Source organism: Kluyvera genomosp. 1, from assembly GCF_001266615.1.
GTDB classification, from domain to species: domain Bacteria; phylum Pseudomonadota; class Gammaproteobacteria; order Enterobacterales; family Enterobacteriaceae; genus Kluyvera; species Kluyvera cryocrescens_A.
Window position 1 is genome coordinate 57,672 of the sequence record NZ_LGHZ01000038.1, and the last position, 115,343, is coordinate 173,014.

Below are 115,343 nucleotides of genomic sequence, written 5' to 3' on the forward strand. Positions count from 1 at the left end.
GGTCAGTGGTCGCACCGTATCACCTCGCCGCGCCATCATTGCGAGAAAACCTATCTAGTGACGCTGGAGAATCCGGTTAGCGACGATACTGCGGAACAATTCACCAAAGGCGTTCAGCTGCATAATGAGAAAGAGCTGACCAAACCGGCGGTCATGGAAGTGATCACCCCGACGGAAGTGCGTCTAACCATTACCGAAGGGCGCTATCATCAGGTGAAACGCATGTTTGCTGCCGTGGGCAACCGCGTGATTGGCCTGCACCGCGAACGTATTGGTGCGATTGCGCTCGATCCTGACATGGAACCGGGTGAATACCGCCCGTTAACCGAAGAAGAAATTGCCAGCGTTGGCGCGCCAGAGCGCTAACAAACCACAGAGGTAGATTGTGACGTCCAGGCCGCGCTCGTCGTTAAGTATTGTCTTTATTCTTGGCCTTTTGGCCATGTTAATGCCGCTGTCGATCGATATGTACCTTCCGGCACTACCGGTCATTTCGGCGCAGTTCGGCGTGCCGGCAGGCAGTGCACAGATGACCCTCAGCACCTATATTCTTGGGTTTGCGGTGGGACAGCTGCTGTATGGCCCGATGGCGGATAGCCTTGGGCGTAAGCCGGTTATTCTCGGCGGTACGCTGATCTTCGCGGCCGCTGCAGCGGCCTGCGCGCTGGCGCCCACCATCGATCATCTGATTGTGACCCGTTTCTTCCACGGCCTGGCGGCTGCGGCAGCAAGCGTGGTGATCAATGCCTTGATGCGTGATATCTACCCGAAAGAAGAGTTCTCACGAATGATGTCATTCGTGATGCTGGTGACCACCATTGCACCGTTGGTTGCGCCTATCGTCGGTGGGGCGGTACTGGTGTGGTTTAGCTGGCACGCGATATTCTGGATCCTGGCGGTGGCGGCGCTGCTGGCGGCGGCCATGGTCTACTTCTTTATTGATGAGACTCTGGCCGTTGAGAAGCGCCAGCCGTTCCATCTGCGCACGACGCTGGGTAACTTTGCTTCGTTGTTCCGCCATAAACGCGTGCTCTCTTATATGCTCGCCAGCGGTTTTAGCTTTGCGGCCATGTTTTCGTTCTTAAGCGCAGGGCCGTTTGTTTACATCGAGTTGAACCACGTTTCGCCGCAGCACTTTGGCTATTACTTCGCGCTGAATATCGTCTTCCTGTTTATCATGACGACCATCAATAGCCGCTTTGTACGCCGGATGGGTGCGCTGTGGATGTTCCGCGCCGGGCTGACCATTCAGTTTTTAATGGCGGTGTGGATGGTGGTATGCGCACTGCTGGACGTCGGCTTCTGGTCTCTGGTGCTGGGGATTGCAGTATTTATCGGCTGCGTGTCGATGGTCTCCTCCAATGCGATGGCGGTCATCCTGGATGAGTTTCCGCATATGGCCGGGACCGCGTCGTCACTGGCGGGCACATTCCGCTTTGGTATCGGCGCGATTGTCGGTGCTCTGCTTTCCATGGCGACTTTTACCACCGCCTGGCCAATGTTGATTTCCATCGCGCTTTGCGCCACCGGCTCCATTCTCTTCTACCGCTACGCCAGCCGTCCTCGAAAAACCGCGCAGTAACCCTTCACTCCAGGGGCGAAATACGCCCCTTTTTTGATAAACATCAACAGAAATTGTATTTCTGATAGGGTGTAATGTTTCTTTTATGTAAAATCCACTTATGTAAAAAGTCACATTGTTGTAGATAAAAAGGTTGTGTTAGATCACAGAAACGGGTACATATAGCGCGAAAACGCATCAGTGCACCGAACTATGTCGTAGGAAGAATGTTGAATGCTGGCGTTTTTTTTCTGGATGCAGGACGATTTGTCAACAATGTGTTAATATGGATGTGAAATAATTGTGAAGCACTTTGCTTCCGGGGAAAGAACGTAATGACATTTCAGCTCTCAATTGTACATCGACTGCCGCAGGACTATCGCTGGTCTGCGGGTTTTGCAGGTTCGAAAGTTGAACCGATTCCGCAAAACGGTACGTCAAATGACAACACGCTGGTGGCGCTTAAATTATTAAGCCCGGACGGCGATAAAGCGTGGCCGGTCATGCACTCGCTAAGCCAGGCGTTAAGCGATATTTCTGTCGATAGCTCGGTCCTCGAGTGTGAAGGGGAGCCGTGCTTGTTTGTTAAACGCCAGGACGAATTTGCCGCAACCTGTCGGCTGAAAAATTTTGGCGTGGCGATTGCCGAGCCTTTTTCCGGCAATAATCCGTTTTAATCGTCAGCTCAATGCAATGAGCTGACGCGTATACTCCTGTTGCGGTGCGGCAAAAATGCGCCGACATTCACCTTGCTCGACGACCTCTCCCTGCCGTAGAACAATCACCTGATGGCACAGCGAACGAATCACCTGTAAGTCGTGGCTGATAAAGATATAGGCCAGCTGATGTTTTTCCTGTAATGCTTTGAGCAACGCCAGAATCTGCGCCTGTACCGTACGGTCAAGTGACGAAGTGGGTTCATCCAGAACAATCAGACGCGGTTTAAGAATGAGCGCACGGGCGATGGCAATACGCTGGCGCTGTCCGCCGGAGAAAGCCGCAGGGTAGCGCTGGCGGGTTTCGGGATCTAATCCCACTTCCTGCATGACCTGAATCACCTGCTGTTCACGTTCGCTTGCTGAGAGCGCGGGGTGGTGCACGCGTAACCCTTCTTCAATAATCTGTAATGCCGTCAGACGTGGATTCAACGATGAATTGGGATCCTGAAATACCACCTGAATCTGGTGGCGCAGCGGCAGCATCTGCTTGCGCGTGCGGCCCTGCAACATCTCGCCGTTAAAGCAAATTTCACCCTGTGAAGCAATAAGCCGCAAAAGTGCCAAACCGGTTGTGCTCTTACCGGAACCGGATTCGCCAACCAGCCCTAACGTTTCTCCCGCCCGTAGGGTAAAGCTCACTGCTTTGACGACCTGATTATCATCAACGACCCGTCGCAGAATGCCTTTGCGGATAGGAAAAGCCACGCTGAGTTGTGCCACCTCCAGCAGCGGCGTTGAACTTGGCGGTAGCGGAATAGGCTCACCTGCGGGTTCGCTGTCGAGCAGTTTACGGGTATAGGGGTGCTCGGGCAGAGCAAACAGCGCCGCCGCGGTATTGTGTTCCACGCAGCGGCCATGTTGCATGACTGCCACTCGATCGGCCAGTTTGCGCACTATGCTGAGATTGTGGGTGATAAACAGCATGCCCATGTTCAGCTCAACGCGCAGTTCGCGTAAAAGCTGCAGAATTTGTGCCTGTACCGATACATCCAGCGCGGTCGTGGGCTCATCGGCAATGAGCAGTTCCGGGCGCGTTAACAGCGCCATGGCGATCATCACGCGCTGGCGTTCACCGCCGGAAAGCTGATGGGGGAAGTCAGCCAGCCGTTTTGCCGCATTGCGGATCCCCACCCGGTCAAGGCAGTCGAGGATCTCTCCGCGCGCGGCCTCTTTACGCATTCCCCGGTGCAGCGATAAGACTTCGTAGAGCTGTTTTTCCAGATTATGCAGTGGGTTTAGCGACACCATCGGTTCTTGAAAAATCATTGCAATACGGTTTCCGCGCACGCCGCGTAGCGTCTGTTCATTGGCATGCAGAAGAGACTCGCCGTGAAAGCGGATGTCGCCTGTTGGATAACAAGCCGGCGGCTCCGGCAGCAGGCGGAGGATGGACAGCGCCGATACGCTCTTGCCGGAGCCGGATTCCCCAACCAGCGCCAGCGTTTCCCCCGCATTGACCGACAGTGACAGCGATTCAACCACCGTCGTGGTGACGCCCTGCTGACGGAAGGCAATGGAGAGGTTATCGATTTCCAGAAGTGGTGGCTGCATCTTATACCGCCTTAGAAGGGTCGAAAGCGTCACGCACCGCTTCGCCGATAAAAATCAGCAGTGACAGCAGAATGGCCACGCAGAGAAAACCGGCAATCCCCAGCCACGGTGCCTGGAGATTGTTTTTACCCTGTAGCAGCAGTTCTCCCAACGACGGCGAACCGAGCGGCAGGCCGAAGCCGAGAAAATCCAGCGAGGTCAGGGTGGTTATCGAGCTGCACAGAATAAACGGAATGAAGGTGAGCGTTGCCACCATGGCGTTTGGCAGCATATGGCGCAGAATAATGCTGCGGTCGCCGACACCCAGCGCCTGTGCGGCGCGGATATAGTCAAAATTACGGGTGCGCAGAAATTCAGCGCGCACGACGCTGACCAGCGACATCCAGCCGAACAGTACGGTAATCGCCAGCAGCCACCAGAAGTTAGGCTGCACTACGCTCGAGAGCAGAATAATCAAAAATAGCGTCGGCATGCCCGACCACACTTCAATAAAACGCTGGCCCCACAGGTCAATACGGCCGCCGTAATAACCCTGAACTGCACCCACCACCACGCCCATCACGCTCGCGAAAAGGGTAAAAATCAGGCCAAATAGCAATGAAATTCGGGTGCCGTAGAGAATACGTGCCATGACGTCCCGGCCGTTAGCATCGGTACCGAGCCAATTTTGTCTGGATGGTGGGGAAGGGAAGGGGATATCCGTGCTGTAATTAATGCTGCTGGCACCAAAGCGAATCGGCGCCCACACCACCCAGCCGTTGTTCTCGAGGCGCTGCTGCAGCCAGGGATCTTGATAGTCAGCGGTAGTGGCGAATTCACCGCCGAAGGTTTTCTCGCTGTAGTTTTTTAGCACCGGCGCGTACAGACTGCCCTGATAGCTGACCAGCAGCGGGCGGTCATTGGCAATGAATTCGGCGCACAGGCTACAGATAAAAATGACGGCGAAAATCCACAAAGACCAATAGCCGCGGCGGTTGTGGCGAAAGCGCGCCCAGCGCGCCTGGTTAACGGCACTCAGCGTCATATTAGCGGCCCTCAAAATCAATGCGCGGATCCACTAGCGTATAGCAGATGTCGCTGACAATATTCATCAGCAGTCCGATGAGCGTGAAGATGTAAAGCGTGCCAAACATCACTGGATAATCGCGTGAGACGGTGGCCTCATAGCCCAGCAGCCCTAGCCCGTTCAGGGAAAACATCACTTCAATCAGCAATGAACCGGTAAAAAACATGCTGATGAACGTCGCCGGGAACCCGGCAATCACCAGCAGCATGGCGTTGCGGAAAATGTGTTTCCACAGAATCTGCCGTTCACTGACCCCTTTTGCTCGCGCGGTGACCACGTATTGTTTACGAATTTCGTCGAGAAATGAGTTTTTGGTCAGCATGGTGAGTGCGGCAAACCCGCCAATGACCGTCGCCAGTACCGGCAGCGTGATGTGCCAGAGATAATCGGTTATTTTCAGATACCAGGGAAGGGAATCAAAGTTGGCGGATGTCAGCCCGCGTAGCGGGAAAATATCGTAGTAGCTGCCGCCAGCGAACACGACAATCAGCACGATAGCGAATAAGAACGCCGGTATCGCGTAGCCGATAATAATACCGGTACTGGTCCAGATATCGAAGCGGCTACCGTTGTACACCGCCTTGCGAATCCCAAGGGGTATGGAGACCAGATAGATAATTAACGTGCTCCAGACGCCGAGCGACACCGAAACCGGCAGGCTCTCTTTCATCAATTGCATGACCGAAGCATTGCGAAACAGGCTGTTGCCAAAATCAAAGCGCAAATAGTCGCCGAGCATTTTGAAATAACGCTCGTGCAACGGTTTGTCAAAGCCGTAGCGCTGGGTGATCTCGGCGATCACCTCCGGATCCAGCCCTCGACCACCGCGGTATTGGCTTTCGGCGATGTTGCTGACGCCGACGCGTGACTGCCCGCCGCCCATGTTTCCACCGCCACCGGGTAAGGTGCCCTGATGGCCAAATTCCACAGCGGCAATGGCCTGATCGACCGGTCCGCCGGGAGCTATCTGCACGATAAAGAAATTGAGGGTGATGATCGCCCACAGGGTCGGGATTATCAGCAGCAAGCGGCGAATGAGATAGGCACCCATAAACTCTCCTTAACGTCGGGATGCGGGCAGCTTTGCCGCTTTGTTTACGTCATACCACCAGGTGTCAAAGCCGGGCGCGTCGGGACCTGAGCTGTAAAGCGGGTGAATAGCGGGGTATGAAAATTTGTCCCAATGGGCAATTCGGCTGCCGGACATGAACCACATTGGCAGCATGTAATAGTTCCAGGTGAGTACGCGATCCAGCGCGCGACCCAGAGGAATGAGTTTCTGCTGATTTCCCTGCCAACGGATTATCTGATTGATCAGGCTATCGATGGCCGGGCTGGCGACGCCGGGCGCGTTATAGGTAGAATTAATGTATTCCGAGGACCACGAAATCTGCAAATCGGCGCTGGGCCAGGGCGCGGCTCGCCATAGGCTTGGCATCATGTCGTAATCACGTTTGCGCAGGCGGTTGGTAATCTGCGAGATATCCACCTGGCGAACGTCCATCGTGATGCCAAGACGCTGTAAGTTGTGTTGGAACGGCATTACCCACTGGTCGTTGCCACCAGAAGGTAGCAGCAGCTCAAAGCGCAGCGGCTGTCCGGTTTGCTGATTAACCCTCTGCTGACCTTTTAACACCCACCCCGCCTCGGTAAGCAGTTTCCCTGCGTTTAGCAGATTCTCACGATCAAAGCCGTCGCCATTAGATGTGGGCGGCTGATAGATTGCGGTGAAGACTTCTGGCGGCACTTCATTTTTCAATGGCGCTAGCAGCGTCAGTTCGTCGGCCTTTGGATAATCACGGGCTGCGTATTCCGTATTCTGGAAATAGCTGCTGGCGCGGCTGTAGGCGTTGTAAAACAGCGCCTTGTTCATCCACTCAAAATCAAACGCCATGCTGACGGCCTGGCGCACCCGGCGGTCGGAAAAGACCGGACGCTGAATATTAAATGCCAGCCAGCGCGTATCCTGTGCGGCGTTATTTTTTTGCTCATCTTTGACGATATAACCGTTAGCAAAGTTTTTGCCTATATAGCGGGTAGCCCAGTTTTTGGCACTGCTTTCGGTACGTACGTCAAATGCACCTGCCTTAAAGGCTTCGAAAGCAACGTTATCATCGAGGTAATAGTCGTAGCGTAGCGAATCGAAGTTCCAGCGCCCACGGTTAACGGGTAAATTGGCGGCCCAGTAATCTTTTACCCGCGAGTAGATGATGTACTGACCCATTTTCCAGTCGCTGATGCGATAAGGGCCGCTGGCCAGCGGCGGGGTACTGAGTGGGTCGCTGAGCTTATGATCCTTCCAGAATTTCTCCGGCAGAATCGGCAGCGTAAACAGCCCCAGCATGTCCTCTTTACCCGGTTTAGCCAGTTCGATGCGGAGGGTTAATGGCGTAATGGCTTTGACGGTGGTGCCTTTATAAATCAGCCGAAACTGCGGGACACCTTCGGTCATGAATTTGTTGAAGGTGAATGCCACATCGCTAGCGAGAATAGGACTGCCGTCATGGAAACGGGCGTGAGGATTAATGGTTAACTCCACCCACGAATAGTCATCGGCATAGCGAGCGCGGTCAGCGACCAGCGGATAGTAGCTGCCAGCTTCATCGTCGGAGGTGGTAAACAGGGCATCGTATAGCGAGTCCGTGCGAACGGCCGCGTTACCGCGCAGGGCATAACGGTTGAAATTGTCAAAGGTGCCAAGCGCGGCCAGTGTGATATTGCCACCTTTTGGCGCAGCGGGATTCACATAGTCAAAATGATCAAAATTGACGGCGTACTTTGGTTCGCCAATCACTGCAAATGCATAGCTTTCTTTTATCTCCTGCGCATACAGAGGCAGGCTTAACGTCATCAGCAGGGCAAAACAGATACGCGCTATGATCAAGATTTGGCAACCCCCGCTTAAACGTATTGATTGAACAGGCTTTTATCAGTGAATCTTAAATGACCTTTACTCACATGTGAAATACTTTGCCGGCTTATGATGTTCAGCCGTTAGTTGCTGCAAGGTCAGCGGGCGGCTTATCAGATAACCCTGTAGAAAATCGACGCCATGCTCGCGCAGCCAGGTTGCTTGTTCTTCGGTTTCAACCCCTTCGGCGACGGTCACCAGATTTAGGCGCTGAGTGAGGGTTAACACGGCATCCAGTACCGGAGAGGTGACGGTTTCCTGGCCAATGGCGTTGACGAATCCACGGTCTATTTTCAGGTAATCAAGCGTAAAGCGCTCAAGGTAGATAAGCGCGCTATGGCCGGTACCGAAATCATCAATCGCTACCTCAATCCCTTCACCGCGTAGCCAGGTGAATAGGCTCATCGCTTTTTCCTGGTTGAGCATGTCGCGTTCGGTGATTTCGAATACCAGCTGGAAATAGTTATCCGGTAGGCTCGCGTTGAATTGGCGAATATCCTGCTGGAAGCTCTCGGCAATAAGATGTCCCGGGGCAATATTGATGCCGAGCTTGGCTCCCGGTGGCAGAAGGTCTTTCAGTGTTGCCGCATCGCGAGCAATCAGCTCGAAGAGATGGCGGGTAAGGGGAACGATGAGATTTTGCGCTTCTGCAAAGCTGATAAAGGCATCGGGTGGAATATTGCCCGCTGTAGGATGTGACCAGCGCATCAACGCTTCAACGCCCGCTATTTTCTGCTCCTTTGCATCCACTACCGGTTGGTACACGACGTAGAATTGACGATGCTTGATGGCGGAGAGAATCTCTTTTCCCGGGCGCGAGTGAATCGTCAGGATATAGAAGCACAGCAGACCGCCGAGTAAACCGCAGGCGAGCCCCAGCAAAATGGAATACAGCGAGTTATCGGTACCTGCCGTGTTGCTGTAGAGATAGATTTCCAGCGGGACGCCTTTAACCTTGACGTGCCTGACGGCGGTATCGGTAATTGCACTGAGGGGAAGAGGTTTATTGCTAAATGTTGAAATCGCCGTTTTGCCGTTAACAACCAGCGCCACCCCGTTGTAGGGGCTCTGTTTAGCCGAATAGAGCACCCAGGGCATCAGGTTGGCGTTAATGGAGGCGAAGATCCCGCGATTCTCCAACAGTGGGCTTTTCACCCATAGCACAAAGGCTGGCGTGGTAGGCATCATAGGCGTGCCGGGCAGAATTCCCATCACGTGATTTTTAGTGAGATCGAGATCTGGCACCAGATCCTTTAGAGACAGTTCCATCGGGCCGGTTGCTGAAGAGCAATAGGCCACCTGATCTTTCACCAGTAGAAACGCCCTGACATTCATGCTGAATGCTGCTCGGGCCGTCAGCTCTGATGAGACTTCTTCACAGCTATTTAGAGTCAATGACTGCAAAGAGTCCATAGTGACCAGAATTTGGCTGAAGTAGTTATCAAGGTAGTTTTGTAGGCTGGAAATGGTGACATCAAACTGAGCAGAGCGGCGGTGATGAAAAATAGAATACTGTAGGGCGCCACAGACAAGGGCAACCAGCAGGCCAGTCGCAATGCTGGCGAGAATAGTCCGGCGATTAATTGACCTTTGACGAGTAAACATACTACTTCTCTATGCTACGGAACTCTAAAGAAAAGAATACTGATGAAGCATAAAAAAAGCACTGCTAGAGCAGTGCTTTTTTTATGCTTACCGTCAGCCAAGGGAAACCGACGGTAAACGACATTACGAACGACTCAGGACGCGGCGAGCTTCGTTGTAACGCTTATTCCAGTATGGCTCATTCATGCTGGAAATAGTCACACCGCTGCTGGTGGATGCATGAACGAACTGGTTATTGCCAATATAAATTCCAACGTGGCGACCCGTGGATCCTGCACGGAACAGAACTAAATCACCGGTACGGAGCTGGCTGCGCGAAACAGATTTGCCTGTTTCCTGCTGTTCCCACGTGGAACGCGGCAGCTCTAAACCAAATTGTTCACGGAATGTGCGCTGCACAAAGCTGGAACAATCAACGCCTCGTTTGGTATCGCCACCAAGACGGTAACGAACACCTTTCCATCCTGCGTATTGATCCATCAGACGGGATTTCACGTCGAGGTTACGCACCATGGTTTCAAATTCATCCTGAGAGGCTTGCAGTGAAGAAGTGTCTTCGCTACCCACACCATGCGTCTCAGAATGCATGTTCTTAGCGGTATTACTGGTTGTACTACATGCAGAAAGCAGAACCGCGACTGCTACTGCTGGAATCGCTCGCAAGATATATCTCAAAATCGGCTGAGATTTGACCATTTTCGTTGTTTTCCCTTGAAGTCCTTAACGACAGAGTCGTTATAAAAAATGCCAAACGCGTCTGAGACTAAATACACGCAATCAATGAGACAATTCTTTGAATTCAGTTTTGTGGTACAGCGCACAAAACTTTATTTAATGGACCGAATAATTGCTCTTTGAAACGACAAACGCAAATGAGAGTACCTTAACGAAAGGGGCATTGCGAGTGCTTTTGCCCGATTTTTTATAAGAAATACTGATATAGAAAGTTAGCAAATGTGAATGGCTAAAATTGCGTCGTCAGAGTATGAAAAATGGGCAACTTGTTCATTATAAACATGAATGTTATGACAGGATGATGACGAAAATAAAAGAGGCAAAAAAATAGGCGAAAGATGATTTTCTTTCGCCTGATTCGTCAGAAGCAACGGTTATTTATTGGCTGCTTTTAATTTGCTCAATTTGGGTAAATTACACTCAAATAGCTTGATGGCTTTATCACTCAACGGCGTCATCAGAACCCATGGCACACCGATCAACACCGAAGTCAGCGATCCCACCGCGATATCGGTGAACCAATGCGCGCCGATCATTACGCGAGGGAAAGCGAAAACCACAAAAATAACCAGCGAAATAAGGAATGCTTTCACGCCGAAATAGCGCCACATAAAGGAGGCGAATATCAGCAGCATCATTCCGTGATCGCCTGGGAAGCTGTCGCGTGAACCGTCTTTGGTATTAAAGTCCACGTAGTCACTCACGCGATGTGCGCCAGCAACCGACAGTGACGGGCTACTGCGGGTCACCGGGATAAAGTGTTGTGCTAGCTGATTGATGATAACCGCGGCTAGCAGCATCACCAGACCAATAATCACAATACGGCGGCGTCCATTGGTCTCTTCTTTTAACCAGAAGTTCAGCATCAAGCAGCCCATCGCCAACAGTGAGCAACCGTCAAAGGCGCGGTTATTGATGATGGCCAGGAACCACGCATAGGTCAGGTTACCGGCATTCAGTCCCTGGTTGAAGAAACGGAAAATCGCCACATCGAGGGTTGACCACCACCCGTGGTTGACCGGCAGATACCAGGACAGGAATAACGCCACACCGGCAGCGTTAAGCATAATGATCAAGGGAAAGCGTGTACGCATTATCGTCTTCACAGCAATTAATCTCGCCGGCAACCTTAGCGTTATTACCCTAAACGAAGTTTCAACAGTGCGGATTGGAGCCCATTCCAATCGGTCTCGACATCATTTATCAGCTCAATGCGACTGTCAGGCGGCGCAACATTTTGGGTTTCAATATGCAGATCCGCACCCTGACGGTTAATTCGCACCAGCCCTTCAGAAATACGCATTACGGCTTTCAGACGCGCAACCGGCGCCAGCCGCGCCCATTCTAAGAGGCCAATGGTATCAAACTGGGTATCGGCATCAAAAATCCAGCCGCAGGCATGGTAACCCTGGCCTTGATTGACGCTACGTCTCCAGCGTTGATGCTCCGGCAGGCTCAACGCCCCCAATCCTTTGTTTGAGGGATGGGAGTGAGTATGCGCAGCACTTGCAGTAAGCTTGGCCAGATTGCTGCGCGGCGTATCCAACAGCGCAACGTCAATATTGCCCTGTGTAGTGGCCAAATGCTGACGCTCGCCGCCGTTTTGCTGCCACCAGTCGGTCATCGCCTGCTGGCTTTCCGGCGTGGTGCGGTCAGATTTATTGCTGACGATAATGTCCGCAGCCGCCAATTGATCGCGAAAGTTTTCATTGCTCGCGATCTTTTCATCCAACAGTTGACGCGGATCCATCACGCAAATAGTGGCGCGCAGGTCGATCCACGGCTCGTAAACCGGAGCGGTCAACAGATCGAGGATCTGTTTAGGGTGACCCAGCCCAGTGGGTTCAATCAGCAGTCGATCGGTTTTTCCCTGACGGAGTAGCGTATTTAGTCCAACCTGCATCGGCAGTCCATTGACGCAGCACATACAGCCGCCGGGGATCTCTTTTAATAGTGCGCCGCTGTCTGCCAACAGTGCGCCGTCGATTCCCACTTCGCCAAACTCATTAACCAATACCGCCCATTTTTCATCGGCAGGCTTATGAGCCAGAAGGTGCAGAATAGAGGTTGTTTTCCCGCTGCCGAGAAAGCCGGTGATCAGATTGGTTTTAGTCACGAAAACTCCAGAAAGGAAAGAGTGTTAACTCGATCACTTTATTCTGGGTAAAAGACGACGTAAAGAGAAGCTTTTGGTGAGCCAGGAAGAACCGGCTCACCGGAGGAGGGGTACGGTTAGCTGTTCAGTGCACCCAGCAGCGCCTGACGCGCACCTTGCTGCACCAGATTTTGCCAAGCTTGTTTTACCGCCTGGACAAACTGTGGATTCGCTGGCAGATCGCTGCCAAAGATTTCCTGCAGAGAGAGCAGCGTTTCAACACGGTTATCGTTGTTGCTGTTTTCAACCAGAGTGCGAATTTTTTCTGTCAGCGGATCGCGGATATCAATTGCGTGACCGGCATCGTCCACGCCGCTGACGTAGCGCATCCAGGCGGCAACACCCAGCGCCAGCAGCGGCCAACGGCTGCCTTCCTTGAGATGAATACGAATCCCATCCAGTAGACGTTGCGGCAGTTTCTGGCTTCCGTCCATGGCGATTTGCCAGGTTCGGTGCTGAAGTGCGGGATTGCTAAAGCGCTCAATCAGGCTGTCTGCGTAGGCCGCAAGATCAACGCCAGTAATGCGCAGGGTAGGTGCTTGTTCAGCCATCATCAAATGGCGGGCGGCGCGACGATAGGATTCATCCTGCATACAGTCGCTGATATGTGCGTAGCCCGCTAGATATCCCAAATAGGCGAGAAATGAGTGGCTACCGTTGAGCATGCGCAGCTTCATCTCTTCCCATGGCAGGACGTCATCAACCAGCTGTGCTCCGGCGCTGCCCCAATCGGGGCGCCCGGCAACAAAATTATCTTCAATGACCCACTGAATAAACGGCTCGCAGCTTATCGCACAGGGATCTTCGACGCCTAGCTCCGCGGTGATTTCTGCCAGGGAGGCTTCCGTTGCTGCGGGAACAATTCGGTCAACCATGGTGCCAGGGAAGCTGACGTGTTCAGCGATCCATTGTGCTAGCTCTGGGGAGCGGCGAGCCGCCATATCCAGCACGGCATTTTTTACCACGTGGCCATTATCAGGAATATTATCGCAGGAGAGCACAGTAAAGGCCGGTAGTCCGCGCTCGAGGCGGCGATGTAGCGCTTCAACCAGGATGCCTGGCGCGGAATGCGGTTCGCTCGGTGAGGCGAGATCGTGGACGATCCGCGGCTGCGAGATGTCGAGGTGCCCGGTAGCCGGATCAATGCAGTAGCCTTTTTCGGTAATGGTCAGAGAGACAATTGCTACCTGCGGCTCACAGAATTTTTCGAGGATCGCCGCCAGCGAATCCAGCTTCGCATTCAGGCATTCATTAACGGCACCAATAATAATCGGCTGGTTGCCGGCCGCGCTTTTCTCCATCACGGTAAACAGATGGTCCTGTTGCCGCAGCTGGCTCATCAGCACATCGCCGCTAAACACGCTGATTTCACAAATGCCCCAGTCGCCGCCATGCTGATTCAGCACCCGGTTGGTCAACAACGCCTGGTGCGCGCGATGAAAGGCACCAAAACCGAAGTGCACAATCCGCGAACGCAGCTGTTGCCTATCATATTGTGGTCGCTGAACGCTGGCGGGAAGGGCTACTGAGGCTATTGTATTCATTGTTTACACATCCGATTAACGATTGATTAACGTCGCCAGTGTAAAGTTATATGACAGCAAATTAAATTGGTGTGCCGTATTTATCGCGTTAGTGTGAGCTGGATCAATCAATCCAGGCGGATTTATTGACCGCCACGAATAAGCCTGTATGGTAGTCGTCATTAACAGTGATTTTATTGGTATAACAACTTTAGAGGGTTAGGCAATGGAACAAACCTGGCGTTGGTACGGCCCGAACGATCCGGTATCTCTTGATGATGTGCGTCAGGCTGGCGCGACGGGCGTTGTTACGGCATTGCACCACATTGCGAATGGCCTGGTATGGCCGGTTGAAGAAATCAAACAGCGCCAGGCTATTCTGGCTGAAAAAGGGCTGACCTGGTCCGTTGTGGAAAGTATTCCGGTGCACGAAGATATTAAAACCCACTCCGGCGAATATAAGACCTGGATTGCAAACTATCAGCAGAGCATCCGCAATCTGGCGGAATGTGGCATCGACACCGTGTGCTACAACTTTATGCCAATCCTTGACTGGACACGTACTGACCTTGAGTACACCCTGGAAGACGGTTCGAAAGCGCTGCGTTTTGACCAGATTGCTTTCGCTGCTTTTGAGCTGCACATCCTTAAGCGTGAAGGTGCTGAGAATGATTACAGCGAAGAAGAGCAGCGTCAGGCGCAGGCTTACTTCACCGCGATGAGTGAAGCGGAAGTCACCAAACTGACCCGTAACATTATTGCTGGCCTGCCGGGCGCGGAAGAGGGGTATACCCTTGACCAGTTCCGTGCCCGTCTGGCGGAATACGATCACATCAGTAAAGAACAACTGCGTGAAAATATGGCCGTCTTCCTGCGGGCAATTGTTCCGGTTGCCGAAGAAGTGGGCGTGCGTTTGGCCGTTCACCCGGACGATCCACCGCGTCCAATCCTAGGCCTGCCGCGTATCGTTTCCACCATCGAAGATATGCAGTGGCTGAAAGAAACCGTCGATAGCATTAACAACGGCTTCACCATGTGTACCGGTTCTTACGGTGTTCGCGCCGATAACGACCTGGTGAAAATGATTGAAACCTTCGGCGACCGTATTCACTTCACGCACCTGCGTTCTACCTGCCGTGAAGAGAACCCGAAAACCTTCCACGAAGCCGCGCATTTGCAGGGCGACGTGAATATGGTGGCGGTAGTTGATGCTATCCTGACCGAAGAACAGCGCCGTAAGAAAGCGGGCGACTTGCGTCCAATCCCAATGCGCCCTGACCACGGTCACCAGATGCTGGACGATCTGAAGAAGAAAACCAACCCGGGCTATTCCGCGATTGGTCGTCTGAAAGGTTTGGCGGAAGTGCGCGGCGTTGAGCTGGCGCTGAAAACCACCAAGTTCCGCGATCTGCTGTAATTCCGCGACCCCCTCAGCGGGAAAGTGGTAGCAAGAAACAAAAAAGGACAGCCAATGGCTGTCCTTTTTTTTCATACAGTTGACCTGAGCTTAGTCCGCGCGGCCCATATAGCGTTTTTCTTCGATATGAATGCGGATTTTTTCGCCGGTGGTTAGGTACTCAGGAACCTGGACAACCAGACCGGTGGTCAGGGTGGCTGGTTTGGTACGAGAGCTGGCGGATGCGCCTTTGATGCCGGGTGCCGTTTCAACGATTTCCAGATCGACCGTTTGTGGCAGTTCCAGCGCCAGAACCTGGCCATCCCACAGGAGAACCTGCATGTCAGGCATACCGCCTTCCGGGATGAACTGCAGTTCGTCAGCAATCTGGTCATGAGTGAAGATATACGGGGTGTAGTCTTCTTTATCCATGAACACGTATTCATTGCCGTCGATATAGGAGAAATCAACGAAGCGGCGGTTCAGGGTCACCGTATCAACCATGTCGTCGCCTTTAAAGCGCTCTTCAACTTTCAGACCGGTGCTGACGTCGGAAAAACGCATTTTGTACAGCGTTGCTGCGCCGCGGGCGCTCGGTGACTGAATATCAATATTTTTTACAATCAGCAGCTTGCCGTTGTAATTCAGCACCATACCTTTTTTGATTTCGTTCGCTCTTGGCATTGCAATTATCCTGTGAAAAAGGGTGTCGAAAATATCGCGTAAAAGTACTCGTGCCGGGCGTTTCAGGCAAGAGGAATTAAAGGCTTTTGCTATCTCTGATTAAAAGGTGGTACTGTGCGCCACAACTGACCCATATCCGAACAGAGAGCCCGCAATGGAATGTCGTCCCGACTGCGGCGCTTGCTGCACTGCACCTTCGATATCCAGCCCTATTCCTGGCATGCCTAACGGCAAACCAGCCAATACGCCTTGCATACAGCTAGACGAACGTCAGCGCTGTAAAATCTTTGCTTCGCCACTGCGGCCGAAGGTGTGTGCCGGGCTACAGCCTGCACGTGATATGTGCGGGACAACTCGCAGTGAGGCAATGACCTGGTTACTGCATCTGGAAGCGCAGACTGCGCCCTAAACGTCTCTAATACGCAGCAGGCAAATTAGCGTGCTGACGCACAGCACCAGCGCAATCCAGAACACGGTGTGGTAGTTCCAGATTTCAGCAACCACGCCTGCTAATGATCCTGCGATAATCCAGCCGACACGTGAGGTGTTCGCATACAGTGTGGTCGCTGAACCGGCCTGTCCGGGCATCAGATCCTGGAAATAGAGCATGCCAATCCCGCCGAGAATCCCAATATAAATGGCGTTAAGCAACTGCATCGCCAGTAACAGCATCGGGCTGTTAAAGGTCAGCATACCAATATAGAAGAAGAGACCGGCGACAGCGGCAATGCGCATCAGGAAACGCTTGCCGAGACGTTTGGCAAAGTAGCCAGCAATCAGCATGGTTGGAATTTCTAATCCGGCGGCGGTCCCCATCATTACCCCGGCCAGTTTTTCCGGTAGGTGCAGTTCGTTGATGATATACAGCGGCATGTTAATGATATACAGGCTGTTGGTACCCCACATCAGCGTACAAATCACAAACAGCAGCAGCGCATCTTTTCGATTCGTTCGCGGTGCCTGAATACTGCCGCTGATGTTGACCTTCTCTTTACGCATGGTGGGCAAGAAGAACCAGACCATCGCGCCGCAGACCACAAAGGCGACGGCTGCGGACAAATACATGGTGGTAAAACCAAATCCCATTGCCAGCGCGTAGGCCAGCGGGGGACCAATCACCCACGCCAGGGAAACCTGAGCACGCATAATGGAGCTAAACATCACTGCTTCGCGGCCGGTTTTGTCGGCGTGTTCACGAGCAAGGGCGAACATCTGCGGGTTAGCGGTGGAACCAAAGCTGCTGAGGAATACGCCGACAAACAGCAGAATAAAGTAGTTACGGTTCCAGGCGAACAGTATGCAGGCCATCACGCCAAGCAAGCAGCAGAAGACAATCAGGTTTTTACGGTCGCCGTGTTTATCGGAATAGCTGGCCAGAAACTGGCTGACGAAAATGCCAATGATAGCGCTACCGGTAAAAAAGAAACCGACCATGGCCGGACGAACATGGACTTCGTTGCTGAGGAACAAGCTCAGTGTTGGCGTTTGTAGAGCGCCCGCAATGCCGGTTAAAAACGCGACAATTAAGAATGAGGATGAGGTGAAATCAAACGATCGCCGTGGGGCGGCGGCGGTACTGTTTTGCATGTTGTTTTATCGGTCACTTTAGGAGAGTCGGGGAGTTTACGTCGCGACTCAGAAAATGAACAGTAACCTAAATCAAATTCGGCACTAAAAACTAAAAGACCATTTCATAAATTTAGCTTACGTCCTGCTGACGCCATAACTGAGCATCACGTTGTGCTTCAGCAGATGTGGCGATAATGCTAATGAAATGTGCAGTAGATCTGATTTTTGCGATCAAGTTTGCTGCATAACTTGCAGGCTGATTAAGAAAGGCACAAAATTATTGAAACGTTTCAGCGTCGTCTTCAGCATCTATCACGCTAAGTACGGCAATTTTTTCTCATTAAAGCTGAATCGATTCAATTCGAAAAGCGAGGGGAACCATGTTCCAGTTAACTGTTCAGGATATTCATCCCGGCCAGCAGGCCGCGAATAAAGAAGAGGCTATTCGGCAGGTTGCAGCGGCGCTGGTTAGCGCAGGCAATGTTGCTGAAGGTTACGTTGCCGGCATGCTGGCGCGTGAGCAACAAACCTCCACTTTCCTCGGCAATGGCATTGCCATTCCGCACGGCACGACCGATACCCGCGATCAGGTGCTGAAGACGGGCGTGCAGGTTTACCAGTTTCCTCAGGGCGTGACCTGGGGAGAAGGGCAGACCGCTTATGTAGCGATTGGCATTGCCGCCAGCTCTGACGAGCACCTTGGCCTGCTGCGTCAGCTGACGCACGTGCTGAGCGATGACGCTGTGGCTGAACAGCTGAAAACCGCCACCACCGCCGAAGAACTTCGCGCGCTGCTGATGGGAGAGAAGCTTAGTGAAGCGCTGAAGCTGGATAACGACATGCTGTCGCTGGATGTTACTGCCAGCGATCTGGTGACGCTGCAGGCGCTCAACGCCGCACGCTTGAAAGAAGCTGACGCAGTAGATGCCAACTTTGTGGCTCGCACCATTAACGAACAACCGCTGAATCTGGGCCAGGGTATTTGGCTGAGCGATAGCGCCGAAGGCAACCTGCGTAGCGCCATTGCGGTCAGCCGTGCGGCCACGCCGTTTAGCGTTGGCGAGGCTCAGGCTTGCGTACTTATCACCGTGGCGATGGCCGATGCCCAACCGACAGCGGTGCTGAACCGCCTGGTCAATCTGCTGCTGGATAACAAAGCTGAACGCCTGCTGAAAGCGGATGCTGCCACCGTGCTGGCGCTGCTGACCAGCGATGACGCTGTGGCTGACGATGCGCTGAGCGAAGAGTTCGTTATTCGTAACGAACACGGCCTGCACGCTCGTCCTGGCACCATGCTGGTGAATACCATCAAACAATTTAGTAGTGATATTACCGTCACCAACCTTGACGGTAGTGGTAAGCCCGCCAACGGACGCAGCCTGATGAAGGTCGTCGCGCTAGGGGTTAAAAAAGGTCATCGTCTGCGCTTTACCGCCCAGGGTGATGATGCTCGTCAGGCGCTGGACGCTATTGGCGAAGCAATTGCTTCAGGCCTTGGGGAGGGCGCATAAATGAGCAGAAGAGTAGCCACAATTACCTTAAACCCGGCCTATGATTTGGTAGGGTTTACACCAGAAGTTGAGCGCGGGGAAGTGAACCTGGTGCGGACTACCGGGCTGCATGCTGCGGGTAAAGGTATCAACGTTGCCAAAGTGCTGAAGGATTTAGGCATTGACGTGACCGTGGGCGGCTTCCTCGGCAAAGATAACCAGGACGGTTTTCAGCAGCTGTTCAGTGAACTGGGGATCGCCAACCGTTTTCAGGTGGTGCAGGGGCGTACCCGCATCAACGTCAAGCTGACGGAAAAAGACGGTGAAGTTACCGATTTCAACTTCTCCGGTTTCGAAGTGACTCCGGCTGATTGGGAGCGTTTTGTTAATGATTCCCTGAGCTGGCTGGGCCAGTTCGATATGGTCTGCGTGAGCGGAAGTCTGCCGGCGGGCGTCAGCCCGGAAGCGTTCACCGACTGGATGACGCGCCTGCGCAGTCAGTGTCCGTGCATTATTTTCGACAGCAGCCGCGAAGCGTTGGTGGCTGGCCTCAAAGCCGCGCCATGGTTAGTGAAACCAAACCGCCGCGAGCTGGAAATCTGGGCTGGCCGTAAGCTGCCTGAAATGAAAGACGTGATTGATGCGGCACACGCACTGCGTGAGCAGGGCATCGCTCACGTGGTTATCTCACTCGGCGCAGAAGGCGCGCTGTGGGTTAATGCTTCCGGCGAATGGATTGCCAAGCCGCCTTCAGTTGAAGTTGTCAGCACGGTTGGTGCCGGTGATTCCATGGTCGGTGGCCTGATTTACGGCCTGCTGATGCGTGAGTCCAGCGAGCACACTCTGCGTCTGGCAACGGCAGTCGCGGCGCTGGCGGTTAGCCAGAGCAACGTCGGCATCACCGACCGTACCCAGTTGGCCGCGATGATGGCGCGTGTCGACCTGAAACCCTTTAACTAACAGCGGGAGAGGCGTATGAAAACGCTGCTGATTATCGATGCTAAACTCGGACAGGCTCGTGCTTATATGGCGAAGACCCTGCTGGGTACAGCCGCGCCGAAAGCGCGTCTGGAGTTGATTGATAACCCAAATGACGCCGATCTGGCGATCGTTTTGGGGTCTACTTTACCAGCCGATACCGCGCTGGTGGGAAAACAGGTTTACTTAGGCGATATCAACCGCGCGGTTTCGCATCCGGAGCTGTTCCTGAGCGAAGCGAAAGCGCAGGCCAAACCGTATGAAGCGCCAGCCCAGGCAGAGCCAACGGCGACCGGCGCAGTGAAGCGTATTGTCGCGGTAACTGCTTGTCCAACGGGCGTTGCCCATACCTTTATGGCGGCGGAAGCGATTGAAACCGAAGCCAAAAAACGTGGACTGTGGGTGAAAGTCGAAACCCGTGGCTCTGTGGGCGCAGGTAATGCAATTACGCCAGAAGAAGTGGCTGACGCGGATCTGGTGATTGTGGCTGCGGATATTGAGGTGGATCTGGCGAAGTTTGCGGGTAAACCTATGTACCGTACCACCACGGGTCTGGCGCTGAAGAAAACCGCGCAGGAACTTGATAAAGCGATGGTTGAGGCGAAGCCGTATCAACCTGCTGGCCAAAGCAAAACCGCGAGCGATGCGGCGAAGAAAGAGAGCGGCGGCGGGGCGTATCGTCACCTATTGACCGGCGTTTCTTACATGCTGCCGATGGTGGTAGCAGGCGGCCTGTGTATCGCACTGTCGTTTGCCTTTGGTATTAAAGCCTTTGAAGTGAAAGGCACGCTGGCCGCGGCGCTGATGCAAATTGGCGGTGGTTCAGCCTTTGCCTTGATGGTTCCAGTACTGGCCGGTTTCATTGCCTTCTCCATCGCTGACCGTCCAGGTCTGACCCCGGGTCTTATCGGCGGTATGTTGGCGGTAAGCGGCGGTTCCGGCTTTATCGGCGGTATCATCGCGGGCTTCCTGGCAGGTTACGTGGCGAAGCTTATCAGCACCAAGCTGAAACTGCCGCCAAGCATGGAAGCGCTGAAGCCTATTCTGATTATCCCGCTGGTCTCCAGCCTGATTGTCGGTCTGGCGATGATTTACCTGATTGGTACCCCGGTTGCTGCACTGCTGAACTGGCTAACCCACTGGCTGCAAACCATGGGCACCGCGAATGCGGTTCTGCTGGGTGCAATCCTCGGTGCGATGATGTGTACCGACATGGGTGGTCCGGTAAACAAAGCAGCTTACGCCTTTGGTGTTGGTCTGCTGAGTACCCAAACCTACGCGCCAATGGCAGCAATTATGGCGGCCGGTATGGTGCCACCGCTGGCGATGGGTATTGCGACGCTGGTTGCGCGCAGCAAGTTCGACAAAGGTCAACGTGAAGGTGGTAAAGCGGCGCTGGTTCTCGGCCTGTGCTTTATCTCTGAAGGGGCGATTCCGTTCGCGGCTCGTGACCCAATGCGCGTTCTGCCTTGCTGTATCGTTGGCGGCGCCGTTACGGGGGCTATCTCCATGGCGGTTGGCGCGAAACTGATGGCTCCACACGGTGGTTTATTCGTCCTGCTGATCCCTGGCGCCATTACCCCAGTGCTGGGCTACCTGGTCGCGATTGTGGTCGGTACGCTGGTCGCAGGTCTCTCCTACGCGGTGCTGAAGCGCCCGGAAGGTGAAGTGGTCGCGAAAGCTTAAGTTTGCTTAGCCAATAAAAAAGGGCCGATGATTCGGCCCTTTTTTTATGTCCAGGATTTGCCGCCCAGCCGCGGCAATGAAACACGTTAACTCAGGCGGCGGCGGACTCAGTTTGCTGCGCCTTCAGCCAGGCGATTTCTTCTGCCCAGATATCCGGATTAATGGTTTCCAGAATCAGCGGAATACCGTCGAAGCGATTGTCCTGCATAATCCAGCGGAAGGCATCGTGGCCGATATTGCCTTCACCCAGGCTGTGGTGGCGGTCAACCCGACTGCCGAAAGCGCTTTTGGCATCGTTAAGGTGCATGCCGCGCAGATACTGGAAGCCAACGATGCGATCAAAGTCGGCAAAGGTTTCAGCGCAGGTTTCGGTGGTGCGCAGATCGTAGCCTGCGGCGAATGCGTGGCAGGTATCGATACAAACGCCGACGCGAGATTTATCTTCAACGCCGTCGATAATCGCCGCCAGGTGTTCAAATTTAAAGCCAAGGTTACTGCCTTGCCCGGCGGTATTCTCAATCACCGCCGTTACCCCTTCGGTTTGGGCCAGAGCGATGTTGATGGATTCGGCAATGCGCGCCAGACATTTATCTTCATCGATTTGCAGCAGGTGGCTGCCCGGATGGAAGTTCAGCAATGTCAGCCCAAGCTGCTGACAGCGCGTCAGCTCATCGATAAAGGCTTCACGGGATTTTTCCAGCGCCTCTTCGACCGGGTGGCCAAGGTTAATGAGGTAGCTGTCGTGCGGCAGGATTTGCGCTGAAGTGTAGTGATACTTTTCACACGCGGCTTTGAAATCGTCGATGATTTCCGTGGTTAACGGCGCGGCGCGCCACTGGCGCTGATTTTTGGTGAACAGGGCGAAGGCGGTCGCTTCGATCTCCGCGGCTCGAATAGCGGCGTTTGCCAGTCCGCCTGCGGCGCTTACGTGCGCTCCAATGTATTTCATATCGTTAAACCCGCCATACTCAAAAGGGGAGAGTATAGCGGGTTCATGCGGGGGAGTCGTGCTCGTTTATGCCATCACGGTATGGATGGCAAAGTTAATCGCGCCGCCGCCTACAATCAGCCAGATGAACAGTACCAGTGCCATCAGCAGCGGTTTGGCTCCGGCTTTTTTCAGCGCGCTAATATGAGTGGTGACCCCGAGCGCCGCCATCGCCATGGCCAGCAAAATGGTATCCAGCGTAATCAGCATTTGCACCACGCTTTGCGGCAGCAGGTGGAACGAGTTGAAGATAGCGACCACGATAAACAGAATCGCGAACCACGGAATGGTGATTTTGCTTTTCTGCTCAGCGTTGGCCGGTGCCAACTGTTTCACCCGAGCGGCCAGAATCAGCAGGAACGGAGCCAGCATCATGACGCGCAGCATTTTGGCAATCACCGCCGCGTTTTCCGCTTCCGGGCTGATGGCATGGCCCGCTGCTACAACCTGAGCCACTTCATGCATGGTCGAACCAATATAGATTCCGTAGGTTTCCGGGCTAAACCAGTGCGCTACCAGCGGATACATGGCTGGATAGAGGAAAATCGCCAGCGTACCGAAGATAACCACTGTCGCCACGGCGACCGTGACTTTGCTGGCTTCTGCTTTGACGACCGGTTCTGTTGCCAGAATCGCCGCGGCACCGCAGATACTGCTACCCGCGCCAATCAACCAGCTGGTGTGTTTATCCAGGCCAAAGACCTTTTGCCCAAGCCAGCACGCCATCAGGAAGGTGCTGGAAAGCGTCAATACGTCAATCACGATACCGCTGACGCCGACGTCAGCAATCTGTGAGAACGTCAGGCGAAAACCGTACAAAATGATCCCCAGGCGCAGCAGGTGCTGTTTAGCGAAGATGACCCCACCGTCGCACGACTGCCAGAGTTTCGGATACACGGTGTTACCGATGACCATCCCGAACAGAATAGCCAGCGTCAGCGCGCTCATTCCCGCGCCGGCAATGGCTGGAATGCTGCCGGCCCATACCGCCGCACCGGTAATGACTGCGGTGAGCGCAAGCCCAGGAATAAAGTGTTTGATGCTACGATGATGATGCGTCTGTAAGGTGACTTGTGTCATAACCTTCTCCTTTGTCTGGCTAAAAGGTTACGCTTGGCTGGTTAAAAGATAAAATTGATTATATATTTATAATTAATCGTAATAACTGGTAAGGGCGGCTCCAGCGGGCCGAAGAACTATGCATATCACGCTGCGACAGTTAGAAGTTTTTGCAGAGGTGCTGAAAAGCGGCTCAACCACTCAGGCATCGCAGATGCTGGCGCTGTCGCAGTCTGCGGTCAGCGCGGCATTAACCGATCTCGAAGGGCAACTTGGCGTGCAGCTGTTTGACCGCGTCGGTAAGCGGCTGGTGGTCAACGAACACGGGCGGTTGCTGTATCCGCGTGCGCTGGCGCTGCTGGAACAAGCCACCGAAATAGAACAGTTATTCCGTGAAGATAACGGCGCCATCCGCGTCTATGCCAGCAGCACCATCGGTAACTATATCCTGCCGGGTGTGATTGCCCGCTATCGTAAAGATTTCCCCACGCTGCCGCTGGAGCTGAGTGTCGGTAATAGTCAGGATGTGATTAACGCGGTCGCTGATTTCCGCGTCGATATCGGGCTGATTGAAGGTCCATGTCATTCAGCTGACATTATTGCTGAACCGTGGCTTGAGGATGAGCTGGTGGTCTTTTCCGCGCCGAACAGCGCCTGGCTGCCGGGGGAGGTGACCCTCGAAACCCTGGCGATGGCGCCGTGGATCCTGCGTGAGAAAGGCTCGGGGACGCGAGAAATTGTCGACTATTTACTGCTTTCGCATCTGCCGCAGTTCCAGATGGGGATGGAGCTGGGTAACTCAGAAGCGATCAAACATGCAGTGCGCCACGACCTGGGCATCAGCTGTTTATCTCGCCGGGTCATCGCCGAGCAGCTGGAAGCTGGTTCGCTGGTGGAAGTGAACATTCCACTGCCAACCTTAAGCCGCACCCTGTGGCGCATTCATCATCGGCAAAAGCATCTTTCCAACGCGTTAAGCCGCTTCCTGCATTACTGTAATACCTAAATCGGCAGGTGGATGCTTTACTTATAATAAGAGAGCGATCATGAAGCTCTCTTATAACTGCGCATTTCTGCCGTGATATGCCGGAATCGTCTGCTACAATCTCGCCTCATTTTTTGGATGGATAGCATTTTCACATGGGTTCCGAAACAAAAACCACACAAGCGCCCGCGCTACGCCGCGAACTCAAGGCGCGCCATCTGACGATGATCGCTATTGGCGGTTCCATCGGTACAGGTCTGTTTGTTGCCTCCGGTGCAACGATTTCTCAGGCGGGCCCAGGCGGCGCGCTGTTTTCCTATATCCTGATTGGCCTGATGGTGTACTTCCTGATGACCAGTCTGGGCGAGCTGGCGGCCTATATGCCGGTATCCGGCTCTTTTGCCACCTATGGTCAGAACTATGTTGAAGAAGGCTTCGGCTTCGCGCTGGGCTGGAACTACTGGTACAACTGGGCGGTCACGATTGCCGTTGACCTGGTTGCCGCACAGCTGGTGATGAACTGGTGGTTCCCGGACACGCCTGGCTGGATTTGGAGTGCGCTGTTCCTGTGCGTCATCTTCCTGCTGAACTACATTTCGGTGAAAGGCTTTGGTGAAGCGGAATACTGGTTCTCGCTGATTAAAGTGGCCACCGTGATTATCTTTATCATCGTCGGCATCATGATGATCGTCGGTATCTTCAAAGGTGCACAGCCGGTTGGCTGGAGTAACTGGACGACGGGCGATGCGCCGTTTGCCGGCGGGCTTTCGGCTATGATCGGCGTGGCGATGATCGTCGGCTTCTCCTTCCAGGGAACCGAGCTGATTGGTATTGCTGCCGGTGAGTCTGAAGATCCGGAGAAGAACATTCCGCGTGCGGTGCGTCAGGTTTTCTGGCGAATCCTGCTGTTCTATGTGTTTGCGATTCTGATTATCAGCCTGATCATTCCTTACACCGATCCGAGCCTGCTGCGTAATGATGTTAAAGATATCTCCGTCAGCCCGTTCACGCTGGTCTTCCAGCATGCTGGCCTGCTGTCGGCAGCGGCGGTGATGAACGCAGTTATTCTGACGGCGGTTCTGTCGGCGGGTAACTCCGGGATGTACGCGTCTACTCGTATGCTTTACACCTTAGCCTGTGACGGCAAGGCGCCGCGCATCTTCGCTAAGCTGTCCCGCGGTGGAGTGCCACGTAATGCGCTGTATGCAACGACCGTGATTGCCGGTCTTTGCTTCCTGACATCGATGTTCGGTAACCAAACTGTCTACCTGTGGCTACTGAATACCTCCGGGATGACCGGCTTTATTGCCTGGCTGGGGATTGCGATTAGCCACTATCGCTTCCGTCGCGGCTACGTTATGCAGGGGCACGACATCAATAATCTGCCGTACCGTTCAGGGTTCTTCCCGTTGGGGCCGATCTTCGCCTTCGTCCTGTGCCTGATTATTACTTTGGGCCAAAACTATGAAGCATTCCTGGCCGACACCATCGACTGGGGCGGCGTGGCGGCAACCTATATCGGTATTCCGCTGTTCCTGATTATCTGGTTTGGCTATAAGTTTACCCGCGGTACGCATTTCGTTCGCTATAGCGAAATGCACTTCCCGGAGCGCTTTAAGAAGTAATCTGCCATTCTGTTAGCTATGAAAACCTCTCTTCGGAGAGGTTTTTTTATGTCTGCTGTTTATAGATTAGACATGGTTGATTACGTCTTGACATAACTTTAAATAACCTTAATTGATAATTGTTATCATTACGTTTATCATCACGCTCCATACAAATGGATGAAGCCACTTCCTCTCCTGACTGGATAACGGGCTGAGGGGACTAGCCACATCTGCAAAAAAATAGGCCGTGGTCAGCGGCTTTAAGTAGCACCTGTGAGTAAGACCTCTTTGTATTAATTCAGTATTCACCTCATGGAGATATGGAATGTTTAGGTTAAACCCCTTGGTTCGGGGCGGGCTGTGCGCGTCCGTAATGTCCCTGGCGCTGCCTGTCGGCGCGGCAGCAGATAATGAAGTCATGGTCGTTACGGCGGCTGCTACCGAGCAAAGCGTGAAGGATGCACCTGCCAGTATTAGCGTGATCACCCAGGAGGATTTGCAGCGTAAACCGGTGCAAAACCTGAAGGATGTGCTGAAGGAAGTCCCGGGCGTACAGCTCACTAATGAAGGGGACAACCGTAAAGGGGTCAGCATTCGCGGCCTCGACAGCAGCTACACCCTGATTCTGATTGATGGTAAGCGCGTAAACTCGCGTAACGCCGTCTTCCGTCACAACGACTTTGACCTGAACTGGATCCCGGTTGACGCCATCGAACGTATCGAAGTGGTACGTGGCCCAATGTCCTCACTGTATGGCTCGGATGCGCTGGGCGGCGTGGTGAACATCATCACCAAAAAGATCGGTACGAAGTGGACGGGAACCATCACCGCTGACAGCACCATTCAGGAACATCGCGATCGCGGCGATACCTGGAACGGGCAGTTCTTTACCTCTGGCCCGCTGATTGACGGCCTGCTGGGGATGAAAGCCTTTGGTAGCCTGTCCAAGCGCGAGAAGGACGATCCGCAAACTTCCAACACCACGGCAACCGGCGATACGCCGCGTATCGAAGGCTTCACCAGCCGCGATGGTAACGTTGAGCTAGCCTGGACGCCCAATGAGAACAACGACATCACTGCCGGTTATGGTTTTGATCGCCAGGACCGCGAATCTGATTCGCTCGATCGTAACCGTCTTGAGCGCCAGAACTACTCGTTAAGCCATAACGGCCGTTGGGATCTTGGTACCAGCGAGCTGAAGTACTATGGCGAGAAAGTGGCGAATAAGAACCCTGGCAACGCCAGCGAAATCACCTCCGAAAGCAATACCATTGACGGTAAATATGTGCTGCCGCTGGGCGTGATTAACCAGCTGGTGACCTTTGGCGGCGAATGGCGCCACGATGAGCTTAAGGATCCGGTCAACCTGACCCGTGGCACCAGCAGTAAAACATCGGCCAGCCAGTACGCGCTGTTTATCGAAGATGAGTGGCGGATCTTTGAACCGCTGGCACTGACCACCGGTATCCGTATGGATGATCACGAAACCTACGGCGATCACTGGAGTCCGCGTGCTTACCTCGTCTATAACGCCACCGACACGGTAACGGTAAAAGGCGGCTGGGCGACGGCATTTAAAGCGCCATCGCTGCTGCAGCTGAGCCCTGACTGGGCGACCAACTCCTGCCGCGGCGGCTGCCGTATCGTTGGTAGCCCGGATCTGAAGCCGGAAACCAGCGAAAGCTTTGAAGTGGGTCTCTACTATCAGGGGGAAGAGGGCTGGCTGGACGGTGTCCAGGCGAGCGTGACCACCTTCCAGAACGATATTGACGATATGATCAACATTAACCGTACATCGAGCATTAGCGATGCGCCGGGCTACCCGAACTTCGTAGGTTTTGATACCAACAGCAGCGGTAAACGTGTGCCGGTATTCGCCTACTATAACGTCAACAAAGCGCGTATTCGCGGTGTGGAATCCGAGCTGAAGGTGCCGTTTGGCGATGAGTGGAAGATGACGCTGAACTACACCTATAACGATGGGCGCGATCTGAGCAATGGTGGTGACAAGCCACTGCAGGAGCTGCCGTTCCATACCGGTAATGGTCGTCTTGATTGGACGCCAGTGCAGGACTGGTCGTTCTATCTGGCAGCCAGCTATACCGGACAGCAGCGTGCAACCAGCGCCACGGCGAAAACGCCTGGCGGCTACACCACCTGGGATCTGGGCGGGGCATGGCAGGCAACGAAAGACATCAAACTGCGCGCCGGCGTGCTGAACCTCGGGGATAAAGACCTCAAGCGCGACGACTACAGCTATAACGAAGATGGCCGCCGCTACTTTATGGCCGTGGATTACCGCTTCTAATCTGTACCGTTAAGACGTCTGAAGTTTTGGCCTGATAGCGTGAGCTATCAGGCCAAAAGCGTTTTACTTCAGCAGATACTCAGCGTGGAAACGCAGATGATCTTCAATAAACGTCGCAATAAAGTAATAGCTATGATCATAGCCCGGTTGGATACGTAGCGTCAGCGGCCAGTCTTTCTGGCGTGCGGCTTCGGCGAACACTGCGGGTTGCAGCTGGTCTGCGAGGAACTGGTCGTTATCACCTTGATCAATCAGCATGGGAATGGCATCCGTGCTGCGACTTGCCAACAGCAGTTCGGTACTATCCCATTCGGCCCAGCGGGCTTTATCGTCGCCCAAATAGGCGCTAAAGGCTTTTTGCCCCCACGGAACGCGGCTTGGGTTAACAATTGGCGCGAAGGCTGAGGCGCTGCAATAGTGCCCAGGGTTTTTCAGCGCCAGCATCAGCGCGCCGTGTCCGCCCATTGAATGGCCACTTATTGCCCGGCGAGTGCTGACGTTAAACTCCGCTTCGATTAGCGCAGGCAGTTCGTTGCGCAGGTAATCGTACATTCGAAAATGTCCAGACCACGGAGCCTGTGTGGCATTCAGATAAAACCCAGCACCCTGGCCGAGGTCGTAACCGGCATCGTTAGCAACGTCTTCACCACGAGGGCTCGTATCGGGCATGACCAGCACAATACCCAGCTCGGCTGCGACTCGCTGAGCGCCGGCTTTGGTCGTGAAGTTTTCATCATTACAGGTGAGGCCGGAAAGCCAGTACAGCACCGGCGGTGGTGTTTTTTTCCCTTCGGGTGGCAAAAACAGGCTAAAAGTCATCGGGCAATTGAGCGTGGCGGAATGGTGCTGCCAGCGCTGCTGCCAGCCACCGTAACAGCGGTGCTCTTCGAGCATTTGCATGCAGGCTCCTCGCGTTTTTTGTCAGAATTAATTGTTCCATCATACAGATAATTCATCAGTGGTGAGTAACTTTCACTTCCGCATAACTACGACATGCTGCATCATAAAGATAACTTTACATTCACATCTGCGGTGCAAATTGCAGCTTGCCTTCACGCCATAGGTGCTTTTGTTGGGCGTCGTAGCGTTGGCCTGAAGACCGCTGGCTGACAGATAATAACGATTGCAATAATTATCACTACGAATACTGGATTCTGTGCGTCGCCTCACGCACAATGAGTACAAACTTTGCCCCCTATAAAGCAAAGCGCCACACCTGCAGGAGAAAAATAAATGCCATCACTGAGTAAAGAAGCGGTACTGGTACATGAAGCGCTGGTCGCCCGTGGCCTGGAAACGCCGCTGCGCCCGCCGGTGCGCGAAATGGATAATGAAACCCGTAAAAATCTGATTTCCGGCCATATGACTGAGATTATGCAGCTGCTGAATCTCGATTTGAGTGATGACAGCCTGATGGAAACGCCGCGTCGCATCGCCAAGATGTATGTGGACGAGATTTTCTCCGGTCTGGACTACGCCAATTTCCCAAAAATCACCGTCATTGAAAACAAGATGAAAGTGGATGAAATGGTAACGGTGCGTGATATCACCTTAACCAGTACCTGTGAGCATCACTTTGTTACCATCGATGGTAAAGCGACGGTAGCCTATATCCCGAAAGAGTCGGTGATTGGTTTGTCGAAAATTAACCGTATCGTGCAGTTCTTTGCGCAGCGTCCGCAGGTTCAGGAACGTCTGACACAGCAGATTCTGACTGCGCTGCAAACGCTGTTGGGCACGAACAACGTGGCGGTTTCTATTGATGCAGTGCATTACTGCGTTAAGGCACGTGGCATTCGTGATGCGACCAGCGCAACCACCACCACGTCGCTGGGTGGTCTGTTCAAGTCCAGCCAGAATACCCGCCAGGAGTTCTTGCGCGCGGTGCGCCACCACAACTAATCGTTTAACGGAGCAGGGTACATGGAGCGGAACGTCACGCTGGATTTTATTCGCGGCGTTGCCATACTCGGTATCCTGCTGCTGAACATTAGCGCCTTCGGCCTGCCGAAGGCGGCCTATCTCAACCCGGCCTGGTATGGCGAAATCGCTTCGCGCGATGCCTGGACGTGGGCCATTCTCGATCTTTTTGCGCAGGTTAAATTCCTCACGCTGTTTGCCTTGCTGTTTGGCGCAGGGCTCCAGATCTTGCTGCCCCGAGGGGCGCGTTGGATCCAAAGCCGCCTGACGCTGCTCGCGCTGCTGGGGTTTATTCACGGGCTACTGCTGTGGGACGGCGATATTCTTCTGGCTTATGCGCTGGTCGGCCTGGTGTGCTGGCGATTGGTACGCGAAGCGCGAGATGTTAAATCACTCTTCAACACCGGTGTGCTGCTCTATGTAGTCGGCGTTGCGGTACTGATCCTGTTAGGGTTGATTGCCGATAATGGGCAAAGTCGCTCCTGGGTACCGGATGCATCCAGTCTGTTGTATGAGCATTACTGGAAGCTGAATGGTGGAATGGAGGCTATCAGTAACCGCAGCGATATGCTGGCGGCTAACCTGTTGGCTCTCGGTGCGCAGTACGGCTGGCAGCTCGCAGGAATGATGCTTATCGGCGCATCATTAATGCGCTGCGGTTGGCTGAAAGGGCAGTTCAGCCTGCGCCACTATCGACGTTGCGCGGCCATTTGTATTCCGTTGGGTATCTTGATCAATCTACCGGCTATTATGGCCCAGTGGCATCTTCACTGGGATTACCGCTGGTGCGCGTTTTTGCTGCAGGCACCGCGTGAAATCAGCGCGCCAATTCAGACGCTCGGTTACGCGGCGCTGGCCTACGGCTATTGGCCGCAAATCAGTCGTTTCCGCCTGGCGGCGGCGGTGGCGCGCGTGGGGCGCATGGCGCTCACCAACTATCTGTTACAAACACTTATCTGCACAACGCTGTTTTATCACCTCGGGCTGTTTATGAAATTCGACCGCCTGACGCTACTGGCGTTTGTGGTACCGGTATGGCTGGTAAACCTCATTTTCTCGTGGCTGTGGCTACGCTATTTTCGCCAGGGGCCAGTTGAATGGCTGTGGCGACAATTGACCGCACGTGCCTCAGGGATATCATTCCGCAGCACATTTAGATAACGATCCAGATCACAACCATTAACAAAATGGATGTAACCGTTTCCAGCCCTGTGACTTCTCTCACGTAGTTGCTGCATCGACACTGCCAGAATAGCGCTCTTGCTGGACATAGGGGGTGTAACGTGAACTGCAGCAATTTATTACCGGACGGTGAGTATGATCACCATTCGTGATGTCGCCCGTCAGGCGGGCGTTTCCGTTGCCACCGTATCCCGAGTGCTGAACAACAGCGCACTGGTCAGCCAGGACACCCGTGATGTGGTGATGAAAGCGGTTTCTTCTCTGGGGTATCGTCCCAATGCGAATGCTCAGGCGCTGGCCACCCAGGTCAGTGACACCATCGGCGTAGTGGTGATGGACGTGTCCGATGCCTTCTTTGGCGCGCTGGTAAAAGCCGTGGATATGGTCGCGCAGCAGCATCAAAAATATGTGCTTATCGGCAACAGCTATCACGAAGCGGAAAAAGAGCGTCATGCTATCGAGGTGTTGATTCGCCAGCGATGCAGCGCGCTTATCGTCCATTCAAAAGCGTTAAGCGACCGCGAACTCAGCGAGTTTATGGCGCATATGCCGGGCATGGTGCTGATTAATCGCGTTGTGCCGGGTTATGCCCATCGATGCGTCAGCCTTGATAACGTCAGCGGCGCGCTGATGGGTACGCGTATGCTGCTCAATCACGGGCATCAGCGAATAGGTTATCTCGCTTCCAGTCATAATATTGAAGATGACGACCTGCGTCGTGAAGGGTGGGCGCGCGCGTTGCAAGAACAAGGCATCGTCGCTCCGGACAGCTGGATAGGGACCGGTTCGCCGGATATGCCCGGCGGTGAAGCGGCCATGGTGGAACTGCTGGGGCGCAATGCCGGGCTGACCGCCGTATTCGCCTATAACGACAATATGGCCGCTGGGGCACTCAGCGCATTAAAAGACAACGGCATTGCCGTGCCGCAGCAGGTTTCTGTTATCGGTTTTGATGATATTCCTATCGCGCGCTATACCGATCCGCAGCTCACCACCATCCGCTACCCGATTGTTTCTATGGCGAAACAGGCGACGGAGTTGGCACTTCTTGGTGCAGCAGGAAAGCTGGATAGTGAAGCGACTCACTGCTTTATGCCAACCCTGGTTCGCCGCCATTCGGTGGCTCAGCGGCAATTTGTGCATCCCATCACGAACTAACATGCTAATCGGATGTAACCGTTTTCAATCTGTGAGTAAATTCACAGATTGTTAACATTGCGATGGCTATGATGGCTGCGTTTAGTCGGTTGAAACATGATGTAACGGTGATTAATCACTTTTTATAGCGCATTTCAGCCGTAAACAAAGATTAAAGCGTAACCTGGATCGTTACTCAACACGGAAGAACAAATTTTTATCAGTGAATTTCGTCGAGCGGTAACATCCTATTAACGATTCCCGCCGACCATTATCATCTGAACTACCCTGCATAATAAAACCGGAGATACCATGAATAAGAAGGTGTTAACCCTGTCTGCCCTGATGGCTAGCATGTTTTTCGGTGCCGCAGCGCACGCAGCCGATACCCGTATTGGTGTAACGATCTATAAATACGACGATAACTTTATGTCCGTTGTGCGCAAAGCTATCGAAAAAGACGGAAAATCAGCCCCTGATGTACAGCTGCTGATGAATGACTCGCAGAACGACCAATCCAAGCAGAATGACCAAATCGACGTACTGCTGGCTAAAGGCGTTAAAGCACTGGCGATTAACCTGGTTGACCCAGCCGCTGCGGGAACAGTTATCGAAAAAGCGCGTGGTCAGAACGTGCCAATCGTCTTCTTCAACAAAGAACCTTCTCGTAAAGCGCTGGATAGCTACGACAAAGCTTACTACGTCGGCACTGACTCTAAAGAGTCTGGCATCATCCAGGGCGATCTGATTGCTAAACACTGGGCGGCAAACCCGAACTGGGATCTGAACAAAGATGGTCAGGTTCAATTTGTTCTGCTGAAAGGCGAACCGGGCCATCCGGATGCTGAAGCGCGTACCACCTACGTTATCAAAGAGCTGAACGACAAAGGTCTGAAGACCCAGCAGCTGGCGCTGGATACTGCCATGTGGGATACCGCTCAGGCTAAAGATAAGATGGACGCATGGCTGTCCGGCCCGAACGCTAACAAAATTGAAGTCGTTATTGCGAACAACGATGCGATGGCAATGGGCGCAGTTGAAGCACTGAAAGCACACAACAAATCTTCTATCCCAGTATTTGGTGTTGATGCCCTGCCAGAAGCGCTGGCGCTGGTGAAATCCGGTGCGATGGCCGGTACCGTGCTGAACGATGCCAACAACCAGGCGAAAGCGACCTTCGATCTGGCGAAAAACCTCGCTGACGGTAAAGGCGCCGCTGATGGCACCAAATGGAAAATCGAGAACAAAATCGTTCGCGTTCCTTATGTTGGTGTAGATAAAGACAACCTTAGCGAATTCACCGGTAAGTAATCTTTAATTAAACTCTAAATAATTCGAGTTGCAGGAAGGCGGCAAGTGAGGGAATCCCGATGAGCTTACTTAGGTAAGTGATTCGGGTGACCGAGTGCAGCCAACGCACCTGCAACTTGAAGTATGACGAGAATATATATGGCGCACATTTGTGCGCCATATAAAGACTGACGCAGAAATATCGCAGCCAGGTACAATTATGGACAACAATAATAGAGAGCCGTCTGGTGAATTCTTGTTGGAAATGAGCCAGATCAACAAGTCATTTCCGGGCGTAAAAGCACTCGATAATGTTAACCTGAAAGTTCGCCCCCATTCTATCCATGCATTAATGGGTGAGAACGGTGCGGGCAAATCAACGTTATTAAAATGTCTATTTGGAATCTATCAAAAAGATTCCGGCAGTATTTTATTTCAGGGTAAAGAAATTGATTTCCATTCCGCGAAAGAAGCGCTGGAAAATGGGATTTCGATGGTCCACCAGGAACTCAACCTGGTATTACAACGGTCGGTGATGGATAACATGTGGCTGGGACGTTATCCCACCAAAGGCATGTTTGTCGATCAGGACAAAATGTATCGTGATACCAAAGCCATCTTTGATGAGCTGGATATTGATATTGACCCGCGCGCTCGCGTGGGGACGCTATCCGTGTCGCAGATGCAGATGATTGAAATCGCCAAGGCATTCTCCTATAACGCGAAAATCGTGATTATGGATGAACCGACCTCATCGCTGACGGAAAAGGAGGTGAACCACCTGTTCACCATTATCCGCAAGCTCAAAGATCGTGGCTGCGGCATCGTCTATATCTCGCACAAAATGGAAGAGATCTTCCAGCTGTGTGATGAAATTACCGTTCTACGTGATGGGCAGTGGATTGCTACCCAGCCGCTGGAAGGGCTGGACATGGACAAGATCATCGCCATGATGGTTGGCCGTTCACTGAATCAGCGTTTCCCGGATCGCCAGAACACGCCGGGTGAGGTGATTCTTGATGTTCAGCATTTGACCTCGCTGCGTCAGCCGTCGATTCGCGACGTATCGTTCCAGCTGCGTAAAGGTGAAATCCTCGGTATTGCCGGGCTGGTTGGGGCAAAACGCACCGATATCGTTGAAACGCTGTTTGGCGTACGTGAGAAATCGGGCGGCACGATTACCCTGCACGGTAAAAAAATTAATAACCATAGCGCTAATGAAGCCATAAATAACGGTTTTGCGTTGGTAACCGAAGAGCGTCGCTCGACCGGTATTTACGCCTACCTTGATATTGGGTTTAACTCGTTAATTTCCAATATTAAGAATTATAAAAATAAAGTCGGACTGTTGGATAATTCTCGTATGAAGAGTGATACCCAATGGGTTATTGACTCCATGCGCGTTAAAACACCAGGGCATCATACGCAAATTGGTTCATTATCAGGCGGTAACCAGCAAAAGGTTATTATTGGCCGCTGGTTGTTAACCCAACCTGAAATTTTAATGCTCGATGAACCGACTCGTGGTATTGACGTTGGGGCGAAGTTTGAAATTTATCAATTAATCGCTGAGCTGGCGAAGAAAGATAAAGGGATTATTATTATTTCTTCAGAAATGCCTGAGCTGCTGGGAATTACTGACCGTATCCTTGTCATGAGTAATGGCATGGTTGCCGGGATTGTCGAAACGAAAACAACAACGCAAAACGAAATTCTCCGTCTTGCGTCATTGCATCTTTAATCGCAGGGGCTCGACATGAGTACGTTAAATAAAAAAAGCTTTCTGAGTTATCTGAAAGATGGCGGCATCTACGTCGTTCTTTTGGTTCTGCTGGCCATTATTATTATCCAGGACCCGACTTTCTTAAGTTTGTTGAACCTCAGTAACATCCTGACCCAGTCTTCTGTCCGTATTATCATTGCACTTGGCGTGGCGGGGCTTATCGTCACCCAGGGTACTGACCTGTCTGCCGGCCGCCAGGTGGGTTTGGCGGCGGTTATCGCCGCGACGTTGCTGCAATCTATGGAGAACGCCAATAAGGTCTTCCCAGAGATGGCAACGATGCCGATTTTCGTGGTGGTACTGATTGTCTGCGCGATTGGCGCGGTGATTGGCCTGATTAACGGTATTATCATTGCTTACCTCAACGTGACGCCGTTTATCACCACGTTGGGTACCATGATTATTGTTTACGGTATCAACTCCCTGTACTACGACTTCGTCGGTGCATCGCCGATTTCCGGCTTCGACAGCGGCTTCTCGACGTTCGCCCAAGGGTTTATTGCGCTGGGTAGCTTCCGCCTGTCGTACATCACTTTCTATGCGCTGATTGCGGTGGCCTTTGTTTGGGTGCTGTGGAACAAAACCCGCTTTGGTAAAAACATCTTCGCTATCGGCGGCAACCCGGAAGCGGCAAAAGTGTCCGGCGTAAACGTTGCGCTGAACCTGCTGGTGATTTATGCGCTGTCCGGTGTGTTCTATGCCTTCGGTGGCCTGCTGGAAGCGGGGCGTATTGGCTCAGCAACCAACAACTTAGGCTTTATGTATGAGCTGGATGCGATTGCGGCCTGCGTGGTCGGCGGCGTGTCGTTCAGCGGCGGCGTGGGTACGGTTGTTGGCGTAGTGACCGGTGTTATCATCTTTACCGTTATCAACTACGGGCTGACTTATATCGGCGTTAACCCTTACTGGCAGTACATTATTAAAGGCGCGATTATTATCTTTGCGGTAGCGCTGGATTCCCTGAAATACGCGCGTAAGAAGTAATTACACGCAGCAAGAAAAAGCCCGGCAGATGCTGGGCTTTTTTACGTCTATGAATAAGGGTTGGTGAGGGGAAAAGTCGGGTAAAGCACGAGTATCGAGTGATACGTAAACATATCAGCTCAATCTCGATGCGATGAGCTCTGCGGGCTTCAATGCTTTGCTACGGTTTCTTCTTTTGCAATTCTAACAGCTGCTCCGGCGTAACCGCCGGGTAGCCCTGGGCATTTTCCGGCAGCTCTTGCTGGGCAGGAATGGGAATCAGCGGGCCTAAGAAACGCGGCTCGCGTTTGAACAGATAGAGATCGGCCAGCGCGCCAAAGCGGGCACCGAATTCGCGCAGTCGTACGCTCCACATATCTTTGGGTGACGGTACGGCGTAGCACTGCGCCTGAATGCCCATATGCAGGGCGATAAACAGCGCACGCTCACAGTGAAAGCGTTGGGTGATGATGATGAAATCGTTGGTATCGAACACCTTGCGGGTGCGCACGATGGAATCAAGCGTCCTGAAACCGGCGTAGTCGAGCACGATATCTTCCGGTGCTACCCCGGCTTTAATCAGGTCGCGACGCATGGTCATCGGCTCGTTGTAGCTTTGCAGCGCATTGTCGCCGCTTAGCAGCAGGTAGTTGACCTTGCCGCTGTTATACGCGTTGAGTGCACCCTGCATGCGATAGCGATAATACTGGTTGATAACACCGGTGCGATAATATTTGGCGGTGCCGAGCACCACGCCGACCTGGCGATAGGGGAGGTCCTGTAGCTCGTCATAGATATAGGGCGCGGTTTTCCAGCTCATCCAGCGGTCAAGACCGAGCACGGTTATCAGCAGCAGGCCGCACAGGACTAACAGGCTGTATAACACACGCTTTAACATGAACTTGACTCAATAGTGGACGAGGGAGACATCAGGCTACTGTACCCGCTCGGCAAGCGCAAGAAACCATCGTTTAATTGCGGGGAAAATGGACAATTACCGCATTCGGCTAAGCGAAGTGTTGTAAAGCGCACCCGGAGTCGGCGTTTACACGCGTCGTCCGGGTAAGCGTGGCGGTGATTAACCTAACAGTACGCGGTCTATATTGTTGCAGCCCAGCGCTTTCAGCGTTGCGGCGGTGGCATCCCATTGGATAAGCGGTGCATCCGCACGTTCGGCCAGAATAGCGCGCTGAACATCCGGGTAGTCATAGCCGTTGAGGCTCAGCAGGTTCAGTGCACCCTGCAGCGGTGGCAGCGTTGGGTTGAAGGCGGCGTTTTCCGCGTAGCTACCGCTGAAAATCGAGCCGTCGCGCAGTTCCAGCGCCACGCCGGAGGGGGATTTGCTGTACGGCGTGTGGCTTTTGTTGGCGGCTTTAATTGCCGCCTGTGCCAGCGCGTCGCCCTCAAGCGGATAGCCGTGGTCCTGTTCATCCATCAGCAGGGTTTTGATATCCAGATCTTTTGGCCCAAATGCATCCGGCAGATAGTCCTGCAGCGTATGCGGCTGGCGGCCCGGCAGGTTAATGCGCAGCGCAAGCCCGCTGTTCAGTTCATTCATAAACTGACGGCAGTGGCCGCATGGGGTGTAGTTGACGGTAATCGCCTGCAGCGCTTTTTCACCGCACAGCCAGGCGTGGCTGATGGCGCTCTGTTCGGCGTGAACGGTTTGCTGCATGGTCGCGCCGAGGAACTCCATGTTGCCGCCGAAGTACCAGGTGCCGCTAACGCCGCGCGCGATTGCGCCAACGTTAAAGTTCGACAGGTCAGCACGAGCGCAGGCGGCTGCCAGCGGTAGAAGCGCAAAAGCGAGCGCGTCTTCGTCCAGCCCCGTCGCCTTTTGCAGCGAAGAGACCTGCTCGGCGCTCAGCTCGGCAGAGAAGTGCGGATCGGCTAGCAGTGGAGCGATAGCGGTCTGCAGATCTGCCGCCAGTTGCGAAAAAGCAGATTGAAAACGTGGATGCATGGCGTTGTGCCTCATAACAATGTAATGGGATCGTAGTGTACGGGGCGCGAACGCCTAAATTAGTGATCAATATCTCATTGTTAATGCAACGCATGTAACATCATTTAAAAATGTGTGATTTGTCTCGTTTTATCCCATGACTGCCAGAATGACGGGGAATAAGAACGGGGCAATCAGCGACGTCATGATGCCGCAAATCACCAACGCCAGAGAACTAAACGCCCCCTCCTGGTAATCCAGCTCGGCGCAGCGGGCGGTACCTAAGGCGTGCGATGCGGTACCCATCGATAGCCCGCGGGATGCTTTGGTGGTAATGCGCATCAGGTTGAGCAGCGTATGGCCAAATACCGCACCCAGAATACCGACATAAATGACGCACACGGCGCTGATGGCTGGGATCCCGCCAATGCTGCCGCTTACCGCCATCGCAATCGGCGTGGTGACGGATTTTGGCAGAATAGAGGCGGCGATCTGCGGTGACGCGCCCATCAACAGCGCCACCGAAGTGCCGGTGATCATCGCCACGGCGCTGCCGATAAAGCAGATGGTGATGATAGATTTCCAGCGCGCACGAATCTGGTGCAGCTGCTCATACAGCGGGTAGGCGAGGGCGACAACCGCCGGTTGCAGCAGATCATTTAAGACTTCGCTGCCTTTAAAGTAGTGATCGTAGGGGATCCCGGTCAGCATCAGGAACGGAATAATTACCACCATGGAAACCAGCAGCGGGTTCAGCAGCGGCATTTTAAAACGCGTACCCAGCTTACGGGCGGCAAAAAAGACGACTAAGGTCAGCGGTAGCGACCACCAAATATAATGCAGCATTATTTTTTCGCCTCTTCCTGACCAACAACTTTACGTTCACCGTGAACCAGATGCGAACTCCAGCTCACCACCACCAACACCACCAGCGTACTGACGGTGCAGGAGACCACCACCGGACCGAACTGGGCGCTTAGCAGCGCGAAGTACTGCATCACGCCAACGCCAATTGGCACAAACAGCAGCGCCATATAGCGAATCAGCACGTAGCAGCCGGGGTTAACCCATTTGGCGGGCAGAATTTGCAGCCCTAGCAGAACGAAGAGGATCAGCATCCCGATAATGCTACCGGGAATGGTAATCGGCAGCAGCGATGCAATAAAAATACCGGCGTAAAGACAGGCGTAGATCAGGACGAATGCACGCAGGTATTGCCAGATGATATTCAGTGATTTGAGCATGGGATTCACCTTTGGTGGAATTCATTCATCATACAATTAAACCCTAAAGTGTGCTACCGATCACACCATGAATTCTGAGCATACCTGATATAGATAAGTGGAACATCAGGCATCTGACCGGGAAAGCTCATCAGTTTGTACAGGATGAGATAAATAGTAGAGAAAGCGGCTGAGCGCCAGCGACGGTAGATCTTTCTTACGCCAGAATACGCCGACGCTGCCTTTTTGCTCAATACGCGGCAGCGCCAGTATCGCCAACTGCCCCTGGCTGGCGTAGCGCTCGGCCAGACGTAGCGACAGAATTGAGATCATTTCACTGCTTTGCAGCAGGTTGACGCTCACGTTCATCGACGCCGACTCAATGGTATTTTCCGGTAGCATTACCCCATTTTCTACCAGCGCGTTGTCGATACTTTGTCGAATCGGCGTACCGGTCGGCCAGACAATCCAGCGCCACGGTGCCAAATCGTTCCACGTCAAGCTGCTGCGGTGGGCCAGAGGATGCCCGGTACGTGCGACAAAACATACCGGTTCGGTGTAGAGCACCTCATAGTTGAGCGGCAGCTCCAGCGCCCGCCCACCGATACGACCGACCACTACGTCGACCACACCGGACTGCAAATCGTGCAGCAGCGGCGTCATCACCTTCTCTTCAATATTAAGGTGCAGCGTCGGCATCTCCGCCAGCAGCGGAAATATCGCGTGTGAGACACAATCGGTTGCCACCGGCGAACAGCCAATTTTCAGGCTGCCGACCAGCCCGCCTTGCTTAAAACGCTCCATCTCAAACTGCGAGCGTTCGATATCATTAATGAGCCGCTGCGCGTGTTGCAGCAGCAGTTTTCCGCCTTCTGACACCCGCAGCCCTTTGCTGTGCCGTTCAAACAGAATGATGCCTAACTCCTCTTCAAACTGAGTCAGCCATTTCGACAGTGCGGGCTGGGTGATGTGCATACGTTTCGCGACCTGGGTGAGATTTCCCTGCTCGCCCAGCGCCACCAGCATCTGTAAATGATGAAGCTTCAGTTTCTGCGTCCAGTCTGCCATTAGGTATAACCTCCAGGTTATGGGTTGGCATGAAAAGCCATTGTACAACTCATTTCATTTATCACAACATGGCAACATAAAAGCAAAAAAATAAACATCTTACTCTGAGCCGCACTGGCAAAAGCGCCAACGGCGATGTGGATAACCTGCACTGATCGAGGCTCTTCCCTATGACGCAACGACGTGAACTACAAGCGCTAATCGATGCCGCACCCATCGGCAAGATGCAGTGGCGTGTCATTCTCTGCTGTTTCCTGGTGGTGATGCTGGACGGTTTTGATACCGCCGCGATTGGCTTTATCGCCCCCGCGATTCGCGAACACTGGCAGCTAAGCGCGGGCGATTTAGCACCGCTGTTCGGTGCGGGCCTGTTAGGACTGACCGCCGGCGCGCTGCTGTGTGGCCCGCTGTCCGACAAACTGGGACGCAAAAAAGTGATTGAGTGGTGCGTGGCGCTGTTTGGTCTATTCAGCCTGCTTTCTGCCTTTTCCCCGAATCTTGAAACCCTGATTATTTTACGTTTCCTCACCGGGCTGGGCCTTGGCGGGGCAATGCCTAACACCATTACCATGACCTCGGAATATCTGCCTTCTCGCCGTCGCGGCGCGCTGGTGACCTTAATGTTTTGCGGCTTCACGCTGGGCTCGGCGCTGGGCGGTATCGTCAGCGCACAGCTGGTGGCGGTGATTGGCTGGCACGGCATTCTGGTGCTGGGCGGCGTGCTGCCGCTGATGCTGTTTTTTGCGCTACTGGTGGCACTGCCGGAATCTCCGCGCTGGCTGGTGCGTCGTCAGCGCCCGCAGGCGCAGGTAGCGCGTACAGTCAGCGCCATGACCGGAGAGCGCTACGAAGAAACCGAATTTTGGCTGGATGAACCCGCGGCTACGCAAAAGGGTAGTATCAGCCAGCTGTTTGCCGGTCGCCAGCTCACTATCACGCTGATGCTGTGGGTGGTGTTCTTTATGAGCCTGCTGATCATCTACTTACTTTCCAGCTGGATGCCGACGCTGCTGAATCATCGCGGTATTGATCTGCAGCATGCGTCCTGGGTTACGGCGGCATTCCAGGTAGGCGGCACGCTGGGTGCGCTGCTGCTGGGTGTGCTGATGGATAAATTCAATCCGTTCTGGGTGTTGGCCATCAGCTATGCGTTGGGCGCGGTGTGCATCGTGATGATTGGCCTGAGCGGTGACGGCCTGTGGATGATGGCGCTGGCGATTTTCGGTACCGGCATCGGTATCAGCGGCTCCCAGGTTGGGCTCAATGCGCTCACCGCCACGCTCTATCCGACCCAAAGCCGCGCCACCGGTGTGAGCTGGTCTAACGCCATCGGCCGCTGCGGCGCCATCGTCGGCTCAGTTTCCGGCGGCATGATGATGGCGATGAATTTCTCATTCGACACTCTGTTCTTTGTGATTGCCGTACCGGCCGCCGTCAGCGCCGTCATGTTGACGCTACTGACCCTGGTGATACGCCAAACACCTCGCGTACCCGACTCGCTGCCCGTCATGGGCACGATGAAAAGTTAAGGAGAATAATAATGACCTCGGACGTAAAACACGATCGTCAGCAGTTCTATCAGCACATTTCCGGGCAAAACCTGACGCCGCTGTGGGAATCGCTGCATCACCTGGTGCCGAAAACGCCAAACGCCAACTGCGCGCCGGCCTACTGGAACTATCAGGAAATTCGCCCGCTGCTGCTGGAAAGCGGCAGCCTGATTGGCGCGAAAGAGGCGGTACGACGCGTGCTGGTGCTGGAAAACCCAGGGCTGCGCGGCCAATCATCGATTACCTCATCGCTGTATGCCGGCCTGCAATTAATCATGCCGGGTGAAGTGGCTCCCAGCCATCGACATAACCAGTCGGCGCTGCGCTTTGTGGTGGAAGGCCACGGCGCATTTACCGCCGTTGACGGTGAGCGCACTCAGATGAGCCCCGGCGATTTTATCCTCACCCCGCAGTGGCGCTGGCACGACCACGGCAACCCGGGCGATGAGCCGGTTATCTGGCTCGACGGTCTGGACCTGCCGCTGGTGAATTATCTGGGCTGTGGCTTTGCCGAAGATTACCCGGAAGAACAGCAGCCAGTCACGCGCAAAGAGGGTGACTATCTACCGCGCTACGCCGCCAATATGCTGCCGCTGCGTCACCAGGTAGGTAACTCATCGCCAATTTTCAACTACCGCTATGACCGCAGCCGCGATGCGCTGCATGACCTGACTCGGATGGGTGAGGCTGACGAGTGGGACGGTTACAAGATGCGTTACGTCAACCCGGTGACCGGCGGCTATCCGATGCCGTCCATGGGCGCCTTCCTGCAACTGTTGCCGAAAGGCTTCCAGTCGCGCCAGGCGCGGACTACCGACAGCACTATCTACCACGTGGTGGAAGGCAGCGGCGAAGTGACCATCGGTGAGCAGACCTTCAGCTTTAAAGCGAAAGATATTTTTGTCGTGCCAACCTGGCACAGCGTGTCCTTCAACACGCCAGAAGAGACCGTGTTATTCAGTTTCTCGGATCGCCCTGTCCAGGAAGCCCTGGGCCTGTTCCGCGAAGCGCGCTATTAATCAGGAGAAGAAAGATGAGCAAGTACGTATTTGAACCTCAGGCCCCGGTCGCCATCCCCGTTGTTGGCAGCGATGAACAATTCCCGGTACGCCGCGTGTACTGCGTAGGGCGCAACTATGCTGCCCACGCACGTGAAATGGGCTTTGATCCGGATCGCGAGCCGCCATTCTTCTTCTGCAAACCGGCGGATGCCGTGGTTCCCGTTGCGGCAGGTGAAACCCTGAACCTGGCTTACCCGGCGCAGACTGATAACTATCACTACGAAATCGAGCTGGTGGTGGCCATTGGTAAAAAAGGCAGCGACATTCCGCTGGAAAAAGCCGAGGAGTACATCTGGGGCTACGCCACCGGTCTGGATATGACCCGTCGCGATCGCCAGATGGAGATGCGTCAGATGGGCCGCCCTTGGGAAATTGGTAAGGCCTTTGACCTCTCTGCACCGATTGCACCGCTGCATAAAGTGGCCGACGCACCTTCATTAGACAAAGCGCCAATTTGGCTGCAGGTGGATGGCGAAGACCGCCAGCGTAGCGACATTGAACACCTGATTTGGGACGTGAAAGAGACCATCAGCTATCTGTCCGGTTTCTTCGAATTGCAGCCGGGCGACCTGATTTTCACCGGCACGCCGGAAGGTGTGGGTGCGGTAGTCAAAGGCGAAACGATTACCGGCAATGTGGAAGGTTTAACGCCAATCGCCGTGAAAATTGTTTGAGGTGAATGATGAAGCTGTACAGTTTTTTTAATAGTTCGGCCTCTTATCGCGTGCGTATCGCGATGGCGCTGAAGGGCATCGACTACCAAACCGTGGGCGTCAATATTCGTATCGGCCAGCAAAATGCGCTGGATTACCGACGCCTTAACCCGGTGGGGCTGGTGCCGGCGCTGGTCACCGACGATGGCGAGGCGCTGGGACAGTCGCTGGCGATTATTGATTGGCTGGACAGACACTTCCCGCAAACCCCGCTGTTGCCGACAAACGATCCGCAGCGCATGCGCGTGCTGGAGGTGGTGTACGCGATAAGCTGCGACATTCATCCGATCAACAACATGCGCGTACTGCGCTACCTTAGCGATGAACTGAAGGTCAGCGAAGAAGAGAAAAACCGTTGGTACGCCCACTGGATCCAACAGGGGCTGAGCGCGGTTGAGCAACTGCTCCGCCGTAGCCAAACCGGCGCATTCTGTTTTGGCGATACGCCGACGCTTGCCGACTGTTGCCTGGTGCCACAGTGGGCCAACGCCCAACGTTTTGGCTGTGATTTGAGCGGATTCCCGCGCTGCAAGGCAGTCTATGACGCCTGCGTCGCGTTGCCGGCATTTATTGCCGCCGCGCCTGAAAATCAGCAGGACAAGATCCCGGCGTAGTCAGAAAAGGAGAAGAATAATGGCTAAAGTTACCCGTGCAATTATTGTGGGCGGCGGCATCGGCGGCGCGGCCACCGCGCTGTCGCTGGCGCGTCAGGGCATCCAGGTGATGCTGCTGGAACAGGCGCATGAAATTGGTGAGATTGGCGCTGGCATCCAGCTGGGGCCGAACGCGTTTTCCGCGCTCGACAGCTTAGGTGTCGGCGAAGTGGCGCGTCAGCGCGCGGTCTTTACCGACCACATCACCATGATGGATGCGGTCAACGGCGAACAGGTTATCTGCATTGAGACCGGACAGGCGTTCCGCGATCACTTCGGCGGCCCGTATGCGGTTATCCATCGCGTGGATATTCACGCCACCGTCTGGGAAGCGGCGCTGCAGCATCCGGGGGTTAAGTATCGCACGTCGACTCACGTGGTTGATATTCGCCAGACGGCGGATGATGTCACCGTTTATGACGATAAAGGCAACAGCTGGACGGCAGATATTCTGATCGGCTGCGACGGTGTGAAATCGGTGGTGCGCCAGAGCCTGCTTAGCGACAATCCGCGTGTCACCGGGCATGTGGTCTATCGCGCCGTCGTTGAGCGTGAAGATATGCCGGAAGATCTGCGTATCAACGCGCCGGTGCTGTGGGCGGGCCCGCACTGCCACCTGGTGCACTATCCGCTGCGCGGCGGTAAACAGTACAATCTGGTGGTGACCTTCCACAGCCGTGAAACCGAAGAGTGGGGCGTGCGCGACGGCAGCAAAGAAGAGGTGATGTCCTATTTCAAAGGCATTCACCCGCGTCCGCGTCAGATGCTGGATAAACCCACGTCATGGCGTCGCTGGTCGACTGCAGACCGCGAGCCGGTAGAAAAATGGGGCAATGACCGCATCACGCTGGTGGGTGATTCAGCACACCCGGTCGCGCAGTATATGGCGCAGGGTGCCTGCATGGCGCTGGAAGATGCGGTGACCTTAGGCAAGGCTTTAACCCAATGTGACGGCGATGCCGCCCGCGCGTTTGCACTGTATGAGTCGGTGCGGATTCCGCGTACCGCGCGTATCGTGTGGTCAACCCGCGAAATGGGGCGTCTGTACCATGCGGCGGGGGTTGAGCGTCAGGTACGTAACCTGCTGTGGAAAGGTAAAACCCAGGAAGAGTTCTATCGCGGCATCGAGTGGCTCTACGGCTGGAAAGAAGATAACTGTCTGGAACCGCGCTAGTCGCGATGACCGGGGGTGCATTAGCCCCCCGGAACAGTGTTTAAATTAACCAACCAATGCCTTATCTTTGGCCAGCATAAACGGCCGCAGATATCCCACGCCGTTGGACAACGGAATGACATCGTTGCTGATGGCAATCTTCAGCACGTCGCGAATATAGCGCCGACGCGCTTCAATGCGCGTCCACAGATCCGGATAATCTTGTGCGATCGTCTGTTGCAGCGCCGTATCCGCCAGTGCCACGCTCTCTTCGGCACTCACCCCGGTGTAGCCCGGCACCGAAGGGATAATATCGATCTGCAGGATCATGCCGCTTTTTAGCGTCTCGTTCGACGCCGGATAGACCGGTGACGACATCCATTCTTCGTCGGCGCTCAAATGCCCCGGATTGAGATGCCAACCGTAGGTTTCTTTCGGCAGTACGCGCTCGATAAGGTTGTACAGCTCACCGCCCGGCATCCCAATCTGAATGTTCTCCAGCCAGTGAGCGACTGCACCAAAGTATGGCTTCGCCACGCGATCTAAGTAATCTTTTTGCGTTTCCGGTAGCTCGCTTTCATCGGCAATTACAAAGCCGGTGCGGCTGGAGAGCCCGCCTTTAAAGCCGGTGGTCATCGACAGCGGCTGACCGCGTTCGACCGGTTTATAGGTAGGATAGAGATTGGCTTTCTCAAAACGCTGACCGGTTGCCGCGATGGTGACCACCGTCTGATACTGCCCTTCAGCCGCCAGCAATGCGCCTAGCTCGGTTTCACGGATCCCTGGCGTGACGGCATCTAGCGCATTGAGCATGCAGTTTGAGGCGAGGTTCGCACCGTATTCGTAATGGGCGATTTCATTGGCGTTGTTGACCGTTCGTGCCCCTTTATCGCCGCGAATAAACAAATGCGCGGCATTCACTAGCTCCGCATGAGTGCTGTTCTTGACGGCATCGACGATAAAATACGGCAGATCGAATAATTTAGCGTTGTCGGCCTGGGCAGTGGTAAACATCTTCCAGCCCACCAGGCCAATTTTCGACATCGTACTCAGCCCGGTTTCGTTGAACAGCTGGGCCAGCGGCTTTTCGTTTTCCATCGGCTGGTTGGGCAGGGAAAATAGCGGGTAGTGCTTGAGGGCAACAGGCAGGCGTGAACGCTGTGCCATTTTGAGGTTTTCATTGCCAAGAATGGCAGTCGCGTGGCCGGATTTATCCAGCACCAATAGGCCTTCTTCGAAGCGCGGAATAAACCCGGTCAGATATTCAAAGTTGCCGCCATGTTCTTTATCGGCATAAATCACCAGGGCGTCGAAGCGTTCTTCGCGCATGCGTTCCAGCAGCTTATTTTTGCGCGCAAGCATAGTGGCATCGGTTAATAAAACCGGCGGCACATCGCGAAACTGCTGCGGGGCAGGCGTGGTTTGTAGCTGGATAACTTTTGAATTCATCATTCACCTCCTGGTGTGTCGATAATCGCGATGGTGCATCGCGCTCCTGGCAGTGGAAAGCTGCATGTGAAGACGTTACCATAGCGCCTCTTTTTTTTCCGGATAACAATATGCGTGTTTTACTGGCGCCGATGGAAGGCGTGCTCGATTCGCTGGTGCGCGAGCTGCTGACCGAAGTGAATGATTACGATCTGTGCATCACCGAATTTTTGCGCGTGGTGGATCAGCTGCTGCCGGTAAAATCATTCCAGAAGCTTTGTCCGGAGCTACATAACCACAGTCGTACCCCTTCTGGTACTCGCGTGCGAGTCCAGCTATTAGGGCAATACCCGCAGTGGTTGGCGGAAAACGCCGCTCGTGCGGTTGAACTGGGCTCCTGGGGAGTAGACCTCAACTGCGGCTGTCCGTCGAAGACGGTGAACGGCAGTGGCGGCGGCGCGACGCTGCTGAAAGACCCGGAGCTGATTTATCAGGGTGCAAAAGCCATGCGTGAAGCGGTACCGGCGCATTTGCCGGTTACGGTGAAAGTGCGTCTGGGCTGGGACAGCGGCGCGCGGCAGTTTGAAATTGCCGATGCGGTACAGCAGGCCGGAGCGACGGAGCTGGCGGTGCACGGGCGAACCAAAGAAGATGGCTACAAGGCCGAGCGGATCAACTGGCAGGCGATTGCCGATATCCGCCAGCGTCTGACCATTCCGGTTATCGCCAACGGCGAAATCTGGGACTACCCAAGCGCGCAGGCGTGTATGGCGGTGACCGGCTGCGATGCGGTGATGATCGGCCGCGGGGCGCTGAACGTGCCAAACCTGAGCCGGGTCATTAAATACAACGAACCGCGACTCCCGTGGCCGCAGGTGGTTGAGCTGCTGCAAAAGTACACCCGCCTGGAAAAACAGGGCGATACCGGACTGTACCACGTGGCGCGTATCAAGCAGTGGTTGGGGTATTTGCGCAAAGAGTACGACGAGGCGACCACGCTGTTTACCGCCGTCCGCGCGCTGCAGGAGTCGAAGCTTATCGCCCAGGTGATTAACGACTGGCGCGGATAAAGTTCCGATCCACATCACAAATTTCCGTTTGCTCCATTGAGCTATTGATACGGAAAATGAAATACTCATAGCGATTGTTACTGCTTCGGCAGGCAAAACCTGATTATCTGACGTCTGTCAGAGTCAGGTTTTTTTGTTTCTGGGGTTCATAAATGCACATCGCCAAAGTTCTTAATAATAATGTGGTGGTTGTTCTGGATGAACACCGGCGTGAGCAGGTTGTGATGGGGCGAGGGCTAGCCTTTCAGAAACGCGTCGGCGACTCATTGGATGAGACAAAAATCGAGAAAGTTTTTGCCTTACAAAGCGACGAGCTAGTAGGGCGGTTGGGTGAATTACTCAGTCAGATTCCGCTCGAGGTGATGACCACCTGCGACCGGATAATAGAACGGGCCCGCGAGCGGCTAGGGCCGTTACAGGAGAGCATTTACATCACGCTCACCGACCACTGTCACTTTGCTATCGAGCGACAGAAAAACGGCGTAGCGCTGCGAAATGTCCTGCTGTGGGAAACGAAACGGCTCTATCCGAAAGAGTTTGCCCTAGGGCAGGAGGCGCGAGCGCTGATTGCCAGGCGGCTCGGGGTGGAGCTGGCGGAAGATGAAGCGGGTTTTATTGCGTTGCATCTGGTGACGGGCCAGCTTAACAGCGAAATGCCGGAAGTGATGCACGTGACCCGCGTCATGCAGGAAATCTTGCAACTGGTGAAGTATCAGCTGCATCTGGAGTACGATGAAGAGTCGTTAAGCTACCAGCGCTTCGTGACCCATCTGAAGTTTTTTGCCCAGCGTATGCTGACGCGAACGGTGGTAGAAGATGACGATGCGTCGCTGCATAGCGCGGTGAAAGACAACTACGCGAAAGCGTGGAAATGTGCGGAAACCGTAGCCCTTCATCTGCAAAACAGCTATCAGCGATCGCTAACGACGGAAGAAATTATGTTTCTCGCCATTCATATTGAGCGGGTGAGAAAAGAGGGGCGTTAACCCCTAAACCACTGGATTGTTACTGCATTTTTGCAGGCAAAACCTGAGCGCGGCGTCTTCGGACGACGTTCTCGGGTTTTTTTGTTTTTATACTCGGTCAAGGAATTACAGTATGGAATACAAAGCACTCGCGCAGGATATTCTCAGCCACGTTGGCGGCAAAGAGAATATTGTGAGTCTGGTTCACTGCGCTACCCGACTGCGTTTTAAGCTTAAAGAGAGCGGCAAAGCTGATGCCGAGGCGCTCAAAAAGAACCCCGGCGTCATTATGGTGGTTGAAAGCGGCGGCCAGTTTCAGGTGGTGATTGGTAACCACGTTCACGACGTGTGGCAGGCGGTGCGTTACGAAGCCGGAATTAACGACGACAGCGAACCGGTCGCCGTGAAAGGGGAGAAAACATCAGCGCTCGGGCAGGTGATTGATATTGTCTCTGGTATTTTTGCACCGTTTATCGGTGTGATGGCGGCGACTGGTCTGCTGAAAGGGTTGCTGGCGCTAGCGGTGGTCTGCGGCTGGCTCAATACCGAACAGGCAACCTATAAAATCTGGTTCGCGGCCAGCGACGCGTTGTTCTTCTTCTTCCCGCTGTTTCTTGGCTATACCGCCGGGAAAAAGTTTGGTGGCAATCCGTTTATCACCATGGTTATCGGCGGCGCGTTGACGCATCCGCTAATGATACAGGCCTTCGAGGCGGCGCAGGCTCCGGGTGCGGCGGCGGACTATTTTCTCGGTATCCCGGTCACCTTTATCAACTACAGCTCGTCGGTTATCCCGATTATTCTCGCCGCGTGGGTGAGCTGTTGGATTGAACGACGCAGCAACGCCTGGCTGCCGTCGGCGATGAAAAACTTCTTTACCCCGGCCATCTGCCTGGCCATCGTGGTACCGCTGACGTTCCTGATTATTGGTCCGGTGGCGACCTGGCTTAGCCATCTATTGGCCAACGGCTATCAGGCGGTGTATGTCGTCGCGCCGTGGCTAGCGGGGGCTGCGCTTGGCGGGCTGTGGCAGGTGTGCGTGATTTTCGGCCTGCACTGGGGGCTGGTGCCGCTGATGATAAACAACATGGCCGTGCTGGGATACGACTCCATGATGCCGATCATTGTGCCTGCGGTCGTTGCTCAGGTAGGGGCGGTGCTGGGGATTTTCCTTGCCACTCGTGATGCACGTCAGAAAGTACTGGCGGGCTCTGCGTTTTCCGCTGGCCTTTTCGGTATTACCGAACCGGCTATCTATGGTTTGACGCTGCCGCTGCGCCGTCCGTTTATTTTCGGCTGCGTGGCCGGTGCGATTGGTGGTGCTATCACCGCATTTAGCCACAGCTACACCTTTTCATTTGGTCTGGCCAACATCTTCACGCTGGCGCAGATGATTCCGCCTGGTGGCGTGGATGCCAGTTTCTGGGGTGGTCTCACCGGTGCGATCGTTGCCTTTATTCTGGCACTGGTGATGACGATGATTGCCGGTCTGCCGCATAAATCAGCAGAACCCATTGCGGTGGCAAACGCGTCAGAAAATGACGTGCTGGCGCCGATGACCGGTACCGTTCTGGCATTGGAAAATGTACCGGATAGCACCTTTGCGAGCGGACTGCTCGGCAAAGGGGTAGCGATCATTCCAAGCGTGGGCGAAGTGATTGCGCCGTTTGACGGCGAGGTGGCCTCTATTTTCCAGACCAAACATGCCATCGGTTTACTGAGCGACAGCGGTATTGAACTGCTGATCCACGTCGGCATCGATACCGTCAAGCTCGACGGTGCGCCGTTTACCATCCATGTGAAAGAGGGCGATAAGGTCAAGGCGGGTGACCTGCTGCTGACCTTCGATCGTCAGGCGATTATCGATGCCGGTTATGACCTGGCAACGCCAATTATTATCAGCAACAGCGACGACTATCCGGGGCTGGACATCAGCGCCGTCAGTGCGGTGACCGCTGGTCAGCCGCTGTTAACCGTACAGCATTAATCACAGGAGAGAGAGATGAAAACATTCCCGCATACGTTTCTTTGGGGCGGCGCGACCGCGGCCAATCAGGTCGAGGGCGCTTATCTGGAAGAGGGTAAAGGACTATCAACCTCCGACGTACAGCCGCACGGCGTTTTTGGTGAAGTTGTCGAACGTGTGCCGGGTGATGCCGGCATTAAGGACGTGGCTATCGATTTCTATCATCGCTACCCGGAAGATATCGCGCTGTTCGCCGAAATGGGCTTTAACTGCCTGCGAGTCTCCATTGCCTGGACGCGCATCTTCCCCAACGGCGATGATGCCGAGCCCAATGAAGCGGGTCTGGCGTTTTACGACAAATTATTCGATGAGATGGCACTGCACAACATCACCCCGCTGGTGACGCTGTCGCATTATGAAATGCCGTGGGCGCTGGTGAAAAACTACGGCGGCTGGGGTAACCGCAAGGTGATTGGCTTCTTCGAACGTTACGCTCGTACCGTGTTTGAACGCTTCAAGGGTAAAGTCAAACTGTGGCTGACCTTCAACGAAATCAATATGTCGCTGCACGCGCCGATGACCGGCGTTGGTCTGCCAGCGGACAGCAGTAAAGCCGACATTTACCAAGCCATCCACCATCAGCTGGTGGCGAGCGCACTGGCGGTGAAAGCGTGCCATGAAATCGTCCCGGAAGGGAAAATCGGCAATATGCTGCTGGGTGGCTTGATGTATCCGCTGAGCTGCAAGCCAGACGACGTGTTTAAAACTCTGCAGGAAAACCGCAGCTGGCAGTTCTTCGGCGACGTACAGTGCCGCGGCGCGTATCCGGGCTATATGTTGCGCTATTTCCGCGATAACGGTTTTGAACTCACGATTACCGATAGCGACCGCGAAGCGCTGAAATACACCGTCGATTTCATCTCCTTTAGCTACTACATGACCGGCTGCGTCACCGCCGATGAAGCGCTGAATAACAAAGCGCGCGGCAACATTCTCAACATGGTGCCAAACCCGCATCTGGAGAGCTCGGAGTGGGGCTGGCAGATTGACCCTCTGGGTCTGCGTACCTTGCTGAATGTCCTGTGGGATCGCTATCAGAAGCCGCTGTTTATCGTGGAAAACGGTCTGGGAGCGAAGGATAAAGTGGAAGCCGACGGCAGCATCAATGATGACTATCGCATCAGCTACCTCAACGATCATCTGGTGCAGGCGCGTGAAGCCATTGAAGACGGCGTTGAGCTGATGGGCTTTACCAGCTGGGGGCCAATCGATCTGGTCAGCGCCTCGAAAGCCGAGCTGTCCAAACGCTATGGTTTTATCTACGTTGACCGTAACGATGACGGCAGCGGCACGCTGGCGCGCAGTAAGAAGAAAAGCTTTGGCTGGTATAAAGAGGTGATTGCGACTCACGGCGCAAGCTTGAAAGAGTAAGTCTGAAGTGAACTGCGCTTTATCCGGCCTGAAAGCAGGATAAAGCGCGGTGTTTTAGCCCGCTTTTCGGGCACGCAGAATGAAAATCATCGGCCGCTCTTTCTCTTCATCAAGCGCAGGGTTGGCGGCAATTTGCTCCGCCGTTGGTCCCCACTCATTAAGATGTTCAATCACGAACCCTGCGGCAACCAGCGCGTTAATCCAGCTGCCCAGCGTACGGTGCTGTTTCTTTACGCCGTCGGTAAACCAGTTGCTGATACGCTCACCTTCTTGCTGATAGCGGCTCACCGGCCAACTTTTCTGCCCGTGTTCATCCACCTGCCAGCCCTGTTTGAGCGGAGCGGTATAGATTGGGTGTTCGGCGGTGAATACCAGCGTCCCCCCCGGCGTTAATGCCTGATAGACGTTGGCCAAAAGCGGAGCAATATCCGGCAAATAGTGCAGCGTCAGCGAGCTGTAGACCAGTTCGCAGCTATTGGTGGGCAGATTGAGGGCCTGCAAATCTTCGCGGCGGTACGCAATACCGTCGCCGTCGGTCATCTCGCGTGCGCGTTCCAGCATCAACCTGGAAAGATCGAGGCCGGTGACCTGCGCTGCGCCCTGGTCGCGCGCCCAGCGGCAAAACCAGCCGTAGCCGCAGCCGAGGTCCACAACCTTCAGGCCGGTTACCTCAGGCAGCATCTGCTGAATAGTGGGCCATTCCGGCGCGCCGTCCAGCCCCTTGACCGAACGATCAAGGGTGGCATATCCGGCGAAGAAATTGGCATCGTCGTAAATGTTCTGACTCATGTTCACTCCGTGAATTCTCAGTGTTTTTAGCTGTATTTAAGTATGTCTGTTTATGTTCCCACACGCTTTACTTAAGAGATTTGCTTCATCTAAATTATGATCACACCCTTATTTTGTAACCTGACCGATGATATGAATCTCACTGTGAAAAAAAGCGTGCTGTCTGGTTTGCCCCTGCTCATCGCGCTGGCTGGCTGTGCACCCTCGCACGATATTGGCTCTCCTGCAAAACAGCAGGTTCCGGCCTCAACTGTCTCAACCGACCTTCCTGCGGCGGTACAGCACGGCTGGCCACAGAGTCACTGGTGGCAGGATTATCATGACCCGCAGCTCAATAGCTTAGTGAGCCGCGCACTGGCTAATTCACCGGATATGCAGATTGCCGATCAGCGCATCAAGCTGGCGGAAGCCCAGGCGAGAATGTCGCAGGCAAACCTCGGCCCGGAAGTTGATTTTGGCGCCAGCGTTGAGCGGCAAAAAATGTCGGCAGAGGGCCTGATGGGGCCTTTCGCCACCGATACCGACGGTAACACGGGTCCCTGGTACACTAATGGGACGTTCGGTTTAACGGCCGGTTGGGATCTTGACCTGTGGGGCAAGAACCGGGCTCTGGTTCAGGCGCGTATTGGTGAAGTTAAAGCGCAGTTGGCCGAACAGGCACAAACTCGAGAACTGCTATCCAGCAGCGTGGCGCGTCTGTACTGGCAGTGGCAGACCGAGGCGGCAATCCAGGATGTTCTCCAGCAGATTAAAAATGAGCAGAATAATATTGTCACCGTGGATACCGCGCTGCTCGAACATGGTATCACCAACTCGGCGGAAGGGGCGGAGAACGATATCAACGTCAGCAAAACCGATGAGCAGCTGGCGGATGTCGCTGGCAACATGAAAGAGATTGAAGCCCGGTTGATGGCGTTGACCAACAGCCAGAGCCAGTCGCTGAATTTGCGCAAAACGGCACTGCCTGCCGTCGCCAGCAAAATGCCGACAACGTTAGGTTATGAGCTGCTGGCGCGTCGTCCTGATTTGCAGGAGGCGCATTGGTATATCGAGGCGTCACTGAGCGAAATCGACGCGGCGAAAGCGGCATTTTATCCGGATATCAACCTGATGGCCTTCCTGCAGCAGGATGCGTTGCACTTAAGCGATTTGTTCCGCCACTCGGCGCAGCAGATGGGCGTCACCGCAGGCTTAACGCTGCCAATCTTTGATAGCGGCCGTCTCAACGCCAACCTGGATATTGCCAGCGCGCAGAACAATCTTTCCATTGCCAAATACAACAAAGCGGTGGTCGATGCGGTTAATCAGGTGGCGAAAACCGCAAGCCAGGTGGAAACGCTGATGGCGAAAAACCAGCAGCAGGCACAGGTTGAAAAAGATGTGCAGCGGGTGGTCAATCTGGCGCAGCAGCGCAAGAATGCCGGGATTATTTCGGGGGCAAAAGTGAGCGTGGCGAAACTGCCGGCGCTGCAGGAGCGAATTAGCGCAATCCGTCTTCACGGCCAGTGGATTGACGCCAGCATTCAGCTGACCTCCGCGCTGGGCGGTGGCTACCACATCACCGACAAATAATTGATACAGTGAATATTGCCCTTCCGTTTATACGGCGGAAGGGCATCTCCGCAACATCTCAAAACGCTTTTCCGCGATTTTTGTTATTCCTGCGGCTTTCTCGCTTCCCGCCGCTTCAGCCACCAGCGCAGTGCAATCACCAGGACAACGGCCAGCGCCAGCCAAATCAAATGCTTCAGGTGTTTGTCCAGATGATGGAGCCATGGGCCGATCGCTTCGCCGCCAAGATAGCCGAGCGTGGTAAACAGCAGCGCCCAGATAAGCGCCCCGACAATATTGAGTGGCAGGAAAATTTTCGGCGGCAGGCCGCTGGCGCCAATCAGCAACGGGCCGATTACCCGAAAACCATACATAAAGCGCGTGCCGATAACGAACAGGTAAGGATGGCTCTTAATTAAGCGTTGCGCCTTGCGAATTCGCGCCTGATGGCGTGAGAAACGCTTAAGTAACCGTCCGCCAAACCGCCGCCCAAGTAGGTACAGCAGCTGATCGCCAATCATGCCGCCCAGCGCTACCGAAATCACCACCAGTGGAAATTTCAACAGACCCTGATGTGCCGCCACGCCGCCGAGCAGCGTAATTGTCTCGCCTTCTGCCATGCTGCCGATAATCAGCGCAGCGTAGCCATAGTGGGAAATCAGGTTATTGATATCCATGCAAACACATACTCCTTACAACGTCATTCCCTTAATGATACACCCTGATGAGCAGGCTGCGGCTGCGTCTATTTTTCACGTTGTACATAAAATAATCCATTAGCGTGAATTATACTTACAGCAACGTGGTACGAAGCCGTGCAGAGGAGGCGTTATGAACCATGTATGGGGACTTTTCTCCCACCCTGACAAAGAAATGCATATTATCCGTAGCGAGAACGAAACCGTTTCTCACCACTATGTGCATCACGTACTGATCATGGCGGCCATTCCGGTCATCTGTGCTTTCATTGGTACCACCCAGCTTGGCTGGAACTTTGGCGATGGCAATGTCGTCAGGCTTTCGGTCATGACCGGGCTGGGAATGGCAGTGCTGTTCTACGCCTTAATGCTGGCGGGCGTCGCGGTGATGGGCCGGGTTATCTGGTGGATGGCGCGTCACTATGCTAATAGACCGTCGCTCAAGCGCTGTATGGTGTTTGCCGGCTATGTGGCAACGCCTATCTTCCTGAGCGGTATCGTTGCGCTGTATCCGCTGGTTTGGCTGTGTGCGCTGGTCGGTACGGTGGCGCTGTTTTACACCGGCTATCTGCTTTACGTCGGCATCCCAACCTTCCTCAACATTGACCGGGAAGAAGGGCTGAGCTTTGCCAGTTCGACGCTGGCAATCGGCGTGCTGGTGCTGGAAGTGCTGCTGGCGCTGACCGTTGTGCTGTGGGGCTACGGCTACCGTCTGTTCTGATGTCTTAACTCATTGCTGGCGTGGATATAATCACGCCAGCAATGCAGCATTTATTCACTATTCTTTACTGGTAGATTCCGCGCACTCCGCGCTATGATGAGCTATTCCGCTTCGTAACCGTTTGGTGCGAAGCGGTTGTCTATCATAATGTGCATAAATAACCGCCAGAATACTCACCATGCAGAAATTTCGTGTTTCCCTGCTCAGCCTTGCTTTAGTGCTGGCTGTGCCTTTTGCGCCTCAGGCGAGTGCAAAAACGGCCGTCTCTGCCGTGGCCTCGCAGCCGGATATTGCCTCCGGTAGCGCAATGATTGTCGATCTGAATACTAATAAAGTCATTTATTCAAACCAGCCGGATCTCGTGCGCCCGATGGCCTCGATAACCAAGCTGATGACGGCGATGGTGGTGCTGGATGCGCATTTACCGCTGGATGAAGTGCTGACGGTTGATATCAGCCACACGCCGGAAATGAAGGGAATTTATTCGCGCGTACGTTTGAACAGTCAGATCAGCCGTAAAAATATGCTGCTGCTGGCGCTGATGTCTTCTGAAAACCGCGCGGCGGCAAGCCTGGCCCACCATTATCCAGGCGGTTATGACGCGTTTATTCGTGCAATGAATGCGAAAGCCAAAGCGCTGGGCATGACCCGTACCCGCTACGTCGAGCCAACGGGGCTGTCGATTCACAACGTGTCGACCGCGCGTGATCTGACGAAACTGCTGATTGCCACCAAACAGTATCCGCTGATTGGCCAGTTGAGCACGACGAAAGAAGATACTGCGACCTTTGCCCATCCGGCTTACACGCTGCCATTCCGCAATACCAATCATCTGGTGTACCGCGATAACTGGAGTATTCAGTTGACCAAAACCGGCTTTACCAATGCTGCCGGTCACTGTTTGGTGATGCGCACCGTGATGAACAATCGCCCGGTGGCGATGGTGGTGATGGATGCGTTTGGCAAATATACCCACTTCGCCGACGCCAGTCGTCTGCGCACGTGGGTGGAGACCGGGAAAGTGATGCCGGTTCCGGCGGCGGCGCTGAGCTATAAAAAGCAAAAAGAAGCCCAGGTGGAAGGCGATATCGCCAGGGCCCAGCGTAGCGGGCAGACCACCCAGGAAGATTAGTCCTTGAAACATTCAGGTTAGATCAAGGCGGCAATTGAACGAATCCCAGGCGCGTACATAAGGACGTGACTGGGGGGAGTAAAGGCCGCCAATGCCGAGATAGCTTGAATGATAACGTGTAGATTATTCCGGCAACGTCCAGTCACCGTCATTGAGTGGGCGTTGCATGATCACCGTATCTCGCCAGTCTCCTAGCTTATAGCCGACGCTGCGCAGCTGTCCCACCACTTCAAATCCATGTTTCTTATGCAGGCGCAACGAGCCGGTATTGTTATTGCCGTCGCCAATCACCGCCAGCATTTGTCGCCACGGCCCTTTTTCGCATATCGCAATCAGCGCGGCGAGCAGGTGGCTGCCGATACCGTGCGCGGTCATGTCGGTATCGACATAGATAGATTCTTCAAGGGTATAGCGATAGGCCGGACGAGGGCGATAGGGGCTGGCATAGCAATAGCCGGCAATCTCGCCGCGGTAGAGCGCCACCAGCCAGGGCAAACCCTGTTGCTGGATGTGACTCATTCGTTGACGCATCTCGTCAATGGAAGGGGGGACTTCTTCAAACGAGGCGCGTCCGTTGAGGACATGCCAGGCGTACAGCGCCGCAATGGCCTGAACATCGTCGGCTCTGGCGTCGCGGATTTCAATATCGGCGTCGCAGGCGACATCAAGCGTGGACATTCTCGAATTCCTTGTAGTGACAAACGCGTTTGGGGCGTAAGCCCGGAGCGCAAAAATAACGCGCCCGGCTTACGCCTGCTTGACGATATTATGCGTCAGTTTTCTCACCCCAGTATTTCAGTTTACTGGTTTTACCAATACCCGGATTCATACTGTTGGTCGGGTCGTTTTCGTGATAATGACGTTTGAGATTATCATCCGCTTCGTACAGATGTCCCACGTTATGTTCCGCCGGGTACTGCGCGCCGCGCGCACGCAACAGTTCCAGCATTTGTTCTTTCAATTCGTGCGGATCGACGCCTTTTTTGACGATGTAATCCTGGTGGAATACGTGGCACATAAAGTGGCCGTAGTAGAGTTTATGCACCAGCTTGCTGTCGATCTCCGCCGGTAAATGCTCAAACCACTCGGTGTCATTACGGCGCAGCGCAATGTCGAGTGCCAGAATATCTTCCACGTCATCCGCGTGAACCGCCTGATAGCGAATCGCCGCACCCGCCGCCGCGAAGCGGTGCAGGAAGGCTTTGCTGCCTTCTTCCGGCGTACAGGCGAAGAAGTCACCCTCCGCTTGCTTAAAGTATTCAGTCAGCCAGTTTTGCGCTTCTTGAATGCCGTCACCGGACATTTTCAGCAGCAGGTGGTGCTCGTATTTATCGCGCCAGGTTTTCATGCGCTCCGGCAGGTGCGCAGGGAAAACGTGCCCCAGCTTTTGCATAAAGCGGTCGGTGAAGTGCGGTTTAAACAGCGACACTTTTTCCAGCATCGCATCGGTACGCCCTTTCATGGTGAAGAAGAACGGCATCTTGTCGGTGCCGAGCTTGTCGATCATGAGGAAAGTATCTTTGCCGTATTGTTCAGCAATATCGTAGATATCGCGGTGCATATATTCACCCGCGACCGGCAGATTGTTGAATTCCGCCAGGATGTGGCGGCGAATTTCGGTCAGCACGTCCGGCTGATTGGTGCCGATGTAGAAAACCTGCTGGCTTTTTTCTGCCGGGAAGGTGTCGAGGCGTACGGCAAATACCGTCAGCTTGCCTGCACAGCCAGAGGACTCAAACAGACGATCCGGGTCGGCGTTGTAGCGCGCTGGGGTGTCGGCGTTCACATCGCGCACGCGATTGACGTAGTCGTGGTCGTGCGCATGACGGCCGTCGTGCTGCACGTCGCTATCCTTCACGCGCTCATCGTCGAGCTTGCTCAAGATCTGCTCCGGCGTTTCGCCCAGATCGATCCCCAGATGGTTGACCAGCTTCAGCTTGCCCTGTTCATCAATGCGCGCAAACAGCGACATTTCGGTATAGGCGGGGCCACGCTGAACCAGCGAACCACCGGAGTTATTGCAAATGCCGCCGATAACCGACGCGCCGATGCAGGAAGAACCGATCACTGAATGCGGCTCGCGACCAAACGGCTTCAGCGCTTTTTCCAGCGAATAGAGGGTGGTGCCCGGCCAGGCCAGGACCTGCTCGCCTTTATCCAACAGGTGCAGTTTGTCGAGTCGCAGGGTGCTGATGATGACGATTTCACGGTCATAGTCGTTGCCGCTTGGCGTGGAGCCTTCGGTCAGACCGGTGTTGGCGGCCTGCATCAGAATAATTTTGTCCGCCGCCACGCAGGCGCTCAGGACGCGCCAAAGCTCCAGCAGCGTGCCGGGAAAGACCACGGCGAGGGCGTCGCCGTGACCAGAACGAAAGCCTTTGCGATAGCGGGCGGTTTTAGCGGGGTCGGTCAGCAGGTGAGCGTGACCAACCAGGCGGGAGAGTTCGTTAATCAACGCGTTATTATCGATTGAAGTTTGAGAAGACATTCTCCACTCCTTGTGGTGGGACGAATTTTTTTTCGTTTCTAAGAATAGCGCTTTGTATGATCATTTGGTGAGTGAATGTTTCTAAAAATCAGAGAATAAACCTTAGCTTTCTGTACCGGGGTCATTTAAGTTTATGGCAAACTGCGGTTTTTCATCGACTCTCGCCGCCTAAACCGGCACGCACTCAAAGAGACTATAAGAATATGAAATGGCTATTATCTGTAAGCGTCGCCGTGAGCCTGGCGCTACAACCCGCTCTGGCTGAGGATCTGTTCGGCAATCATCCGCTGACGCCGCAGGCGCGGGACGCCTTCGTGAGCGAACTGCTGAAGAAGATGACCGTCGATGAAAAAATTGGTCAGCTGCGACTGATTAGCGTCGGTCCGGATAACCCGAAAGAAGCTATCCGCGAGATGATCAAAGACGGCCAGGTGGGGGCTATTTTTAACACCGTCACCCGCCAGGATATCCGCGCGATGCAAGATCAGGTGATGTCGCTTAGCCGCCTGAAAATCCCGCTGTTCTTTGCCTATGACGTGGTGCACGGTCAACGCACCGTGTTTCCGATTAGCCTCGGTTTAGCCTCGACGTTTAACCTTGATGCGGTGAAAACCGTTGGCCGCGTGTCGGCCTACGAAGCGGCTGATGATGGTCTGAACATGACCTGGGCGCCAATGGTGGATGTCTCGCGCGATCCGCGCTGGGGCCGCGCCTCAGAAGGGTTTGGTGAAGACACCTATTTAACCTCCATCATGGGTGAGACCATGGTGAAAGCGATGCAGGGTAAAAGCCCGGCGGATCGCTACTCGGTGATGACCAGCGTCAAGCACTTTGCCGCCTACGGCGCGGTGGAGGGCGGTAAAGAATACAACACTGTCGATATGAGTTCGCAGCGGCTGTTTAACGACTATATGCCACCGTACAAAGCTGGGCTGGATGCGGGCAGCGGTGCGGTGATGATCGGCCTGAACTCGCTTAACGGCACGCCGGCAACCTCCGACGCGTGGCTGCTGAAAGATGTGCTGCGTAACCAGTGGGGCTTTAAAGGCATTACCGTCTCCGATCACGGGGCCATTAAAGAGCTTATCAAGCACGGCGTCGCGGCCGACCCGGAAGATGCCGTACGCGTGGCGCTGAAGTCCGGTATTGATATGAGCATGAGCGACGAGTACTACAGCAAGTACCTGCCGGGGCTGGTGAAATCCGGCAAGATAACCATGGCAGAGCTGGATGACGCGACGCGTCACGTGCTGAACGTGAAATACGATATGGGGCTGTTTAACGACCCGTATAGCCATCTTGGGCCGAAAGATTCTGACCCGCAGGATACCAATGCGGAAAGCCGCCTGCATCGTACCGAAGCCCGTGAAGTGGCGCGCCAAAGCCTGGTGCTGCTGAAAAACCGTCTGGAAACCTTACCGCTGAAGAAAGACGCGACCGTTGCCGTTGTGGGTCCACTGGCGGATAGCCAGCGTGACGTAATGGGTAGTTGGTCGGCTGCGGGCGTGGCCGGGCAGTCGGTCACCGTGCTGAGCGGCATCAAAAATGTGATGGCCGGGCAGGGTAAAGTGGTGTACGCCAAAGGCGCGAATGCCACCAATGACAAAGGCATCGTGGACTTCCTGAACCTGTACGAAGAGGCGGTGAAAATCGACCCGCGCTCGCCGCAGGCGATGATTGATGAAGCGGTCAACGCGGCCAAACAATCTGACGTGGTGGTGGCGGTTGTCGGCGAAGCGCAGGGCATGGCCCATGAGGCGTCCAGCCGTACCGAGCTCTCTATTCCTAAGAGCCAGCAGGATCTGATCGCTGCGCTGAAAGCTACCGGTAAGCCGCTGGTGCTGGTGCTGATGAACGGCCGTCCGCTGACGCTGGTGAAAGAAGATCAGCAGGCGGATGCCATTCTGGAAACCTGGTTTGCCGGTACTGAAGGCGGCAACGCCATCGCTGACGTGCTGTTTGGTGACTACAACCCGTCCGGTAAGCTGCCGATGTCCTTCCCACGCTCCGTGGGGCAGATCCCGCAGTACTACAGCCATCTCAACACCGGTCGTCCGTACAACGCTGACAAGCCGAACAAATACACGTCGCGCTACTTTGATGAAGCCAACGGCCCGCTGTATCCGTTTGGCTATGGTCTGAGCTACACCACCTTCAGCGTCTCTGATGTGAAAATGTCGGCACCGACCATGAAGGCAGACGGCAAGGTAACCGCCAGCGTGCAGGTGACCAACACCGGCAAACGTGAAGGGGCGACGGTCATTCAGATGTACCTGCAGGACGTGACTGCCTCGATGAGCCGTCCGGTGAAACAGCTGAAAGGCTTTGAGAAAGTCAGTCTGAAACCGGGCGAAACCCAGACAGTCAGCTTCCCGATTGACGAAAGCCAGCTGAAGTTCTGGAACCAGCAGATGAAGTACGCCGCAGAGCCGGGCAAATTTAATGTCTTTATCGGCGTGGATTCTGCTCGCGTGAAGCAAGGCGAATTCGAACTGCAGTAAGTTTTGCCCAATGCCTCAAACCGCACTGAGTCATCCCCTCTTCCCGCCGGGAGAGGGGTAGCGGTTGTTGAACTCTCTCCCTGTTGGGGAGAGGGTGAGGGAGGCAACCCCCCAATCCCAATCCTCACGCTACTTTGTGAACCTCATCACGATTTTTGTCTCTACGGCGTAGAATCTGCGCTAAATAGCCTGTTTTTTATCCGCTAAATCGCAAGTGACGTGATTGATATCACGACTTAAACCCCGTGCATGTCACCGATTTGTGCGCCAGTTCAAACGCGACCCCACCGTGTGAGAACAGGCGTGATGCCTTTCACTAATACGTAAAAAAGCCCACATCTGCCCGACGAGAGAATCCGGGAATCCGCGTTAAATGCAGCTATCTCAATATCAGCAGGTAGCGACATGAAGATTTCACTGCATAACACCTCTCTGGACCGTAGCGGCAAAACGCCGCTGACCGCGCAGCTGCAACAGTTGATTGATGAAATCGATCGCGCAGGTGGTGGCACGCTGGTGGTGCCGCCGGGAGACTGGATGACCGGCACGTTGGTTCTGCCGTCAAATTTCACTTTGCATCTGGAGGCCGGGGCGCGCTTACTGGCCAGCCCGCACGTCGCTGATTACCCGGCTGAGCTGACGCAAACCGTCGCCGAACTCTCGCGGATGGCGCTAATTTATGCCCGCCATGCGCACCACATTACGTTGAGTGGAGCAGGTAGCCTGGTTGGAGGGGCGAGTGCCTGGTTCTCTGCCAGCGCCGATGATCAGGGCTATCGCCAGCCGAAAACCATGCGCCCGCGCATGCTGGTACTGGAAGGCTGCCAGCAGGTACGGGTTCGTGATATCACCATCAGCGATTCGCCAATGTGGACAGCGCACCTGGTGAGCTGTAATCAGGTGTTTATCCAGAATCTCACCATCGATAACGACCTGGCGCTGTCCAATACCGACGCGCTGGATATCGACAGCTGCCAGCACGTCCATATCAGCGACAGCTATTTCAGCGCCGCCGACGACGGTATCTGCATCAAAACCACCCGCAAGCCGGAAGGTTTACAGCAGGCCACTCGCCACGTGGTGGTCAACAACTGCCTGATTCGTTCGAAAAGCTGCGCCATCAAAGTCGGGACAGAAACCTTCGCCGATATCAGCCATATCGCGGTACATAACTGCTCGATTTTTGAATCTAACCGCGGCATTGGCCTGGTCTCGCGTGATGGCGGTCAGTTCAGCCAGTTTATCTTCAGCAATATTCTCTTCGATTGCCGCCACGGCCATCCGTGCCACTGGGGCAAAGCCGACCCGGTATTTATCTCGGTACGCCATCGCGACCCGCAAATTCAGCCGGGCAGGATAGAGGACATCACCTTCAGCCAGCTCTCCGGCGTGGGGGAGGGGGCAATTAACCTGCACAGCGAAACGCCGGGCGATATTCGTCACGTGACCTTCAATTCGCTCTCTTTACAGCAGTTGGCTGGGCTATCCGACGAACAGGGCTACTACGACATTCGTCCACCGTGTAACCCGGCAAGCCCAACCGGCATGGGGCTGGATAACGCCTATCGCGTTAATCCGCAAACCGGCCGCGCCTGGGGCGTTGAAGGATATCCGGGAGGGCTGCCCGCGTTGTACGCCAACGGCGTTTGGGGGCTGACGCTCAACGATGTGCGTATCCGTCGGCCACAGCCGCTGCCATCGAGCTGGAGTGTTAACGCTATCGTGCAGGAAAACGCCGACGCCTGAATCTATTTGATGCTGGCGCGGCGAAGCACCGCGCCGTTCTTTACTGTTCAAGGGGATGGAAAATGATAAAAAAAGTGCGGGAGATAAAACTCCACAACTACATCTGCTTTGGTATGGCAGATGTGATTGGTTCGGGCGCGTTTACTCTGGTGAGCGCCTGGCTGCTGTTCTTCCTGACCACCTTCTGCGGCCTGACGCCGATTGAAGCCGGCTCGCTGTTCGCCGTGGCGCGTATTGTCGATGTGATCATGTGCCCGCTGATGGGCTACATTTCCGATAATTTCCACAAAACGCGTCTGGGTCGCCGATTTGGTCGTCGCCGTTTCTTCCTGCTGCTGAGTATCCCTCTGGTGACGGTCTACAGCCTGCTGTGGGTGCAGGGCTTTGGCTACAGGACCTATCTGCTGGCCTATATTTTGTTCGAAATCGTCTACTCGATGATCATGATCCCTTACGACACCCTGTCGGCGGAGATGACTTCGGACTTCACGAAACGCTCGAAGCTCACCAGCGCCCGTATGTACATTGCCCAGTTCGCCGGTTTTACCGCGGCCTTCCTGCCGGGGCGACTGCTGGCGTATTTCGGCTCTGACTCGGCTATCTCCTTTTTCTACGCCGGGGCCATTTTCACTGTTGCCTTCATGATCGTGCTGTTTTTTGTCTACTTCGGCACCTGGGAACGCTCGCTCGAAGAGATTGAGCTCAGCGAGCGCAGCATTGTGCATGAAGAGAAGCAGCCGCTGGCGAAGCGCCTGTTCGATATTTACTACGACTTCGTTTCAACGCTGAAAATTAAAACTTTCCGTTCGCACCTGGGCATGTATCTGGGTGGTTCGGTAGCACAGGATATTTTCAACTCGGTCTTTACCTATTTTGTGGTGTTCGCATTGGCAACATCGTCAGTTGTCGCCAGTAACCTGCTCAGTGTGATTAACGGCCTGCAGTTCTTTGGCGTCGGCGTGGCGACGTGGTTGACCCTGCGCTACTCCCCATCCCGCGCGTTTGCGACCCAGGCGCTGATGGCGCTGATGGCGTTTGTGTTGTTTGCGGTGACCTACCTCAACGGATCCACCAGTATGGCGATGCTGTACCTGGCGGCGGGCGTTGCAGGCCTTGCGCGCGGCGGTATCTATTCCATTCCATGGAACAACTACACCTTCGTGGCTGACGTGGATGAAATCCTTACCTGCAGCCGTCGTGAAGGGATCTTCGCCGGCTTTATGAGCCTGCTGCGTAAAGCCTCTCAGGCGCTGTCTATCTTCCTCGTCGGCGTCGCGCTGCAGATGTCCGGTTTTGTGACCGGCCATACCAGTCAGCCTGAGTCGGCTATCAACATGATCCTCGCCATCATGATTATTCTGCCAGTGGCGCTCACCCTGTGGGGCATCTGGTCGGCCTTCCAGTTCAAAGTGAACAGCCGGACTCACGCCGTGCTCAACGAGGAAGTGGCGCGTCTGAAACAGGGCGGCAGCAAAGCCACCGTCACGGCCGAAACCAAAGAAATTATCGAAAGCCTGACCGGTATGCCGTATGAGCAGTGCTGGGGTGACAATACCGTCGGTCACGTTAATCGCAGCCTGCTGAAAGCCAAGCAGCATCAGGTTCAACTGCATAACGCATAAGCTTTTCCTGACGCTGGCGTCGGGATGATTTTTGCACTGTGTTCTCCCGGGCAAGCAACGCGACCCCGGGACTTTTTTTGGATAACGGACATGACTGACAGGACTTTATACATTCAGCAGGGGATTTGGGCGCGCCTCGGTTTGCCACGTGAGCTGGCCTGGGGTTTTATCGGCGTTTTTCTGTTTATCACCGGCGCGACCATTGAACAGAGCTGGCTGGCGTCACTACTTCAACAGCGCGGCCTTGATGCCGTGCACATTAGCCTGCTGTCATCGGTGTTCGGTCTGTGCGTCGCCGCCATCTCGTGGTTCTCTGGTATTGGCGCGGGCGTACTGGGCGTGCGTCGGTTGATGTGGCTGGCGACCGTGCTCTATTTTCTTGGATCGATACCGTTCATTTTTGTCGCCTTGCCGGACGGCAACTACCCGATGATGATGGTGAGCTACGCGATTCGCGGCATGGCCTACCCGCTGTTTGCCTACTCGTTTCTGGTGTGGATTAACCAGCGCTGCGAGGCGCGTATTCTGGGTCGCGCTGTCTCCTGGTTCTGGATTGCTTTTGGTGTTGGGATGACTATCGTTGGGCCGTGGTTTTCGGGATACATGATCCCGCGCGTAGGCGAGACCACCACGCTACTATCAGGTTTTCTCTTCGTGCTGGCCGGGTGCGGGTGCGCGCTGGTTCTCAACCGCGACAGGCCGCACTGGCAGCGGGATGTGGCGATAGGCCCGGCGCTGGCGGAAGGGATTACCGTGCTGGCGCGTGAGCCGAAAATGCGCCTTGCGGTGGTGGTGAAAACCATCAACGACATTGGCAAATTCTCGCTGGTCATTCTGATGCCGGTCTATCTGCCGCGGTTTGGTTTTAGCATTGAGGAGTGGCTGACGATTTGGGGGCTGGTCAATGTGGTGAATATATTCGCCAACTACTTCTTCGGCTGGCTGGGCGACATGATTGGCTGGCGCAACACGGTGGCGTGGTTCGCCGGGACGTTGTGTGGGCTGTCGGCGCTGGCAGTGTGCTATGCGCCGGTGCTGTTTGGCCATAGCAGTACGGCGCTGGTTATCGCGCTGGCGATTTACGCCATCGGCCTCGGTGCGTTTGGCCCACTCAGCGCGCTGATTCCCTCGCTGCTGCCGGAGAACAAAGGGGCGGCGATCTCCTGCCTGAATTTAGGTTCCGGGCTGAGTAATTTTGTCGGCCCGCTTATCGTCACGCTGTGCGTGAATCCGCTGGGCGTAGAGGGGACGCTGTGGGTGATTGCGCTGCTGTACTTCGCCGCCAGCGTGCTGACTCTCCCATTAAAAATGCCAGAAAACAGCTAATTGGCGAAAAATCGTCTACGCTTTTTGCTCAAGCGCCGTTTTTTATTGAGCGCCAATAAGAGGAAAGCGTATGACGATTTTACGGGGATGGAGCGGCCCGCTGGTGTTGCTGGCGGCGGTCAGCCTGCCGTTGCAGGCCGCCGAGCCGGTGAAAGTGGGCTCGAAAATAGACACCGAAGGGGCGCTGCTGGGCAATATCATTTTGCAGGTGCTGGAAAGCCACGGCGTTAAAACCGTCAATAAAGTGCAGCTCGGGACCACGCCGGTAGTGCGCGGTGCGATTACCTCCGGCGAGCTGGATATCTATCCGGAATACACCGGTAATGGCGCGTTTTTCTTCAAAGATGAAAACGACCCCGCGTGGAAAAATGCCCAGGCTGGCTATGAGAAAGTGAAAAAGCTGGATGCGGAGAAAAATCATCTGGTTTGGCTGACGCCGGCACCGGCCAACAACACCTGGACCATCGCCGTGCGTAAAGACGTGGCGGAAAAGGATAAACTGACGTCGCTTGCCGATCTGAGCCGTTACCTGAAAGACGGCGGCACCTTCAAGTTGGCGGCTTCAGCTGAATTTATCGAACGCGCCGATGCGCTACCCGCCTTTGAAAAAGCCTACGATTTCAAACTGAGCCAGGATCAACTGCTGTCGCTGGCAGGTGGCGATACGGCGGTGACCATCAAAGCCGCCGCTCAGCAAACTTCCGGGGTGAATGCGGCGATGGCCTACGGTACCGATGGTCCAGTGGCAGCGCTGGGGCTGCAAACCCTGAGCGATCCGAAAGGCGTACAGCCCATTTATGCGCCAACGCCGGTGGTGCGTGAAGCGGTGCTGAAAGCCTACCCGGATCTTGACCAGTGGCTGAAGCCGGTCTTTGCCAGCCTTGACGAGAAGACCCTGCAAACGCTGAACGCGAAGATCGCGGTCGAAGGGTTGGATGCCAAAAGCGTCGCCGCAGGCTATCTGAAGCAAAAAGGGTGGGCGAAGTAATCGGTTATTCGCGTGCCTGACTGTCAAAACCGCGTGGTGGCGCTGCTGGCGCTGATATTGCTGGCCGCCGCCGCGCTGCCGTTCGTCAATTTTGCCCCGAACCGTCTGGTCTCGGGCGACGGCCTGTGGCTGTGGCAGGTGTGGTCCTTCCCGCCGCTGGCGCTGTTGCCGATCCCGCTGCTATTTATGGCCTTATGCTATTTGCCCGGACGCGCCGCAAGCCTACTTATCCTGCTGCTGGCGCAGGTTGGCTTCACTCTATTGCTGTGGCTTGGCGGCGAAGCGGCGCATCGGCTGGCAGAAACCAGCAGCCCACTGGCACGTACCTCACCCGGCAGTGGGCTGTGGCTGTCGCTGCTGCTCATGCTGCTTATCTGTAGCGATGCCATACGCCGTCTTACCGCTCATGCTCTCTGGCGCTGGCTGCTGAATGTCCAGTTGTGGCTGCTGCCGTGCTGGCTGCTGTGGAGCGGGGCGCTCGATGGGCTCTCGCTGCTCAAAGAGTACGCCAACCGCCAGGAGACATTTGATGATGCGCTGCATCAGCATCTGACGCTCTTGTGGGGCACGCTGCTGCCGGGCCTGATACTGGGTATTCCGCTGGGGCTTTGGTGCTGGCGGCATCCAGGGCGGCAGTCGAGCGTGTTCACGGTGCTCAATATTATTCAAACCATTCCGTCGGTGGCGCTGTTTGGCGTGCTAATTGCGCCGCTGGCGGGGCTGGTCCAGCATTTTCCGTGGCTGTCGACGCTTGGCATCGCGGGCACCGGCCTGACGCCGGCGCTGATCGCGCTGGTGCTTTATGCGCTGTTGCCATTAGTGCGCGGAGTGGTCGCCGGTATGCAGCAGGTGTCGCCTCAGGTGCTGGAGAGCGCGGCGGCGATGGGCATGGGCCGTGGGCAGACTTTTTTCCGCGTCCAGCTCCCGTTAGCCTTGCCGGTACTGCTGCGCAGTCTGCGGGTGGTGGTGGTACAGACGGTAGGCATGGCGGTGGTCGCCGCGCTGATTGGTGCCGGAGGGTTTGGCGCGCTGGTATTCCAGGGACTTTTAAGCAGCGCCCTGGATCTGGTGCTTTTGGGCGTGATCCCAGTGATCGCCCTGGCGGTGCTGGCGGATGCGCTGTTTAGCCTCGTTATGGCCTTAATGAAAGGAGAAGCCGGTGATTGAATTTATGCAGGTGAATAAATCCTTCGCCGCTCATCCGGCGGTGAAAAACCTCTCGCTACGGCTGGAGGAGGGCGCATTTTCGGTGTTGATTGGCACTTCCGGTTCCGGAAAGTCCACCACGCTCAAGATGATTAACCGCCTGGTGGAACCCGATAGCGGCACCATCCGTTTTGCCGGGCAGGATATCCGCGAACAGCCGCTGCTGGCGCTGCGTCGGCGGATGGGTTACGCCATTCAATCAATAGGCCTGTTCCCCCACTGGACGGTGGCGCAAAACATCGCCACCGTACCGCAGCTGTTGAAGTGGCCGAAGGCGAAGATTAATGCGCGGGTTGATGAGCTGATGGCGCTGCTGGATTTAGACTCTTCACTGCGTGCGCGTTATCCGCATCAGCTGTCCGGAGGCCAGCAGCAGCGCGTCGGTGTGGCGCGCGCGCTGGCGGGAGACCCAGAAGTACTGCTGATGGATGAGCCTTTTGGCGCGCTGGATCCGGTCACTCGCGGGGCACTCCAGCAGGAGATGCGTCGAATCCATCAGCTGTTGGGCCGCACCATCGTATTGGTGACGCACGATATTGATGAAGCGTTGCGGCTGGCGGATAACCTTATTCTGATGGATGGCGGTGAAGTGGTGCAACAGGGCACGCCACTGGAGATGCTCAGTATGCCGGGCAGCGAGTTTGCCCGTAACTTCTTTGGTCGTAGTGAACTCGGAGTACGCTTGCTGTCGTTACGTCAGGTGGCCGATTACGCCCGGCCCGGTGAACATGCCGAGGGTGAACCGCTGGCCGCGACCTTATCGCTGCGCGATGCGCTTTCCGGATTTATGGCCCAGCGCCAGACGGTTCTTCCGGTAGCGGATAGCGCCGGAAACGTGATGGGTACGCTGCACTTTGCCGATTTACTGCGTGAGGAGCCTGGCGATGCGCGCGTTTCGTGATCCGCTTTTATGGCTGCTGGTTCTGTTTGCCGCACTGCTGATTGGCCTGCCGCACAGCGAGCCGCTGTTCCACGCACTGTTTCCCGAGCAGCCGCGCCCGCTTTATCAACAGGCGGGCTTTTTCGCTCTCACGTTGGCGCATGCTGAACTGGTAGGGATTTCCAGCCTGCTGGCGGTGGTGATAGGGATTAGCGCAGGGGTTTTCGTCACGCGTCCGGCCGGGCGAGAGTTTCGTCCGCTGGTAGAGACGCTAGCGGCGATGGGGCAAACCTTTCCTCCGGTAGCCGTGCTGGCCATGGCGGTTCCGGTGATGGGTTTTGGCGAGAAACCGGCGATTATCGCGCTGATACTGTACGGTATTTTACCGGTGCTTCAGGGGACGTTGGCCGGACTGGCGGCGGTCCCTGCGGCGGCGGTTACCGTGGCAGAAGGGATGGGCATGACCGGCTGGCAAAGACTGTGGAAAGTGGAGCTGCCACTGGCGGCACCGGTCATTGTGGCCGGGGTACGTACGTCGGTCATCGTTAATATCGGGACGGCGACTATTGCATCAACGGTCGGGGCGAATACGCTGGGCACGCCAATCATCATCGGCCTGAGCGGATTTAATACGGCCTACGTGGTGCAGGGGGCAATGTTGGTGGCGCTGGCGGCGATTATCGTCGACCGCGCCTTTGAGCGGCTTAGCCTAAGGCTCAGCCGACACCGCCACGCACAATAAATGAATAGCCGGCGAGCATAACGCCACCGATGCCGCTAATGGCCATAAAGGCGAAAAGCACGATGGCGGCGAGTTTAGCTGACTTCATGGTGTACTCCTTTTGTTAATCAAAAGATTATACCGCGAAGCCAGGCTGTTAACGAACGATTAATTTGCGGGTAAGGCGAAGGCCGCACCGTCTTCCTGCCAGCGCGCCAGCTGCTGCTGTTGCAGGGTATTGGGCGCCGAGCCGCACCACACCAGCAGCGTTTGGCCAGGAAACAGCTCCGGCTGAATCTGGCTGAGCGAGTGGGCGAGAACGTCCACGCGCCAGCCTTGTTCACAGGCGACCCAGCCTTCCAGCCATAAACGCGTCAAATCAGTGACGTTCCAGCCGACTACCAATGCCTGCGGCCCCGATTTGCGTCGGGCGGCGGAAAGACTCAGCGCGATATCGTTAATTAATACACCGTCGAGCAGACCCAGCAGCGTATGCAACGGCAGCTGCGCACTTTGCAGGCGCAGGCGTAGCGGCGTGAAGAGATTATCGACAAGGGTTCGTGCACTGTCGGTGCGGCGCAGTTCTTTGACCCACTGACGCAGATGGTTGAGATTGCCGTTGCGCAGATCGCGTAGCGCTATCTCCTGCTGTTCTCGCCAGCCGTCCGGCTGTTCGCAGAGCAGGTTTTTCACTTTGCTCACCTGCACGCCGGTTTCTATCCAGCGCTGAATTTCGCGGATGCGGTCGATATCCGCATCGTTAAACAGCCGATGGCCACCGTCGGTACGCTGCGGTTTGAGCAGCGCGTACCGTCGTTGCCAGGCGCGGAGCGTTACCGGGTTGATATCACAAAGCTGTGCCACTTCACCAATCGTATAAAGCGCCATCGTTCCTCCGGCATGCGTTCCCCCGTTTAACTTTAGACCGGGATTGCCGCGCCGGCCTGCTGCGGTCGTTTTTTATCCATTCCATTTACTTTGCGAATAGATAAAATGTGATCGGTAGCATTTTTTGCACTTTTTTTGCCAGGTTTCAAAGAAAGTTATGCCAACTATGTGTATGTTACGCAGTTTTATTTCTCCTGTGGTGATCGGGTATGTACGAGTTTAATCTGGTGTTGCTGCTGCTTCAGCAGATGTGCGTGTTCCTGGTTATCGCCTGGCTGATGAGCAAAACGCGGCTGTTTATCCCGCTGATGCAGGTCACCGTGCGCCTGCCGCACAAGCTGCTGTGTTACGTCACTTTCTCGATTTTCTGTATTCTCGGTACCTATTTCGGTCTACACATTGAAGACTCAATCGCCAACACCCGTGCGATTGGCGCCGTCATGGGCGGCCTGCTGGGTGGTCCGGTGGTTGGCGGTTTAGTCGGCTTTACCGGCGGCCTACATCGTTATTCGATGGGGGGAATGACCGCGCTGAGCTGCATGATCTCCACCATGGTGGAAGGGCTGCTCGGCGGGCTGGTGCACAGTATTCTGATTCGCCGTGGTCGCCCGGATAAAGTGTTTAGCCCATGGACCGCAGGGGCGATTACCCTGGTCGCCGAGCTGGTGCAGATGCTGATTATTTTGCTGATTGCCCGCCCGTTTGAAGATGCGCTGCATCTGGTGCAAAGCATCGCCGCGCCGATGATGGTCACCAACACGGTTGGTGCCGCGCTGTTTATGCGCATTTTGTTGGATAAGCGGGCGATGTTTGAGAAATACACTTCGGCATTCTCGGCCACGGCGCTGAAGCTGGCGGCCTCGACTGAAGGTATATTGCGAAAAGGCTTTAACGAAGAGAACAGCATGAAGGTGGCGCAGGTGCTGATTCAGGAGCTGGATATCGGTGCGGTGGCAATAACCGACAGGGAAAAGCTGCTCGCCTTTACCGGCATCGGTGAAGATCATCATCTGCCCGGTAAGCCCATTTCATCGCGCTATACGCAAAAAACCATTGAGACCGGTGAAGTGGTCTACGCCGACGGCAATGAAGTGCCGTATCGCTGCTCCATTCATCCGAACTGTAAACTGGGCTCGACGCTGGTGATCCCGCTGCGCGGTGAAAACCAACGTGTCATTGGCACCATCAAGCTGTATGAGGCCAAAAACCGCCTGTTCAGCTCCATCAACCGTACGCTGGGCGAGGGGATTGCACAACTGCTGTCGGCGCAAATTCTGGCGGGGCAATATGAACGGCAAAAAGCGCTGCTGACGCAGTCGGAAATTAAGCTGTTGCATGCCCAGGTGAATCCACACTTTCTGTTTAACGCCCTCAATACCCTAAAGGCGGTGATCCGCCGCGATAGCGAACAGGCGAGCCAGCTGGTGCAGTATCTGTCGACGTTTTTCCGCAAGAATCTCAAACGGCCATCGGAGATAGTGACGCTGGCGGATGAAATCGAACATGTGAATGCCTATCTGCAGATCGAGAAAGCGCGTTTTCAGTCTCGCCTCGTGGTGCATATGGACATTCCCGATGCGCTTTCAGGCCAGCAGCTACCGGCCTTTACGCTGCAGCCGATTGTCGAAAACGCCATCAAACATGGCACTTCCCAACTTCTGGAGGTGGGGGAAATCACCCTGCGCGCCAGTCGTCAAGGGTGCCATCTGGTGCTGGATATTGAAGATAACGCCGGGCTATATCAACCCAATACTCAGGCCAGCGGCCTGGGGATGAGTCTGGTCGATAAGCGCCTGAAAATGCGCTTTGGCGATGAGTGTGGGATTGCCGTTGCCTGCGAACCGGACCGTTTCACCCGTGTCACCTTACGGTTACCTCTGGAGGAGAACGCATGATAAAAGTGCTGATTGTCGATGACGAACCCCTGGCGCGGGAGAACCTGCGCGTGCTGCTGCAGGCCTATGACGATCTGGAGATCGTCGGCGAGTGCGCTAACGCGGTGGAGGCCATCGGTGCGGTACATAAGCTGCGTCCGGACGTGCTGTTTCTCGACATCCAGATGCCGCGTATCAGCGGGCTGGAGATGGTGGGGATGCTCGACCCAGAGCATCGGCCCTATATTGTGTTCCTGACCGCATTTGATGAGTACGCGGTGAAGGCGTTTGAAGAGCACGCCTTCGACTACCTGCTGAAGCCTATCGAAGAGAAGCGCTTAGAGAAAACGTTGATGCGTTTACGCCAGGAGCGGTCGGTACAGGACGTGTCGGTGCTGGGGGAAAACCAGCAGGCGCTGAAGTTTATCCCCTGTACCGGACACAGCCGAATTTATCTGCTGCAGATGGATGATGTGGCCTTTGTCAGTAGTCGCTTGAGCGGCGTGTATGTGACCAGCGGAGAGGGCAAAGAGGGCTTTACCGAGCTGACGCTGCGCACGCTGGAAAGCCGAACGCCGTTGATTCGCTGCCATCGTCAGCATCTGGTGAACATGGCGCATCTGAAAGAAATTCGTCTTGAAGATAACGGCCAGGCCGAATTGCTGCTGCGTAACGGGCAGACCGTGCCGGTAAGCCGCCGCTATTTAAAGACCCTGAAGGAGGCGCTGGGGCTGTAATTCGTGTATACTCGTCGCGCTTCAATTTGCAGCGGCGTTGGCTGCAACTCGAATCGCTTAGAGTATGAATTTACCCACCGCATTTTTCATTACCACCGAAGGCACTATGGTCAGTAACGATATTTTACGCAGCATCCGCTACATCCTGAAAATGAACAACAACGATTTGGTGCGTATTTTCGCGCTGGGCGAAGCCGAAGTGACCGCAGAACAGCTGGTTCCGTGGCTGCGCAAAGAGGATGAAGAGGGCTTTGTTCGCTGCCCGGATATTCTGCTGTCGTGTTTCCTGAATGGTCTGATTTATGAGAAACGTGGCCGCGATGAGTCCGCGCCAGCGCTGGCGGTCGATCGCCGGATCAACAACAACATCATGCTGAAAAAACTGCGTATCGCGTTTGCCCTGAAAACCGATGATATTCTGGCTGTCATGACCCAGCAGCAGTTCCGTATCTCGATGCCGGAAATCACCGCCATGATGCGTGCCCCTGAGCATAAAAACTTCCGCGAATGCGGCGACCAGTTCCTGCGCTATTTCCTGCGTGGCCTGGCGGTACGCGAGCACGCGGCAAAGTAATTTCCTGATGTGCTGCGGGTGAATGCCAGGCGTTTGCTCCGGTTTCACCCAATAAAAAACGCTGCCGAAGCAGCGTTTTTTTATGCGGATTATTTCACCTGCTGACCCGGCTGTGCGCCGTCGTCAGGGCTAAGCAGGAAGATATCCTTACCACCAGGGCCTGCAGCCATCACCATCCCTTCCGAGATGCCAAAGCGCATTTTACGCGGCGCCAGGTTCGCCACCATCACGGTCAGACGGCCAATCAGCGGCTGCGGGTCCGGATACGCGGAACGGATGCCGGAGAAGACGTTACGCTTCTCACCGCCCAGATCCAGCGTCAGACGCAGCAGCTTGTCGGAGCCTTCCACGAATTCAGCATTTTCAATCAGCGCCACGCGCAGGTCGATTTTAGCGAAATCGTCAAACGTGACGGTTTCCTGAATCGGGTCGTCCGCCAGCGGGCCGGTCACCGGGGTGCTGTTCAACGCTTTCACTTCTTCCTTCGAGGCTTCCACCAGCGCTTCAACCTGCTTCATGTCGATGCGGTTATACAGCGCTTTGAAGGTATTGATTTTGTGGCCGACCAGCGGCTGGTTGATAGCATCCCAGCTCAGCTCGGTATTGAGGAAGGCTTCAGTACGCGCCGCCAGTTCTGGCAATACCGGCTTCAGCCAGGTCATCAGTACGCGGAACATGTTCAGACCCATGGTACAGATAGCCTGCAGATCGGCGTCGCGGCCTTCCTGTTTTGCTACGACCCAAGGTGCCTGCTCATCAACGTAGCGGTTTGCCACGTCGGCCAGCGCCATGATTTCACGGATAGCTTTACCAAATTCGCGACTGTCCCACGCTTCGCCAATGCTTGCTGCTGCATCGGTGAAGGTTTTGTACAGCGCTGGGTCGGCCAGCTCAGATGAAAGCACGCCGTCGAAACGCTTAGCGATAAAGCCGGCGTTACGGGAGGCCAGGTTCACCACTTTGTTGACGATGTCCGCGTTCACGCGCTGAACGAAATCTTCCAGGTTCAGGTCGATATCATCGATACGTGAAGACAGTTTGGCGGTGTAGTAGTAGCGCAGGCTGTCGGAGTCGAAGTGCTTCAGCCAGGTGCTGGCTTTAATGAAGGTTCCGCGAGACTTGGACATCTTCGCCCCGTTCACCGTCACATAGCCGTGAACGAACAGGTTGGTTGGCTTACGGAAGTTGCTGCCTTCCAGCATTGCCGGCCAGAACAGGCTGTGGAAGTAGACGATATCTTTACCGATAAAGTGATACAGCTCGGCGGTGGAGTCTTTCTTCCAGTATTCATCAAAGCTGGTCGTGTCACCGCGTTTGTCGCACAGGTTCTTGAAGGAGCCCATGTAGCCGATTGGCGCATCCAGCCAGACGTAGAAATATTTACCCGGCGCATTCGGGATTTCGAAGCCGAAGTATGGCGCATCGCGGGAGATATCCCACTGCTGCAGGCCGGATTCAAACCATTCCTGCATTTTGTTCGCCACCTGCTCCTGCAGCGCGCCGCTGCGGGTCCATGCCTGCAGCATTTCGCTAAAGGACGGCAGGTCAAAGAAGAAGTGCTCAGATTCACGCATCACCGGCGTTGCACCAGACACCACGGATTTCGGTTCGATAAGCTCGGTTGGGCTGTAGGTTGCGCCACACACTTCGCAGTTATCGCCGTACTGATCCGGGGATTTACATTTCGGGCAGGTGCCTTTAACGAAACGGTCCGGCAGGAACATGCCTTTTTCCGGATCGTACAGCTGAGAGATGGTGCGGTTTTTGATAAAACCGTTCTCTTTCAGGCGGCCATAGATAAGCTCAGACAGCTCGCGGTTCTCGTCGCTGTGCGTCGAGTGGTAGTTGTCGTAGCTGATGTTAAAGCCTGAAAAATCAGTCTGATGCTCCTGACTCATTTCGGCAATCATCTGCTCCGGCGTGATACCTAACTGCTGTGCTTTCAGCATGATAGGGGTGCCGTGGGCGTCGTCCGCGCAGATGAAGTTGACCTGGTGGCCGCGCATTCGCTGGTAACGGACCCAGACATCAGCCTGGATGTGCTCCAGCATATGGCCGAGGTGGATAGAGCCGTTTGCGTACGGCAGTGCGCACGTTACCAGAATTTTCTTCGCGACTTGAGTCATAGTGGGTATTACTTCTTCTGTTGCAAAAAGGGCTTTTGATATTACCAAAAGGGTAGTGGGTGCGCCATATATGGATGCCCGTTAGCTGTGGTAGACTTAGTCGTACTGAAAGCAAATATACTCGTCGTCTTTCAATTTGTTGGTACGTTGGCGGTATTCACGCAATTGCCGCCTTCCCGCAACTTGAAATCCTTAGAGTGTCAAACAACAAAGGAGTCGGGATGAACTCAGAATCCCAGGCCAAATCCCCTGAGCGTTTACGTGCGATGGTGGCCGGCACGCTGGCGAATTTCCAGCACCCAACCCTGAAGCACAACCTCACCGCGCTGAAAGCGCTGCACCACGTCGCCTGGCTTGACGACACCGTGCACATCGAATTGCAGATGCCGTTTGTCTGGCACAGCGCCTTTGAAGAATTAAAAGAGCAAACCAGCGCCGAACTGCTGCGGGTGACCGGGGCGAAAGCCATCGACTGGAAACTGTCGCACAGCATCGCCACGCTTAAACGTGTGAAAAACCAGCCGGGTATCAACGGCGTTAAAAACATTATTGCGGTGAGTTCCGGCAAAGGCGGGGTGGGTAAATCGTCTACCGCCGTCAACCTGGCGCTGGCGCTGGCCGCAGAAGGCGCCAAAGTGGGCATCCTTGATGCCGATATCTATGGCCCGTCAATCCCGAACATGCTGGGTGCTGAAAATCAGCGTCCGACGTCGCCGGATGGCACCCATATGGCGCCAATTATGGCCCACGGTGTGGCCACTAACTCTATCGGTTACCTGGTGACCGACGACAACGCCATGGTTTGGCGTGGCCCGATGGCCAGCAAGGCATTGATGCAGATGCTGCAAGAGACGCTGTGGCCGGATCTTGATTACCTCGTGCTGGACATGCCGCCGGGCACCGGTGATATCCAGCTGACGCTGGCGCAGAACATCCCGGTCACCGGGGCAGTTGTGGTCACGACGCCGCAGGACATTGCGCTGATCGACGCCAAAAAAGGAATCGTGATGTTCGAAAAAGTGGAAGTGCCGGTGCTGGGCATCGTGGAAAACATGAGCATGCATATTTGCAGCAACTGTGGTCACCACGAGCCTATCTTCGGTACCGGTGGTGCGGAGAAGCTGGCGGAGAAATATCACACCCAGCTGCTTGGACAGATGCCGCTGCACATCAATCTGCGCGAAGATCTGGATAACGGCACCCCGACGGTGGTGGCGCGTCCGGACAGTGAGTTCACCGAAATGTATCGTCAGCTGGCGGGCCGCGTGGCGGCACAGCTGTACTGGCAGGGTGAAGTCATTCCGAGTGAGATTGCTTTCCGCGCAGTGTAAGAGCGGATAAAGAAGAGGCCCGCAGGACGCTGAGTCCTGCGGGCCTTTATTCGTTAACGATGGTAGAAAATTTCGCCGTCGTAGATTTTGCTGATTTTGCCGTCGGTGTCGCCAATCAGAACATAGTTGCCGCCCATATACGTCCAGTGCGTCCCGGCATCCGGAGCTGGCAGGTTACGCAGCTGCCACTGTTTGATATTGTACTCTGGCGTCAGGTACATTGCCGGTGCGTTATCACCAATCTTGAACTGCGTGAAATCGGCAATGAACTCTTTGAGTTCATATTTCGCGATTCCGGTTGCTGGTGCTGCCCAGGCAGCACTCGCCGTAGCCAACAGTACGCCCAGAAGCATCATTTTTGTTTTACGCATACTATCCCCATTATTGTCCTGGATATAAAATTATCGCCCCGTATGATTCCTGATGGGCAGGCTCGATGGCAAGCGCTGCTTTCTTAAAAAATGTAAGCAAACGGCGGTTGCCTCCATTTTGAGGATTATTCTGCCCCGTCTTTGAGGAACCTTCATGTTCAGGCTGGAAGATTTATCCCTGTTCGTTCGCGCCGCCGCGCTCAGCAGCTTTAGCGAGGCGGCGCGCGAAGCCAGTATTCCCCCGGCGCAGGTCAGCTCGGCGATAAAACGGCTAGAGACGGCGCTCAAGATCCGCCTGTTTGCTCGCTCGACCCGCAGCCTGCGTCTGACGGTGGAAGGGGAGACCTGGCTGCCGTTTGCCGTACAAATGCTCGATACGCTGCAAGACGGCCTGCAACAAATCCATACCCCAGATGATGAAGTGCGCGGTACGCTACAAATCGCCGTGCCGTCCGATCTGGGACGTAATCTGCTACTGGACGTGTTTCGTCGTTTTCGTGAACGCCACCCGGCGCTACGGCTGCGTATTTTGTTCTCCGATCACCGCACCGATGTCTTTAAAGACCCGGTGGATGTGGCATTTCGCTATGGTGACAATGACGACGCCTCGTTTGTGTCGCTGCCCGTTGCCCCGGAAAACCGCCGTGTGCTGGTGGCTTCTCCGGCGTGGATAGCCCGCCATGGTGAACCGAAAACGCTGGCCGATCTCGAAAAGTGCAACGCGCTGACCTATGTGCTGCGCGGCAGCGTGTTCGATCGCTGGTCGTTGAGCCGGGATGGCGTGGAACATCAGGTACAGGTCTCCGGCAGTATTACCAGCGATGACGCGGAGGTTATTCGTCGGCTGGCGATTGCCGGGGAAGGAATTGCTTTTAAGTCGACGCTGGATGTCAGCGACGATCTGCGGGAAGGGCGGCTACAGGTGCTGTTGCCAAACTATCAGGGTGACAACGTGCCGCTGAATATGATTTGTCCGCACCGCAAGCAGCTTTCGGCGGCGGTACGTTTATTGTATGAAGAGGTGAAGACGCGCTGTGCCGGCTAATATTCCGGCAATAGAATGCTGGGGTTGTGGCCCAGCATTCAGTTACCGAACCTCATTCATCCGGCCAGAATTTATTGCGCTGTCGGTTTTAATATCCCGCCCGTTGTTTTGTTATGTTCCAAATACTGGTGCTGGAAAATACACATTCTGATCGTGTTACGGTATTCGCCATTAACGAAAAACTCATGGATTAACTCGCCTTCCTGAATAAAGCCAAGCTTACGATAAATATGGACGGCCTTGGCGTTCTCTTTATCGACGATGAGATACAGCTTATACAGGTTCAGTACGGTAAAACCGTAATCCATCGCCATCTTCGCCGCGCGGCTTGCCAGGCCTTTTCCCTGAAATTCTGGCGAGATGATAATCTGGAATTCGGCTCGGCGGTGAATATGGTTTATTTCGACCAGTTCCACCAATCCCGCATTGTTGCCATTAAAGGTCACAACAAAACGGCGCTCGCTCTGATCGTGGATATGTTTATCGTAAAGGTCGCTCAGTTCAACAAACGCCTCATAGGGCTCTTCAAACCAATAGCGCATCACGCTGGCATTATTATCAAGCTGGTGTACAAAGCGTAAATCTTCGCGCTCAAGAGGTCTTAATTTCACTTCTGATTGTTCTGACATGTTATTTCTCATGATGATTTCTACGCTGAAAATATATTAGCCCTTGATGGGGGAAATCATCAGGATTTTAAAATAATTACAATCTATTGAGTGTGAAACGACGGGGATTCACTGGCCAGAAGCGTTGTTGGCCGTTTTTATTCTATCGCTCGATAGTGAAATAAAGCCTCACTCCCGGACTGACCGTCATCTGTCAGGTGGTGGTGAGGCTATCAATTGATGACGACTGTTGCCCTACGTGGCTTAGTGTCTTACCAGCGTGGCGAAGTAGTAGACCAGCGGAACCGCGAGGATCCACAGACCAATGGGGATTTCACGCCATTTTCCGGCAATGGTTTTAATCACCACATAGAACAGCAGGCCGCCGGCGATGCCGGTACCAAAACTGTTGGCAATCAGGGTAATCATCACCATCATCAATACTGGCAGGCCGTCGGTGAAGTTGGCTAAATCAACCTTACGCAATCCGCTGAACATATTCAGGCCAATCAGAATCAGCGCCGGTGCGGTGGCTTCTTTGGGGATCATCAGCGCTACCGGGGTGAACAGCAGCATCAGCAGGAACATCACTGCTGCCGCCAGCGCCGTCAGGCCCGTTTTGCCGCCCGCTTCCGCGGCCGCCGAGGACTCAATCAGCGCGGTAGCTGCCGGGATACCCAGCCAGGGACCGACGGCGGCGGCAATCGAGTCAACCATAAACGGGCGGTTGATATGCGGCATATTGCCTTCTTCATCCAGTAAACCGGCTTCGCCGCCTACTGCCAGCGTGGTGCCCATGGTGGAGAAAAATTCCGAGGCGAAAAAGACGAACAGGAACGGCAGGAAGGCGATATTGAGTGCGCCTAGCATATCAATTTGCCCCAGCACCGGGGTTAACGAATGCGGCACATCGATAAAGTGGTTTGGCAGACGCGTCACGCCCGCAGGGATGCCGACCAGGGTAGCGAACAGAATAGCCCACAATATCGCCCCAGGAATGCGGCGAGCCTGAAGTGCAATGGCGAGGAACAGCCCGCAAAGCGCCACCAGTGCGCCCGGTGCGAGGAAGTCGCCGAGCATCAGCGAGTTGGTTTTGGCATTTGCCAGTACCAGTCCCGCATTACGAAAACCCAGTACCGCCACGAACAGGCCGATGGAGGCCGTTAGCCCAAGTTTGATTGATTGCGGCACCGAACGGGTGACCACTTCGCGCAGGCCAAATTTGGTCAACAGGAAGAACAGAATACCTGACCAGCAGGCGATGCCGAGGCCAATCGGCCAGCCGATGTGTTCGCTACCTGCTAGCGTCACGCCGACCAACACTGAACCGCCAATGCCGGGGCCAACGATAAACGGCAGGTTGGCGTAAAACGCCATCAGCAGCGTACCGCCGACAAACACCAGAATGGTGCCTGTAGTGGCCGCACCTTTGTCCATCCCGCCCACGGCCAACAGGCCCGGAATAACAACTAATAGATAGGCGGCGGCGAGAAAGCCGGTGACGCCAGCCAGACATTCAGTACGCAGCGAACTGCCGCGCGAAGAGAGCGCAAAACGGCGTTCCAGCCAGCTCCCGGAGGTTGTTGATTGAAGGGTGTTATCGGCCATTGCGTGGCGCTCCCATGATTATTGTTGTGTAGTGTGTTGTGACGAAATGACCGGATCGACAATCTGACGCGTGGTGCCGTCGGTCAGCCCTAAATCGGTTAAATGTGGCCCTGCGTTACAGGCAAGGCAGGTGCCTTCAATGGCTTTGAACACGCGGTACGGTGGTTCCCAATCGGCCACTTCAGCGCTCAAATCGCGAAGTTTGCGGAACGCGGCGGCCAGCTCAGCGGCTGGCTGGTCGGAAAGCATGCCGGCAATCGGCATCGCGACGTGGGCCAGGATCTGCTGATTTTGTGCCAGCGCCATGCCGCCGCCGGAGGCGATAAGCTGGTTTGCCGCCAGCGCCATGTCCTCGGCATTACGGCCCAACACCACCAGATTGTGCGAGTCGTGCGAATAGCTGGTGGCAATCGCGCCGCGCAGTTCTCCCCAGCCTTCTAAGAGTGCAATTTGCGGTTTGGCTTCGTGGCGGCCGTGGCGGTGCTTCACCCAAATCAGGCTAAAGCCCGCTGGGATTTGTACTTTGCCATCGCGGATCTCGACGTCCACTTCGCCCCACTGGGTAAAGCGCGCGCCGCGAATGTGGCGCAGACGCGCTACGCCGTGATTGATATCGCTCACACGCAGCGCAAAATCCTCGGCGCTGAGCGAGGCTAAACGCAGGGTATCACGCGGTGGTGTCACGCCCTCGGCGGCCGCAATCGGTGCAAGCAGTTTACCGTCGCGGGCAATTTGCTGACCGGCGACATACACGGCGCGGGCTTCAAGCTTATCCAGTGAATCAAAGACCACCAGGTCTGCGCGGCGCCCGGCCGCAATCAGCCCCAGATCGTTACGCTGCAGGCGGATAGCGGCGTTGAGTGTGGCAAAGCGCAGCACATCAGTGGCGTTCAGACCGTGTTCAATCAACAGATTGAGCAGGGCGATAATGCCGCCTTTTTCCAGCAGCATGTCCGGCGGCACATCGTCGGTACAGACGGTGATTTGCGAGGAGAGGTGCGGCAGTGTTTTCAGCGCCTTGACGATATCTGGCAACAGGTACGGGTGCGAGCCGCGAATTTCCAGCGTTAAACCCGCACGCAATTTTTCCAGCGCATCGTCGGCGGACGTCAGTTCGTGATCGGAGGTGACGCCCGCTGCCAGATAGGCCTGCAAATCGGCCCCGCTCAGACCGCGCGCGTGGCCTTCAATCAGCTTGCCGCTGTTGAGCCCAGCCTGCACGATCTCCTGCATCCGACAGCTGCCGTGGAGGACGCCGTGCATATCCATCACTTCCGCCACACCACGGACTTCCGGCCAGCCGAGCATGGTTTCCATTTCCGCACCGGCGAAATCGGCACCCGACATCTCCAGCCCCGGTGTGGACGGCACGCTGGATGGCGCGGCGACCATGACCTGCAAAGGCAGATGGCGGCTGGCTTCGACGGCGTAGCGCACGCCCGCGACGCCCAGTACGTTAGCGAGTTCATGCGGATCCCAGAATACGGCGGTGGTGCCCTGTGCCAGCACGATTTCGGCGTAGCGCTCCGGCGGCAGATGTGAGCTTTCGAGGTGGACGTGGGTGTCCATTAGACCTGGCGAGAGGAATACGCCCGGTAGAGAGTGGTGCTCAAGCGCATCGTCCCGGCTGCCGCGCGGGTGCACGCTGGCAATCATATCGCCGACAATGCCGACATCGGCATCACGGATTTCACCGGTGGCCATATCAACGATTTGGGCATCGGTGAGCAAAAGATCGAACGGGACTTCACCACGGGCGGCCTGTACGGCTCGGCGGCGGTTTTCAGCATTGCTGGACATAACAACTCCGGCGCAGGGATAATGAGCGCTACTTTAGGGGCAGAGCAAACGGTTGCCCAGATGAATAAATTTATCACCTGATAACTTCGGCTTATTCTGGGTGATTGTCTCGAGTGAAGCTCAATATGACCGAACCCTGGCAGCGGCTGCCCGCGCTCTCGCTAAAACAGTTGCAGTATTTTGTCACGCTGGCGCAGCTGCGTCACTTTACCGATACCGCGAATCGGCTGGCGATTAGCCAACCGGCGCTCAGCAGCGCGCTACGGCAAATCGAAACGGTGATTGGCGGCAAGCTGGTCAACCGTACTGCTTCGGCAGTGACGCTGACCGAGCTGGGGGCAGCAATTCTCCCCCATGCCCAGCGCGTGCTGAGCGTGGCGCAGATGGCGTTTCAGGATATTGAGCAGATTGTTGAAGCGGGCGGTGACGGCACGGTGCGTATTGGGCTGATACCGTCAGTCAGCTCGTTGCTGTTTCCCCTGCTGCCTGATGCGCTGGCACAAGCGTTTCCGCGTCTGCGGGTTGAGTTTCATGACCGGACCAACGACGCCCTGGCTCGCGACCTTGAAAGTGGGCAAATTGATTTTGGCGTAGGAGCGATAGACAGTTCGCTGCCGGAAGAACTCCAGCTTTTCCCGCTGCGTGAAGATCCATTGGTCGCCGTGCTGCATGTTGATGATCCGCTCGGCGGCCAGCCGCATCTGCCGTGGAAACTGCTGGCAGGGCGTGATATCGCGATGTTTTCAAAAGGCAATATTCAGCGCCTGGTCGGCGCGCTGGTGGAAAACCAGCGGCTGACGCTGAATACCCGCTATCAGGTAGATTATATTGAAACGCTTTACGGGCTGGTGCGCTCAAAGCTGGCGGTGGGAATTTTGCCTCAGCTTTACACCACGCATTTGCAGGATCCGGCGCTGCGGGTTGCCCAGCTACAGCAGCCTGCGCTAACCCGAACCGTGGCATTGATGCGCGGCCCACAGTTGTTACCGCCAATGATTGAAGCCTGCTTTACGCTGCTGCTTACGCAGTTGCGCGAAGGGGAGATGCCGTAAACTTTCCCTGCGATGGCGGCATTACGGCAGATGCTTAATCAGCACGTCCACGGTCAGGTGGTTGATATATTCCAGTGAGTGCGACGCCATCACTCCCAGCAGCCGGTTGTGATGCCCGGCGATAATCAGATCGATACCGCGTTTCTTCACGCACTCTTCCACATCCTCAAAGCGCCGCGTGGTTACCAGCGCCAGCGTTTCAACGGGCAGTGACACCGTCGCGGCCAGCTCACTCAGCAGTGCTTTGGCCTGAATCACCTCCTGCGACACATCGTCGTTCATCAGACTGTCAGAAACATAGTTCAGCGCCCGATAGTCGGTGCTGATGTGGGCGATGGTTATCTGCATTGGCGTTTCTTGCGCCATTTTGGCGGCATGCTGGAGTAGGGGGACGCCGTCAACACTGCTGTTGATCAGCACTAGCGCATGGTGATAGACGGGCATTAATGACCTCGACGTGTAGCGAAGAACTCTATGAATTTTGTTCCTGGTACGGAGAGAATGCAAATAGGGGTATAGAGCTTTTTTAACGTATAGGTTGCTCGTCAAAAAGGGGGCATAGGGGCCCCCTCGAATCAACCAGACTATTTCTGAGTGACGGTCAGAATTCCGTTATCGCGACCGTGGGTTTTATTCCACGATGCGCTGTCGATACCGTCGGCATTCATGCTCACGGAGATGATGTAGCCGGCACCATGAATTTCATAGAAATTGGCATTAATGTGTTTGACCGTTGCCTTCTTACCGTTAACGGTGGCGGTGAAAAAACCGTTGGACAAGGTGGCTTTGAGGACGTTAGAGGAAAGGGTGGCTTCGCGCATCGGATCGGCGACGTGTGCCGCCTGGGCGTGTTGTTCGGCCGTTGCGTTTGCGGCGTTAGCATAGGCTGCTGTCATCGCCGCATTATTTATACCCTGTTGCCGGTTTTGCTCAGATAAATAGCACGTGTCTTTAGAAACGCCTTGTGCTTCACATGCTGCCATCCGTTGTGCTGGGGAAGAGCAGCCAGCAAGAAATACAGTGCTCATCAGCCCCGCTAATACCATCATTTTTGCTTTCATCATTAACCTTGCTTTTTACAGAACATATCCACAATTATATTTATTCAAGTTCATCGCTGTTTTACGGAATAATGGAATAAATTCACCCTCCGCCTGTGCATGCTGATAAACGCGGTGATACCACTGTCAAACATGCCGCTAGCGACCTATGTGCTTAAAAGCCTATAGGCAATAATGGACTGGAATATTAATCATCTTTTTGCGCGGCAAACTTAGCCCGTTTGCTTTTATAACGCGAAGCAACTATCAGGCAAGTTGATTATATAAATATTGATTTAGATCATGCATGAAATCGAAAGCATCGACGTGTATTTCAGGAATGAATGAATTTGTTATTTTAGATGTAAAACAATATGTTACGTGGTTTCTTTCGTTGATTCTGTGAAGGGCAGCAGGATCATGGCTGATGCTGTTGAGAGCGTTGAGTTTTGCTGAAGCCCAATGATTTTATTCGGGTTTATTTTTACTGGCTATTATTTGATCGTTATTTTAGGTGTTATCAGTGCTTTCGTATGAAAGAAATGATGCGATAGACAGATTTATCTTAATTTATTGTTGTTAAATAAAATTTAAATATTGGTTTGGTAGTTTGATAGGTACTGCATCAATATTAAAAGCACTTAGCCTAAAATAATAACGGCAGAGAAAATGAATGGTAAGACAGGCGTTGTGATGAAGATTGCAGTCTGGCGAAAACCTACCGTTCACTTTTTGCGTTCTTCCTGCATACTGATTATCACTTACACGCTGAATACCGTTTGTCACTGAGAATCGACCATGCATCAGGATCACCGCAGGCCTATCTTTAAGGCGATGGACTACATCAGTCAGCATCTCCATCTGAACCCCACCCTCGAAGACATTGCGAACTCCGTCGCGCTTTCAAGCTTTCATTTTCATCGATTATTCCGCGCTCAGGTGGGGGAAACCGTGGCGGCTTTTACCCGTCGCCTGCGAATGGAACGGGCGGCGGCATGGTTGCTGACCTTTCCGCAAGAGGAGATCACTGGGCTGGCGCTGCGTATCGGTTTTTCCAGCTCGCAGAATTTTGCCAAAGCGTTTCGTGCCCACTTCGCCGTTTCACCGGGAGAATTTCGTCGCCGTCACATTCCGGCAACAAAGAGCAAGCCAGGAAACGTCACGCTGGAAAAAAGCCCCTATTCTCATTTCGCTGACCCCAGTATTGGCCTGCTGGCGGCGCAAATAATCCAGGCTTCGTCGCGTCGGGTCGCTTACATGCGAAGATTTGGCCCCTATGGCAAAGAGACCTGCCAGCAAACGCATCAGGACCTATTGGCATCGTTGCCCGTGCGGACGCCGTCGCAGCCAGCAGGGACCATTTGTGTTTATTGGGATGCGCCGGAAATCACCTCGGCAGCACGCTGCCGAACGGATGTGGCAGTGGAAATCGGCAGTACGGAAAAAACGGGTAGAGGTATCGCGGTACAGACGCTGGCCGGTGGAACTTACGGCGTATGTAAATTCGCGGTATTTGAAGCGCAGCTGGAGGCTGCCTGGGCGTGGGCGTTTGCATGGGTCGCCGCTCGTGGGTTTATTAAAAGCGATAAACCTTGCTATGAATATTATTATAACGAAACGGATGTTTCACAGAATTATTATGTTTTTGATATCTGTATTCCTCTACAGACAACACCGGAAGAATAACGCTTATACAAAATAAGAAATGAGTTTACTCACAATGTAACGGGGTTAATAATGAAGTTATCCAGGCTATTTCTGGTGTGCGCACTGGCCGCCACCTCTTTGTCTGCTATGGCACAACAGAAATCGACAACACTTATTTACGGCGGCGATATTTACAGTGCTGATCCAAAAAATCCCCATCCGCAAGCAATTGCGATTCAGGGGAGTAAGATCATTGCAGTTGGTGACTATCAGGATGTCCTGAAGCAGGTAGGGCAGGATACAGTGCACCTGGATCTCAAGGGGAAATATTTACTACCGGGGTTTATCGATAGTCATGTTCACGTCGCCTATGCCGGTTTTCAGACCGTCACCCTGGCATTTCCGGATGATATGAAAGATGCAGCGACTATTCGGAAATTTGTGGCTGAGAATAAAAATAACCCTCAGCGAGATCTTAATGGCGTGCAGTTTTACAGCAATCTTAATTTAGATTACTGGAATAATATTCCGTTGTTATCTTCTGTATTTAATGCGCCGGAATATCAGGATATTCCGGTCGTCTTAGCCGGTTCTGATGCCCATACCGGTTGGGCAAATCAGGCGATGCTGCGTAAAGCTAATTTAACGGATGAAATGCTGGGTACAGCCGAATCGGGTATTAAAGCGGGAACTGGATTAACAGCCGACGGGAAAATTAACGGATTTGTCGCAGAAGGCGCATGGGATTATGTGCTCAGCGCAATTCCGCCGGTGGACGATGGAAAAATTGCCCAGGGTATCCTCGCTGGAACGAAAGAGATGAATAGCTTCGGCATCACCGCATGGATGGACCCGATTAGCAACGTGCGTCCGCTGGCTCCCGTGTTTAATGCGTACCCTGGCCGCAACGACGAAGGATTGCTACCGGCGTACACCGCACTGGCGCAGGCCGGAAAGCTCAATGCCCACGTAACCGGTTTAGCGCTGGTGAATATTCACTCTACGCCAGCGGCTATTGCTGATGTGGTGGCGCTGAGGGACAAATTCTCCCACACGCCGGATGTTCGGCTGGGCGGGATCAAAATTTTCCAGGATGGGGTGATCGAGTATCCGGCTCAAACGGCGAAGCTCAGCGAGGCGTATCTCAATCGGCCGGGTTATAGCGGCGATAACACGCTGGATAAAAAGCAGTACTGCCAGCTGATTGCCAAAGCGGATGCGGCGCATCTGATTGCCCATTTCCACGCCATCGGCGACCGCGCGGTGTCGGAAGCGCTGGACGGTATTGCCTGCGCCCGCCAGCAAAATGGTGATAGCGGGGTGATGCACAGCATTACTCACCTGGAAGTGGTCAGCTCGCAAAGCCTGCCGCGTTTTGCACAGTTGAATGTTGCGGCATCAATGCAACTGCTGTGGGCCGGGAAGGACGTCGCATCCACGACGTTAATTGAGGGTAAAGTGCCAGCACCGCTGCTGAAGAATCTCTACCCGGCGGGTGATTTATATCGCCACCATGCGCTGATTGCCGGTGCCAGCGACTGGCCAGTGTCCAGCCCTAATCCGCTGCTGGCTATTTACACGGCGGTCACGCGAATGGGGGAGATGGGAGAACTGCCACCCGCCAGTGAGAAAATGCATCGTGAAGCGATGCTGCAGGCTTATACCCTGAATGCGGCCAAAGTGATTGGGCGAGATAAAGAGATTGGTTCAATTGAACCCGGTAAAAGCGCCGACTTTGTACTGTTTGACAGAAACCTGGAAAAGGTCAGTATTGAAAAACTGCGGGACGCCAAAGTGGTATGGACCATGTTTGAAGGTAAAGCGGTATATCAAACGCAATAAAGTGAATAATTAACCACTGCAATAATTAGGCCTTCGTCAGGAGGCCTGATTATTTAGGCTGGCTTATCCCAGAATTTCAAACGTCTCTCTTTTCGCAATCAGTTCTGCTATCACGTTCAAAAAGGGACGATGATTCTTGCTGTGGAATCATCTCCACATATTTCCTGATGACATTATGTCGATAGGGTCTTAGCGCTATGGATATGGTTTCATTTAGCGTCCCTCTCGCTGCGCTTTTTCATTGTATAGTGACCAGTAACTGTACTATCTTTAATCGCTGGTGCAGAACATAGCGATGCCGCGCTAGTGGTCGGTGGATATTTTCTCGGAAATGTCGTCGAACTCATTCTTATATTCAGGCCTTAAAATTCTCTATGGAATCGAATTCTCACGCGCCGTTGAGCAGTTTTATCGATCTCATGTTGGATGCTGTCTTCGCAGTTGATGCTCATGCCAATATCGTTTTTGCCAGTGCGTCATGCGAGCGTATTTTCGGCTACACGCCGAAAGAGATGATCGGCAAAAACATGTTTGATTTGATGCTGCCTGAAGATCGGGAAATAACTCGAAATTCGGTGGTGCAAGTCATGTCAGGTAATCCGCAGTTCCACTTCGAAAATCGCTATGTCCACAAGCAGGGACACATCGTCAATATTATGTGGTCTGCACGTTGGTCAGAGGCCGACCAATTGCGTATTGGCGTTGCTCGCGATGTTACCGAACGTAAACGATCAGAATCGTTGCAGTCCGCGCTATATTCCATCTCCGAAGCGGCGCATACGGCTGAGGATTTACTTAAGCTGTTCCAGCGTATTCATGAAATCGTCGGCACGCTACTTCCGGCCGATAACTTCTCGGTGACGCTCTACGATGATGAAACCGCTCAGATGCGTTTTGCCTATCATGTGGATGAATTTCTGGAGACACCGGCGCCATTTACGCTCATCCCTGGGACCTTTTATTTTGAGGTGATTCATACTGGCCAGCCGCTGCTGCTCACACCTGAAACGATGACCGAGCGCCTGAAAGCGCTGCATATCTCTTTTGGTATTAATCCATTTTGCTGGCTGGGCGTTCCGCTAAAAACGCACAAAGGTACGATTGGCGTACTGATGGTAAAAAGCTACCCCGGCGGCGTGTGCTACAACGAACAGGATCAGGAATTACTGCAGTTTGTGTCGACCCAGATTGCCACGGTTATTGAGCGTCAGCAGATGCAGGCCCGCTTGCAGCATCTGGCACAGTACGACCAGCTTACCGATCTCCCCAACCGCAGCCTGCTGTACGATCGCCTGAAAATAGCGCTTTCCACCGCCCGTCGCCAGCAGGGGAAATTATCGCTGCTGTTTATCGATCTCGATAAATTTAAACAGGTGAATGATGCACTGGGCCACCGCGTTGGCGATCAGTTGCTTCAGCAGGCCGCCCTGCGCCTGAAGGCGTGCGTGCAGGAATCCGATACCGTGGCGCGTATTGGTGGCGATGAGTTTGTGATTCTGGTTCAGGGGACATTTTTACCTGAAGACGCGGGGCGGGTTGCAGGGAAGATAGAAGCCGCATTCAACGCGGCGTTCACACTCGCAGGCCACCGTTTGATCATTACGCCCAGCATCGGTATCGCACGCTACCCAGAGCACGGAAACGACGAGCATCAGCTCCTCGAATATGCTGATAACGCCATGTATTTCGTCAAAAACAGCAAACGCTATTGAGAGGGATGCAGGCGGTTTAACCGCCGCTTGGCATCGCACATCGGCACGCTTTAGGGCTTGTTTGCCGCGCCTCCTGCTGGCATTATCCTGAATGCGATTAGCCGAACGCTAATCGCAACGAATTGATTTTGATTTGAATGACTCGGGGTGCCCCATCGATGATGGGCTGAGAAATACCCGTACCACCTGATCTGGATAATGCCAGCGTAGGGAAGTCAGAGACCACCTGGTCGTTGCTTCTTCGCGTTATGGCAGGAGCAAACCATGCAAGCCGACCTGCTAAGTCCCGCGCAACGCGCCCGCGTTGCCCATCTGCTTCATCAGCACGCCCCCCTCGTACACTGTATGACAAACGATGTTGTACAAACCTTTACCGCCAACGTGTTATTAGCCCTTGGCGCATCACCAGCGATGGTGATTGATGCTGGCGAAGCGACGCAGTTTTCCGCGATAGCCAGTTCGCTGCTGGTCAACGTTGGAACGCTCACGCAGCCACGCGCGCAAGCCATGCGTGCGGCGGTCGAAAGCGCCAATCGTAGCGGAACGCCGTGGGCGCTGGATCCGGTTGCGGTAGGGGCGTTGAGCCTGCGCAGCGATTTTTGTCGCGATCTGCTGCTTCTGCATCCGACGGCCATTCGCGGCAACGCTTCAGAAATTATGGCGTTGGCTGGGGAGAGCGCGGGCGGACGTGGCGTTGATACCACCGATACCGCTGCCGCAGCACTGCCGGCAGCGCAATTACTGGCGAGAGAGAGCGGGGCGATTGTGGCGGTGACCGGCGAAGTGGATTACATCACTGACGGCCAGCGTACGTTGATGGCACAGGGCGGCGATCCGCTGATGACGCGTGTGGTCGGTACCGGCTGCGCGCTATCGGCGGTAGTGGCGGCCAGCTGCGCGCTGCCGGGCGATCGGCTGGAGAACGTTGCCGGTGCCTGTGCACTGATGAAATACGCCGGTCAGCAGGCGGCGAATGGCCGTGGGCCAGGAAGCTTTGTTCCGGCGTTTCTTGACGCGCTGTATGCGATGAACGAGGAGGAAAACGCATGAAACGGATTAATGCACTGACCATTGCCGGGACCGATCCAAGCGGCGGCGCGGGTATTCAGGCGGATCTCAAAACCTTCTCCGCGCTGGGTGCCTATGGCTGTACGGTGGTGACTGCGTTGGTGGCGCAAAACACGCGCGGCGTACAGTCGGTTTACCGTATTGAACCCGATTTTGTCGCCGCCCAGCTCGACTCGGTGTTTAGCGATGTGCGTATCGACACGACTAAAATTGGTATGCTGGCGGAGACCGATATTGTGGAGGCAGTGGCCGAGCGCCTTGCGCGTTATCGCATTCAAAACGTGGTGCTGGATACGGTGATGCTGGCGAAAAGCGGCGATCCGCTGCTCTCGCATTCTGCGGTAGAGACCCTGCGCCAGCGCCTGTTGCCACAAGTATCGCTGATTACACCAAACCTGCCGGAGGCGGCAGCGCTGCTGGACGCGCCGCATGCGCGCAACGAACGCGAAATGCTTGAGCAGGGGCGTGCGCTGCGGGCGATGGGCTGTGAAGCGGTGCTGATGAAAGGCGGCCATCTCGACGACGCGCAAAGCCCGGATTGGCTGTTTACCGCCGAGGGGGAAATGCGCTTTACCGCACCGCGCGTGGCAACGAAAAACACCCACGGTACCGGCTGTACCTTGTCGGCGGCGCTGGCGGCATTACGCCCACGTCACAACAGCTGGCAGGAGACGGTGCCGGTGGCTAAAGCCTGGCTGTCGCAGGCGCTGGCGCAGGCGGATTCGCTGGAGGTGGGCGAAGGAATTGGTCCGGTACACCACTTTCACGAGTGGTGGTAGTTTTCGCGCCGTTCGCCACCTATACTGGCACAGGACTTTTTGCCAGGAAATGATAAATGGAACAAGCGCATACCCGGCTAATCGCGCAGCTCAATGAGCGCATTGCCGCGGCGGATAACACGCCGCTGTACCTGAAGTTTGCCGAAACGGTGAAAAACGCGGTGCGCAGCGGCTGGCTTGAGCATGGCAATATCCTGCCCGGCGAGCGCGACCTGAGCCAGCTCACTGGCGTGTCGCGCATCACCGTGCGCAAAGCGATGCAGACGCTGGAGGATGACGGCGTGGTGACGCGCGCCCGCGGCTACGGCACGCAAATCAATAATATCTTCGAATATTCATTGAAAGAGGCGCGCGGTTTTTCCCAACAGGTGGTGCTGCGCGGCAAAAAGCCGAATACCTTATGGGTGAACAAACGGATCGTTGCCTGTCCGGATGACGTGGCGACACAGCTGGCCATCGAGCCGCGCAGTGACGTCTTTTTACTCAAGCGTATTCGCTATGTCGATGAGGAAGCGGTTTCCATTGAAGAGTCATGGGTGCCTGCCCATCTTATTGATGATGCGGATGCGATTGGCGTTTCTCTTTACGACTATTTCCGCAGCCGCCATATCTTCCCGCAGCGTACGCGCTCACGCGTCAGCGCCCGTATGCCGGATGCCGAATTTCAGTCGCACATTAAGATGGATGAGAAAATCCCGGTGTTGGTGATTAAACAGGTGGCGCTTGATCAACAGCAGCGGCCGATTGAGTACAGCATCAGCCACTGCCGCAGCGATTTATATGTCTTTGTGTGTGAGGAGTAACGCTTCGCGCGTGGGGCTACAATCGCCGCCGCGGTGACCGACAACCCACGATGCCACGGCATTACCCAGCAGCACGGATTCACCAAGCGACCAGCCAGACGCTAATCCGGCGAGCGTGCCCCCGGCGTGGCTGTCCCCCGCGCCAATGGTATCGACCACGCCAGTGGAAAACGGCTCAGCCAGCCCCTGTTCCTGCTGGCTGAAATACCACGCACCATCCTTATCATGACGCACAATCAGCGGCGCGTTGAATTTCGCCAGCCAGGCATGGCCAAAGGACTGCGTTTGTGCTGGCAGGGCGAATCTCTCAGCCGCGATGTCCGCTTCCTGGCGGTTAAGCGAAATGATCGGCTGGCAGGCCATGATTCTGTCCATCAGCACCGCGGGAATATCGGCAATGCGCGGGCCAAAGTCGATAAATGGCGTGACATCCTTCAGACCCTCCAGCCAGTTCACCAGCAGCTCACCGCAGGGTGACGATAATTGATAGCCGGAAAGTGACACCAGGCTGCCAGGGGCGACGCTAAGCCGTGCCAGCCAGTCGGCGTTCCACTGATTTTCCACGCCGCTAAAAGACATAAATGTGCGCTCGCCATCCGGCTCCACCAGGGCCAGACACCAGCCGTTATCTCCCGCCACGCCGTCTATTTCGCTGGTTAAGCCTTCTTTGGCAAGATTGTTGCGAATGATATCCGCCCATACGCCCTGGCCGATAGGTAGCGCGTTTTGTGCCTGTAGCCCTAAACGTTTTAGCGCCACGGCAATATTCAGTGCGCAGCCACCAATATTGACGCTCTGCTGCTGCAGCTCAATATCGCAACCGCGCCACGGCAGAGCGTAGGCATCGGCAATAACATCTATCACCGCCGCACCGACGACGGTAATCTGACGCTGGTTGCCCAGCGTGGATAGCCGCGAAAGCTGACTCATGCCACCTCCCGTTGCTCTCTGTACTGGGCAAGAGCGGTGGCGTAGCGATTAAAGTCGAGCTGATTAACCTCATCAAGTTGCTGTTTTAATGACGGGTCGATAGCGGAAATACCGCCCAATGCGCCGCAAATGGCTGTCGCCATTGCGCCAATGGTATCGGTATCGCCACCCAGGTTGGCACACAGCACCGCGCAACGATTCGGACAGCCCTCGGCCAGTTCAACCATCGCAATAGCGCAGGGTACCGATTCAATGGTGCTGGTCCCGGCGCCTACCAACTGATAGAGCCGTTCGCTAGCCGATTCAATTCCCTGCGCGTTGCGCACGACATCAAGCGCCAGTTCGAGACGTGCGGCCAGCGACGCGCTGAAGGTAGTGACCCGTTTTTCCTGCGCATGACGCGCTATGGCGGGCAGGGAATCGACAATGGAGGCCCAGCTTTGGCCGTCGATGGCGCGGGAAATCGCCCAGGCTACCACTACCGCACCGGCCACCGCGAGGTCTGATTTATGCGTTGGACTGGAGGCGAGGGCAACGTCATCAATAAAGCTGTCGAGATTATTCGCTGGCAGCAGGCAGCCCAGCGGGGAGACGCGCATGGCGGCACCGTTGGTCACGCCGTTATTCTCAAGCTCAGCCACCGGTTTGCCGTCACGGATGGCGTTCAGGGCGATTTTTGACGTTGGCCCCAGCACGTTTTTATTAAAGGCATCAAATTCTTGTGCCCAGTGCAGAATATTGCGTCCGATGACATCCGGGTTTATTTGCCCGTTGCATTCCAGAATGGCGTCGGCAAGGCACAGCGCCATTGAGGTATCGTCGGTAAATTCCGCGCGGTTAAAGTAGCAGGCGGCGTTATTTTCTGCGGGGCCCGGCAGAAAGCGGTCAATCCAGCCAAAATGCGCTTTCACGCGGCTACGCGGCCACAGTTCTGATGGCATGCCCATCGCATCTCCTAATGCCTGGCCGTAAAGCGCGCCGAGAATACGTTCTGCTTTCATTTCAATTCCCCTTGTGTCAGTGCAGTATCGCGAGCATCGTTTTGCACCTTGATAGCGGTGATCTCTTTATCCGATTCGCGGAAGAAAATCATAAACAGCACGGCGATGACGGCGATCATAATGGCGCCAAAGCCCCACATCCCCGCCCAGTTGAAGGTCAACCCATTGACCGGCTCTTTATAGGCAAACATTTTTTCCATCATCACCCCGCCAAGACGGTAGCCCAGCAGGCTGCCAAAGCCCTGACAGCAAAGCGTGATGAGCCCTTGGGCGGCGGTGCGCATATGCACCGGCGTCTTTTTGTCCACGTAGATGTAGGCGGTCACGTAGTAAAAATCGTAGCTTACGCCGTGAAGCAAAATCCCCAGGAACAGCAGTGCGTAGGTGAAGTATTGCTCTGCGCCGCCGTAAACGAAAAATCCATAGCGAATCGCTGCGGTGACAAGACCAAGTAATAATACCTTCTTGATACCAAAACGTTTGGTAAAGAACGGCAGGGCCAGCATAAAGAAGATTTCAGAGAACTGGCCAAGCGTCATCCAGCCGGTCGCATTGCGCATGCCGACCTCGCTGAGGTAGCCATTGGCGAAGATGTAATAGAACGCCAGCGGCATCGCAAAGAGGAAAGAGCACACGAAGAACACGAGGAAGTTTTTGTCTCGCAGTAGTACCAGCGCGTCCAGGCCCAGCATGACTTTGAAGTCCATCTTGCCGGTACTCTTCGGCGGCGTATCAGGCAGCAGGAAGGCAAAGATACCCAGCAGCAGGGAGCTGCCGGCGGTGATCAGCAGCGGAATATTGGTCGGGGAGATATCGCTGTATCCCATCATCTGGGGTAGGAATCCGCACACCAGGCCAGAGGCAATCCAGCCAATGGTGCCCATGACGCGAATACGGGGGAAATCCCGTTCCACGTCGCCCACGTTGGCAAAAGCGATGCTGTTGGTTAAGGCGATGGTGGGCATATAGGTGAGCGAGTAGGCCAGCAACAGCGGAAAGAAACCGCTGAAGGTGGTTTGCTGGGCGGCGAAATAGATCAAAATCGCGCCCGCAAACATCAGCACCGCCAGGACTTTTTGCGCGGAGAAGAAGCGGTCGGTGAGCGAACCCACCAGAATCGGTGAGAGAATCGCCGCAATCGCGGTGCAGGCGTATGACCAGCCAATTTCACCAGCGGTAAACCCGCTTTTACTCAGCCAAAGCCACAACGGCACAAACCATGCGCCCCAGATAAACCATTCAATGAACATCATGAACGACAGCTTTACTGTAGTTTTCATCTTTAAATCCTTCATGACAGGTAAGGTACGTCATGACAATACCATTGACTAATACCTTTTAAATACCTTTAAGGCGAAACTTTGACCGCCTTAACACTTTACTGTCCATGAATCGTGCCAGCAGATTGCACTTAAAAGTGACTTCATCATGGAAAAAATACGCAGACGCGACCAGACTTATTGCTGCCCTAAAATTCGGGCGGGACAATCAGGCCGACGCAACGTCGGCACTTACGGGAGCATCGCTATGACTGATATTACGCAATTGCTTGGCAAAGACGCCGACAGCCTTTTACAGCATCGTTGTATGACCATTCCAGCCGACCAGCTTTATTTACCCGGCCACGATTATGTTGATCGGGTGATGGTGGATAACAACCGTCCGCCTGCCGTATTGCGAAATATGCAAACGCTCTACAATCACGGACGCTTAGCCGGTACCGGTTATTTGTCTATTTTGCCAGTGGATCAGGGTGTTGAGCACTCGGCTGGCGCATCGTTTGCGGCGAATCCGCTCTATTTTGATCCTAAAAATATCGTTGAGCTGGCGATTGAAGCCGGCTGTAACTGCGTAGCCTCAACCTACGGCGTGCTGGCATCGGTTTCTCGCCGCTATGCGCACCGCATTCCGTTCCTTGTGAAGCTTAATCACAACGAAACCCTGAGCTACCCTAATACCTTTGACCAAACGCTGTACGCCAGCGTCGAGCAGGCGTTCAACATGGGTGCGGTGGCGGTTGGGGCAACCATCTATTTTGGCTCGGAAGAGTCACGCCGTCAGATTGAAGAAATCTCTGCTGCCTTTGAGCGTGCGCACGAACTGGGGTTGGTAACTGTCCTGTGGGCCTATCTGCGTAACCCGGCGTTTAAGAAAGACGGCGTCGATTACCACGTATCCGCTGACCTCACCGGTCAGGCCAACCATCTGGCCGCCACCATTGGTGCCGATATCGTTAAACAGAAAATGGCGGAAAACAACGGTGGCTATAAAGCGGTGAACTTCGGCTATACCGACGACCGCGTTTATAGCAAGCTGACTACCGATAACCCGATTGACCTGGTGCGCTACCAGTTGGCGAACTGCTACATGGGCCGCGCAGGGCTGATTAACTCCGGCGGCGCGGCGGGTGGTGAAACCGACCTGGCGGATGCAGTGCGTACGGCGGTTATCAATAAACGTGCCGGTGGGATGGGGCTTATCCTCGGTCGTAAAGCGTTTAAAAAATCGATGGCTGACGGCGTTCAGTTGATTAACGCCGTACAGGATGTGTACCTCGATACCAAGGTCACCATCGCTTGATTTTCTGGCAGTGCCCGGTGGCGCAATGCTTACCGGGCCGGTCAGATTGACGCCACTTATCGGTGGCGTCGTCCAGTCGTTTTATCGCGGTTGATCCCTCTCACATTCCCCACCTCTTTTGTGAAAAACATCACGTACTGTTGTGCGATTGCCCAAAAAACAGCCCGGCGTTAGCGGAATTTGTCCGTGGAAGCGCTGCTATTTTGTGCTTAGATTAGTGATGAAACGCCTTTTCAATTCCGTAAAACCGATTTATCGGATCCGTGTTGGACACAGGATTGTGGCGCGAAATGCGCCATTTCGAATGTTGTACTAAGGACACATAATGAAAATTGAATCTGTAAATGTCACCGTCTTCCAGCATCCTACGCGCCGCGTCTCCGACAGCGCCGGGCACTCACATCCGGGGCCTGAAAGCATGGCGAAAATGGCGATGCTGACCATTACCGCCGATGACGGCAGCAAAGGCTACTCTTTTGCGCCACCGGAAATTGTGCGCCCGTTTGTGGTCAATACCTTCTTCCGCAAAGTGCTGGTGGGCCAGGACCCGTTTAACCGCGAACGTATCTGGCAGGATCTGGTGCATTGGCAGCGCGGTAGCGCGCATCAACTCACCGAGCGCGCGCTCTCTTTTGTTGAGCAGGCGCTGTGGGATTTGGCTGGGCGCAAGCTTAATATGCCGGTCTACAAACTGCTGGGCGGCTACCGTGACAAAGTCCCGGCCTACGGCAGCACCATGTGCGGCGATGACCTGCCCGGCGGCTTGTCCACCCCGGAAGAGTACGCTGCGTTCAGCGAAACGCTGGTGGCGCGCGGTTATAAGGCCATCAAACTGCACACCTGGATGCCGCCGGTCTCCTTCGCGCCAAACCCGAAAATGGATATCAAGGCCTGTGCTGCGGTGCGTGAAGCGGTCGGCCCGGATATTGACCTGATGATCGACGGCTATCATTGGTACAGCCGTACCGAGGCGCTGTGGATTGGTAAAGAGCTGGAAAAACTCAACTTCGCCTGGTTTGAAGAGCCGATGGAAGAGGACAGCATGTCATCCTACGCCTGGCTTGCCGAGAATCTGTCGATACCGATTATTGGCCCGGAAAGCTTTGGTGGTAAACACCACAGCCGTGCGGACTGGGTAAAAGCGGGCGCCTGCGACATTCTGCGTGCGGGTGCCAACGGCGTGGGTGGCATTGGGCCAACCATGAAAGTGGCCGCGCTGGCTGAGTCGTTCGGCATGGATTGTGAAGTCCACGGCAACGGTGCGGCAAGCCTGGCGGCGGTGGGGGCGATTCGCAACTGCCGCTGGTATGAACGCGGCCTGCTGCACCCGTTCCTCGACTACGACCAGCCCGCCGCCTACCTAAACAGCATCATCGACCCGATGGATGCCGACGGGTTTGTGCATTTGTCACAACGTCCGGGATTGGGCGAAGACATCAATTTTGACTATATCGAAGCCAACACCGTCAGCCACGACTGACACATAACAAATAAAAGATAGGCACGAATGGATTCGTCGCCTGTCGTACCCTACAGGCGACAGATAGATGAAAAAATCCTCCTTACTGGGAGCGTGTTTGCTCGCGCTCACCATGACGATGGGGAGCGGGGCGGCGCTGGCTAAAACGCCGCCCGATCAGCTCATTATCGGCATGAACATGAACAACCTCCTGACCCTCGATCCGGCCGCGATGACCGGTAACGAAGTGGTGGGAATTGTGGTTAATCTCTATGACTCACTGGTGGAGCTCGACCCGGAGCAGCTCACCAATGTGAAACCGGCGCTGGCCAAGTCCTGGGATATCAGCCAGGACGGCAAAACGCTCACCTTCCACCTGCAAGATAACGTCAAGTTTCACTCCGGCAATCCGCTGACCGCTGCCGATGTGGTGTGGTCGATGCGGCGTATTCTGCACCTCAACCTGGCACAGGCGTCGGTGTGGAAATCCTACGGCTTTAGCAAAAAGAACGTCGATAAGCAGGTCACTGCGCTTGACGATTACACCGTGCAAATTGTCCTGCCAAAAGATAACGACCCGCAGTTGGTCATTTACTCGCTAGGCGCGCTGGGCAACCTCGGGGTGCTCGACAGCAAAACGGTGCAGAGCCATGAACAGGACCACGATTGGGGCAACCGTTGGCTCACCACACATGAAGCCGGTTCGGGCCCGTTTACGCTGGAAACCTGGCAGGCTAAAGACGTACTGCGTATGAAGCGCAATCCGGCGTACTGGCGCGGCGAGCCGAAGATGAGCCGCGTGGTGTTGCGCCACTTCCAGGAGTCGCAAACCCTGCGGTTGATGATTGAGAAGGGCGACCTGGATATCGCGAACAATATGGCGGTTTCCGATATCAACGCTCTGCGTAAAGACCCAGACCTGACCGTTGATGCCGTGCAGCGTGGCACCATGTACTACGTCTCCATGAGCATGAAGGAGCCGCACTTTGCCAATCCGAAAGTGCGTGAGGCGGTACGTTACCTGATTGATTATCAGGGGATCAACAAAGCCCTGATGCCGGGTTACGGTGTGCTGCACCAGCGGCCCATCAAAGCGGGAATGCCGTCAACGCTTGCGGATCCGGGCTACACCTTCGATTTGGCGCGGGCGAAGAAGCTTTTGGCGGAAGCGGGTTATCCGGACGGCTTTGATACCACCCTGCGCGTGCTGTCCGATCAGCCGTTCCTCAACATTGCCATTGCCGTGCAGTCCACGCTGATGCAGGCAGGGATTAACGCCAAAATCATCACCGGTACCGGTAACCAGATCTACGGCGCAATGCGCGAACGTAAGTTCGACATGCTGGTTGGGCGTGGCGGTAGCGGTATGGAACCCCATCCACACTCTAGCCTGCGTGCGCTGGTCTATAACCCGGACAACAGCGATGAAGCGCGGCTGACCAACTTCCAGGGCTGGCGCACCGGTTTCTACGATAAGCCGCTCAACGAGATGATCGACCATGCGCTGCTGCAGCGCGATCCACAAAAACAGGTCGCGGAATACCAGGCGGTGCAGACGCGATTTGATCAACTGATTCCAGCGATGATCCCGGTTTCCCAGATGGTGGATTCCGTGGTGGTGCGTAATGAAGTGAAAGACTACAAACCGCACCCGTCGGCCACCACCTTCCTGCGTGATGTCTACAAAGTTAGCGAAGGAGATAAAGGATGAGTACGGCAATTCTCGCGTCCGGCTCCCGTACCCGGCGCTTTTCAAAACGGTTGATCCAGGTCGTCATCACGCTGTTTGGCCTGCTATTGCTGACCTTCTTTATTGGCCGCGTGATGCCCATTGACCCGGTGCTGGCAATTGTTGGCCCGGATGCCGATCAGAGCACCTATCAGCAGGTTTATCACCAGTTGGGCTTTGATCAGTCGCTGATGACGCAGTTTGGCATTTACTTCGTCAATCTGCTCCACGGGGATTTGGGCAATGCGCTGCTGACCGGTAAACCGGTGACCGACGATATTATCCGCGTTTTCCCAGCCACCATGGAGCTGGCGACGATGGCGATTATCGTCGGCGCGGGTCTCGGTATTCCGCTGGGCGTTTTAGCGGCGGCACGTCGCAACAGTCTTTCCGATTACGTGGTGCGTATTATTAGCCTCGCCGGTTATTCGACGCCGATTTTCTGGGTCGGGATGATGGGGCTGCTGGTGTTCTACGCCTGGCTTGGCTGGGTGGGCGGCGCCGGTCGTGTGGATCTGGGGCTGGACGGCATTGTGCCGCGCCGTACCGGTTTGATGACCGTCGATGCGCTGCTGGCGGGTAACAGTGAAGTGTTCTGGAATGCCATTAATCACCTGATTCTGCCAGCCGCACTGCTGGGTTTCCATTCGCTGGCCTACATCAGCCGTATGACCCGCAGTTTTATGCTGGCGCAGCTGTCGCAGGAATTCATCATCACCGCGCGGGTAAAGGGCTTAACTGAACGTCAGGTTATCTGGAATCACGCTTTCCGTAACATTCTGGTGCAACTGCTGACGGTCGTCGCGCTGGCCTACGGCTCCCTGTTGGAAGGGGCGGTGCTGATTGAAACGGTCTTCTCCTGGCCGGGCTTTGGCTCCTATCTCACCGGTAGCCTGCTGCTGGGTGATATGAATGCGGTGATGGGCTGCGTGCTGCTGGTGGGCGTTATCTTTGTGATGCTCAACCTGCTCTCCGACATGCTGTATCAATTCTTCGATCCGAGGACAAAATCATGACGGTTTCTCTGGATACCTCGCTTGCCAGCGGGACAGGCGAAGGCCGCCAGCGGCTGCTGCGTGCTTTCACCCGTACCGGTGGTTTTATCGGCAAGATGGCGCGTAATCCGCTGACCGCTATTGGTGGCGGGATCATCTTCCTGCTGGTGATTGTGGCGATATTCGCACCGTGGATTGCCCCGTACAAACCGCTGGTGCAGGACTTAAATAACGCGCTGACCGCGCCGAACGCTCAGCACTGGTTCGGTACCGATGAGTTTGGCCGCGATATCTTCAGCCGGCTGGTCTACGGTTCGCGCATTACGCTGTACATCGTCCTGCTGGTGTCGGTCACCGTTGGCCCGCTGGGACTGCTGCTTGGTGTTTGCGCGGGCTACTTCGGCGGCAAGGTCGATATGGTGCTGATGCGCGTCACCGATATCTTTATCTCCTTCCCAAGCCTGGTGCTGGCGCTGGCGTTTGTCGCGGCGTTAGGTCCAGGGCTTGAGCATGTGGTTATTGCCATCACGCTGACGGCCTGGCCGCCGATTGCCCGTCTGGCGCGTGCCGAAACGCTCTCTCTGCGACAGGCTGATTTTATCTCTGCTGTTCGTCTGCAAGGGGCGTCACCGGCGCGCGTGCTGTGGCGGCATATCGTTCCGCTGTGTCTGCCCTCGGTGATTATCCGTATCACCATGAACATGGCGGGGATCATTCTGACCGCTGCCGGTCTGGGTTTCCTCGGCCTCGGTGCGCAGCCGCCGGAGCCGGAGTGGGGTGCCATGATCTCTAGCGGCCGCACCTACATGATGGAGTGCTGGTGGGTGGTGACGATTCCGGGGCTGGCGATTCTTATCAACAGCTTAGCGTTCAACTTCTTAGGAGATGGCCTACGTGACATCCTCGATCCTCGCAGTGAATAACGCGGCACCGCTGCTCGACGTGCGCGACCTGAGCGTTGATTTCGTTAACGGCGACACGGTAACCCATGCGGTCCGCGGCGTCTCCTTCCAGTTAGGGCGTGAGAAGCTGGCGATTGTCGGCGAATCGGGTTCCGGGAAATCGACCGTCGGACGGGCGCTGCTGCACCTGCACCCGAAAAAAGCGCGTATTGGCGCCAGCCGGATGCAGTTTGGCGATGTCGATCTGCTGAACGCCAGCGAGGCGCAGATGCGCGCCATTCGCGGCAAGCGGATTTCGATGATTATGCAGGACCCAAAATATTCGCTGAATCCGGTGGTGCGCGTGGGTGACCAAATTGCGGAAGCCTGGCTGACGCATCATCCTGGCCACAAATCCGAGGCGAAAGCCAAAGCGCTGGAGATGCTGGACGTGGTGCGCATTCGCGACCCCGAGCGGGTTTATCAGCTCTATCCGCATGAAATTTCCGGCGGGCAGGGGCAGCGCATCATGATTGCCATGATGCTGATTACCGACCCGGAATTGGTGATTGCCGATGAACCAACGTCGGCGCTGGATGTATCAGTACGTTTGCAGGTGCTGGGGCTGCTCGATGATTTGGTCAAATCCCGCGGGCTGGGGCTGATTTTTATCAGCCACGACATCAATCTGGTGCGCAGCTTTTGTGACCGCGTGCTGGTGATGTACGCCGGGCGAGTGGTGGAATCAATTGCCGCTTGCGACCTCGACCATGCGCAGCATCCGTATACGCAGGGGCTTATCAGCGCTCTGCCGGATATGCAACATCGCCGCCCGGTTTTGCCGGTGCTGCAGCGCCAGGCCAGCTGGCTGACGGACTAAGGAGCGCACGATGATTGAAGTGAAAAACCTGAATCTGGTTTTCGGCGAGGGCGACAAACGCAACCAGGTGCTGTACGACGTGAATTTCCACGTTCAGCCGGGCGAGATTTATGGCCTGGTAGGGGAGTCCGGTTCCGGGAAAACCACGGTGCTGAAATGCCTGGCCGGGCTGTTTAACCATTGGCAAGGCGAGTTGGCGATAGGCGGCCAGCGGCTGGGGAACACTCTCAGCCGCGAGCGTTGCCGCCAGGTGCAGATGGTGTTTCAGGATCCTTACGGCTCGCTGCACCCGCGTCATACCATTGGCGACATTCTCGAAGAGCCGCTGCAGATCCACGGCATTAACGACCGTGACCGGCGGATTAACATGCTGCTGGATCGCGTGGGGTTAAATCGGGCGTTCCGTAACCGCTATCCGCACCAGCTCTCCGGCGGCCAGCGGCAGCGCGTAGCGATTGCCCGCGCGCTGATTCTTGAACCACAGGTGCTCCTGCTCGATGAGCCGACTTCGGCACTGGATGTGTCGGTGCAGGCAGAAATCCTCAACCTGCTGGCGGAGCTGCAGGCAGAGTCGAATCTCACCTATCTGATGGTGACCCACGATTTAGGCGTGATTGCTCATCTGTGCCAGAAAGTGGCGGTGATGCAGTACGGCAAAATTCTGGAAACGCTGAGCGTAGATGCATTGGTGAGCGGTGAAGCGAAAACGCCGTATACGCAGATGTTGGTGAATGCCAGTCGTCAGTACACGCGAGAAATGGCGCGTGAGGTTGCCGCGTACTAATTCATGTTGTCGTTTTGGCCCGAAGGTGAAGCGACTTCGGGCTATTCGACAAAGAACGTCGGATGGCGGTCTGTGCCGTCTTCGACCTACCTCTGGGAAACGATAAAAAATGCATAATAAATCTTTCCGAATGGCCCTACCGCTGGTGCTCAGCGCCTGTACTGCCTCTGCCCTGGCGGCGGAAACCGTTGATTTGCGCATGTCATGGTGGGGTGGGAATGGCCGCCATCAGGTCACGCTCAAAGCCCTGGACGCTTTCCATCAACAGTATCCGGATATCAACGTCAAAGCCGAATACACCGGCTGGGACGGCCACACTTCGCGTCTGACCACCCAACTGGCGGGCGGTACCGAGCCTGACGTGATGCAAACCAACTGGAACTGGCTGACGCTGTTCTCCAAAGACGGCAGCGGCTTCTATGACCTCAACCAGGTCAAAGAGGAAATCGGGCTCGATAATTTCACTGCTAAAGATCTGCAGCCGGTGACGGTGAAGGGCAAGCTTAACGGTATTCCGGTGGCGATGACCGCGCGTATTTTTTACTTCAACGACCAGACCTGGGCGAAAGCCGGATTGAGCTTCCCGAAAAACTGGGATGAGCTGATGACTGCGGGCAAAACGTTTGAGAGCAAACTGGGGAAACAGTATTACCCGGTGGCACCGGAAAGTCTTGGCGTGCTGGCGCTGCTGAACTCGTACATGGTGCAGAAGTACAATCTTCCGGCTATCGACGAGAAGGCGAAGAAGTTCTCCTACAGCGACGCGCAGTGGGTAGAGTTTTTCCAGCTGTATAAAGATCTGGTGGGCAACCACGTGATCCCGGATATGAAGTACTACGCCTCATTCGGTAAGGGCAACATGTATGAAATGAAGCCGTGGATCGAAGGCGAGTGGGGTGGCGTCTACATGTGGAATACCGCTGTCACCAAATACTCCGATAACCTTAAACCGCCGGCCAAACTGGTTCTGGGCGATTATCCGATGTTGCCAGGCGCCACCGATGCCGGGCTGTTTATGAAGCCGTCGATGATGCTGTCGATTGGTAAAACCAGTAAAAATCCGCAGGCAGCGGCGAAGCTGATTAACTTTCTACTCAACAGCAAAGAGGGCGTTACGCTCTTGGGGCTGGAGCGCGGTGTACCGCTGAGCAAAAGTGCCGTCGCGACGCTCACGCAAGCGGGCGTCATTAACGATAAGGACCCATCGGTTGCCGGGATTAAGCAGGCGCTGGCGCTGCCGACGACGCTGTCAGTGTCGCCATATCTCGAAGACCCGCAGCTGGTGCAGGAATTTGATAGTGCGCTGCAGTCGATTGATTACGGTAAGAAAACCGTCGCCGAAACGGCAACGGATTTCAAACGGCAGTCGGAGCGCATCTTAAAACGCGCGATGCGTTAACGCAGTAATGGACAGTCCGGCGGCAGGCGACAGCGCAGCGCCGCCGGCAAAATCTCCATGCGGAAGGTTTTCCCACTCAGCGGTTCGCCGTCGAGATTGAACGTCATCTCGTGCGGGGCGGTCACTTCAAACCACGGCGACACGCTGTCCACCAGATTCTCCGTGCCATCGCTGCTGGCCAGCGTATTAAACAGCGCTGGCAGCAGCTCTTCACCGGTAAAAATGCGCAGATGCAGCAGACCATCGTCAATCAGCGCGTCCGGGCAAAGCTGCTGACCGCCACCGGCCTGACGTCCGTTACCGATACCAATCACCAGCGCATCGCCTTGCCAGCTAAAGTTCTCACCCTGGATTTTGCAGCGATCGGGTTTCAGGGTGTCCATGCGCATCAGCCCGTGGATCAGATACGACACCCCGCCCAGTGCGGCTTTCAGTTTCTCTGGCGTTTCGGTGGTGATGCGCGTGCCGAATCCGCCGGTGGCCATGTTGATAAAACAGGTTTTGCCATTTACCTGGGCGATATCCACCGGCACGTCGCGCCCGGCAATCGCCAGCTTCAGGGCGTTAGCCATATCGGCCGGAATATTCACGCTGGTGGCGAAATCGTTGGCGGTGCCGAGCGGCAGAATACCGAGCGCCGGAACCGGATTTCCCGCACATTGAATCAGCGCGGTGGCAATTTCGTTGATGGTGCCGTCGCCGCCGCCGGCGATCACCGTTGCGACCTTGAGGGAGACCGCTTCTTCAACATAGCGAACCGCGTCGCCTTTCTCCCAGGTCACGCGGACATGAATTTCTACACCTTCATCACGCAATAACTGAACAGCTTCGCGCAGCTGCGGGTGGTTGGCACTTTTGCCGTTAAGGATCAATAAACTGGCTGGAAAATCTGACATCGTGGTACCTCTTTATGGGGTATGCAAAGAGTGTAACAAAGGACGGTCAGATGTGCTTGTCTGGGGAGCAGGCAAAAAATAAGCCCGTGTAAGGGAGATTACACAGGCTAAGGAGGTGGTTCTTGGGTACAGCTAGCATTTATGGATTATGTTTTTCAGCGGAGGGAATAGTATCGACAATTGATAATTCCGTCTGTGATCCATTTCTAAGAATCTTTGCTATTGAAAAACAATATATATGTACTAGCTGTTATGCGGATTACGAGTTGATTCTCCTGTGAAATTCCGCATCAGCAGACCATACTCCAGTTCGATATCTTCCGGCACGGGGATCCATACGGTGTGACCGTCGCCAGGAGCGACCGGTTTCGCAACACCTTTGGCATCTTCCATCTGCTCGAGGCTGAAGTTGACGTTACCCTGCGGGGTCATCAGTTCCAGATTATCGCCAAGGGCAAATTTGTTTTTTACCGCCACTTCGGCCATCACGCCTTTGCGCTGGCCGGTAAATTCGCCGACGAACTGCTGACGCTCGGAAACCGAGAAACCGTATTCGTAGTTCTGATAATCGTCATGCGTGTGACGACGCAGGAAGCCTTCGGTGTAGCCACGGTGGGCGAGGTTTTCCAGCGTTTCCAGCAGATTGGTATCAAACGGTTTGCCGGCTGCGGCGTCATCGATCGCCTTGCGGTACACCTGCGCGGTGCGGGCGCAGTAGTAGTGCGATTTGGTACGGCCTTCGATTTTCAGCGAGTGCACGCCCATTTGGGTCAGGCGCTCAACGTGAGCCACGGCGCGAAGATCTTTTGAGTTCATGATGTAGGTGCCGTGCTCGTCTTCAAAGGCAGTCATGTACTCGCCAGGACGTTTGGCCTCTTCCAGCATAAACACCTGATCGGTCGGTGCGCCAACGCCGAGGGTGGGTTCGACGTTCTGTACCGGAATCGGTTCGTATTTGTGGACGATATTACCGATATCGTCTTCTTTGCCTTCCAGGACGTTGTACTCCCAGCGGCAGGCGTTGGTGCAGGTGCCCTGGTTCGGGTCACGCTTGTTGATGTAGCCGGACAGCAGGCAACGGCCGGAGTAGGCCATGCACAGCGCGCCGTGAACGAAGATTTCAATCTCCATATCTGGCACCTGGGAGCGGATCTCTTCAATTTCTTCCAGCGACAGCTCGCGGGAGAGGATCACGCGGGTCAGGCCCATCTGCTTCCAGAATTTTACCGTAGCCCAGTTGACGGCGTTCGCCTGCACGGACAGGTGAATATCCATGTCGGGGAAGTTTTCGCGCACCAGCATTATCAGCCCTGGATCGGACATGATCAGCGCATCCGGCCCCATATCTACCACCGGCTTCAAATCACGAATGAAGGTTTTCAGCTTGGCGTTATGCGGGGCAATGTTGACCACCACATAGAATTTTTTACCCAGTGCATGGGCTTCGTTGATGCCGAGCTGCAGATTCTCGTGATTGAATTCGTTGTTACGCACGCGCAGTGAGTAGCGCGGTTGGCCGGCATAAACAGCATCGGCACCGTAAGCAAAAGCGTAACGCATATTTTTCAGCGTTCCCGCCGGGGAGAGGAGTTCCGGTTTAAACATGATTTTCTCGTTCTGATGACAGGTCAGATTCGCCACACCTGATGCGGCGAGTTGGGGAGTGTCCCCACTTTAAGGGCGGGCATTGTAGCGCTGTGTGGGTGGGAGGTAAAGCGCCGGGTGGCTGCCAGGGGCCACCCGGCCGGGTTTCTACCTATCAGGTATTATCTTTGACGGTCTCGCTGGCACCGTTGGTTTTCACCGATGCAATGCCTTTATCGCGCGAGGCTTCGCTGGCGTACAGCTGGCTGCTGCCAATCACCTGGTGATTACCGGCTTTCAGATTGAAGTGGAATTTACCGTTGGTCGCCGTTTTCTTCTCATAGCGCTCGTCCAGCGGACTGTTGGTGCGCACGGAGGCGATACCATTTTCCGCCGACGCTCTGGTGGTGTACAGCTCGCTGGTGAGAATGATTTCGCCGTTGCCCGCTTTCAGGACGAAACGAAACTGATCGTTGCTGCTTTTGCTTAACTCAAACCAACCCGCCATGGTGACTCCTTGATGAAATTGAAGTGGTTAAAGGTATTGGCTGACTGTATGAGTATGGGAGAAATTGGCGTAGATGCTAATCATGCGGTGGGGAAAGAGGGCGGCCGTGAGGCCGCTCTGAGGGAGATTACGCCATTCGGCAGGCATCGGCCTCCCAGCGGTAACCCACGCCGTAGACCGCACGGATGAAAGACTGCTCAGCGTCAAGCGACTCCAGCTTGCGGCGCAGGTTTTTTATGTGGCTGTCGATGGTGCGATCGGTGACCACGCGATAGTCGTCATACAGATGATTGAGCAACTGTTCGCGGGAGAACACTTTTCCGGGTTCCTGCGATAAGGTTTTCAACAGACGAAATTCTGCCGGGGTGAGATCGAGCAAGCGATCGCGCCACGAAGCCTGAAAACGGTTTTCGTCGACGATAAGCGGGCTTTGTTCGTCCAGCGCCTGTAGCTCCTGGCGCGGTTTGCAGCGACGCAAAATGGTTTTCACGCGCGCCACGACTTCACGTGGGCTATAGGGCTTACAGATGTAATCGTCGGCGCCAATTTCCAGCCCCAACAAGCGATCGATTTCTTCAATTTTGGCCGTCACCATGACGATGGGAACGTCAGAGAAGCGGCGGATTTCGCGACACAGCGTCAGACCGTCGGTGCCTGGCAGCATTAAATCCAGCAGGATCAGATTTGGTGGCGACTGATGAACGTACGGCAGTACTTTATCGCCGTGGCTAATCAGCGTCGGCGCGTAGTGCGCTGCCAGCAAATAGTCGATGAGTAACTGCCCCAGTTTTGGTTCATCTTCCACAATTAAAATGCGTGGGGCGTTGTCGTCAATCGGTAACTCGGTCATATCTCTCTCGGTGTTGCGCGTTCCAGCGGTAATTCTACTTTAATGCTAACCCCGCCAAAAGGCGAATGTCCGACCTCAAGACGGCCACCGTGGGCGGTGACAATATTGGCGCAGATCGCCAGTCCGAGGCCGGACCCGCCGCTGGCGCGGTTGCGGGATCCTTCGGTGCGATAGAAGCGTTCGCACAGTTTAGTCAGCTGTTCATCGGTGACGCCCGGGCCGCTGTCGGCAAATTCCATCACAATATGCTGGGCGCTCAGCGCGGTGCGAATCAGCACCTGGCCACCACTATCGGTGTAGCGCAGGCTGTTTTCCAGCAGGTTGTTGAAAAGCTGCATCAGGCGGTCCGGGTCGCCGAAGACCGTGGCATTTTCTGCCAGCGCCAGATTCAACGTTAACCCTCGGCTGGCAAGGCGTTCGCGGAAGGCATCGGCGGCAATTTCCAGCAGCGAAATAATCTCTACGGATGACTTCTGGTAAGCCAGCGCCCCTTCATCAGACATGGAAAGCTGATGCAAATCGTTAACCAGCTTGGTGAGCGTGGCGACTTCCGCCTGCAACGATGTCACTGACTCTGGGGTAAATTTGCGAACGCCGTCCTGAATGGCCTCCAGTTCACCGCGCAGTACCGCTAGCGGGGTGCGCAGCTCATGGGAGATGTCGGCCATCAAATCACGGCGCATCTGCTGGTTTTTCTCCAGCGTGCTGGCGAGCTGGTTGAAGTCCTGTGCCAGCTTGCCCAGCTCATCACCGCTGGTGACCGGCACACGGGTGGAGAAATCGCCCGCAGCCAGCTTGTGGGTGCCTTCAACTAACCGTCTGACGGGTGCGATAAGCCCACGCGCCAGCGGGAAGGTAGCCAGCGCGGCGAGCAGCGTTGCCAGGCCCACAATCAGCCAACTAGTACGCCGCTGCTGCTTGTCGAAATTAATATCGGTATTACGGGTTAAGCGTTCGACCGGCGAGGCGATCACCGCGCCGACCTCCATACCGTTAACAATAATGCCCCGTCGGGTGCCATCGTGTGGCACCGCTTCACGGGGGCCAACCAGCACGCGGGCGTTTTGATCGACCACCCAAAATTGAGTGCGCCAGCCGTGCGGCGGCATCCCACCGCGTTCCGGGCCCATGCCCGGCCCTGGAGGGCCTGGCGGCATTTTGTCCTCATTGTTGTCATGTTCGAATGAACGCAGGATTTGGAAGATGAAACGGTCGTTATTGCGTAAAAAACGCCAGTTACCGTGCTGGGCATACTGCTCCGCCAGTGCGTCACTGAGTAGTTGTAGCCGCTGTTCGTTGCCGCGCTTGATGTAGTCAATAAAGCCGCGCTCAAAGCTGATGCGCACCGCCCAATGCATACTGATCAGCAGCACGATACAGGTGGCTAAAATGGCGAAGAACAGTTTGCCGGAGATTCCCGGGCGCCATAATTTCACGATTTACTCCTTCAATTTGCGTCGGGCGATAACCACGTTTTTGCTGATATCGTCCGGCACTCGCGCGAAGACGAGGGCGGGAAGCGCAATAATCACGGCCATACAGAAATAGGTGTACATAAAGACGTGGTGCGTGGTGTCGCCTCCCACGGCAATGTGCTGCTGGCCAAACATGCCCAGCAGGATCCCCGCGATAGTGACGCCGATACTCATCGATAGCTGCATAATCATCGACAGCAGGCTATTGCCACTGCTGGCATGGTCATCCGGCAGGTCTTTTAGGGTCAGCGTGTTCATTGATGAAAAACGGCTGGAGTTGACCATCCCTTGAATAAACAGCACCGCCGGCAGCACGTAGTACCAGCCGGCCAGTGCGGTGAACATAAAGAGCAGGCTGATTAACGCAAGGCTAAGAGTGCTGAACACCAGCACGTGGCGGTAGCCAAAGCGATTAACGACTTGTACCACGATGCGCTTCATACCCATGCTGCCGAGCACCATCGGGATCATCATTAACCCGGCATGGAATGGCGTGAAGCCGAGACCAATCTGCATAAACACCGGCGTCATAAACGGCAGCATCCCGCTACCGATACGCCCGGCAAAGCTGCCAGCGAGCCCCAGTGAAAAGGTCGGGGTATTGAAAAGCTTCAGACTAAACAGCGCGTCTTCGTTACCGTAGGCGTGCCACAGATACATCAGGATGGAGACGACGCCGATGGCCACCAGTGCGCCCATCATCAACGGTGAAATGCCCAAGCCTTTTTGCCCATCGAGCGCCAGCGTTAGCGTTGCCATACCCAGTGCCAGAACGATAAACCCTGAAAGATCAAAGCGCCGGGTTTGCACCGTATAGTTGGGCATCAAAATCAGCGTGGCAATACAGCCGATAATGCCGACGGGAATATTGATTAAGAAAATCCAGTGCCAGGAGGCGTATTCAACCAAAATTCCCCCCAACGCCGGGCCCAGCAGCGGGCCAATCTGGCCGGGCAGGGTGACGAAGGTCATCGCCGCCATATATTGTTCGCGTGGCACGATTTTCATCACCGTCAGCCTGCCGACGGGTACCATCATCGCGCCACCGATACCCTGTAGAACACGGGCCATCACCAGCTCATTGAGGGTGCTGGAAAGCGAACAGAACAGCGAACCCAGGGTAAACAGAATGATGGCGATGAAAAAGATATTGCGCACGCCGACGCGATCCGCCAGCCAGCCGCTGGCGGGCAGCATGACGGCGACCGTCAGCACGTAGGAAACCACCACCATGTGCATGTGGAGCGGGCTCTCCCCCAGGCTTAGCGCCATGGAGGGGAGGGCGGTATTGACGATCGTAGTGTCCAGCGATTGCATGAAAAAGCCAAACGCCACGATCCACAGCTGCCAGCGAACGTTGGCGGGAAGTTCAGTCATGGTTACTCAGTTACCGATTGTCGGGTTTGACGCGAAAAACGTAGACGCAGACTCTCGAAGAACAGGTAAATCACCGGGGTGGTGTACAACGTCAGCAGTTGGCTCATCGCCAGCCCTCCGACAATGGTAATCCCCAGCGGTTGACGCAGTTCCGACCCATCACCTCCCGAGAGTACCAGCGGTAGCGCGCCAAACAGCGCCGCCAGCGTGGTCATCATTATCGGGCGAAAACGCAGCAGGCAGGCCTGGAAAATGGCCTCCTCCGGCGTCAGGTTGCCGTTACGCTGCGCCTCAAGGGCGAAGTCGACCATCATGATGGCGTTTTTCTTCACAATGCCGATTAATAGCATGATCCCGATAAGGGCAATTAGGCTAAACGGGGCACCGAATAGCTCCAGCGCCAGCAATGCGCCAACGCCTGCGGAGGGTAGCGTAGAGAGAATTGTCAGCGGATGCACATAGCTTTCGTACAAAATCCCCAGCACGATATAGACCGTGGCGATAGCGGCGAGAATCAGGATAACCTGCGAGTTCATCGTATCCTGGAACACCTGTGCCGTGCCGGCAAACGATCCGCGCACCGTCGGCGGGACACCAAGCTGGGTCATTGTTCGGGTGATGGCGTCGCTGGCTTCCGAGAGTGATTTACCGGTCGGCAGGTTAAAGGAAACCGTAGACGCTGCCGACAGCCCCTGATGGTTCACCGACAGCGGTGCGTTGGCCGGTTGCCATTTGGCGAAATACGATAGCGGAATGGCTTTGCCGTCGTTATTAATCACAAACATTTTATCCAGCGCGCTAACGTCCTGGGTGTAAACCGGGTCAACCTGCATCACCACTTTGTACTGGTTAAGCGGCTGATAGATTGTGGAAATCTGCCGCTGGCCAAAGGCGTTGTTGAGCAGACTGTTAGCCTCTTCGACGCTAATACCCAGCCGCGACATGGTTTCACGGTCATAGACCAGGTCCATTTCGGCACCGTTATCCTGTTGATCCGAGTTGACGTCGGCAAGCTCCGGCAGTGCCGCCAGCGCTTTACGGATTTTCGGCTCCCACTCGCGCAGCGCGCTCAAATCATCGGAAAGCAGGGTGTACTGGTAGCTGGCGTTGGCCTGACGCCCGCCGACTCGGATATCCTGCACCGCCATTAAGAACAGGTTGGCGCCGGGCTCTTTGGCGAGCTTTTTACGCAGTCGGTCGATAATTTGCTGCGCCGTTTCGTGGCGCTGGTCGCGCGATTTCAGGGTGATGAACATCATCCCACTGTTGACGCGTGAGCCGCCGGTAAAGCCGGTGACATTATCGACTGCCGGATCTTCACGAATGATCTTCATAAAGTCCTGTAATTTACCGCGCATCGCCTGGAAAGAAATGCTTTGGTCGGCCTGAATCCCGCCCATCAGCACCCCGGTATCCTGCTCCGGGAAGAAGGTTTTCGGAATGGAGATATAGAGCCAGACGTTAAGCGCGATGGTGGCCAGGAATACCACGCCGACCAGGCGTGCGTGGTTGAGCACCCAGCGTAACGATTTACCGTAACCCTGCTGCATACCGACAAGCAGACGCCCCAGACCTTTGTTGCGGGTGGGGGTATGCGGACGGCTGGATTTTAGCATCCAGCCGCACATCATCGGCGTGAGCGTCAACGAGACCGCCAGTGAAATGCC

At 55.0% G+C, this 115,343-nt stretch carries 99 protein-coding genes, 1 pseudogene and 1 riboswitch (2 of these 101 cut by a window edge); of the genes and pseudogenes, 57 read left to right on the forward strand and 43 right to left on the reverse strand.

Translation table 11 applies throughout. The features are described from left to right. From rsuA to KP80_RS18645, 3 genes are all read left to right on the forward strand, one after another. Nucleotides 1–366, forward strand: partial view of a 16S rRNA pseudouridine(516) synthase RsuA gene (gene rsuA / locus KP80_RS18635; protein ID WP_052285128.1) — the 3' portion only. 342 nt of this gene lie to the left of the window's left edge; 366 of the gene's 708 nt are visible here — the last part of the coding sequence; the start codon falls outside the window, past its left edge; it ends in the stop codon at nucleotides 364–366. A 19-nt stretch (nucleotides 367–385) separates the two neighbouring features. Next, entirely contained in the window at nucleotides 386–1,582 is a 1,197-nt protein-coding gene (locus KP80_RS18640) for a Bcr/CflA family multidrug efflux MFS transporter (protein ID WP_052285129.1), read from the forward strand. 314 nt (nucleotides 1,583–1,896) lie between these two features. Then, nucleotides 1,897–2,238 (forward strand): YejG family protein, encoded by a 342-nt coding sequence (locus KP80_RS18645; protein ID WP_052285130.1) that lies wholly within the window; start codon nucleotides 1,897–1,899, stop codon nucleotides 2,236–2,238. Between the two features lie 3 nt (nucleotides 2,239–2,241). On the opposite strand, the gene yejF is transcribed toward KP80_RS18645, so the two are convergent. The 9 genes from yejF to KP80_RS18690 all read right to left on the reverse strand — a co-directional run bounded on the left by yejF (nucleotide 2,242) and on the right by KP80_RS18690 (nucleotide 13,847). Then, complete coding sequence (yejF, locus tag KP80_RS18650) at nucleotides 2,242–3,831, reverse strand: microcin C ABC transporter ATP-binding protein YejF (protein ID WP_052285131.1); 1,590 nt, start codon at nucleotides 3,829–3,831, stop codon at nucleotides 2,242–2,244. A 1-nt stretch (nucleotide 3,832) separates the two neighbouring features. Continuing rightward, nucleotides 3,833–4,855, reverse strand: a complete 1,023-nt coding sequence (locus KP80_RS18655) for a microcin C ABC transporter permease (RefSeq protein WP_052285132.1) — start codon at nucleotides 4,853–4,855, stop codon at nucleotides 3,833–3,835. A 1-nt stretch (nucleotide 4,856) separates the two neighbouring features. Beyond that, nucleotides 4,857–5,948 carry a microcin C ABC transporter permease YejB gene (locus KP80_RS18660; protein ID WP_052285133.1) on the reverse strand — a complete coding sequence of 364 codons (1,092 nt, stop codon included), beginning with the start codon at nucleotides 5,946–5,948 and terminating at the stop codon, nucleotides 4,857–4,859. Between the two features lie 9 nt (nucleotides 5,949–5,957). Beyond that, nucleotides 5,958–7,748: an extracellular solute-binding protein gene (locus KP80_RS18665; RefSeq protein WP_052285286.1), complete on the reverse strand. Its 1,791-nt coding sequence runs from the start codon at nucleotides 7,746–7,748 to the stop codon at nucleotides 5,958–5,960. A gap of 99 nt (nucleotides 7,749–7,847) precedes the next feature. Then, entirely contained in the window at nucleotides 7,848–9,413 is a 1,566-nt protein-coding gene (locus tag KP80_RS18670; protein WP_052285134.1) for a cyclic di-GMP phosphodiesterase, read from the reverse strand. Nucleotides 9,414–9,536: 123 nt separating this feature from the next. Then, complete coding sequence (gene mepS, locus KP80_RS18675) at nucleotides 9,537–10,109, reverse strand: bifunctional murein DD-endopeptidase/murein LD-carboxypeptidase (RefSeq protein WP_052285135.1); 573 nt, start codon at nucleotides 10,107–10,109, stop codon at nucleotides 9,537–9,539. A gap of 413 nt (nucleotides 10,110–10,522) precedes the next feature. Continuing rightward, the gene (locus KP80_RS18680) at nucleotides 10,523–11,242 is read right to left on the reverse strand and encodes a phosphatase PAP2 family protein (RefSeq protein WP_052285136.1); all 720 of its coding nucleotides are present in this window, start codon (nucleotides 11,240–11,242) and stop codon (nucleotides 10,523–10,525) included. A gap of 44 nt (nucleotides 11,243–11,286) precedes the next feature. Continuing rightward, complete coding sequence (locus tag KP80_RS18685; protein WP_052285137.1) at nucleotides 11,287–12,264, reverse strand: CobW family GTP-binding protein; 978 nt, start codon at nucleotides 12,262–12,264, stop codon at nucleotides 11,287–11,289. 116 nt (nucleotides 12,265–12,380) lie between these two features. Continuing rightward, nucleotides 12,381–13,847 carry a mannitol dehydrogenase family protein gene (locus KP80_RS18690; protein ID WP_052285138.1) on the reverse strand — a complete coding sequence of 489 codons (1,467 nt, stop codon included), beginning with the start codon at nucleotides 13,845–13,847 and terminating at the stop codon, nucleotides 12,381–12,383. Nucleotides 13,848–14,052: 205 nt separating this feature from the next. On the opposite strand from KP80_RS18690, the gene uxuA reads away from it, so the two are divergent. Beyond that, nucleotides 14,053–15,243 carry a mannonate dehydratase gene (gene uxuA, locus KP80_RS18695; protein ID WP_052285139.1) on the forward strand — a complete coding sequence of 397 codons (1,191 nt, stop codon included), beginning with the start codon at nucleotides 14,053–14,055 and terminating at the stop codon, nucleotides 15,241–15,243. 90 nt (nucleotides 15,244–15,333) lie between these two features. Here uxuA and yeiP read toward each other — a convergent pair whose 3' ends face one another. Then, the gene (gene yeiP, locus KP80_RS18700; protein WP_052285140.1) at nucleotides 15,334–15,906 is read right to left on the reverse strand and encodes an elongation factor P-like protein YeiP; all 573 of its coding nucleotides are present in this window, start codon (nucleotides 15,904–15,906) and stop codon (nucleotides 15,334–15,336) included. A 154-nt stretch (nucleotides 15,907–16,060) separates the two neighbouring features. On the opposite strand from yeiP, the gene KP80_RS22690 reads away from it, so the two are divergent. After that, nucleotides 16,061–16,315 (forward strand): YkgJ family cysteine cluster protein, encoded by a 255-nt coding sequence (locus tag KP80_RS22690; protein WP_072129165.1) that lies wholly within the window; start codon nucleotides 16,061–16,063, stop codon nucleotides 16,313–16,315. On the opposite strand, the gene setB is transcribed toward KP80_RS22690, so the two are convergent. Further along, the gene (gene setB / locus KP80_RS18705; RefSeq protein ID WP_052285141.1) at nucleotides 16,312–17,493 is read right to left on the reverse strand and encodes a sugar efflux transporter SetB; all 1,182 of its coding nucleotides are present in this window, start codon (nucleotides 17,491–17,493) and stop codon (nucleotides 16,312–16,314) included. The genes KP80_RS22690 and setB overlap by 4 nt on opposite strands. Nucleotides 17,494–17,855: 362 nt before the next feature. Here setB and fruB point away from each other — a divergent pair, with 362 nt between their 5' ends. The 3 genes from fruB to fruA are packed head-to-tail and all read left to right on the forward strand — an operon-like array spanning nucleotide 17,856 to nucleotide 21,629. After that, nucleotides 17,856–18,986, forward strand: a complete 1,131-nt coding sequence (gene fruB / locus KP80_RS18710; RefSeq protein ID WP_052285142.1) for a fused PTS fructose transporter subunit IIA/HPr protein — start codon at nucleotides 17,856–17,858, stop codon at nucleotides 18,984–18,986. Further along, nucleotides 18,987–19,925 (forward strand): 1-phosphofructokinase, encoded by a 939-nt coding sequence (fruK, locus tag KP80_RS18715; protein WP_052285143.1) that lies wholly within the window; start codon nucleotides 18,987–18,989, stop codon nucleotides 19,923–19,925. A 15-nt stretch (nucleotides 19,926–19,940) separates the two neighbouring features. Continuing rightward, nucleotides 19,941–21,629, forward strand: a complete 1,689-nt coding sequence (gene fruA / locus KP80_RS18720; RefSeq protein ID WP_052285144.1) for a PTS fructose transporter subunit IIBC — start codon at nucleotides 19,941–19,943, stop codon at nucleotides 21,627–21,629. Nucleotides 21,630–21,720: 91 nt separating this feature from the next. On the opposite strand, the gene nfo is transcribed toward fruA, so the two are convergent. Further along, nucleotides 21,721–22,578 carry a deoxyribonuclease IV gene (gene nfo / locus KP80_RS18725; RefSeq protein ID WP_052285145.1) on the reverse strand — a complete coding sequence of 286 codons (858 nt, stop codon included), beginning with the start codon at nucleotides 22,576–22,578 and terminating at the stop codon, nucleotides 21,721–21,723. A gap of 66 nt (nucleotides 22,579–22,644) precedes the next feature. Further along, nucleotides 22,645–23,697: a YeiH family protein gene (locus KP80_RS18730; protein ID WP_052285146.1), complete on the reverse strand. Its 1,053-nt coding sequence runs from the start codon at nucleotides 23,695–23,697 to the stop codon at nucleotides 22,645–22,647. A 118-nt stretch (nucleotides 23,698–23,815) separates the two neighbouring features. Here KP80_RS18730 and yieE point away from each other — a divergent pair, with 118 nt between their 5' ends. From yieE to cirA, 3 genes are all read left to right on the forward strand, one after another. Further along, nucleotides 23,816–24,682: a DNA-binding transcriptional regulator YeiE gene (gene yieE, locus KP80_RS18735; RefSeq protein WP_052285147.1), complete on the forward strand. Its 867-nt coding sequence runs from the start codon at nucleotides 23,816–23,818 to the stop codon at nucleotides 24,680–24,682. Nucleotides 24,683–24,816: 134 nt separating this feature from the next. After that, nucleotides 24,817–26,286: an amino acid permease gene (locus KP80_RS18740; RefSeq protein ID WP_052285148.1), complete on the forward strand. Its 1,470-nt coding sequence runs from the start codon at nucleotides 24,817–24,819 to the stop codon at nucleotides 26,284–26,286. 307 nt (nucleotides 26,287–26,593) lie between these two features. Further along, nucleotides 26,594–28,576 carry a catecholate siderophore receptor CirA gene (gene cirA, locus KP80_RS18745; RefSeq protein WP_052285149.1) on the forward strand — a complete coding sequence of 661 codons (1,983 nt, stop codon included), beginning with the start codon at nucleotides 26,594–26,596 and terminating at the stop codon, nucleotides 28,574–28,576. A gap of 63 nt (nucleotides 28,577–28,639) precedes the next feature. On the opposite strand, the gene fghA is transcribed toward cirA, so the two are convergent. After that, the gene (gene fghA, locus KP80_RS18750; RefSeq protein ID WP_052285150.1) at nucleotides 28,640–29,476 is read right to left on the reverse strand and encodes an S-formylglutathione hydrolase; all 837 of its coding nucleotides are present in this window, start codon (nucleotides 29,474–29,476) and stop codon (nucleotides 28,640–28,642) included. Between the two features lie 333 nt (nucleotides 29,477–29,809). Here fghA and folE point away from each other — a divergent pair, with 333 nt between their 5' ends. From folE to mglC, 6 genes are all read left to right on the forward strand, one after another. After that, entirely contained in the window at nucleotides 29,810–30,478 is a 669-nt protein-coding gene (gene folE / locus KP80_RS18755; protein ID WP_052285151.1) for a GTP cyclohydrolase I FolE, read from the forward strand. Between the two features lie 21 nt (nucleotides 30,479–30,499). Further along, nucleotides 30,500–31,657 carry a DUF418 domain-containing protein YeiB gene (gene yeiB, locus KP80_RS18760; protein WP_052285152.1) on the forward strand — a complete coding sequence of 386 codons (1,158 nt, stop codon included), beginning with the start codon at nucleotides 30,500–30,502 and terminating at the stop codon, nucleotides 31,655–31,657. 156 nt (nucleotides 31,658–31,813) lie between these two features. Then, complete coding sequence (gene galS / locus KP80_RS18765; protein WP_052285153.1) at nucleotides 31,814–32,836, forward strand: HTH-type transcriptional regulator GalS; 1,023 nt, start codon at nucleotides 31,814–31,816, stop codon at nucleotides 32,834–32,836. Between the two features lie 291 nt (nucleotides 32,837–33,127). Then, nucleotides 33,128–34,126: a galactose/glucose ABC transporter substrate-binding protein MglB gene (gene mglB, locus KP80_RS18770; protein WP_052285154.1), complete on the forward strand. Its 999-nt coding sequence runs from the start codon at nucleotides 33,128–33,130 to the stop codon at nucleotides 34,124–34,126. A 199-nt stretch (nucleotides 34,127–34,325) separates the two neighbouring features. Then, entirely contained in the window at nucleotides 34,326–35,846 is a 1,521-nt protein-coding gene (mglA, locus tag KP80_RS18775; protein ID WP_052285155.1) for a galactose/methyl galactoside ABC transporter ATP-binding protein MglA, read from the forward strand. Nucleotides 35,847–35,861: 15 nt separating this feature from the next. Then, entirely contained in the window at nucleotides 35,862–36,872 is a 1,011-nt protein-coding gene (mglC, locus tag KP80_RS18780) for a galactose/methyl galactoside ABC transporter permease MglC (protein ID WP_052285156.1), read from the forward strand. Between the two features lie 160 nt (nucleotides 36,873–37,032). Here mglC and sanA read toward each other — a convergent pair whose 3' ends face one another. From sanA to KP80_RS18805, 5 genes are all read right to left on the reverse strand, one after another. After that, nucleotides 37,033–37,749 (reverse strand): outer membrane permeability protein SanA, encoded by a 717-nt coding sequence (sanA, locus tag KP80_RS18785; RefSeq protein ID WP_052285157.1) that lies wholly within the window; start codon nucleotides 37,747–37,749, stop codon nucleotides 37,033–37,035. A 180-nt stretch (nucleotides 37,750–37,929) separates the two neighbouring features. Further along, nucleotides 37,930–38,814 carry a cytidine deaminase gene (gene cdd / locus KP80_RS18790; protein WP_052285158.1) on the reverse strand — a complete coding sequence of 295 codons (885 nt, stop codon included), beginning with the start codon at nucleotides 38,812–38,814 and terminating at the stop codon, nucleotides 37,930–37,932. A 129-nt stretch (nucleotides 38,815–38,943) separates the two neighbouring features. Next, on the reverse strand, nucleotides 38,944–39,639 hold the full coding sequence (locus tag KP80_RS18795; RefSeq protein WP_052285159.1) for a CidB/LrgB family autolysis modulator: 696 nt from the start codon (nucleotides 39,637–39,639) through the stop codon (nucleotides 38,944–38,946). Next, entirely contained in the window at nucleotides 39,639–40,037 is a 399-nt protein-coding gene (locus KP80_RS18800) for a CidA/LrgA family protein (RefSeq protein WP_052285160.1), read from the reverse strand. Before KP80_RS18800 ends, KP80_RS18795 begins: the two co-directional genes overlap by 1 nt. Before the next feature lie 105 nt (nucleotides 40,038–40,142). Beyond that, nucleotides 40,143–41,084 carry a LysR substrate-binding domain-containing protein gene (locus tag KP80_RS18805; RefSeq protein WP_052285161.1) on the reverse strand — a complete coding sequence of 314 codons (942 nt, stop codon included), beginning with the start codon at nucleotides 41,082–41,084 and terminating at the stop codon, nucleotides 40,143–40,145. Between the two features lie 170 nt (nucleotides 41,085–41,254). Here KP80_RS18805 and KP80_RS18810 point away from each other — a divergent pair, with 170 nt between their 5' ends. Genes KP80_RS18810 through KP80_RS18830 form a run of 5 tightly spaced genes read left to right on the forward strand, consistent with a single transcriptional unit; the run spans nucleotide 41,255 to nucleotide 46,235 of the window. Further along, nucleotides 41,255–42,613, forward strand: coding sequence for an MFS transporter (locus KP80_RS18810; RefSeq protein WP_052285162.1), 1,359 nt, complete (start codon nucleotides 41,255–41,257; stop codon nucleotides 42,611–42,613). A gap of 11 nt (nucleotides 42,614–42,624) precedes the next feature. Then, entirely contained in the window at nucleotides 42,625–43,653 is a 1,029-nt protein-coding gene (gene gtdA, locus KP80_RS18815) for a gentisate 1,2-dioxygenase (RefSeq protein WP_052285163.1), read from the forward strand. A gap of 14 nt (nucleotides 43,654–43,667) precedes the next feature. Continuing rightward, a complete protein-coding gene (locus tag KP80_RS18820; RefSeq protein WP_052285164.1) occupies nucleotides 43,668–44,369 on the forward strand; it encodes a fumarylacetoacetate hydrolase family protein in 702 nt (233 codons plus the stop codon). An 8-nt stretch (nucleotides 44,370–44,377) separates the two neighbouring features. Then, complete coding sequence (gene maiA / locus KP80_RS18825) at nucleotides 44,378–45,022, forward strand: maleylacetoacetate isomerase (protein WP_052285165.1); 645 nt, start codon at nucleotides 44,378–44,380, stop codon at nucleotides 45,020–45,022. 19 nt (nucleotides 45,023–45,041) lie between these two features. Next, nucleotides 45,042–46,235: a 3-hydroxybenzoate 6-monooxygenase gene (locus tag KP80_RS18830; protein ID WP_052285166.1), complete on the forward strand. Its 1,194-nt coding sequence runs from the start codon at nucleotides 45,042–45,044 to the stop codon at nucleotides 46,233–46,235. A 45-nt stretch (nucleotides 46,236–46,280) separates the two neighbouring features. Here the strand turns inward: KP80_RS18830 and KP80_RS18835 are convergent, their stop codons facing one another. Continuing rightward, nucleotides 46,281–47,663: a M24 family metallopeptidase gene (locus KP80_RS18835; RefSeq protein ID WP_052285167.1), complete on the reverse strand. Its 1,383-nt coding sequence runs from the start codon at nucleotides 47,661–47,663 to the stop codon at nucleotides 46,281–46,283. Between the two features lie 110 nt (nucleotides 47,664–47,773). Here KP80_RS18835 and dusC point away from each other — a divergent pair, with 110 nt between their 5' ends. The 4 genes and pseudogenes from dusC to KP80_RS18855 all read left to right on the forward strand — a co-directional run bounded on the left by dusC (nucleotide 47,774) and on the right by KP80_RS18855 (nucleotide 53,074). Further along, nucleotides 47,774–48,712 (forward strand): tRNA dihydrouridine(16) synthase DusC, encoded by a 939-nt coding sequence (gene dusC / locus KP80_RS18840; protein ID WP_052285168.1) that lies wholly within the window; start codon nucleotides 47,774–47,776, stop codon nucleotides 48,710–48,712. Between the two features lie 152 nt (nucleotides 48,713–48,864). Next, entirely contained in the window at nucleotides 48,865–49,698 is an 834-nt protein-coding gene (bglG, locus tag KP80_RS18845) for a transcriptional antiterminator BglG (protein WP_052285169.1), read from the forward strand. A gap of 15 nt (nucleotides 49,699–49,713) precedes the next feature. Next, nucleotides 49,714–51,664: pseudogene (gene bglF / locus KP80_RS18850) on the forward strand (PTS beta-glucoside transporter subunit IIABC). 15 nt (nucleotides 51,665–51,679) lie between these two features. Beyond that, complete coding sequence (locus KP80_RS18855) at nucleotides 51,680–53,074, forward strand: glycoside hydrolase family 1 protein (RefSeq protein ID WP_052285171.1); 1,395 nt, start codon at nucleotides 51,680–51,682, stop codon at nucleotides 53,072–53,074. Nucleotides 53,075–53,128: 54 nt separating this feature from the next. On the opposite strand, the gene KP80_RS18860 is transcribed toward KP80_RS18855, so the two are convergent. Next, nucleotides 53,129–53,863: a class I SAM-dependent methyltransferase gene (locus KP80_RS18860; RefSeq protein ID WP_052285172.1), complete on the reverse strand. Its 735-nt coding sequence runs from the start codon at nucleotides 53,861–53,863 to the stop codon at nucleotides 53,129–53,131. Nucleotides 53,864–53,995: 132 nt separating this feature from the next. Between KP80_RS18860 and mdtQ the strand changes: the two genes are divergently transcribed. Further along, nucleotides 53,996–55,435 (forward strand): multidrug resistance outer membrane protein MdtQ, encoded by a 1,440-nt coding sequence (gene mdtQ / locus KP80_RS18865; protein ID WP_052285287.1) that lies wholly within the window; start codon nucleotides 53,996–53,998, stop codon nucleotides 55,433–55,435. 83 nt (nucleotides 55,436–55,518) lie between these two features. Here the strand turns inward: mdtQ and KP80_RS18870 are convergent, their stop codons facing one another. Next, nucleotides 55,519–56,091, reverse strand: coding sequence for a DedA family protein (locus KP80_RS18870; RefSeq protein ID WP_052285173.1), 573 nt, complete (start codon nucleotides 56,089–56,091; stop codon nucleotides 55,519–55,521). Nucleotides 56,092–56,245: 154 nt separating this feature from the next. Here KP80_RS18870 and KP80_RS18875 point away from each other — a divergent pair, with 154 nt between their 5' ends. Then, nucleotides 56,246–56,833, forward strand: coding sequence for a Yip1 family protein (locus tag KP80_RS18875; protein WP_052285174.1), 588 nt, complete (start codon nucleotides 56,246–56,248; stop codon nucleotides 56,831–56,833). 178 nt (nucleotides 56,834–57,011) lie between these two features. Next, nucleotides 57,012–57,965, forward strand: coding sequence for a D-alanyl-D-alanine endopeptidase (gene pbpG, locus KP80_RS18880; protein ID WP_052285175.1), 954 nt, complete (start codon nucleotides 57,012–57,014; stop codon nucleotides 57,963–57,965). 123 nt (nucleotides 57,966–58,088) lie between these two features. On the opposite strand, the gene KP80_RS18885 is transcribed toward pbpG, so the two are convergent. Then, the gene (locus KP80_RS18885; RefSeq protein ID WP_052285176.1) at nucleotides 58,089–58,643 is read right to left on the reverse strand and encodes a GNAT family N-acetyltransferase; all 555 of its coding nucleotides are present in this window, start codon (nucleotides 58,641–58,643) and stop codon (nucleotides 58,089–58,091) included. Nucleotides 58,644–58,731: 88 nt separating this feature from the next. After that, on the reverse strand, nucleotides 58,732–60,453 hold the full coding sequence (gene dld, locus KP80_RS18890; protein WP_052285177.1) for a D-lactate dehydrogenase: 1,722 nt from the start codon (nucleotides 60,451–60,453) through the stop codon (nucleotides 58,732–58,734). A gap of 203 nt (nucleotides 60,454–60,656) precedes the next feature. Between dld and bglX the strand changes: the two genes are divergently transcribed. The 8 genes from bglX (at nucleotide 60,657) to KP80_RS18930 (ending at nucleotide 71,464) form a co-directional block, all read left to right on the forward strand. Further along, entirely contained in the window at nucleotides 60,657–62,954 is a 2,298-nt protein-coding gene (gene bglX / locus KP80_RS18895) for a beta-glucosidase BglX (RefSeq protein ID WP_052285178.1), read from the forward strand. A gap of 405 nt (nucleotides 62,955–63,359) precedes the next feature. After that, on the forward strand, nucleotides 63,360–64,700 hold the full coding sequence (locus KP80_RS18900; protein ID WP_052285179.1) for a glycoside hydrolase family 28 protein: 1,341 nt from the start codon (nucleotides 63,360–63,362) through the stop codon (nucleotides 64,698–64,700). A gap of 62 nt (nucleotides 64,701–64,762) precedes the next feature. Beyond that, nucleotides 64,763–66,322: an MFS transporter gene (locus KP80_RS18905; RefSeq protein WP_052285180.1), complete on the forward strand. Its 1,560-nt coding sequence runs from the start codon at nucleotides 64,763–64,765 to the stop codon at nucleotides 66,320–66,322. A 90-nt stretch (nucleotides 66,323–66,412) separates the two neighbouring features. Further along, a complete protein-coding gene (locus KP80_RS18910) occupies nucleotides 66,413–67,648 on the forward strand; it encodes an MFS transporter (protein WP_052285181.1) in 1,236 nt (411 codons plus the stop codon). Nucleotides 67,649–67,718: 70 nt separating this feature from the next. Then, nucleotides 67,719–68,636: an ABC transporter substrate-binding protein gene (locus KP80_RS18915; RefSeq protein ID WP_052285182.1), complete on the forward strand. Its 918-nt coding sequence runs from the start codon at nucleotides 67,719–67,721 to the stop codon at nucleotides 68,634–68,636. A gap of 12 nt (nucleotides 68,637–68,648) precedes the next feature. Next, nucleotides 68,649–69,803: an ABC transporter permease gene (locus KP80_RS18920; protein ID WP_052285183.1), complete on the forward strand. Its 1,155-nt coding sequence runs from the start codon at nucleotides 68,649–68,651 to the stop codon at nucleotides 69,801–69,803. After that, on the forward strand, nucleotides 69,796–70,743 hold the full coding sequence (locus tag KP80_RS18925) for an ABC transporter ATP-binding protein (protein WP_052285185.1): 948 nt from the start codon (nucleotides 69,796–69,798) through the stop codon (nucleotides 70,741–70,743). The genes KP80_RS18920 and KP80_RS18925 overlap by 8 nt, the downstream gene beginning before the upstream one ends. Then, a complete protein-coding gene (locus KP80_RS18930) occupies nucleotides 70,727–71,464 on the forward strand; it encodes an ABC transporter permease (RefSeq protein WP_052285187.1) in 738 nt (245 codons plus the stop codon). Before KP80_RS18925 ends, KP80_RS18930 begins: the two co-directional genes overlap by 17 nt. Here the strand turns inward: KP80_RS18930 and KP80_RS22700 are convergent. Continuing rightward, the gene (locus KP80_RS22700; RefSeq protein WP_072129168.1) at nucleotides 71,439–71,552 is read right to left on the reverse strand and encodes a protein YohO; all 114 of its coding nucleotides are present in this window, start codon (nucleotides 71,550–71,552) and stop codon (nucleotides 71,439–71,441) included. The two genes, KP80_RS18930 and KP80_RS22700, sit on opposite strands and share 26 nt — an antisense overlap. Before the next feature lie 59 nt (nucleotides 71,553–71,611). Then, the gene (locus KP80_RS18935; protein WP_052285188.1) at nucleotides 71,612–72,331 is read right to left on the reverse strand and encodes a MerR family transcriptional regulator; all 720 of its coding nucleotides are present in this window, start codon (nucleotides 72,329–72,331) and stop codon (nucleotides 71,612–71,614) included. A gap of 209 nt (nucleotides 72,332–72,540) precedes the next feature. Here KP80_RS18935 and KP80_RS18940 point away from each other — a divergent pair, with 209 nt between their 5' ends. From KP80_RS18940 to KP80_RS18950, 3 genes are all read left to right on the forward strand, one after another. Further along, a complete protein-coding gene (locus tag KP80_RS18940) occupies nucleotides 72,541–74,226 on the forward strand; it encodes a sensor histidine kinase (RefSeq protein ID WP_052285190.1) in 1,686 nt (561 codons plus the stop codon). Continuing rightward, on the forward strand, nucleotides 74,223–74,942 hold the full coding sequence (btsR, locus tag KP80_RS18945; RefSeq protein ID WP_052285191.1) for a two-component system response regulator BtsR: 720 nt from the start codon (nucleotides 74,223–74,225) through the stop codon (nucleotides 74,940–74,942). Before KP80_RS18940 ends, btsR begins: the two co-directional genes overlap by 4 nt. A gap of 106 nt (nucleotides 74,943–75,048) precedes the next feature. Further along, on the forward strand, nucleotides 75,049–75,516 hold the full coding sequence (locus tag KP80_RS18950; protein ID WP_052285288.1) for a DUF1456 family protein: 468 nt from the start codon (nucleotides 75,049–75,051) through the stop codon (nucleotides 75,514–75,516). A gap of 89 nt (nucleotides 75,517–75,605) precedes the next feature. Here the strand turns inward: KP80_RS18950 and metG are convergent, their stop codons facing one another. Then, nucleotides 75,606–77,642: a methionine--tRNA ligase gene (gene metG / locus KP80_RS18955; RefSeq protein ID WP_052285192.1), complete on the reverse strand. Its 2,037-nt coding sequence runs from the start codon at nucleotides 77,640–77,642 to the stop codon at nucleotides 75,606–75,608. Between the two features lie 221 nt (nucleotides 77,643–77,863). Between metG and apbC the strand changes: the two genes are divergently transcribed. Continuing rightward, nucleotides 77,864–78,973 (forward strand): iron-sulfur cluster carrier protein ApbC, encoded by a 1,110-nt coding sequence (apbC, locus tag KP80_RS18960; RefSeq protein ID WP_052285193.1) that lies wholly within the window; start codon nucleotides 77,864–77,866, stop codon nucleotides 78,971–78,973. 53 nt (nucleotides 78,974–79,026) lie between these two features. On the opposite strand, the gene KP80_RS18965 is transcribed toward apbC, so the two are convergent. Next, nucleotides 79,027–79,344, reverse strand: coding sequence for an RcnB family protein (locus KP80_RS18965; RefSeq protein ID WP_052285194.1), 318 nt, complete (start codon nucleotides 79,342–79,344; stop codon nucleotides 79,027–79,029). Between the two features lie 154 nt (nucleotides 79,345–79,498). On the opposite strand from KP80_RS18965, the gene KP80_RS18970 reads away from it, so the two are divergent. Beyond that, a complete protein-coding gene (locus KP80_RS18970) occupies nucleotides 79,499–80,389 on the forward strand; it encodes a LysR family transcriptional regulator (protein ID WP_052285195.1) in 891 nt (296 codons plus the stop codon). Between the two features lie 71 nt (nucleotides 80,390–80,460). On the opposite strand, the gene speG is transcribed toward KP80_RS18970, so the two are convergent. The 3 genes from speG to KP80_RS18985 form a co-directional block, all read right to left on the reverse strand. Next, nucleotides 80,461–81,018, reverse strand: a complete 558-nt coding sequence (speG, locus tag KP80_RS18975) for a spermidine N1-acetyltransferase (RefSeq protein ID WP_052285196.1) — start codon at nucleotides 81,016–81,018, stop codon at nucleotides 80,461–80,463. Between the two features lie 243 nt (nucleotides 81,019–81,261). Next, nucleotides 81,262–82,605 carry an NCS2 family permease gene (locus KP80_RS18980; protein WP_052285197.1) on the reverse strand — a complete coding sequence of 448 codons (1,344 nt, stop codon included), beginning with the start codon at nucleotides 82,603–82,605 and terminating at the stop codon, nucleotides 81,262–81,264. A gap of 18 nt (nucleotides 82,606–82,623) precedes the next feature. After that, complete coding sequence (locus tag KP80_RS18985; protein ID WP_052285198.1) at nucleotides 82,624–84,405, reverse strand: adenine deaminase; 1,782 nt, start codon at nucleotides 84,403–84,405, stop codon at nucleotides 82,624–82,626. 125 nt (nucleotides 84,406–84,530) lie between these two features. On the opposite strand from KP80_RS18985, the gene KP80_RS18990 reads away from it, so the two are divergent. Continuing rightward, a complete protein-coding gene (locus tag KP80_RS18990) occupies nucleotides 84,531–85,457 on the forward strand; it encodes a LysR family transcriptional regulator (RefSeq protein WP_052285199.1) in 927 nt (308 codons plus the stop codon). Nucleotides 85,458–85,478: 21 nt separating this feature from the next. Here the strand turns inward: KP80_RS18990 and KP80_RS18995 are convergent, their stop codons facing one another. Together KP80_RS18995 and KP80_RS19000 are read right to left on the reverse strand one after the other, a co-directional pair. After that, on the reverse strand, nucleotides 85,479–85,901 hold the full coding sequence (locus KP80_RS18995) for a universal stress protein (RefSeq protein WP_052285200.1): 423 nt from the start codon (nucleotides 85,899–85,901) through the stop codon (nucleotides 85,479–85,481). A 140-nt stretch (nucleotides 85,902–86,041) separates the two neighbouring features. After that, the gene (locus tag KP80_RS19000) at nucleotides 86,042–86,521 is read right to left on the reverse strand and encodes a hypothetical protein (RefSeq protein WP_072129169.1); all 480 of its coding nucleotides are present in this window, start codon (nucleotides 86,519–86,521) and stop codon (nucleotides 86,042–86,044) included. 774 nt (nucleotides 86,522–87,295) lie between these two features. Between KP80_RS19000 and KP80_RS19005 the strand changes: the two genes are divergently transcribed. The 6 genes from KP80_RS19005 to KP80_RS19030 all read left to right on the forward strand — a co-directional run bounded on the left by KP80_RS19005 (nucleotide 87,296) and on the right by KP80_RS19030 (nucleotide 94,348). After that, entirely contained in the window at nucleotides 87,296–88,183 is an 888-nt protein-coding gene (locus KP80_RS19005; RefSeq protein ID WP_052285201.1) for an AraC family transcriptional regulator, read from the forward strand. A 51-nt stretch (nucleotides 88,184–88,234) separates the two neighbouring features. After that, complete coding sequence (locus KP80_RS19010) at nucleotides 88,235–89,986, forward strand: amidohydrolase (protein ID WP_052285202.1); 1,752 nt, start codon at nucleotides 88,235–88,237, stop codon at nucleotides 89,984–89,986. A 374-nt stretch (nucleotides 89,987–90,360) separates the two neighbouring features. After that, entirely contained in the window at nucleotides 90,361–91,698 is a 1,338-nt protein-coding gene (locus KP80_RS19015; protein ID WP_052285203.1) for a bifunctional diguanylate cyclase/phosphodiesterase, read from the forward strand. A 133-nt stretch (nucleotides 91,699–91,831) separates the two neighbouring features. After that, a riboswitch (TPP riboswitch) is annotated at nucleotides 91,832–91,928 on the forward strand. Between the two features lie 34 nt (nucleotides 91,929–91,962). After that, on the forward strand, nucleotides 91,963–92,748 hold the full coding sequence (gene thiM / locus KP80_RS19020) for a hydroxyethylthiazole kinase (protein ID WP_052285204.1): 786 nt from the start codon (nucleotides 91,963–91,965) through the stop codon (nucleotides 92,746–92,748). Continuing rightward, nucleotides 92,745–93,545, forward strand: coding sequence for a bifunctional hydroxymethylpyrimidine kinase/phosphomethylpyrimidine kinase (thiD, locus tag KP80_RS19025; RefSeq protein WP_052285205.1), 801 nt, complete (start codon nucleotides 92,745–92,747; stop codon nucleotides 93,543–93,545). The genes thiM and thiD overlap by 4 nt, the downstream gene beginning before the upstream one ends. 56 nt (nucleotides 93,546–93,601) lie before the next feature. Beyond that, nucleotides 93,602–94,348 (forward strand): GntR family transcriptional regulator, encoded by a 747-nt coding sequence (locus KP80_RS19030; RefSeq protein WP_052285206.1) that lies wholly within the window; start codon nucleotides 93,602–93,604, stop codon nucleotides 94,346–94,348. Here the strand turns inward: KP80_RS19030 and KP80_RS19035 are convergent. The 3 genes from KP80_RS19035 to KP80_RS19045 are packed head-to-tail and all read right to left on the reverse strand — an operon-like array spanning nucleotide 94,322 to nucleotide 97,559. Further along, the gene (locus tag KP80_RS19035; protein WP_052285207.1) at nucleotides 94,322–95,278 is read right to left on the reverse strand and encodes a PfkB family carbohydrate kinase; all 957 of its coding nucleotides are present in this window, start codon (nucleotides 95,276–95,278) and stop codon (nucleotides 94,322–94,324) included. The two genes, KP80_RS19030 and KP80_RS19035, sit on opposite strands and share 27 nt — an antisense overlap. Next, the gene (locus KP80_RS19040; protein WP_052285208.1) at nucleotides 95,275–96,279 is read right to left on the reverse strand and encodes an ADP-ribosylglycohydrolase family protein; all 1,005 of its coding nucleotides are present in this window, start codon (nucleotides 96,277–96,279) and stop codon (nucleotides 95,275–95,277) included. Before KP80_RS19040 ends, KP80_RS19035 begins: the two co-directional genes overlap by 4 nt. Continuing rightward, entirely contained in the window at nucleotides 96,276–97,559 is a 1,284-nt protein-coding gene (locus KP80_RS19045; RefSeq protein ID WP_052285209.1) for a nucleoside permease, read from the reverse strand. The genes KP80_RS19040 and KP80_RS19045 overlap by 4 nt, the downstream gene beginning before the upstream one ends. A 247-nt stretch (nucleotides 97,560–97,806) precedes the next feature. On the opposite strand from KP80_RS19045, the gene fbaB reads away from it, so the two are divergent. From fbaB to KP80_RS19085, 8 genes are all read left to right on the forward strand, one after another. Next, nucleotides 97,807–98,859, forward strand: coding sequence for a class I fructose-bisphosphate aldolase (gene fbaB, locus KP80_RS19050; protein WP_052285210.1), 1,053 nt, complete (start codon nucleotides 97,807–97,809; stop codon nucleotides 98,857–98,859). 325 nt (nucleotides 98,860–99,184) lie between these two features. Then, complete coding sequence (locus KP80_RS19055; RefSeq protein WP_052285211.1) at nucleotides 99,185–100,339, forward strand: mandelate racemase family protein; 1,155 nt, start codon at nucleotides 99,185–99,187, stop codon at nucleotides 100,337–100,339. 67 nt (nucleotides 100,340–100,406) lie between these two features. Continuing rightward, nucleotides 100,407–102,029: an ABC transporter substrate-binding protein gene (locus KP80_RS19060; RefSeq protein ID WP_052285212.1), complete on the forward strand. Its 1,623-nt coding sequence runs from the start codon at nucleotides 100,407–100,409 to the stop codon at nucleotides 102,027–102,029. After that, entirely contained in the window at nucleotides 102,026–103,063 is a 1,038-nt protein-coding gene (locus KP80_RS19065) for an ABC transporter permease (RefSeq protein ID WP_052285213.1), read from the forward strand. The genes KP80_RS19060 and KP80_RS19065 overlap by 4 nt, the downstream gene beginning before the upstream one ends. Continuing rightward, nucleotides 103,060–103,965 (forward strand): ABC transporter permease, encoded by a 906-nt coding sequence (locus KP80_RS19070; RefSeq protein WP_052285214.1) that lies wholly within the window; start codon nucleotides 103,060–103,062, stop codon nucleotides 103,963–103,965. Before KP80_RS19065 ends, KP80_RS19070 begins: the two co-directional genes overlap by 4 nt. After that, complete coding sequence (locus tag KP80_RS19075; RefSeq protein ID WP_052285215.1) at nucleotides 103,937–104,803, forward strand: ABC transporter ATP-binding protein; 867 nt, start codon at nucleotides 103,937–103,939, stop codon at nucleotides 104,801–104,803. The genes KP80_RS19070 and KP80_RS19075 overlap by 29 nt, the downstream gene beginning before the upstream one ends. A 10-nt stretch (nucleotides 104,804–104,813) precedes the next feature. Continuing rightward, nucleotides 104,814–105,587 (forward strand): ABC transporter ATP-binding protein, encoded by a 774-nt coding sequence (locus KP80_RS19080; RefSeq protein WP_052285216.1) that lies wholly within the window; start codon nucleotides 104,814–104,816, stop codon nucleotides 105,585–105,587. A 109-nt stretch (nucleotides 105,588–105,696) separates the two neighbouring features. Further along, nucleotides 105,697–106,986: an ABC transporter substrate-binding protein gene (locus KP80_RS19085; protein WP_052285217.1), complete on the forward strand. Its 1,290-nt coding sequence runs from the start codon at nucleotides 105,697–105,699 to the stop codon at nucleotides 106,984–106,986. On the opposite strand, the gene yegS is transcribed toward KP80_RS19085, so the two are convergent. From yegS to mdtC, 7 genes are all read right to left on the reverse strand, one after another. After that, a complete protein-coding gene (gene yegS / locus KP80_RS19090; protein WP_052285218.1) occupies nucleotides 106,983–107,882 on the reverse strand; it encodes a lipid kinase YegS in 900 nt (299 codons plus the stop codon). The genes KP80_RS19085 and yegS overlap by 4 nt on opposite strands. A gap of 243 nt (nucleotides 107,883–108,125) precedes the next feature. Further along, on the reverse strand, nucleotides 108,126–109,487 hold the full coding sequence (gene yegQ / locus KP80_RS19095; protein WP_052285219.1) for a tRNA 5-hydroxyuridine modification protein YegQ: 1,362 nt from the start codon (nucleotides 109,485–109,487) through the stop codon (nucleotides 108,126–108,128). A gap of 154 nt (nucleotides 109,488–109,641) precedes the next feature. Continuing rightward, entirely contained in the window at nucleotides 109,642–109,974 is a 333-nt protein-coding gene (locus tag KP80_RS19100; protein WP_052285220.1) for a YegP family protein, read from the reverse strand. Nucleotides 109,975–110,101: 127 nt separating this feature from the next. After that, nucleotides 110,102–110,824, reverse strand: a complete 723-nt coding sequence (gene baeR, locus KP80_RS19105) for a two-component system response regulator BaeR (RefSeq protein WP_052285221.1) — start codon at nucleotides 110,822–110,824, stop codon at nucleotides 110,102–110,104. Beyond that, the gene (baeS, locus tag KP80_RS19110; RefSeq protein WP_052285222.1) at nucleotides 110,821–112,260 is read right to left on the reverse strand and encodes a two-component system sensor histidine kinase BaeS; all 1,440 of its coding nucleotides are present in this window, start codon (nucleotides 112,258–112,260) and stop codon (nucleotides 110,821–110,823) included. The genes baeR and baeS overlap by 4 nt, the downstream gene beginning before the upstream one ends. A gap of 3 nt (nucleotides 112,261–112,263) precedes the next feature. Further along, nucleotides 112,264–113,676 carry an MFS transporter gene (locus tag KP80_RS19115; RefSeq protein WP_052285223.1) on the reverse strand — a complete coding sequence of 471 codons (1,413 nt, stop codon included), beginning with the start codon at nucleotides 113,674–113,676 and terminating at the stop codon, nucleotides 112,264–112,266. Between the two features lie 2 nt (nucleotides 113,677–113,678). Next, nucleotides 113,679–115,343 carry the 3' portion of a multidrug efflux RND transporter permease subunit MdtC gene (gene mdtC, locus KP80_RS19120; RefSeq protein ID WP_052285224.1) on the reverse strand. The gene runs 1,413 nt beyond the window's last position, so the window shows 1,665 of its 3,078 coding nt (coding positions 1,414–3,078); its start codon lies beyond the right edge, outside the window; the stop codon is at nucleotides 113,679–113,681.

Excerpts from the sequence above, each read along its gene's own strand:
- KP80_RS18645 (WP_052285130.1), top strand. The coding sequence starts at position 1,897 with ATGACATTTCAGCTCTCAATTGTACATCGACTGCCGCAGGACTATCGC.
- yejF (WP_052285131.1), bottom strand. The coding sequence starts at position 3,831 with ATGCAGCCACCACTTCTGGAAATCGATAACCTCTCCATTGCCTTCCGT.
- KP80_RS18655 (WP_052285132.1), bottom strand. The coding sequence starts at position 4,855 with ATGACGCTGAGTGCCGTTAACCAGGCGCGCTGGGCGCGCTTTCGCCAC.
- KP80_RS18660 (WP_052285133.1), bottom strand. The coding sequence starts at position 5,948 with ATGGGTGCCTATCTCATTCGCCGCTTGCTGCTGATAATCCCGACCCTG.
- KP80_RS18665 (WP_052285286.1), bottom strand. The coding sequence starts at position 7,748 with ATGACGTTAAGCCTGCCTCTGTATGCGCAGGAGATAAAAGAAAGCTAT.
- KP80_RS18670 (WP_052285134.1), bottom strand. The coding sequence starts at position 9,413 with ATGTTTACTCGTCAAAGGTCAATTAATCGCCGGACTATTCTCGCCAGC.
- mepS (WP_052285135.1), bottom strand. The coding sequence starts at position 10,109 with ATGGTCAAATCTCAGCCGATTTTGAGATATATCTTGCGAGCGATTCCA.
- KP80_RS18680 (WP_052285136.1), bottom strand. The coding sequence starts at position 11,242 with ATGCGTACACGCTTTCCCTTGATCATTATGCTTAACGCTGCCGGTGTG.
- KP80_RS18690 (WP_052285138.1), bottom strand. The coding sequence starts at position 13,847 with ATGAATACAATAGCCTCAGTAGCCCTTCCCGCCAGCGTTCAGCGACCA.
- uxuA (WP_052285139.1), top strand. The coding sequence starts at position 14,053 with ATGGAACAAACCTGGCGTTGGTACGGCCCGAACGATCCGGTATCTCTT.
- yeiP (WP_052285140.1), bottom strand. The coding sequence starts at position 15,906 with ATGCCAAGAGCGAACGAAATCAAAAAAGGTATGGTGCTGAATTACAAC.
- KP80_RS22690 (WP_072129165.1), top strand. The coding sequence starts at position 16,061 with ATGGAATGTCGTCCCGACTGCGGCGCTTGCTGCACTGCACCTTCGATA.
- setB (WP_052285141.1), bottom strand. The coding sequence starts at position 17,493 with ATGCAAAACAGTACCGCCGCCGCCCCACGGCGATCGTTTGATTTCACC.
- fruB (WP_052285142.1), top strand. The coding sequence starts at position 17,856 with ATGTTCCAGTTAACTGTTCAGGATATTCATCCCGGCCAGCAGGCCGCG.
- fruK (WP_052285143.1), top strand. The coding sequence starts at position 18,987 with ATGAGCAGAAGAGTAGCCACAATTACCTTAAACCCGGCCTATGATTTG.
- fruA (WP_052285144.1), top strand. The coding sequence starts at position 19,941 with ATGAAAACGCTGCTGATTATCGATGCTAAACTCGGACAGGCTCGTGCT.
- nfo (WP_052285145.1), bottom strand. The coding sequence starts at position 22,578 with ATGAAATACATTGGAGCGCACGTAAGCGCCGCAGGCGGACTGGCAAAC.
- KP80_RS18730 (WP_052285146.1), bottom strand. The coding sequence starts at position 23,697 with ATGACACAAGTCACCTTACAGACGCATCATCATCGTAGCATCAAACAC.
- yieE (WP_052285147.1), top strand. The coding sequence starts at position 23,816 with ATGCATATCACGCTGCGACAGTTAGAAGTTTTTGCAGAGGTGCTGAAA.
- KP80_RS18740 (WP_052285148.1), top strand. The coding sequence starts at position 24,817 with ATGGGTTCCGAAACAAAAACCACACAAGCGCCCGCGCTACGCCGCGAA.
- cirA (WP_052285149.1), top strand. The coding sequence starts at position 26,594 with ATGTTTAGGTTAAACCCCTTGGTTCGGGGCGGGCTGTGCGCGTCCGTA.
- fghA (WP_052285150.1), bottom strand. The coding sequence starts at position 29,476 with ATGCAAATGCTCGAAGAGCACCGCTGTTACGGTGGCTGGCAGCAGCGC.
- folE (WP_052285151.1), top strand. The coding sequence starts at position 29,810 with ATGCCATCACTGAGTAAAGAAGCGGTACTGGTACATGAAGCGCTGGTC.
- yeiB (WP_052285152.1), top strand. The coding sequence starts at position 30,500 with ATGGAGCGGAACGTCACGCTGGATTTTATTCGCGGCGTTGCCATACTC.
- galS (WP_052285153.1), top strand. The coding sequence starts at position 31,814 with ATGATCACCATTCGTGATGTCGCCCGTCAGGCGGGCGTTTCCGTTGCC.
- mglB (WP_052285154.1), top strand. The coding sequence starts at position 33,128 with ATGAATAAGAAGGTGTTAACCCTGTCTGCCCTGATGGCTAGCATGTTT.
- mglA (WP_052285155.1), top strand. The coding sequence starts at position 34,326 with ATGGACAACAATAATAGAGAGCCGTCTGGTGAATTCTTGTTGGAAATG.
- mglC (WP_052285156.1), top strand. The coding sequence starts at position 35,862 with ATGAGTACGTTAAATAAAAAAAGCTTTCTGAGTTATCTGAAAGATGGC.
- sanA (WP_052285157.1), bottom strand. The coding sequence starts at position 37,749 with ATGTTAAAGCGTGTGTTATACAGCCTGTTAGTCCTGTGCGGCCTGCTG.
- cdd (WP_052285158.1), bottom strand. The coding sequence starts at position 38,814 with ATGCATCCACGTTTTCAATCTGCTTTTTCGCAACTGGCGGCAGATCTG.
- KP80_RS18795 (WP_052285159.1), bottom strand. The coding sequence starts at position 39,639 with ATGCTGCATTATATTTGGTGGTCGCTACCGCTGACCTTAGTCGTCTTT.
- KP80_RS18800 (WP_052285160.1), bottom strand. The coding sequence starts at position 40,037 with ATGCTCAAATCACTGAATATCATCTGGCAATACCTGCGTGCATTCGTC.
- KP80_RS18805 (WP_052285161.1), bottom strand. The coding sequence starts at position 41,084 with ATGGCAGACTGGACGCAGAAACTGAAGCTTCATCATTTACAGATGCTG.
- KP80_RS18810 (WP_052285162.1), top strand. The coding sequence starts at position 41,255 with ATGACGCAACGACGTGAACTACAAGCGCTAATCGATGCCGCACCCATC.
- gtdA (WP_052285163.1), top strand. The coding sequence starts at position 42,625 with ATGACCTCGGACGTAAAACACGATCGTCAGCAGTTCTATCAGCACATT.
- KP80_RS18820 (WP_052285164.1), top strand. The coding sequence starts at position 43,668 with ATGAGCAAGTACGTATTTGAACCTCAGGCCCCGGTCGCCATCCCCGTT.
- maiA (WP_052285165.1), top strand. The coding sequence starts at position 44,378 with ATGAAGCTGTACAGTTTTTTTAATAGTTCGGCCTCTTATCGCGTGCGT.
- KP80_RS18830 (WP_052285166.1), top strand. The coding sequence starts at position 45,042 with ATGGCTAAAGTTACCCGTGCAATTATTGTGGGCGGCGGCATCGGCGGC.
- KP80_RS18835 (WP_052285167.1), bottom strand. The coding sequence starts at position 47,663 with ATGAATTCAAAAGTTATCCAGCTACAAACCACGCCTGCCCCGCAGCAG.
- dusC (WP_052285168.1), top strand. The coding sequence starts at position 47,774 with ATGCGTGTTTTACTGGCGCCGATGGAAGGCGTGCTCGATTCGCTGGTG.
- bglG (WP_052285169.1), top strand. The coding sequence starts at position 48,865 with ATGCACATCGCCAAAGTTCTTAATAATAATGTGGTGGTTGTTCTGGAT.
- KP80_RS18855 (WP_052285171.1), top strand. The coding sequence starts at position 51,680 with ATGAAAACATTCCCGCATACGTTTCTTTGGGGCGGCGCGACCGCGGCC.
- KP80_RS18860 (WP_052285172.1), bottom strand. The coding sequence starts at position 53,863 with ATGAGTCAGAACATTTACGACGATGCCAATTTCTTCGCCGGATATGCC.
- mdtQ (WP_052285287.1), top strand. The coding sequence starts at position 53,996 with ATGAATCTCACTGTGAAAAAAAGCGTGCTGTCTGGTTTGCCCCTGCTC.
- KP80_RS18870 (WP_052285173.1), bottom strand. The coding sequence starts at position 56,091 with ATGGATATCAATAACCTGATTTCCCACTATGGCTACGCTGCGCTGATT.
- KP80_RS18875 (WP_052285174.1), top strand. The coding sequence starts at position 56,246 with ATGAACCATGTATGGGGACTTTTCTCCCACCCTGACAAAGAAATGCAT.
- pbpG (WP_052285175.1), top strand. The coding sequence starts at position 57,012 with ATGCAGAAATTTCGTGTTTCCCTGCTCAGCCTTGCTTTAGTGCTGGCT.
- KP80_RS18885 (WP_052285176.1), bottom strand. The coding sequence starts at position 58,643 with ATGTCCACGCTTGATGTCGCCTGCGACGCCGATATTGAAATCCGCGAC.
- dld (WP_052285177.1), bottom strand. The coding sequence starts at position 60,453 with ATGTCTTCTCAAACTTCAATCGATAATAACGCGTTGATTAACGAACTC.
- bglX (WP_052285178.1), top strand. The coding sequence starts at position 60,657 with ATGAAATGGCTATTATCTGTAAGCGTCGCCGTGAGCCTGGCGCTACAA.
- KP80_RS18900 (WP_052285179.1), top strand. The coding sequence starts at position 63,360 with ATGAAGATTTCACTGCATAACACCTCTCTGGACCGTAGCGGCAAAACG.
- KP80_RS18905 (WP_052285180.1), top strand. The coding sequence starts at position 64,763 with ATGATAAAAAAAGTGCGGGAGATAAAACTCCACAACTACATCTGCTTT.
- KP80_RS18910 (WP_052285181.1), top strand. The coding sequence starts at position 66,413 with ATGACTGACAGGACTTTATACATTCAGCAGGGGATTTGGGCGCGCCTC.
- KP80_RS18915 (WP_052285182.1), top strand. The coding sequence starts at position 67,719 with ATGACGATTTTACGGGGATGGAGCGGCCCGCTGGTGTTGCTGGCGGCG.
- KP80_RS18930 (WP_052285187.1), top strand. The coding sequence starts at position 70,727 with ATGCGCGCGTTTCGTGATCCGCTTTTATGGCTGCTGGTTCTGTTTGCC.
- KP80_RS22700 (WP_072129168.1), bottom strand. The coding sequence starts at position 71,552 with ATGAAGTCAGCTAAACTCGCCGCCATCGTGCTTTTCGCCTTTATGGCC.
- KP80_RS18935 (WP_052285188.1), bottom strand. The coding sequence starts at position 72,331 with ATGGCGCTTTATACGATTGGTGAAGTGGCACAGCTTTGTGATATCAAC.
- KP80_RS18940 (WP_052285190.1), top strand. The coding sequence starts at position 72,541 with ATGTACGAGTTTAATCTGGTGTTGCTGCTGCTTCAGCAGATGTGCGTG.
- btsR (WP_052285191.1), top strand. The coding sequence starts at position 74,223 with ATGATAAAAGTGCTGATTGTCGATGACGAACCCCTGGCGCGGGAGAAC.
- KP80_RS18950 (WP_052285288.1), top strand. The coding sequence starts at position 75,049 with ATGGTCAGTAACGATATTTTACGCAGCATCCGCTACATCCTGAAAATG.
- metG (WP_052285192.1), bottom strand. The coding sequence starts at position 77,642 with ATGACTCAAGTCGCGAAGAAAATTCTGGTAACGTGCGCACTGCCGTAC.
- apbC (WP_052285193.1), top strand. The coding sequence starts at position 77,864 with ATGAACTCAGAATCCCAGGCCAAATCCCCTGAGCGTTTACGTGCGATG.
- KP80_RS18965 (WP_052285194.1), bottom strand. The coding sequence starts at position 79,344 with ATGCGTAAAACAAAAATGATGCTTCTGGGCGTACTGTTGGCTACGGCG.
- KP80_RS18970 (WP_052285195.1), top strand. The coding sequence starts at position 79,499 with ATGTTCAGGCTGGAAGATTTATCCCTGTTCGTTCGCGCCGCCGCGCTC.
- speG (WP_052285196.1), bottom strand. The coding sequence starts at position 81,018 with ATGTCAGAACAATCAGAAGTGAAATTAAGACCTCTTGAGCGCGAAGAT.
- KP80_RS18980 (WP_052285197.1), bottom strand. The coding sequence starts at position 82,605 with ATGGCCGATAACACCCTTCAATCAACAACCTCCGGGAGCTGGCTGGAA.
- KP80_RS18985 (WP_052285198.1), bottom strand. The coding sequence starts at position 84,405 with ATGTCCAGCAATGCTGAAAACCGCCGCCGAGCCGTACAGGCCGCCCGT.
- KP80_RS18990 (WP_052285199.1), top strand. The coding sequence starts at position 84,531 with ATGACCGAACCCTGGCAGCGGCTGCCCGCGCTCTCGCTAAAACAGTTG.
- KP80_RS18995 (WP_052285200.1), bottom strand. The coding sequence starts at position 85,901 with ATGCCCGTCTATCACCATGCGCTAGTGCTGATCAACAGCAGTGTTGAC.
- KP80_RS19000 (WP_072129169.1), bottom strand. The coding sequence starts at position 86,521 with ATGATGAAAGCAAAAATGATGGTATTAGCGGGGCTGATGAGCACTGTA.
- KP80_RS19005 (WP_052285201.1), top strand. The coding sequence starts at position 87,296 with ATGCATCAGGATCACCGCAGGCCTATCTTTAAGGCGATGGACTACATC.
- KP80_RS19010 (WP_052285202.1), top strand. The coding sequence starts at position 88,235 with ATGAAGTTATCCAGGCTATTTCTGGTGTGCGCACTGGCCGCCACCTCT.
- KP80_RS19015 (WP_052285203.1), top strand. The coding sequence starts at position 90,361 with ATGGAATCGAATTCTCACGCGCCGTTGAGCAGTTTTATCGATCTCATG.
- thiM (WP_052285204.1), top strand. The coding sequence starts at position 91,963 with ATGCAAGCCGACCTGCTAAGTCCCGCGCAACGCGCCCGCGTTGCCCAT.
- thiD (WP_052285205.1), top strand. The coding sequence starts at position 92,745 with ATGAAACGGATTAATGCACTGACCATTGCCGGGACCGATCCAAGCGGC.
- KP80_RS19030 (WP_052285206.1), top strand. The coding sequence starts at position 93,602 with ATGGAACAAGCGCATACCCGGCTAATCGCGCAGCTCAATGAGCGCATT.
- KP80_RS19035 (WP_052285207.1), bottom strand. The coding sequence starts at position 95,278 with ATGAGTCAGCTTTCGCGGCTATCCACGCTGGGCAACCAGCGTCAGATT.
- KP80_RS19040 (WP_052285208.1), bottom strand. The coding sequence starts at position 96,279 with ATGAAAGCAGAACGTATTCTCGGCGCGCTTTACGGCCAGGCATTAGGA.
- KP80_RS19045 (WP_052285209.1), bottom strand. The coding sequence starts at position 97,559 with ATGAAAACTACAGTAAAGCTGTCGTTCATGATGTTCATTGAATGGTTT.
- fbaB (WP_052285210.1), top strand. The coding sequence starts at position 97,807 with ATGACTGATATTACGCAATTGCTTGGCAAAGACGCCGACAGCCTTTTA.
- KP80_RS19055 (WP_052285211.1), top strand. The coding sequence starts at position 99,185 with ATGAAAATTGAATCTGTAAATGTCACCGTCTTCCAGCATCCTACGCGC.
- KP80_RS19060 (WP_052285212.1), top strand. The coding sequence starts at position 100,407 with ATGAAAAAATCCTCCTTACTGGGAGCGTGTTTGCTCGCGCTCACCATG.
- KP80_RS19065 (WP_052285213.1), top strand. The coding sequence starts at position 102,026 with ATGAGTACGGCAATTCTCGCGTCCGGCTCCCGTACCCGGCGCTTTTCA.
- KP80_RS19070 (WP_052285214.1), top strand. The coding sequence starts at position 103,060 with ATGACGGTTTCTCTGGATACCTCGCTTGCCAGCGGGACAGGCGAAGGC.
- KP80_RS19080 (WP_052285216.1), top strand. The coding sequence starts at position 104,814 with ATGATTGAAGTGAAAAACCTGAATCTGGTTTTCGGCGAGGGCGACAAA.
- KP80_RS19085 (WP_052285217.1), top strand. The coding sequence starts at position 105,697 with ATGCATAATAAATCTTTCCGAATGGCCCTACCGCTGGTGCTCAGCGCC.
- yegS (WP_052285218.1), bottom strand. The coding sequence starts at position 107,882 with ATGTCAGATTTTCCAGCCAGTTTATTGATCCTTAACGGCAAAAGTGCC.
- yegQ (WP_052285219.1), bottom strand. The coding sequence starts at position 109,487 with ATGTTTAAACCGGAACTCCTCTCCCCGGCGGGAACGCTGAAAAATATG.
- KP80_RS19100 (WP_052285220.1), bottom strand. The coding sequence starts at position 109,974 with ATGGCGGGTTGGTTTGAGTTAAGCAAAAGCAGCAACGATCAGTTTCGT.
- baeR (WP_052285221.1), bottom strand. The coding sequence starts at position 110,824 with ATGACCGAGTTACCGATTGACGACAACGCCCCACGCATTTTAATTGTG.
- KP80_RS19115 (WP_052285223.1), bottom strand. The coding sequence starts at position 113,676 with ATGACTGAACTTCCCGCCAACGTTCGCTGGCAGCTGTGGATCGTGGCG.